The organism is Companilactobacillus keshanensis, from assembly GCF_003946205.1.
Lineage (GTDB): Bacteria > Bacillota > Bacilli > Lactobacillales > Lactobacillaceae > Companilactobacillus > Companilactobacillus keshanensis.
Genome location: NZ_RHOS01000008.1, coordinates 1 through 89123, shown reverse-complemented (window position 1 = coordinate 89123; position 89123 = coordinate 1). Strand labels below are relative to the sequence as shown.

Below are 89123 nucleotides of genomic sequence, written 5' to 3'. Positions count from 1 at the left end.
TCAAAAAACGCCTAATCACATTTAAGTGATTAGACGTAAAATTTCATAATCAACTCCAATTACTGGGGTTCATTGCAGGTATCGCTTTTTTTGTAATCTAAAATTGCCAGTTTTCACGAAATTGTTGTAAAAAGGCCTCTGGAGATTTCTAAAGATGTGGATCTTTATTCCAAACCAGGTTTAGATTGATCAATATCAACATTATGGGCGTTCTCAATGGTATTGAAACTGTTTTTAAAATATTGTCAGAAGTCGTTTGATGTGAGATCTATTCTAGTAATAAAATTAATCTATCATTTACTTCTGATTACGGTCGGAAAAATTCGGTAGTAGGTGCTAGATCAGTCGTCGCTAGAAATGTACATGATAATTTAGTTGTAGTGGGTAATCATGCTCGAGTTATTAAGGCTACATAAGATAATTTGTTTTCCAAAATAAAATCGTTAGCTTATAATCTTTAATTGTATCTAACAGGAGGGTTTTGGAATGCAAGAGCAAATTAAATTTATCGTCAGCAATGCGAAAGGGAAACCTGAAAATATAGTTCATGAGAATAACTACTGTCCATTCTGTGATGTGAAATCTTTGACGAATATTTTTAAATATGAGGGCGATCGTATTTGGTTGATGAATAAATTTCGTGTTTTGGCCGATACGATGCAGACTGTTTTGATCGAATCGTCTGATCATAATGGTGATTGGTCAAATTACAGTTCCAAAAATGGTGAAGAGATCATGGAGTTTGCTTTGAGATGTTTCGATGAAATGATTGAAGATCCTAAGTACAAATCAACAATTATGTATAAGAACTTTGGCCCACATTCTGGTGGAAGTCTATTACATCCACATATGCAGATCATTGGATTAGATAATGTAGATGCTTATTCTCATATTCATGTTAATAATTTTGCTGGACATGATTATTTAAAAATTGGTAATGCTGAACTGAATATTTCAACGGAACCTATTTTGAGTTTCTTAGAATTTAATATACGGATCAAAGACATATCTGATGCTAAAAGTATGTCTAATTCAGTAAGAATGTTAACAAATTATATTTTACATAAATTTTTTAATGGTAAATTCGATAGCTATAATCTGTTTTTCTATCACATTAATAATGAAATCATTTGTAAAATGATTCCAAGAACAAGTACTTCGCCGATTGTGATGGGTTATAAGATGCCGCAAGTTGACAATCTTGAACAGATTCAAAAAGTTGAGAAAGAAATAATTGATTTTAATGCTGGGTTTAACTCCGGCTTTTAAAATGGATCTAAAAAGGCCATATCCTAGTAAATATGGTTCTTTCTCAAGTTTGGTTATAAAGAAATAGAGTCACCATCAACTTGAATAATCAAATTGATGATGACTCTATTTCTTTTTTCTTACATTTTTAATAATTGAGTATACGCTTATGATGAAAGGTGGTTTTGTTATGGGCAAATATCATTCTTTGAATATTAATGATTTTTTATGCAGACATTTTGTGTTGTGAGAATAGGCATTGTCTAGTCGTTTTTAATTTCCTTACAACCATTCAATAATGTACCTAAAACTTTAATGATTAAAAATGGATCTGGGATCTATAAGAATTCAGGGTATCCCGTCCCAATTCAAACTATTTTTTCAAGAAAGTAAGCACGTTCTTCTTATTTGATTTCATGCTTCCTGCTAAGAACGCAATTATGACTGCAACAACAGAAAGTAAAAATTCCCATACCGACCATTTAAAAATTAGTGTTAAAACTAACATAATAAAAACTGAAATCAACAAGACTCCATCTCTAGGGCCTAATTTCAAATATGGATACATCATCATCAGATGTCACTTCCTTCATTAAATAAGCTCAACTAGGATTTATTGTGGATGTATAATTTTTAGGTAGCTTTTTGTTTCCTTCTAATCGTAGCTTTATCGGATTCTTGAGACAATTAGGTGCATAGTCATTGCCAGAAGCTCTGTCGAAGCTAACTGAGACTAAACACTGAATTACTTACGAAATTAAGGATACCCTACCGAGTGTGTGGATGGGACATGCAGATTCCGTAAAATCCCGGCAACTGTGCGTCTATCTCTGGTAGGAAGAAGTCTAGGAATAATTCAACATCCATTTAAATCTTAAGAACAGCATAACATCTCATTCATTTTTATGAAAGCCCTTTTATATTGACGTTTTGGAAATACAAGTTGAACCCGAACAATCCCTGAAAATTTCACTGACAGTCTAAAAAGCTGTTTAATGTCTTTGAAAGACACTTGAATTTCAGGTAAAATCCTTGAAAAAGAGGACTTACTGATGACTGATTATCTAAACAATGTCACCTGTAACCAATTTGAGTTACTTTGCGTTCGGTTTTGCTATGTTTTGCTGGCAGTTGGGAAGTACCACGTGAAAAAGAGCATAAAAAAAACTAAATCTAAAAAGGTCTTCACAACATAAAACAATATAAGGCTCAAGCAATTAGGAGAAATGAAAAACAAAAAAACATTAAATACATTAAATACATCCAGTTGAATTATAAACTTAGATCAAATACCATCGCAAAAGCAGCTACGGATTTTGATCTAAGTAAAGTTACTGTTAAAAAGTATATGAAAATTTCTGCTCTAGAAATTCAAAAGTTGAACACCCCAAGAAATTATAAAAAGCGTAGATCTATTAGGAATGACTATTTGAATATTATTTTTAAAATGATGTGTGATGGACTAACTGATTCGGTAATTTACTCCTACATTGTTACACACGGAATATAGGTGAAAATAACTTCCCAAATCGTCCATCTAGCTAAGTAGAACTTTCTCCAAAGAAGACTTCAATGATACTCATCAAAAGATATGGGTTAATAAAATATCTGTTGTCTGTAAATAAAAATCCTCCTTAGTTGGGTTCAGATCACATTTTCATCTGACTTCAACTAAGGAGGATATATTTTTATACATAGACGGGGGAGTAATGGAACTACTCATGACCGGAGTCGGCTTAGTAAACCACTATTTAACAGGATGCTTGGCTGTCAAAGTTTTTGTACGCTCGTCCAATTCTTTAAGTTTATCGGTATTATCATGATTTTCGATTGCTTCAATAATAATATGGGCAACTTCACGGCAGTCATCTTCATTAAAACCACGTGATGTGATGGCTGGTGTACCTAATCTTAAACCGGATGTTAGTTTTGGAGGTAACGGATCATTTGGAATTGCTTCTTTATTAGCTGTGATATGAATCGAATCAAGTAAGTCTTGAACTTCCATACCATTCAAATCTGTATTAGTTAAAACAACATTTAGAAGATGATTATCAGTACCACCTGTTAAAACTGACAGGTGTTTTGAATCGTTGATAACTTCGGCCATGGCTGCAGCATTCTTAATAACTTGAGCAATGTAATCCTTAAACTCAGGTTGCAAGTCTTCGCCAAAGGCTACAGCTTTAGCAGCAATGACGTGTTCCAAAGGTCCACCTTGTGTACCAGGGAAGATGGCCGAATTAATCTTTTTAGCAAGTTCTGGTTTGGCTAAAATCATACCACCACGAGGTCCACGAAGTGTTTTATGTGTAGTTGTAGTAACGATATCAGCTACACCAATTGGAGTGGGATGTAGGCCAACGGCAACTAGACCCGCAATGTGTGCCATATCAACCATAAGTAAAGCATTAACGGAGTCAGCAATTTTACGGAACTTCTTGAAATCAATCACACGACTGTATGCAGAAGCACCGGCTACGATCAATTTTGGTTGAACCTCTGTGGCAATTTTTTGTACGTTGTCATAATCTATAAAGCCTTTGTCATTAACGCCATATGAATGGAAATTGTACATTTTGCCGGAGAAATTAACACGGGATCCGTGTGTTAGGTGACCACCAGCGTTTAAGTCCATTCCTAAAACAGTATCACCAGGTTTTAATACAGCCTGATAAGCAGCGGCATTAGCTTGTGATCCAGAATGTGGCTGAACGTTAACATATTCGGCATTAAAAAGTTTTTTGGCACGATCAATAGCGAGTGATTCAATTTGATCGATATATTCACAGCCACCATAATAACGGTGTCCAGGATATCCTTCAGCATATTTGTTAGTTAAAACGGATCCTTGAGCCTTACGAACATTGTCAGAAACAATATTTTCTGAGGCAATCAATTCAATATTTCTGTCCTGTCGATCCTCTTCTTTATTGATTAAATCAAAAATTTCTTTATCACCTGTACTGTAATTCATTTAACCATCTCCTTAATTATTATTAACGGTACTAGTACCAGTGGAATAATCGATAGTAACTCCATTTTCAACATTAAAGATATAGACATTGAACGAGACTTGACCGTCACTGTTACCCTGACTATCGAGTGATTCAGCCATCATTTGAACTCCACGAGCGACTAATTCGTCACCACGATAAATTGGTTGTACTCGGTATCTGACAAAATTATTCGGATTTTGCTTAATATAGTAAGCAATGTCGTCTTCATGTTTTAACATTTCAGGAGCATTCAAAGATCTTGTTCCTGTCATCAGATTTTTTGGATTGTTATTTTGTCCAGATAATTGGTAACCAATCAAATGAGAGCGATTATAGAGCCAACCAGTGGCAATCTTTTTGTTATGCCATCCGGTTGGATTTACATATAATGGTTCACGTTTGGTAGTCGGCATCAAACGCTTACTTAAAAGAGCATCAGCTTGAATGGCACGATTCAGTTTGTCTAAATTGGCAAAACTTTGCCATGCACCATTTTGAATACTCAGATCTGATTTTGAAAAACTTGGTTTATTATTATTGACCGTTATTTCTTGATCATTTTGATAATTCAAGTTGGCTAAATCAGCTGATGTCGAATCAGTCGTTTTTTCTTCTTGACGTGGGTTATCTCCAGCTTTGGGAGTGTTGTTCTGATAAGTTTCATAAACTCCTGAGCCACCAGCCAGGATCAAAACTAAACTGGCTGAAACTAAAGTGCGATGGATCTTTTTTCTAGGTTTTGTCATAAAAGTAGTAAATAAAACAATTACCCCTAATAAAATTAATAATACTGAATACATATAAATCAATCCCCTCAACTCAAAGACTAAAAATCTTCAATAGTCATTTTATCATATCTAGCCAGATACTTTGGAAATTAAAAAAGGATCTGACCACGCAGATCCTTTTACATAAATGTCTTTTTAAGTTCGGAAATTCTATCATCCAATGGAGGATGGGTATCGAATAATCCTGAAAAGTGTTTCTTTTTTTTCATAGGATCATCTATATATAAAGCGGCACTTGCATCGTCGACCTTTTTCATTGGTTCAGTGCTGGCTTTTAATTTTTCTAGTGCGTTGATCAATCCTTGTGGATTACGAGTCAATTCAGCACCAGAAACATCCGCTAAATATTCACGATTTCGAGAAATTGCTAGTTGAACTAAGCTGGCAATAAAAGGTCCGAGGATCATGAAAATCAATCCAATGACCCAGAGTGCCAATCTGATAGCTACCCAATTTGAATTATCACGGTCGTCGTCACCACCACCAAATGGCAAGACCCAGCGATAGGCGTTACCGACCAAATAACAGATAAAGATAATTGCGGACGAGAGGGCTAATGAGATTGTAGACACTCTAATATCATAATTTTTGACGTGAGATATTTCATGTGCCAAAACACCTTCTAGTTCTTCACGATCCATCATTTCATAGAGTCCAGATGTTACCGCAACGGCAGCATGCTTAGGATCACGACCAGTGGCAAAGGCATTAGGACTTTTATCATTGATGATATAAATATCAGGTAGAGGAATGTCGGCCACCATTGAAAGATCTTCAACAATATGCCAGAGGTCAGGTGCATCCGCCTCAGACTTGAGCTTTTTAGCACCATTCATTTGCATCACAATACTTGTTGATTGAAAATAAGTGATCAGTGTATAGATCAGTGCAATAACAAGAGCGGTTATTACACCGCTCCAGAGATTATCTAAAAAGTATTCACCAATAAAACTACCTAAACCAGCTAATATTATGAAAAAAATGGTAAAAATCAAATATGTTTTACGCTTATTACGATCAATTTGCTGGTATATCATAATGTGCTCCTATTAAAACTTAACTTTTGGAGCTTCTTTTTCCGCTTCAGGAATTTGTAAGAAGTCCATTTCCTTAAATCCATGAATCTTAGCTATGATATTTCTTGGGAATGTTTGGATAGCAGTGTCATATGACTGAACTTGACTGTTGTATGCTTGACGGGCATAGGCAACTTTATTTTCGGTGTTAGAAAGTTCTTCCATTAATTTAGAGAATTCTTGGTTAGCCTTAAGATCAGGATAGTTTTCTGCAAGGGCAAAGACTTGTCTTAATGCACCAGTCAAAGCAGTATCAGCATCAACTTTGTCCTGAAGTGAGTCGGCATTTGTAACATTATTTCTTAACTCAACTACTTTTGAAAGAGTTTCCTTTTCATGAGTAGCATATCCCTTAACAGTTTCAACCAAGTTAGGGATCAAATCGGTACGACGTTTCAATTGAACATCGATCTGTGAGCTGAATTCGCGAGCACGGTTACGGAACTTAACTAAACCATTATACAGTCCAGCGTATGCAATCACGATAACAGCCACGATAACGACAATTATTATTGTAGTCATAGGTTTCTCCTTCTTATATAGATTACTTTACATTTTACCATATCCATTATAGAACGGTTACTAGTAGGATTTTTTACTGAAAAGAGCTTATAATTATTACTTTAGAAAAATAGTAATTATAATGGGTTTTATAAATATATTGATTGCTCTCATAAAGAGGAAATAGTCATGAAGAAGATAATTTTAGTTCTTTTAACGATATTATTTGGAAATGTTTTTGGTACGACTAACGTTGAGGCAGACACAGTTAAGGCCGATGTGGTCAATACTGATTCATTTGATAAACAGGTAGATCACCTATTGTCTCAGAAAAATTTTTCGGGAACAGTATTAGTGGTCCGGAACGGACATGTTCTTTATTCAACGAGTAAGGGTTATTCTGATTACGGAGAAAAGCATAAGAATAATTTGGATACCAGTTATGAAGTCGATTCGATTCAAAAATCAATGACCGCTGCATTACTGATGAAACAGATAGAACTTGGCAAATTGTCATTAGATGACAAACTTAGCAAGTTCTATCCGTCAGTGCCTGGTAGTAAAAGGATAACTATCAGACAGATGCTTGATATGAAATCTGGTTTGATTTTACCAGGTAGTGTTGGTCCGCAAAAAACTTTATCTGATCAGGCGATTATTCAAAGTGACATTAAGAGAATTAAATTTAGTCATGCATTGTATAACAATTGGTATTATTCACCGATCAATTTCAATTTACTAAGTGGTATTTTGGAAAAGGTAACCGGTCGTAGCTATCGTCATTTGTTTTACGAATATTACATTAAGAAATTGGATCTTAAGCATACCGAATTTGCTTATTCACATAAGTTAAAGTCGGGAAATAAAGCAACTGGTTATACAAATATTGATCCGATTTCTGGAGCTTCCTCATATAGTCATTTATTTGGTATTACAAGATTTGAAACCTTTGATGAACTCGGAACTGGTCAGATGTTTATGAGTGCACATGACCTATACAAAGTAGAGAATTATATTTTAGCAGGCGATATGTTAACAAAAGCCTCACGTGCAGAATTATTTATTCCAGCCAGCGTAAGTGATTATGGTGGAGGCTTTTATAATAAATATAATGACCACTATGCAGACGGCTGGGGTTACGGTTTCCAAGGTATAGTACATCTATCAAGTGATGGACAGAATGGTGTCGTTGTACTGAGCAACTATTCTCGTATTAGTGATGATTTAAAACCAGTCGCTAAGCAGGTTTTTGATATGGTTAATGATTAATATGGAAAATTTCTTTTTTAATAAAACTATTTGGTGTAGCTTATAAGTAAGGAGGAGTCACTATGTATAAATTAAATGATGGAAGAGAAATTCCTGAAATTGGTTTTGGTACTTATAAGCTAAAGGGCCATACAGGAGTACAAAGTATTGTTTCCGCCATTAATAATGGTTATAGAATGCTTGATACAGCTTATAATTATGAAAATGAAGGTACAGTTGGACGAGCAATTGCTGAGAGCTTTGTTAAGAGATCTGACTTGTTTGTAACCTCAAAATTACCCGGACGTTATTATCAATATGACGATGCTATTTCTGCACTTCAGGAGTCATTATACCGATCACATTTAGACTACTTTGACTTGTACTTATTACATTGGCCAAATCCTAAAAAGGGAATGTATCCAGAAGCATGGAGAGCATTGATCGATGCACAAAAATTCGGATTAGTTAAGTCGATCGGTGTTTGCAATTTCTTACCAGAATATTTAGAAAAACTTCAAAGAGATACTGGAGTTTTACCAGCTATCAATCAAATTGAGTTACATCCTTTCTTTAATGAGGCCAAAATGCGAAAGTATGATGCTGATAATGGCATCATCACTATGGACTGGAGTCCCTTGGGACGTGGAAGTTCAGTTATGTCTGATCCAACTTTAAATGAATTGGCCGTTAAATATAACAAGTCAGTCGGACAAATTATTTTAAGATGGGAATATCAATTGAAAACTATTCCAATTCCTAAATCATCTAAGACATCACGTCAAAAGGAAAATCTTAATATTTTTGATTTCAAGATTTCTGATACTGATATGAGTCAAATTAGCTTATTAACTAAAACGGATGGTCGAGTACGTGATCAAGATCCAGCAGAATATGAAGAATTTTAGAAGATGCCCAATGTGGCGTCTTTTTTATTGACATTTGAAGGATATGCCTATAAACTTTGGTACTAAATCAAAGGAGGTAGGCATATGAGATATTGTGTAACTATGGACAAAAAGCATCATTTGTTTACCGTTGTTGATAAAAACAACAAAAATGTTTCTGCACACGGCAAATCAATTGAAGAAGCTGTTAGAAAAATTTTAAATAAGAAATAAATAAAAGTCCACGAATTCAATTTTCGTGGACTTTTTTAGTCATTTAAATGTTGAATTGCATAGTCAGCTTCTTCAGGTGTAAATTTTTCACCATCATCTGATGAAAGCTGATCGCGGATTTCTTCTGGAGACATAGACATTGTTTCTTGATATTGTTTGGCCATTTGAAGAGCATTATTATTCCAATCGACTTGAATATTATCCATGGCATACTGTGCAGCAGGGGCAGAGAATTGCTCCCCATCTACAGAGGTCAACTGATCATAGATACCATTTTTAGACATATGCATCATTTCTGAGTATTCGTTAGCTTTATTGAGTGCAGATTGGTAATCAGTAGGTACTTCAGGTTGAGCGGGTTCAGCAGGTTCTTGTGGCTCTGATTCAGTTGATGAATCGTTATTGTCATCTTCAGTATTGTCGTAAGATGAAACATCTTCTGAGTCATCTTTGTCTTCAGATTTTATTTTAGGTTTAGATTTCTTTGTTACTTTTGAAGTAGCATCTTTAGTGACTTTGCTTGTGGACGGCTGACCGCTAGCACTAACAGAAAATCCAATTATTAAAAATAAAGATATAATTAGCCAAAAGACCCAATCCTTGCAAATTGCTGGTGATTTATGTTTGTGTTTCTTACTCCTATTCATAACATTCCCTGATTTCATATTTATTTAAGTGGATATTCTTGTGATCCGATAGTATCCCCATTAACACCCTTGGTAGCAATTAATCTTACCGGTTTAGATATGTCATCAAGTGCATAGGCCACGGCGCTTTCAACAGTATCTCCCTGATTGATCGTGTTTAATTGCGTGTCGACAAATTTACTGTCCGGTTGTGCTGCTACTTCGAGATCTTTTTCATCGCCACTGTTGCTCTTTTGTGTAGCCTTGAAAATGGCTACCCAGGCGGTAGTGGGATTGATATCTTTGTCAGTTTTATTGGTAGTTTTATACCAAATGGCAAAAATAGGTTTGTCACCATGCTCATTACCAGTATTTCCAGCTTGAATGACTTTAGTTTGAGTTATTTCAATATCAATATCATGGATCACAGCTTTGTTATCTTTGAAATAATATTGTGAGTCACTATTTTGGTCGGAATTATTGTTTGCATCGGAATTTCCCGCCTGGCTGTTATTTTGAGTTTCATCTTTAGCAATTTCAGGTACAGTAGATTTTTTCTTATTAGTTATTTTCTTCTTAGGCTTAACAGTTTTCTTAGCAGATTTTTTTTTGGAAACCTTGTTGGTTTTGGTAGTGTTATCAGTCTGATTTTTGGCCTTTGCCGCAGCATTTATTCCCGTACCAGATAGACCAACCACAATTAATCCAATCAAAGTCCAGAACCACCATTTTCGGAGGATTGATTTAGATCCCTTCGGTGGCAGGATAGGGCCACGTTTTCGCTTTTTCTTACGATCATTGTGAAACTCTCCCCGAGTCATATTATGGTTATCGTTCAATAATTTCACCCCCGTGAATTAATCCCAAATGGAAACTGTATCTTTCCTATATAGTATAAGACTTATTGTTTGGTTGAAAGCGTTTAGGAAAAATCTTCGAATAAAAAAATAATTGTTCAAACAATATTGACATAGCTAGTTATTTCAAGTTAAAATGTTAACTGTTGTTTAATTGCCCGTTGGTCAAATGGTTTAAGACGCCACCCTCTCAAGGTGGAGTTATGGGTTCGATTCCCATACGGGTGATTTTGTACCAAATTCTGATAAATTTTAATTTTATAAAAGTGCTGTAAACCTTGTGTTTACGGCATTTTTGTTTTCTAAGGATTCACTCGAATTCACTCGAAATAAACTTTTGTCCCACAAATGTCCCACAAATGTCCCACAAATTTGATTTAGTTAAGTTCGCTTTGAAGTATTTCCATGGCTTTTTCTTCCTGCTGTGATTTTGCTTTTTGGAGTAGGTGAGAATAAATATTTAAAGTAATTGCAACATTTTTATGACCAAGTCTTTGAGATACATAAGCAATATCAACACCATGAGAGATTAATATCGATGCGTGAGTGTGACGTAATCCATGAAATGTAATTATATTTTTGGATTTTACTTTATCCCTTAATTTTGTAGTTAGACTTTTGTTTACTGCATTATCGGAAATAATTTGATGATTTCCATTTCTGAATACTAAATTATCTATATCTCGGTAGCCTTGTTTTAAGAACAATTCACGCTGCTGCTTTTTTAATTTTTTAAGTATACTAAGTAGTTCGTCAGAAATTCTTATAGTTCTATTTGAGGATTCGGTTTTAGTATCTTTAAATCCGTTATTTCCATTGTAATCATAGCCATTAACGATTGAGACGGTTTTATTTTTAAAGTGTACATTATTCCACGTTAGACCAGAAACTTCTCCTATACGGCATCCTGTTAGCAATCCGAATACTATTTCGTAGTTACCTATTGAATTCATGTCTAAAGATTGCAAGCAAAGAGTTTTTAACTTTTTGGCTTCAATCTCATCAATGTATTTTAATCCAGCATCTTTGCTGGCAACTTTAGATGCAATAGAAATATTATGAGTAAAATTAGTGTATACAATTCTTTCATCAACGGCTTCTTGGACAATAGCCTTTATTCGACTATTCATTTTTGATACGCTTTCACGAACATGATTTTTACCATATGCGGTAATCATATTTTGATAGTCTGCTTTGGTAATATCTTTTAATTTGGTCTCATGAAAGCAATTCTTTATTTCAGTGGGGATTAATGAGTATATATAGTAGCTGTGTTCAGAAATATGATCTTTCTTATAAGTATCAATCCATGATTGAGCATAGTCATGAAACGTTATGTTTTCTTTTTCAGATATACCGGATTGATTATATTTCAATTCAATAATTCCGCCGGCTATGCGTGCTTCTTTTGAAGTCTTAAATCCAGATTTAGAGATAGGCTTCTTTTTACCATTTTCATCATAATATCTGATTCGATATGTCCAGCTAAATTTTTTCGGCTCTTTTTTTTGATACCGCTTATAGATTTCCATTTTCTCCTCCTAATTCATTAAATTTTGAGAAAAATAAATAAGCCTAGGTTAGACTCATTTAAATTATTTTAGTTTTAGTATTTATTGAAGTTTAAATGTCATAGTGCCAATATTCTTTCCACCAACACCCTTAGTAGCGGTTAATTTAACAGGTGTCGTTGTGTCATCCAAGTTATATGCAACGGCATTTTCAACAATTCCATTTTTCTTTATTGTTTGAGTTTGAGAATCTAGATATTTTTCATCAGGTAATGCGGCAACGTCTAATTTATTAACTGTATTTTTATTATTATTTTGAACGGCATTAAATACGGCAATCCAAGCCGTGTTGGCATCTATTTCTTTAGTAGTCTTATTCGTAACTTTGTACCAGAATGCAATGATAGGCTTATCACCGTATTCATTACCGACTTCGCCAACGGGTATTACTTTGGTTTTAGTTATTTCGATATCTATGTCTCTAATCACAAGTTTATTATTTTTAAAGTAGTATTTGTCAGATTTCCTTTTTTCTACTTTAACGATTTTTGTGTTATCATCCTTAGATTTTTTACTAGATGAGTCGTTACCTCTTGAACATCCAGCAAGAATGGAAGCTAAAAGAATAGTTAATCCCGATAAAACTAAACCTTTGGTTTTCATTTGAAAATCCCCTAATATATTAATCAGCTTTTTTAGTCATCAGTGTTTGGACGAATGATTTAAATTAGTTTCTTAAGTTTCCAATATATAGAGTTAAATTATTTAATTCAATAATCTTTTCTAATTATATCAAATAAACCGGTTTAATGATTATTAATCGTTTACAACATACTAGGGTCATTACTACCAAATCCATCTCAAAATCTATTATCTTTAAGTCACCACTAAATTTGGAGGACTATCTGATGAAAAAGGAAATTTGGTTAGACATTGGGGTTACAAAATAAAAAACCTTCACTAAGAAGGCTTTAACGTTTAATGATTGCTAAATAGATCAGTATAAAAAATAAAACAGTCGAGTAGGCGACTCCCGCAAATCCAGCAAATTCCATAATTATCCAACCTGTGATTTTGGAAGTGGCTAGCAAAAGTATCGACATTACACTGAACATGGCAAACTGTCTTAGAATATTTTGAAAGGACCGATTCAATTCTTTTTTTTCGTTATTTCTCATTATAAGGCGCCTATGACAATAGCTAGAAAATTATTGAGGAAATGAACTGTAATATCGGCCTTAATGTTTTTAGTACGAGCATAGACAGCTGCCAATACTATTCCTAGTAGAACTTTGGATAGGAAGTAGACCCAATCAATATGAGTACTGAAGGGAGCATGTGCGTATCCAAAAAATAGGCCACTGAGTAACACGGAAACTATTGGTGTATTAGGGAAGAACCAGTTCATGAAGATACCTCTGAAGAGGATTTCTTCAAGAATAGGTGCCACTATAATAGTAAAAAGAATTAGAATTACAATATTATTTTGTGCGACTAGTTGTAATGCATCAACGTTTGAATTAGTTTTATTCATCAAAGGGACTGTCACAGCATTAATAGCAAAGGTAAGTATAGTGGCGAATCCCACAATGATCCAAGTTGATTTCTTAAATGGTATGGTTTTGAACAGTTGGGCTTTTTTAAATACTCTCCAAATAATGAAAGCGACGACAACTAGCAGTATAATAGTTATAATTGGCACTATTTTTAAATATGAAGCATAATTATGACCGAGTTCTTTTTTTGTCAATGTTAGTAATCCTAATGGTATTTGTTCAAGCAAGAACAATCCCAAAAAGGCCATGACATGGAAGAAGCCTATCAAGGGGTTGAAGTTGTTTTTATTGCTATTCGTTTTCAATAGAAGTTCCACCTTTTTTAATAAAAATTAGAATTTTTTGCGAATAAGTGCTTTAATACTATAATGAGTTTTTTAAAGGGAGTGAATATATGTTTAAAATTGCTCGAGGGAGAATCAATCTCTGGCAAGTTCTTGGGGCACTGTTATTTATGACGGTCCAAGTTATTGCAACATTGTACCTGCCAAATATTACATCTGATATTGTGAACAACGGTATATCAACTGGTGATACTAACTATATCATGCATGCAGGCTTACGGATGGTAGTTGTTTCTTTCATCGCAATTATTGCTGCTTTGGGAAATGTTTTAATGGCTTCTCAAGCTTCGCAAGGATTGGGTCGAAAGTTAAGATCGGACCTATTTAAAAAGATATTATACTTTACAAATGATGAATTCGACAAATTCGACACTTCATCATTAACTACTAGAACGACAAATGATGTTATTCAAATTCAAAACGTTATGATCATGATGTTGAGAATGATGATCATGGCACCGATCATGTTGATTGGGGCCAGTTTTATGGCTTACCAAAAAAATGCAGCGATGACTAAGATCTTTTTGATCTCAATACCTGTTTTAATCGTTTTAATTGGATTAGTCATGTATTTTGCTGTGCCATTGTTTAAGGCTATGCAGAAAAAAACTGATCGTTTGAACCTTATTTTTCGTGAAGGACTAACTGGAGTTCGTGTTATCAGAGCCTTCAGACAAGATAAATTTGAACAAGATCGTTTTAAAGACGCTAATGCCGACTACACAAACAACGCTGTTAAAGTATTTACTATTGTGGCTCTAATGTTCCCGATTGTTACTTTAGTAATGAGCGGAACTAATATTGGTATTACTTGGTTAGGTGCACAATATATTGCTGACCAGTCTATGCAAGTCGGTAATTTAATTGCATTTATGACATATGCAATGCAAATTCTAATGAGTTTCATGATTCTTTCCTTAGTGTTTGTCTTCGTACCACGTGCTTCAGCTTCAGCAGCTCGTATTCAAGAGGTATTTGTTGCTGAAAGTCAGATTGATACAATCGACAAGCCTATCAAGGTAAAGGGTGATCCCGCATTGAGTTTCAGTGATGTTAACTTTAGATATCATGGAGCTGAAAACTTGGCACTATCAAATTTAAATTTCTCGATTGAAGCTGGTCAAACTTTGGCTATTATTGGTGGTACAGGTTCGGGTAAAAGTACTTTGATCAATATGATCCCAAGATTTTTTGATGCCGAAACTGGTGTCGTAAGTCTTAATGGAACCGATGTCAAAGCTTTGAGCAATGAAGATATCAATCAGCATGTTTCAATGGTTCCTCAAAAGGCGATTCTTTTCAGAGGTAATATTCGTGATAATATGATCTATGGTAAGAAAGATGCTACGGATGATGAAATTTGGAATGCCTTGGAAATTGCTCAAGCAGCACAATTTGTTAAGGAACTAGATGGACAACTGGATGCTAAAGTAGAACAAGGTGGAGAAAATTTCTCTGGTGGTCAACGTCAACGGTTGGCAATTGCTCGTGCTTTGGTTAAAGAGTCGTCAATTTATATCTTTGATGATTCGTTCTCAGCACTTGATTTCAAGACTGATTTGAATTTGAGAACAGCTTTGAAAAATGATAAACGTATTCAAAAGAGTGTCGTTGTCATTGTTGGTCAAAGAATTTCAACAGTTGCTGATGCTGATCAAATCGTCGTTCTTGATGATGGTAAAATGGTTGGATTAGGAACTCATGAGGAATTAAGAGAAAATAATGAAACATACAAAGAGATTATTGATTCTCAGTTAAGGGAGGTTAAGTAATGGCTAAAGAACAACCCCAAACAACCTCCGGTGGACATGGTCCAGGTAATCATGGTCCTGCAGTAAAGGTAAAACCAAAGAATTTTTGGAAGACGACTGGAAGACTAGCTAAATATATGTCCTCATATGCTATCGGACTTATTACAGTTATGGCTCTAGCAATTGCATCAGCTGTTTTTCAAATCAAAACACCTAAAATCTTAGGTGAGGCGACTACTGAAATTTATAAGGGTTTCATGACAGGTGTTGCTCAGCAAAAGGCTGGCATACAGGTTAGCAAATTTCCAATCAATTTTACTAAGATAGAACATATTATTCTGATTGTATTGTTGATGTACCTAGCTTCAGCACTGTTCAGCTTTTTACAACAATTTGTTATGACGCGTATTTCTCAACGAACGGTTTTCAAATTGAGACGTGATTTGAAATCTAAGATGGAACGTTTGCCAATTAATTATTATGATTCACATTCGAATGGTGACATTATGTCACGTGCGATTAATGATATGGATAATATCGCTGGTACCCTGCAGCAAAGTGTTACACAACTAGTAACCAGTACTGTAACCTTTATCGGTGTCTTGTGGATGATGTTTACGATTAGTTGGCAACTTACATTGATTGCTTTAGCAACTATTCCAGTTAGTTTGATTGTTGTTGGATTAATTGCTCCACAGTCACAGAAGTTTTTCAAACGACAACAAAAGTCATTGGGACTATTGAATAATCAGGTTGAAGAAAACTATTCTGGACATGTCGTCGTTAAAAGTTTTACTCATGAACAAGAATCAATTGATGTATTTGAGAAAGAAAATGAAAAACTATACAAGGCATCTTGGAAGGCACAATTTATTTCAGGTTTAGTTATGCCAATGATGACATTCTTGAATAATTTAGGCTATGTTTTCGTTGCCATGTATGGTGGCATTCAGGTTGCTAATGGTAAGTTGCCAATTGGTGACATTCAGGCTTTCTTACAATATATGAATCAATTCTCACAACCAATTGCACAATTGGCTAACCTAACTAATACAATTCAAGCAACCATTGCTTCTGCTGAACGTATTTTTGAAATCATTGACGAGCCGGAAATGAAAAATGATAAAGTCGATGTTCCAGATGTTCAAACTGAAGATAAAGTAACTTTGGATCATGTTAAATTTGGTTACGATGATAAACCTATCTTACTTGAGGATTACAATTTACAAGTTAAACCGGGTGCAATGGTTGCTATTGTTGGACCAACCGGTGCTGGTAAGACGACTATTATCAATTTATTAGAGCGTTTCTATGAAGTTAAAGGTGGATCTATCAAATTAGGTGGTAAAGATATTCGTAATATGACTCGTGAAGAAGTCAGAAGTCATTATGCAATGGTACTTCAAGATACTTGGCTATTCACGGGAACCATCTACGATAACCTTAAATATAGTCGTGAGAACGCGACTAAAGAAGAAATCATTACGGCTGCTAAAGCGGCCCATGTTGATAACTTTGTGCGTCAATTACCAGATGGTTATGATACGGTTCTAAATGAAGAGGCTTCAAACATTTCTCAAGGACAACGTCAGTTGATTACTATTGCACGTGCTTTCGTAGCTGACCCTGAGATTTTGATTCTTGATGAAGCCACATCTTCAGTGGATACAAGAACTGAAATTCATATCCAACATGCTATGGAGCGACTATTGAAAAATCGTACAAGCTTTGTAGTTGCTCATAGATTATCAACTATTCAAAACGCTGATAAGATAATTGTTATGAATGAAGGTTCCATTATTGAAACTGGTAATCATGATGAATTAATGGCTAAGAATGGATTTTATGCTGATTTATATAATTCACAGTTTGCTGGAAATGTTGAAATGTAAAAAAATAAAAGAAGTTAAAATGACTAATATTTTGGTCATTTCAACTTCTTTTTTATTGTCCATTTGGGTGCTAACTTTAATTTTTTTAGATCTTATAATTAAAATTTTGATTTGATTTTTTCGCATATAAAATAAGTAAATAATGATAATTGATCCACATACAAAGTAAGTTATTTGAAGTCCATGCATAACATTGCATGGACTGGGATGATAATGCATCAGAAATAAACATGAAGAGTTTAGCTTTGGGTGGGAGGAATTGACTATTTTGTACCAGACAAACTGGTATCAAAACCAATGTAATTCAGATGAATTTAATTGAATCTGTCAGGGCAAATATAATCAACCATCAGATTATTTAACTTATTTATTAAGAAATATTTCTCAAGTTCCAACATTCACTCAATACGGTTGTTTTTTTGATTATTATTAGGTGATCTCGACAAAATTCTGGTGTAATTCTTTTATATAAATAATTGAAAAATTTGATATTCCAAATTTTATAAAATTTTCATACGAATTATGAAACTTTTTATGACACTTTTGGATTTAGAATATGCATATATTGATATTTAGAATCGAGGATGTTAAAAATGAGATTTAACCAGTTAAAAAGTAACCCAAACAGCATTGTAAAAAAAAGATTAAAAAAATCTGGAACACAATGGGTCATTGTTAGCAGTTTGTTTTTTGCTGGAGCAATTTTTATTGGAGGAACAACAACAGTTTATGCTGATGACACTCCAACAGTTTCAACAACTTCGACCGAAACAAATGATCAATCAGAGACGAATTCTGGTACTACGGTAACTGATGGTTCCAGTGGAACTGTAGGAACGGAAGATACAAAATTAGATTCAACAAAAGGTCAAACATCTAATTCAACCGATAAGGATTCAGGAAGTACAGGATCTGGAACCGCTAATGATGGATCTGGGATAAGTGGTTCATCTAATAATACAATCTCTGGTGATACTGAAAATACTCCGGCATCTAGCACAGCCAACAAGAATACTGATTCTATAAACAATAATGATGGAACGAACACAACATCAGGAAGTACTGATACTACAAATAATAGCGATGGAATAAACACAACATCAGGAAGTACTGATACTACAAATAATAACGATGGAACAAACACAACATCAGGAAATACTGATCCCGCAAATGGTAACGATGGAACAAACACAACACCTGGAAATACTGATCTTGTCGATGATGTAACGAGTGCAAGTGATGAAGCAACAAATGAAGAATCCGCTGCAGTTCCAATGGCTGCAAGTGCAGAAGTAGCTGCCCCAAATATTGCTGAAGGTACTTTTGGCACTTCTAACTGGTACGTTAGTTCAGATAATGTTTTGCATATTGGTGCAGGTGATCTTGCAACATCGATTTATACCAGTCCATGGGCATCATATTCAGATCAGATAACATCAATAGTATTTGATGACGTAGTTAATGGAAATGCTGATTCAAGCTATTTATTTTCGGGGTTAACCAAAGTTACTTCGATCGTTAATGCTAATAATTTCAATGCGTCTAATGTTCTTTATATGGACTATATTTTTTCAACCTTACCATCACTTACAGAACTTGATATTTCAAAATGGGACACACAAAATGTTGTAAGTATGAACCACATGTTTTTTGGAGATATGTTCTCAGGTGGGGGTCACTTGAAGTCCTTGGATTTGTCTAATTGGAATGTTTCAAATGTGAAAGATATGTCTGGGATGTTCAGTGGACAATCAGATATATCATCAATAGATCTGTCAAAATGGAATGTTTCAAATGTAACTAATATGTCTGGGATGTTTCAATCAGATTCAAACTTGAAATCACTGAATGTAAGTAATTGGGATGTATCAAAGGTTAAGACTTTTTCTAGCATGTTTATTGGAGATAAGAGTCTTGACTCATTAGATTTATCAACTTGGAAAATGAGTTCAACTGCCAATTCAAATTATTTATTTGCTAATGCTGATATTAAACAATTGGTATTGAGTGGTAATGATATCTTTAGTGGTGACCCAGCTTTATCCAATTTGCCAACTTCAGATACTTTAACGGGTAAATGGATCAACGTTGGTACAGGAACCGTCGATAACCCTGAAGGTAGTTCTAAGCTCACCTCAGAGGAATTGATGGCCTTATATGCTAATAATGGTGGTCCAGATGATACTTGGGTTCGTGAAGGCGTACAAAAAATTGATACAAGTGTAACTGCATCTGTCATTATTGAATCTAATTTAGGATCTCAAACAGTTGAGAATCAAACCGGTAATATCGGTGATACTATTACGGTTAAGGTCCCACAAATTGATGGTTACACATCTGATAAAGAAACAGTTAGTGCTATCGTCAATGCAAATAAAACTATTACTACAGACGAACAAGTCAAATATACTGCGGATCCATCAACCGGTGGTTCTGGTTCAACCGACACTGGCAATAATGGAAATACAAATAATAACAACAATAATACTGGTGACACGGATAATAACGGATCAACTGGAACAAATCCTGGCGGTTCAGAAACTAATGATTCGCAAATAATTGCGCAAGATCAAACTGTTGCTACATATGCAGATGAACCCGCTGCTCAGCTTTATGATGTTAGTGGAAATATTATAGAAGGACGTTTTCTAGATACGAATACCGATTGGCAAAGTGATCAAGTTTTGATCAGTAACGGTACGATGTATTATCGTGTTTCTACTGACGAATGGGTCAGAGCTGATGACGTATATGTATATGTGTCTGATAATGGTACTGCTAAAGCCTATCTTGATAGTGATAAAGCTTTAATTGATGCTCATTATAATGAATCTAGTCGTACACTGGCAGCTGGTACAGATTGGTTGTTTGATCGTTATACAGAGATCAATGGCAATAAGTATTATCGTGTATCAACCAACGAATTTGTTAAAGAAGACAGTGTTCTTCCTTATACAGCAGTAAATGATGTAGTTAATACAAGTTCAAATAATGTCGTAGTTTACAATGAAACAGGTACAGCATCAAAGCATACCTTGTCGGCTAATACAGCATGGAAGACTGACAAAGTGGCTAAAATCAACGGTATTCAAATGTATCGTGTATCAACTAACGAATGGGTCAAAGCATCTGACGTCGTATTGAATGATAATATCTAGATATTAAAAAAATGTTCTAAAATCTTTGATAATATTGGAGGTTTAGAACGTTTTTTATTTGTTATATTAGAGGCAGCTATTTTATTTTACGATATCATTACTTCGTGATGATAACTACAGTTGCCCAGATCAGGGTTATTTTTAATATGGGCGTTTATGTTTTTTTTATTACAAGCGAGTTTCCATAAATCTTATTGGCTAGTTAAATTATCCTAGATGTTATTTTTACGATACAATTAAGGCATTAATAATTGTGGAGATAAGGAATGAAAAAATTTCAAGAGACAGAAGCACAAATTTTAAATCTAGTGAATCAGCGGATTGTTCCTGGCGTCAGTTACGGATTTATCAGTAACCATGGCAAACAGATAAAAACTAGCTATGACGAGGCCAATTTTGCAGGTAATAAATCTTGGCAACCGGAGATTACACCACTTGCAGGTAATGAGTTATACGATTTGGCATCTTTGACTAAAGTTATGGGAACAGTTCCAATTATTTTAAAATTGATTGATGAAAAAAAACTCGATTTACATGATCCTATTCAAAAATATTTACCTCAATTTAAAAATGATCGTGTTGAAATATTTCATTTATTGACGCACACTTCTGGAATTGCAGGTTATATTCCTGATCGTGACAAGTTGAACGATCAAGAATTGATCAATGCATTGCTGAATTTACCAGTGACAGATAATTTCAACAAAAAAGTCGTTTATACGGATACTGGAATGATTTTATTAGGTTTGATAATTGAAAAAGTCTATCAAGAACCAGTCCAAAAGGTAATTAAAAATTTTGTCCATGAAACTTGGAATTTAGAAGATGCTACTTTTGATCCTGAAATAAGTCGTTGTACACCAACCTATCCAGTTGATGGGAAAATGCTAGTTGGTATTCCCAATGACCCGAAGGCTCGACAATTGGGAGAACACTGCGGATCAGCCGGGATGTTTGATAATTTAGTCGATGTGATGCAATTTGCTAAAGGAATGCTCCAAACTGATTATAAATTTCTTTATAAGAATTTTACTGATTTGAATCCTGGTCGTTCATTGGGATGGGATATTAAACCTGGCAATGTGTTATTTCATACTGGATATACGGGCCATTTTATTGCTTTGGATTATCAACATCAAAATGCGATGATCGTTTTGACCAATAGAGTACATCCAATCGAACACAATCAAATTTTCTTAGAGCGTCGTTATACTATTTTGGATAGTTTTTTAAATGAGAGCAAATAAAAACAGTAATCAAATGTGATTACTGTTTTTTTGTTGATATGTTTTGTAGAGATTTCTTATTTTATATAACCTTTATCATTCAATACTTTTCTAAGTGAAAGCATAGCAGTATAGGTTGCTAGTACGTAGATTTTCTTAGTTGGGATATTAGGGATCTCTTTAACGAAATCCTCAATTTCAACCGTTTCGATATTTTTGTCCATATCTAAACCGGCAATTTTGAAACGATAGGTAACATCTTTAACACGTTTACCACCGGTAATTACTAGTGGCAATTTTTTATAGTCGAAGTCCTCAAAATTACCATCCCAGATCCAACTAGTATCAATACCATCGGCATAGTTGGCATTTAACAAGAATGCTAACGAATAGTCATCTTTGTCACTAAGAATGGTTTCAATAACTTGATTCAAACCAACTGGGTTTTTAACTAAGATGATATTTACATCTTTATCATCAACAGTGATAGTTTCCTGACGTCCGAAAACTTTCTCATCATAGGAGAAGGCCTTTTTGATTTGATCGATACTAATGCCCATTTCTTTAGCAATAGCATAAGCTGCCAAAGCGTTGTAGACGTTATATTTACCACCGATATTCATTTCAAAATCATTACCATCAATCGAGAATTTACTTATATTAGGAAGTAATTCGTCAACAGAAGTCACTTGGTACTTCAAATCATTTCGTTTAAAGCCACAGTTAGGACAGAAGTAGTTGCCTAGGTTAGCGTAAGTAATCATATGATAGTGCATGATGTGATTACATTTAGGACAGAGAACGCCATCAGTATTTGTTGGTGCTTTGAAGTCCTCGTTTTCATGACCATCAGCATTGAAGCCATAATAGATGATTTTATTTGGAAGCTCCTTTGATGAGAAGATCGAAGCGTCGCCATTAGCAATAATAGTTGCTTCAGGTGCCAACTTGATACCATTTAAGATTTTTTGATAAGTCGTGTAGATCTCACCATAACGATCCATTTGATCGCGGAAGATATTAGTCAAAATAAAGTATTTTGGTTTGATATATCTACAGATGATCTCAACATTAGCTTCGTCGACTTCTAAAACAGCTAGTGGACGTTTAGATTTTTTGTTATGTGTCACAAAGCTTGTGACGATTCCTTGAATCATGTTTGATCCTGTAGGATTAGTCAAAACGTCATCGTACTTTTGTGTTAACATTTTATTGATCAAAGATGTAGTTAAAGTTTTACCATTTGTGCCGGTAACAATGATCAGATCATAATTTTTACCGAGACTTTTTAAAATATCTGGATCAATTTTGTAAGCAATTTTTCCAGGGTAAGATGAACCGCCGTTGAAAAATTTACTTAAAATGAAATAAGATGTCTTTCCTGTTAGTGTTGCAATACTTGATTTGAATGTCATTATAAAACCCCAATTAACTTGAATAAAATAATATTATCATAACTAAACGTTATTTTATCGCAAATTGATTCAATTTAGATAATGTTTAATATGTTCAATAACGATTTTTTTAGTTATAATCTTCAAGGAATCTATTTGGAGGCGGAAGAGTGGCTCAATTATTTTTTAAGTATGGTGCGATGAATAGTGGTAAGTCAATCGAGATATTAAAGGTGGCTCACAACTATAAAGAACAAGGCAAGTCAGTTATTTTAATGACTAGTGCCTTTGATACACGTTCAGGTGTTGGTACAATTAAGAGTAGGATCGGTTTGTCAGCTGATGCAATTGCTCTTACACCTGATTCAAATCTTTATGACATCGTTGTTGAATTGAACCCTGAAGTGGCTTGCATTTTAATTGATGAATGTGAGTTCATGACTAAAGATCAAGTTTTGCAGGCTACTAGATTAGTGGACGAGCTGAATATCCCTGTTATGGCATTTGGATTGAAAAACGATTTCAGAAATGAATTGTTTGAAGGTTCAAAATATCTTCTATTATATGCAGATAAATTGGAAGAAATGAAAACAATCTGCTGGTTCTGTAAAAAGAAAGCAACAATGAACATGAGAATGGTCGATGGTAAACCAGTTTATGAAGGCGACCAGATCGTTATTGGTGGCAATGAAATGTACTATCCCGTTTGCCGTCGCCATTATAATAATCCTCCAATAAAATAGTTTAAGAAAGGATCGTTAAGTTGGATAAAATATTAGAACAACTAGAGACCCTAGTTGATAGATACAGTGAATTACAAGAATTAATGAGTGACCCTGAAGTTATTAACGATACGAAACGCTATATGCAGTATTCCAAAGAAGAAGCTGATATGCGTGATGTTGTTAATGCCTTTAAACACTACAAAGAATTAAAACAGAGTATTAGTGATAGTGACGAAATCTTGCGTGAAACAGACGACGCCGAGATGCAAGCTATGGCTAAGGATGAATTAAATGAATCAAAAGAAGAAGTAGGAAAAGTTGAACATGAAATCACGCTTCTAATGCTTCCTAAGGATCCTAACGATGATAAAAATATCATTATGGAGATCCGTGGTGCTGCTGGTGGTGATGAAGCTAGCTTGTTTGCAGCTGATCTTTTGTCAATGTACAGTAAATACGCTGAAAAACAAGGCTGGAGTTTTGAAATTATCGATGAAACTGATACTGAAGTCGGTGGTTACAAAGACGTTGCCGTTATGATCACAGGTAACCGTGTTTATTCTAAATTGAAATATGAGAATGGGGCACATCGTGTTCAAAGAATCCCATCAACTGAGTCACAGGGACGTGTTCATACTTCAACTGCAACAGTTGCTATTATGCCCGAATATGATGAGGTTGAGTTAGAAATAGATCCTAAAGATATTCGTACCGATGTTTACCGTTCATCTGGTGCTGGTGGGCAGCATATCAATAAAACTTCATCAGCCGTTCGTATGACCCATTTGCCTACTGGTATTGTGGTTGCCATGCAAGATCAACGTTCACAACAACAAAACCGTGAAAAAGCTATGCAAATTTTGAAATCACGTGTTTATGATTATTATGAATCAGAAAATCAAAGTGAATATGATGAAAAACGTAAGTCGGCTGTTGGTACAGGTGATCGTTCAGAAAGAATTAGAACCTACAATTATCCACAAAATCGTGTTACAGACCACAGGATTGGTTTGTCACTGAATAAGTTGGATCGTATCATGAATGGGGAATTGGGAGAAATCATCGATGCCTTGATTGTTTATGACCAAACTCAAAAACTGGAGCAAATTCAAAGTGGAGAGACTAAACTATTCTAATGCCCTGAAAAGGGCTTTTTTGATGTTAAAACAACAAAATAAATATCCGGAAGACGCGCAATATTTAATGGAAGAATTATCAGGATTTAACTATACTCAACTACAGCTTCATCGTAATGAGATAGTCCCTGGTGATATCATACATAAATTTCGTGACGGAATTGTCCGCCTAGGGATGGATGAACCAGTTCAATATATACTCGGTTATGCCTATTTTATGGATAAAACTTTTACAGTTAATGAAAACACATTGATTCCCAGACAAGAGACTGAGGAAATGGTTCAGAGGATAATCTCTGACCATTCTAATAAAAAACAATCAATTTTGGATATTGGTACGGGTTCAGGTATCATTGCTATTAATTTGGCTTTAACCTTTCCAGGTGATGATATTTTGGCAACTGATATTTCAGAAGATGCACTAAAGGTCGCTCAGTTAAATGCCGATAACTATCAGACGAATAATGTTTTCTTTAAACAGAGTGATTTATTTAAAGAAATCAATAATGAGAGATTTGATGTGATTGTTTCTAATCCACCATACATTTCCTTAGATGAAAAAAAGATAATGGATCCCAGTGTTATTAAATATGAACCGGATTTAGCTTTATATGGAGATAATAATGGTTTAGAATTCTATCAGGATATAACAAAAGTTGCTGATCAATATTTAAATATCGATGGTTCACTTTATATGGAATTTGGATATCATCAAAAATCTGAAATAAAACAAATTTTTGATGATAATATGCCCAAATATCAGGTAAAATTCTATAAGGATATTAATGGTAATGATCGGTATCTTAAAGCAAAGAAGGAGAGGGTGTAGATTTGGAAACAGAGATACTAAACGATTCACAGATCCAAGAAGCGGTTAACTTCATAGCTGATGGTCAACTTGTAGCATTTCCAACTGAGACAGTTTACGGTTTGGGTGCAGATGCAACTAGACCAGATGCCGTTAAGAATGTCTATGCGGCTAAAGGACGTCCCAGTGATAATCCTTTGATCGTACATGTTTCCAGTCCTGAGATGGTCTGGCAATATGCTGACAATAATTACAAGCCATTAGCTGAAAGGTTAATGAAAAGTTTCTGGCCGGGTCCATTGACGATTATCATGCCTATTCAGAAAAATGCTTTGTCAAAAGAGGTTACAGGTGGACTTTCAACCGCTGCTTTTAGAATGCCAAATAATAAGGTTACGCTAGATTTGATCGAAAAATTTGGTAAACCTATCGTAGGACCTTCTGCTAATACAAGTGGAAAACCAAGCCCCACTTTGGCAAAACATGTCTATCATGATTTAAAGGGCAAGATAGCTGCGATTCTAGATGATGGTCCAACACTTTTAGGAGTTGAATCAACGGTGATCGACCTATCAGTTGATGTACCAACAATTCTAAGACCTGGAATGATCACATATGATGATTTGATAAAGGTTATCGGTAATGTGAGAAGTGATCATCATAAAGTTAAAGACGAAGAAATTCCAAAGGCACCCGGAATGAAATACAAGCATTATGCTCCTAGTGCACAAGTGATTATTGTCGATGCTACAAATGATTTTCCTAAAGCAATTTCTGAGTATCAGGATATGAAGGTTCCTATCGGAATACTAGCAACTGATGAGATCCTTCAAAAAGCACCTGAGAGTTTCAGAAAATTCTCATTAGGTAAAGATGTAATCTCTGCTTCAAAATATCTCTTTGCGGGATTAAGAAGTCTGGATGCTGAAAAAGTTACCTATATATTGGCACAGGGATTCCCTGATGCTGATCATGGGGATGCATATCGAAACCGTTTAAATAAATCTGCTGGTCAAAAACATTACGAAAAATAAGGAGAAATATAATGTCTAAATTTCAAGTACTGAACCACCCATTAATTCAACACAAACTAACAATCATTAGAAGCAAACACACAGGAACAAAAGTTTTCCGTGAAGTGGCCAATGAAATTGGTGAATTGATGGTTTATGAAATCACTAGAGATTTACCATTAAAGGATGTAGAAGTTGAGACACCTATGGGCAAATCAACACAAAAAGTTTTAGCCGGAAAGAAATTGGCCGTTATTCCTATTCTTCGTGCTGGACTGGGAATGGTCGATGGTGTTTTGGAATTAATACCAGCCGCTAAAGTCGGTCATATCGGCATGTACCGTGATGAGAAGACTCTTCAACCACACGAATATTTTGTGAAGCTTCCTAGTGACATTGATCAACGTGATCTATTTATCGTTGATCCAATGCTTGCTACTGGTGGATCAGCTAACATGGCCATTGATGCATTGAAGAAGCGTGGAGCAAAGCACATGAGACTTGTTGTTTTAGTTGCTGCACCAGAAGGTGTAAAAGCGGTACAAGATGCACATCCTGATGTTGATATTTATGCTGCCTCACTTGACGAAAGAATTACTGATAGTGGTTACATTTTCCCTGGTTTAGGTGATGCTGGAGACAGATTATTTGGTACTAAATAAAAAAAACACTGTTTGAATATTTTTTTTATAGTGTTATTATTTTGAGGTATCAATATGTTTTCAATAAGTAAAGAAAGGGGGGTTATTATTGGATGATAAGTACAAGTTTATTGAGTTCTTAGGGTTAAAATTCAATGTTGCAAACGATTTATCAGCACTTGTTTCGGCTATTCTTGTTTTTATTCTAGTTTTTTCGTTATCACGAAAAATTACCATGAGGCCAGGAAAAGCTCAAAACGTTTTAGAGTGGATGATTGATTTTACAGATAGTATTGTTAAATCGGCGTTTCCGGATGGTTCAGGTAGTCGATTTAGTCTTTACGCATTTGTATTATTCTTGTTTATCTTTGTATCTAACCAACTAGGATTAATATTCCAAATCAAGGTTGATGGTTTCACGTATATTAAGTCGCCAACAACTAATCCGTTAATTACCATGTCACTAGCTTTAATTTCGTTAATGCTGGCACATTACTATTCTGTAAAGAAATTCGGATTCGGCACATACTTGTCCAATTATGCGAGACCGGTGAGCTTTTTGCTACCAATTAACCTTCTGGAGGAGTTTACGAACTTCTTAACGTTGTCATTGCGTCTTTACGGTAATATATTTGCCGGTGAAGTACTTCTTGCACTTATTGGAACTGTTGCTAAGAGTTTTGGCCTAGTATCATTTGTTGTTGCCATTCCGGTAGAAATGATCTGGCAAGGCTTTTCAGTCTTTATTGGAGCCATCCAAGCGTATGTATTTACCACATTATCTATGGTTTATATTTCACGTAAAATGGAAAGAGAATAACTTTTATATTGGAGGATTTTTAAATTATGAAAGAAATCGCGGCAGCTATTGCAGCTGGTTTAGCAGCTTTTGGTGCATCAATTGGTAACGGACTTGTTATTTCTAAAACCCTTGAGGGTATGGCTCGTCAACCAGAAGTAGCTGGTCAATTAAGAGGAACTATGTTTATCGGTGTTGGTCTTATCGAAGCCGTTCCTATCATTGCCATTGCTATTTCATTCGTTATTCTTTTCGTATAATACATACATTAGTTGGCGATAAAAAATATAATCGCCTTTTTTATGTTTTATAGGAAAGGAAGGAGTTGAGAATATTGGCAAGTTTATTAGTACTCGGAGCAAGCAAAATAGCTTTAGGTGATATGCTTTTTATTCTTATTTCTTTTATCCTGTTATCGCTAGCTGTTAAACACTATGCATGGGGTCCCGTCACAAAGATGATGGATGCCAGATCAGAAAAAATCTCTGGAGACTTAGATTATGCTGATCAAGAACGTGCACGTGCGGACAAGCTGGGTAAGGAACGTGAAGAAGCACTTAAAAATTCACGTGCTGAAGCAATTGAGATCGTCAACAAAGCTAAAGACAATGGTGATTCACAAAAGAAGACCATCGTAGCAGACGCTCATAGTGAAGCTGAAACTGTAAGAACAAAAGCCAAACAAGATGCTGAAAAGGCAAAACAAGATGCTATGCAAGATGCCCAAAATGACATCGCAAACTTGTCTTTAGAAATAGCTTCAAGAGTTATTTCTAAAGAGCTTAATGCAGACGATCAAAAGTCTTTAGTTGACTCTTATATTAAGGAGTTGACAGTAAATAATGAAACTAAGTAAATTTCAAGTGGGCAAGCGTTACAGCAGAGCACTCTATGAAGTTGCTGAGGAACAGGGATCTGTTGAAGAAAACTTGAAAGAATTACAAGTTCTTAAGCAAGTTTATCTTGAAAATCCAAGTTTAAATATATTATTTGCTGGACGTTCAGTTTCTCGAAATGAGAGAAAAAAGGTCGTAGAAACTTTAAAATCTGGTTTAAGCGAACTAATGCAGGATTTTTTGAGTATGCTTTTTGATCGTGATCGTATGAATTGTTTAGTTGAAATTGCTGATTCTTATATCGAAAGATATGACGAAGACAATGGGGTCGTTGAAGTTACTGCAACAACAACAGTTCCTCTCAGCACAGAACAAGAAGAAAATCTAAGATCTGTTGTTAAACAACGCTTTTCTGTAAAAAAAGCAAACTTAACAAAAGTAATCGATCCTTCAATCATCGGCGGAGTTGTTATCCGTGTTGGTGATCAAGTAATTGATGGCAGCGTTGTTAAGCGATTTAATGACATCAAAAACATGCTATTAGTTAATAAATAAGTAGAGGTGAAAAGAATGAGCATCAAAACTGAAGAGATTAGTTCACTGATCAAAGAACAGTTAAAGAACTATAAAAATGAACTCTCAGTTGATGAAGTAGGTACAGTTACATATGTCGGTGATGGTATTGCTCGTGCTAATGGCCTTGAAAACGCTATGGCAAGTGAATTACTTGAATTCCAAGACGGTACTTTTGGTGTGGCTCAAAACCTTGAAAGTGATGATGTTGGTATTATCATTTTGGGAAATTATGACAAAATTCGTGAAGGCGATACAGTTAAAAGAACTGGTCGTATCATGGAAGTTCCAGTAGGTGATGCACTTATTGGACGTGTCGTTAATGCTTTGGGACAACCAGTTGATGGACTTGGAGAAATGAAGACTGATAAGACAAGACCTATCGAATCACCTGCACCAGGTGTTATGCAACGTAAATCAGTTTTCCAACCTTTACAAACAGGTTTGAAAGCCGTTGATTCACTTGTTCCTATCGGACGTGGTCAACGTGAATTGATTATCGGTGATCGTAAGACTGGTAAGACTTCAATTGCTATTGATACAATCATTAATCAAAAGGATCAAGATATGATCTGTGTTTATGTAGCAATTGGTCAAAAGGAATCAACTATTAGAAACCAAGTTGAAACATTAAGAAAGAACGGCGCAATGGATTATACCATTGTTGTGGAGGCTGGACCTAGTCAACCAGCTCCTATGCTTTACTTTGCACCATATGCTGGTGCTGCTATGGGTGAATATTTCATGTATAACGGTAAGCACGTTCTTATCGTATATGATGATTTAAGCAAGCAAGCTACTGCCTATCGTGAGATATCGCTATTGCTTCGTAGACCACCTGGGCGTGAAGCATATCCTGGTGATGTTTTCTACTTACACTCACGTTTACTAGAACGTGCAGCTAAGTTGAGTGATGATCTTGGGGGTGGTTCAATGACCGCTCTACCAATCATCGAAACACAGGCCGGTGATATTTCCGCATATATTCCTACAAACGTTATTTCTATCACTGATGGACAGATTTTCTTGGGTAGTGATTTATTCTATTCAGGTACACGTCCAGCTATTGATGCTGGTGCTTCCGTTTCTCGTGTTGGTGGTGACGCTCAAATTAAAGCTATGAAGAAAGTTGCCGGTACTCTACGTCTGGATCTATCTTCATATCGTGAATTGGAATCATTTGCGCAATTTGGTTCTGATCTTGATGAGGCTACTAAGGCAAAACTAGATCGTGGTCGTCGTACTGTTGAAGTTCTAAAACAACCAGTACACGCACCCATCGCCGTTGAAAGACAGGTATTGATCTTATTTGCTTTAACTAGAGGATTTCTTGATAAGGTTAAAGTTGACGATATCCTAGAATATGAAGCTTCACTTTCTGAATTCTTCGATGCAAATCATGCCGATCTCTTAAAAGAAATTAAGGAAACAGGTAAACTACCTGATGAAGACAAGATGAAACAAGGTGTACAAGAGTTCACTGAGAACTTCTTGGCTTCAAAGTCTGACAAGCAAGATAAATAATACAGGAGGTTTAAATTATGGCTGAGTCACTTATGGACATTAAAAGAAGAATCTCTTCTACTAAGAAAACCGGTCAAATAACAAGAGCCATGCAAATGGTTTCTGGTGCTAAACTCTCTCGTATTGAAAAGAAATCTGTTGCTTATCAATTATATGCAAGCAAAGTTGAGGAAATTATTAGACACTTAACAGTGGGTGATGTCTTTGGTGAAATTGCCGCTGGTGGAAACTCAAAAGATCCAATGAGTCTAAATAATCTTCTTCAAGTGCGTGAGGTCAAAAAGACTGCTTATGTTGTTATAACTAGTGATCGTGGTCTTGTAGGTGGATATAATAGTAATATTTTGAAAGCTATGATGGATCTTTTTAAGACCAAATATCATAACGATACAAGTAAATTTACTATTATTTCACTGGGCAATACCGGAACTGAGTTTTTCAAGACACGTGGGTATGATATTTCTTACGAATATCGTGGTTTAGAGGATATTCCAACAGTTGAAGATGTAAAACCTATTGTGAAAACAATTTTGCAATTATATCAAGCTGGTAGCTTTGACGAAATTTATGTCTGTCATAATCATCATGTCAACTCACTTGTATCCAGATTTACTAATGACAAGTTATTGCCATTAACTAAACCTAAGGACACTACACCTGAGGAAAAACATATTGCTAGTGAATATTTAACAGAGCCAAGTCCAGAAGTAGTTTTGGCTTCAATTGTACCTCAATATATTGAATGCTTAACTTTCGGAGCGATCATGGATGCAAAGACAGCAGAACATGCTGCTTCTGTTACAGCCATGAAGAGTGCTACGGATAATGCCGATGATTTGATCTCTGATCTTTCATTACATTACAACCGTGCACGTCAGGCTCAAATTACTACAGAGATTACTGAAATTGTCGGCGGTGCTGCTGCACTAGAATAGTTTAGAAGGGAGCCAAATTAATGAGTAGCAAAGGTAAAGTTATTCAGGTAATTGGTCCGGTTGTTGACGTGGAGTTTCCTTTAGACGGAGATCTTCCTGAACTTAATGATGCTTTGAAAATTACAAAGCATGACGGATCAACAATTACCCTTGAAGTTGCTCTAGAATTAGGTGATGGCGCCTTGCGTGCCATTTCCATGAGTTCTACTGACGGACTTCAAAGAGGTGTCGATGTTATTAATACAGGTAGTCCAATTTCTGTTCCTGTCGGAAAAGAAACTTTGGGCCGTGTATTTAACGTTTTAGGTGAATCAATCGATGGAGGCGAGAAATTTCCCGCAGACTTCAGAAGAGATAGCATTCACCGTCAAGCACCTGCTTATGATGAATTAAATACATCAACAGAAATTCTTGAAACAGGTATCAAAGTTATCGATCTTCTCGAACCTTACGTTCGTGGTGGTAAGATTGGTTTGTTCGGTGGTGCCGGTGTTGGTAAGACTGTTCTTATCCAAGAGTTGATCCACAATATTGCTGAAGAGCATGGTGGTATTTCAGTATTTACTGGTGTTGGTGAAAGAACACGTGAAGGTAATGACCTTTACTATGAAATGAAAGAATCAGGAGTTCTTGAAAAGACTGCCATGGTTTATGGACAGATGAACGAATCACCTGGTGCTCGTATGCGTGTTGCCTTAACAGGTTTAACAATTGCTGAGTACTTCCGTGATGTTGAGGGTCAAGATGTGCTATTGTTTATCGATAACATTTTCAGATTTACTCAAGCTGGTTCTGAAGTTTCAGCCTTATTAGGACGTATGCCATCAGCTGTTGGTTATCAACCAACATTAGCTACAGAAATGGGTCAATTGCAGGAAAGAATTACTTCTACACAGAAGGGTTCAATTACTTCAATTCAAGCCGTTTATGTTCCTGCTGATGATTATACTGACCCTGCTCCTGCCACAACTTTCGCTCACTTGGATGCTACAACTAACCTTGAACGTAAGTTAACAGAACAAGGTATCTATCCTGCTGTTGATCCACTAGCTTCGTCATCTTCAGCTCTTGATCCATCAATCGTTGGACAAGAACATTATGATGTTGCTACAAGAGTTCAACAGGTTCTTCAAAGATATCGTGAATTGCAAGATATTATCTCAATTCTTGGTATGGATGAATTGTCTGATGAAGAAAAAACTACGGTTGCACGTGCAAGACGTATTCAATTCTTCTTGGGACAAAACTTTAGTGTTGCCGAACAATTTACTGGTGTTCCAGGTTCTTACGTTCCTGTTGAAGAAACAGTTAAGGACTTTAAGGATATCTTAGAAGGTAAGTATGATGATGTTCCAGAAGATGCCTTTAATGGTGTTGGTGGAATTCAAGATGTACTTGATAAAGCTAAGAAATCCGGCTGGGAACCAGAAAATGAACAACAAAATGGTGCTGCTGAGGCAGTTGCTAACTAAAAGGGGAGGGGAATAATATGGCTGATCAAAGTGAACCAATGACGGTCAATATTGTCACTCCTGATGGTGTTGTTTATGACCATCATGCAAATCTTATCGTAGCAAGCACCATCAGTGGGAATATCGGAATCATGGCTAACCATGAACCTATCATCGCTCCATTAAAGATCGATGAAGTTCGTGTAAAGAGTGACGATACTCCTAATCATGAAGATGCAATTGCGGTTAACGGTGGATTCCTGGAGTTCAGCAATAATCTTGTTTCTATTGTCGCTAATAGTGCAGAAAGAGCCATCAATATTGACTTGAGACGTGCTAAGTATGCAAAGGAAACAGCAGAGAAGAAAATTCAAACTGCTAAAGAAAAACATAATGTGGACGATCTTGATCGTGCCGAAGTATCATTGCGTAAAGCTATCAACAGAATCAACGTTAGCTCGCATGAAGATACAAAATTATAATAAATAAGGACAAAGATAAAACTTTCGGGTTTAGTCTTTGTCCTTTTTTTGGTACTATGAAAAGAGTTAAGTATTTTTAATAAAGTAAAACATATCATTATGACAGTGTTATGCTATACAAAGTGAGGTTATAGAATGCAAAATCTAGGCGTTAATGCAATTTTCACACTAGTAAGCCATCTAGTTTTTATTTGGCTAAGTTTTAATTGCTTACAAGTAATTGACTGGAAAAAGTTTTATAATAAATCAGTCAGTCCTAGAATGTTGCAACTACTTATAGCATTCTTAGCTGTTGCTTTAGGCTACACTGTCAGTTCATTTTTCTTGAACATAATCAATGTTTCACAGAACTTGACCTTACTTTTCTAATTCTACCGATTCCAGCATTTTGGAGGAAAATATTGTGCAACAAATTATCGTAAATGGACCATCTAAGTTAAAGGGAACTGTTAAAGTTGAAGGAGCCAAAAACGCCGCGTTACCAATTTTAGCAGCGACTCTATTGGCTTCTTCAGGGGAAGTAGCCCTAACAAATATCCCTCCATTGTCAGACGTCATAACGATGACAAAGATGTTGCGTGCACTTGGTGCTGACGTAACTTTTGATGAAGATAACGAAGTATTAACTGTTGATGCTTCGAAAGGAATCACAACGACCGCACCAGAGGAACTAGTTGATAAGATGCGTGCCTCGATCGTTGTTTTAGGACCATTGTTGGCCCGTAACAAGGAAGCACACGTAGCGATGCCAGGAGGCTGTGCTATCGGCTCTCGTCCAATTGATTTACATATTAAGGGACTAGAAGCTATGGGCGCAGAATTCCAACAGAATGGTGGATTTATCGACGCTAAAACAGATGGTTTGAAGGGAACTAACATTTACTTAGATTTCCCAAGTGTCGGTGCCACACAAAATATTATGATGGCTGCCGTATTGGCTGAAGGCGAAACAGTAATCGATAATGCTGCTCGCGAGCCAGAGATCGTTGATCTAGCAAACGTATTAAGTAAAATGGGTGGAGATCTCAGCGGAGCTGGTACTAATACCATCCGTATCAGAGGTGTTAAAGCACTTCATGGTTGTGAGCATTCAATTATGCAAGATAGGATCGAAGCAGGTACATTCATGGTCGCCGCCGCTGTTACAGCCGGAGATATCATGATCAAGGATGCTATCGCAGCTCATAATCGTCCACTTATTTCTAAATTAAAGGAAATGGGTGTTAATATTTTAGAATTAGATGAAGGAATTAGAGTTATTGGAACAGATAATCTTCGTCCAGTAGATGTTAAAACATTGCCTCATCCTGGTTTTCCAACAGATATGCAGGCACAAATGACCTTAGTACAGTTATTAAGTTTAGGTACTACCGTTATGACGGAGACTGTTTTCGAGAATCGCTTTATGCATTTTCCAGAATTTGGGAAAATGAAGGCTGATTATAAGATAGAAGGTAATTCTGTTATTATGTTTGGACCAGCACAATTAACAGGTGCTAAAGTTTCAGCAACTGATTTAAGGGCTGCTGCAGCACTTGTTTTAGCTGGTATAGTTGCTGAAGGCGAAACAAGAGTTTCTAACCTGCAGTATTTAGATCGTGGTTATTATCATTTCACTGAAAAGTTAAGAAGTTTAGGCGCCAATATAAGACGTGTATCAATTGATAAAGACGGAAGAGAAAATCTAGTATTACATACCGTTTCAAGTATCAATAAATTGGCTTAGAAAGTGGTTGATCCACTTTCTTTTTTTATTTATGGCAATTTAATGATGGCGCTTGTTATGATATACTTTTTTTGTTTAGATTTTGGAGGATATAGTATGTCGAAATATCTAGGAATTGATTTGGGTACAGCAAATGTACTTATTGATGTAAAAGGAGAAGGTATCGTTTTAAACGAACCTTCAGTAGTAGCAATTAATACAAAGAACGATGATGTCGTTGCCGTTGGTGAAGATGCTTACCAAATGGTTGGTAGAACTCCAGCAAATATTAAAGCAATTCGTCCTTTAAAGGATGGTGTAATTGCTGATTTTAATATAACTGAAAAAATGCTTCAGTATTTTATTGATAAATTAAATGTTAGAAGTCGTTTTTCAAAACCAACAATTATGATTTGTGCTCCAACAAATGTAACGCCAGTTGAGCAAAAATCAATTATTGAGGCAGCTGAACAAGCTGGTGGCGGAAAGGTTTATTTACAATTTGAGCCTAAGGTTGCGGCCGTTGGTGCTGGTCTTGATATCTTTAAACCCCAAGGTAATATGGTTATTGATATTGGTGGTGGTACTAGTGATATTGCTGTCCTTTCAATGGGAGACGTTGTAACTAGTCGTTCACTGCGTTTTGCTGGTGATAAGATGACTACGGCAATTCAATCATATATTAAATCAAATCATGGTTTGATTATTGGAGAAAGAACTTCAGAACGAATCAAAATTGAAATTGGTTCCGCTATGGAAGCTGACGAAAAGGTCACATTTTCTGCTAGTGGTATCGATATCGTTACTGGTTTGCCTAAAGAAATTACGGTAAATGAAAAAGAAATTCAAGGCGCATTACATGATGGTGTTCTTCAAATCGTTGAAGCTGCCAAAGGTGTCTTAGAACAAACACCACCTGAGTTATCTGCGGATATCATTGATCGTGGCATTATGTTGACCGGTGGTGGTTCATTACTTAAAAACTTAGACAAGTTATTGGCTGAAGAATTACAAGTTCCTGTTTTAATGACTGAAAGTCCACTAGATTCAGTTGCTTTAGGAACAGGTATTTTGCTAGAAAATATTGAAAAACATAAAAAATACTAGGGTGAATAATGAAAAAAGATTTTGGTAGAGAATATCGTAAGGAAATTTTTCGAAAAATAGGTTGGGTACTTCTACTAATTCTGATCTTCTTTATTCTTGGTATGTTAATTGGTTCTGCACTTGGCGGATCAAATCCATTAGCCGTATTGTGGCCTGGAACTTGGGCACATATGCTAGACTTTTTAAGGTAGCACAGTGAAGAAACTATTGATTGGTCTTGTCAGAATGTATCAGAAATTTATATCACCAGTATTACCACCTAGTTGCCGATATTACCCAACGTGTTCCACTTATTTTATTGACGCTGTTAAAATGCATGGTGCAATTTTAGGATCAATCATGGGAACTGCACGTATTCTGCGTTGTAACCCGTTTGTTCGTGGTGGAGTGGACCCTGTTCCGGATAATTTCACCATTTTTCGCAATCCTCATCCCGAAGACTATGAAGATGAGATTATTGCTAAGAAATTTCATAGTAAAGAATAGGAAGATTTAATGGCTAGAAAAAAGAAAGCAGTTGAAATTAATTTAAAAGATATTAGTGATGATCCTGAGGTTTATGAACTTTGGGATGGTAAAAAGTACATTGGTACTATTAAAAAAGAGGGAGAACGTTACTTATCATATGTCGAAAGTAACGACACTCCATTTAAGTCAGTTAAACTTGACGATGCAATAAACGAATTGTTGATGCAGTATAATCTACATAATCATTAATAGGTGTTAAAATGCAAATAAAAAATAATAAAAGAGAAAATGATTTAGAATCAAGAATTGATTACGGAGTCATCTTTTCGGTTATGATGTTAGCCATAATTGGCTTGATGTCTATTTATGTTGCGACGATTCAGGATTCACAAAATCCATTAAAGAATGTCGCATCACAAGTGGTTTGGTATGCAATTGGAGCTGTCATTGTAGTAGTTATAATGCAGCTTGACGCTGAACAACTCTGGCAGGTCGCTAATATTGCCTACTTTGGTGGATTAGCGTTACTGGTTTTAGTATTGGTACTATACAGTAGAACTTATTTTGCTCAAACGGGTGCTAAGAGTTGGTTTGCTTTAGGACCATTTACTTTCCAGCCGTCTGAGGTAATGAAGCCTGCGTATATATTGATGTTGAGTAAAGTCGTAACAAATCATAATACTGAGTTTCAAACTCACACATTGAGAAGCGATTTTTCATTATTAGGCAAATTGATCCTCTGGACATTGCCAGTTTTAGTATTGTTAAAATTGCAAAATGACTTAGGTACATTATTAGTATTTATTGCCATTTTGGGTGGAATTATTCTTGTTTCAGGTATTGATTGGAGAATCATTGGAACGGCGTTTTTTATTGTTGCTGTTGTTGGTGGTGTTGCTCTGATGTTTGCCACAACTGACTGGGGAAGATCACAACTGTCTCATTTAGGTTTTAGGGCATATCAATTTGCTAGAATTGACAGCTGGCTGAATCCCTCACAGGATACTTCTGAAAATGGGTATCAGATCTGGCAGAATATGAAGGCCATTGGGTCCGGACAATTATTTGGTAAGGGCTTTGATGTATCCAATGTTTATGTCCCAGTTCGTGAATCAGATATGATTTTCTCTGTTGTTGGAGAGAACTTTGGGTTTATTGGTTCATGTGTCTTGATATTCTTGTATTTCTTATTGATTTACCAAATGATCCAAGTGACATTTGATACTAAAAATGAATTCTATGCCTATGTTTCAACGGGTGTTATTATGATGATCTTGTTCCATGTTTTCGAAAATATTGGTATGAGCATCGGTTTATTACCATTGACTGGTATCCCGTTACCATTTATTTCTCAAGGTGGATCTGCACTTTTGGGTAATATGATTGGTATAGGATTAATTATGTCGATGAGATTCCATCATAAGAGTTATATGTTTGAAAATGGTACATTTAATCAAAGGTAGGTAGAAAAGTATGTCTGAAAAAAAATATTTATGGACAAAGGCTGGAGAAGAGACAACCAGAGTTGGTTTGACTAAAGTCGGACAAGAAGCTTTGGGTAAAGTAAAGTTTGTCGATTTGCCAATTTTAGGACATGATATTAAGGTCGGTGATTCTACTGGTGAGGTCGAAGCACAAAAAGCTGTCGTCGAATTACAATCACCAATTGCCGGTAAAATCGTTAAGGTTAATGATAAGTTGACTGATAATCCCGAATTATTAAATGGTTCTGAAGAAGATGCTTGGCTTTTTGAAGTGAATAATTAAATAATTATAACCAATACATTTATTGTTGCTTATTCCTTGCAACTTTTTTTCAGAACTGTTTAAATTATCCTGAAATTAATAAATGAATGGGGTAGTTTAAAATGAAAATATTAGGTGAAAAGATTCGCCACTATAGAAAGCTCAGAGGTATTTCTCAATCTGAGCTGGCCGATGGCATATGCACACAGGCAACAGTAAGTTTGATCGAGAAAAAAGATAAGATTCCAAGTATGGAAATATTGGTTCGTATTTGTGAAAGACTGGGTATCACAATGAACCTTGTAATCGTCAATGACGATAGTCAAATCTATTCGATCATCAGTGATATTAAAAAGTCATTTTACTTTGACGATTATCAAGCGATTGATGATAAACTAAGTAAGTTGAGTAATATTAATATCAATAATAAGCAAGAAATCAAATTGATTCACTTTTTCAACGGCTTGGTAGAATACGAGTTGAGTGGAAATTATGATAAGGCCATATTTGATTTCAATCGTGCGATGAATGTTAATATTGCAAACGTTGACATGTATGATATCTTGATAGATATCTACACCGCAAAGGCTTACGTCAACAAGAAATCAACTGATGAGGCCAAGGTATACTTCGAACAAGCTAAGGAATTGATCAAAGCTAGTGTAGAAAAGATTAGCGATGAAAACTATCACGATAGTATTTCTATTTACGCTAATATGTCTGAACTTTCTCTAAATCTGGGTGATAGTGAGAAAGCAGCAGAGTATGCTAGTGAAGGTATCTACATTGCTAGAAAAGAACAATCTTTGTTCAAACTAGATGCAATGTACTGTTCTTTAGCTGAAGCGGGTACACGTGAAGGCAAAAAAGCTGATGAAGATTACATTAAGGCCTATGTGATCTCCAGTATTATTGATAATAAAAATATCTTTGATAAGTTAAAGGCAAAGATCAAGGATATGAACCTAAACATCTTTAAAAATTAATTATTAATTTCAAATAAAAAAGTGAGCTGGATTAAAAATCCGGCTCACTTTTTTTATATGATGAATTATTTTTTCTTAGGACTCTTTAGTGGATTATTGTCTAAGTCAGTTCTAACAACTAGCACATCACATGCAGCCGTTCTCGTTACATATTCTGTAACTGAACCGATTAATAATCTTTCCATTGCGTTTAAACCCGTTGCTCCAATCATAACTAAATCGATTCCTAATTTCTTAGGGAAGTCGTTGGCAATGATTGCTTTGGGGGCGCCATACTCGATGCTGTAGTCAATTTCTGTTAAACCAGCATCTTTAGCTGTCTTAACATAACCCTTAACAGTTTCTTTAGCCTTTTCTGTAATTTGTTCAACCATTGTTGAATCAAAGCTGGAAACATTTTGGAAGGCACGTGTATCAATTACGTGTAGCAAATGTACAGCAGCTTTATTTCTTTTGGCAACTTCGACAGCCTTTTTGAAAGCCAATTCAGCTTCAAATGATCCATCGATTGGTACGAGAATGTTTTTGTATTGTTGTAACATAATATCACCCCGTTATTGTATTGGTATAAATATTATACCTATATCTATATTTTAGTTTATTATGAAAAATAAATACAGCTATCTGTTGATATTTGCTAAATAAATTGAAAAGATGGCCGCTGTTAAACTTCCCAAAAGTAGAGTAATGAAGTTTGCTTTTTCACCGCCTACTAGTAGTATGATAACGCCTACAACAGATATGACAACCAAAATAGCCGATGTAATTCGCATTGCTGATTTCAATGTAGCGTTTTCATCAGGTGAATATATCAAGAATTTTTTATCGCTGTGATACCATAGGTTGTAGGAAAGAGCTAGTAAAAATAAAATAAATAGTGCCATTAGAATCTTAATTACCATGTTCTGTATTACTCCAATTTGTTTTTTTCTTCCAATCATTTAATTGATCCAAACGCATATTTAATGCTTGTTCATACTTACCAGTGTTTTTAGGTTCATAATAAGTTGAATTGACTAAATTGTTAGGAAGGTATTGTTGTTTCACCCAATCATTTGGATAATTATGAGGATATTTATATCCTACACCATGACCGAGTTTTTTAGCACCACTATAATGTGCATCTTTTAAGTCATCAGGAATCGAATTGGCTTTTCCAGATCTGACATCTTCCATAGCCGAATCGATTGCAGTCATGGCTGAATTAGATTTAGGACATAGACACAGGTCGATCACGGCGTTAGCCAGCGGTATCCTAGCTTCAGGTAATCCAACCATTTGTGCCACTTGCGCAGCCTGTACAGCACGTGAGCACGCTTGAGGGTTAGCGAGGCCAATGTCCTCGTATGCACAAACTAATAATCGCCTGATGGCAGTAGTTAATTCACCGGCCTCAAGTAATCTTGCCAAATAGTGTAGGGCGGCATTAGGATCACTACCACGAATTGACTTTTGAAAGGCAGAGATTACATCGTAATGACTATCACCATCTTTATCGGCTGAGATAGCCTTTTTCTGGATTGATTCTTCAATGTCATGTAATTCGATATGAATTCCACCTTGATCATCTTTCTTAGTTGAAAGGACTGATAATTCTAAACCATTTAAAATACTTCTTAGATCTCCAGTGGTGGATTCTACCAAAGTATTTAATGCCAGTTCATCAATTTTAACATTGTATTTGCCCAAACCGTTCTCATTGTCATGTAGTGCACGCTCTACGGCCTTTTTAAGGTCATTGACTGATAATGGATGGAGTTCGAATATTTGGACTCTAGAACGAATGGCAGGGCTTATATTGATGTATGGATTTTCAGTCGTGGCACCAATTAAAATGATTGATCCACTTTCTAATAATGGTAGTAGGAAATCTTGTTTAGTTTTGTCAAGTCGATGGATCTCATCTAAAAGCAATACAACTGTGCCACTCATTTTTGCTTCTTCGGCAACGATCTGCAAATCCTTTTTGCTGTCAGTAGCGGCATTAAGTTTTCTAAAAGCGTATTTGGTACTTCCAGCGACGGCACTGGCAATACTTGTTTTACCAATACCAGGTGGTCCATAGAGAATCATTGATGACAGCATTTTAGCTTCAACCATTCTACGGATTATCTTGTTAGGACCAACTAGATGTTGTTGGCCGACAATTTCATCAATATTAGTCGGTCGCATTCGATATGCTAGTGGTTTTTGCATAATACCTCCTATATAATCAATATGTATATTCTACAACAAAGGAAGAATATGATGTTTAAGAAAAATGATTTTGAAGTTTTCAGTGACAATACTTTATCCGGTCGTCTGAATTTGATCCGACAATGTCTTGATCCCAAGTTTCAAAAAATTGGAGATCAATTAATGAATGCATTGGAGGATAAATATCAGGCTAAATTTTATATGAAAATAGCTAAGCATCAAAGACGGACTAAAAATCCGCCTCCAGATACTTGGTTGGCCATCAATCAAAATAAACGTGGTTACAAGAAGACACCACATGTTGAATTGGGCTTGTGGCCGGATCGATATTTTGTAACATTTAGTTTACTGGCTGATATAAATAAGAGATCTGAATACTATCCACTTATACAAGAACTAAGTTTTAGGGTCATTCAAGAAGGTTGGGGAGTAGCCAATGATCATACTCAACCTGAGTTACTTCCAGCTAAAGAATCATATGCTAAATCGGTTAAGAAATATATGTCAGTTAAATCAAGTGATTTTGTAATTGGCTTTGTTCTAAAAAAGGATTCCAAAATAGTTGAATCAGGAGACTTTGATAAATTATTATTCGATAAATTTATGAAGTTGAGTGATCTAATGGTTGAAATAAACCAAAAAGTCGCCAATTAGGCGGCTTTTTTCTATAAAAAAAACACCCAACAAGTGGATGTTTGATTACAAATATTAAAGAATTTGGTTGTAGTATTCAACAATTAGTGATTCATCAACATTTGGTTCTAGTTCGTCACGTTCTGGGTTACGTACTAGAGAACCTGTCAATGTGTTGTCGTCGAAGCTAACAAAGCCAGGGCGTCCAACAACATTTGTAAGGTTTTCTTTAACGATAGCCAAGTCTTTTGACTTTTCACGAAGGCTGATCTTTTGACCAATTTTAACTTCGTATGATGGAATATCAACACGTTTGCCATCAACGGTGATGTGACCATGGTTTACAAGTTGACGAGCTTGTGGACGTGAACTTGCTAAACCTAATCTGTAAACAACGTTGTCAAGTCTTGTTTCAAGAAGGATCATTAAGTTAACACCGTGGATACCTTCAAGCTTACCAGCGCGTAAGAAAAGATTACGGAATTGACGTTCGTTAACGTCATACATGAAACGTAATTTTTGCTTTTCTGTTAATTGTTGGCCGTATTCTGAGATCTTACGACGACTATTTGGTCCATGTTGACCAGGAGCATAGTTACGACGTGCAATTTCTTTTCCTGATCCTGATAGGGAAATTCCCAATCTACGGGATAATTTCCAACGAGGTCCTGTATATCTAGACATAAATAAATTCCTCCAAATTTGTAATGGAGTAAAATAATTAACAAGAGTTTAGCATTCGTGCAGTTATTGCTATAACTTTCGCCCTGTGCAGCACGCAGGTTACTAATCAAACTAAAAGCCTTTAACTGTTGACGTTCTTGCCACTCTTTGCTGCATATTTTACACGAAGACTAGTGTAACTTGAAAAATAACCAATGTCAAAGTAAATCTTTAAAACTTTATTATGAATCCTTGTCATACGTAATAGTGGCATAAATGTTTGTTATAATTTTGTGTATGAATGTTAAGTAACATCATTAGGGGTGTAAATGTGTCTATAATTATTATTATAATTATCTTATTGGTGCTGATTTTCCTATGGTACATGTGGTTCTTACAAAAAAAGAACGCCGGTGTATTAAACGGCTTTAAGGATAATATGACCGTTTTAATGGAAGATCGTTTCAAAGATAAAATCAAAAAAATTGAAGATATGAATTTAACTGGTTCCAGTAGTGAACGCTTTGTCAGTGTAAAAGAGGAATATCAAAAGCAACTGAAAGAAGTAGTTCCCAATATTTCAGCTGATATGCGTAAAGCTGAATACCGGAATACACAATTCAAAATTTTCGGAGCTAGCAAGTTATTAAAGACTATTGGGACTGAAATTTCTGATGTGGAAGCAAAATTTTCAAATCTAGAAACTTCATTAGATAACTTATCAAATAGTGATGAACAAAATTCATTACGACGTGATGAGTTGCATAAGGCATATCAGCTATTACGTAAAAAGGTCCTTACGCAGTCATTTGATTATGGATCCGCTGCTGACAATCTTGAGGATGAACTTTCTGAAGTTGCTACTTTACTAGATGACGAAGAATCTTCTACTAAAGTTGGTGATCATTTGGAAGCAAGTCAGTATTTGGATGACGCAAGAGTTAAAATTGCCTTGATCACTGATCAACTTAAGGTTATTGAGCCATTGTATCATGATTTAAATGAAGTTTTTCCTGGACAAGTTGAAGAGATCAATGATGTATATCAAAAACTATTGAATCAACAATTTCAATTTGGTGATAACATTGCTGAATTAATTAACGGCGTCCAAGAGAACATGATCAAATCTGACAACGCCTTAGGTGAATTAAACTTCGATGAAACAAGTAGTTTAAATGATACTATTAAGTCTGAAATCGAAAATCTTTATGATGTTCTTTCGATTGAAGTAGAATCTAAGCAGAGTGTCCTTAAACAGCAAAAACCGGTTTTAGATTATATTAACCATTCTAATTATCAACACAACAAATTAGAACATCGCATGCAAGAACTTGAAGAACATTATGTTCTTAAAAAGAGTGATAAAACTTCCGTGGAAGATAATAAAAAGTCTTTGACTAGTTTACGTGAAGGCTATGATCAGGATGTTCAAGATATTGCCGATAAAAAAGTTATCTACTCAAAGGCTGAAGTGACCTTTAAAGATATAATTGACAAGCTTGATCATATTGAAGAAGAAGAAAAAACGATCAATGACAGTCTCAATCAAATGGTTTCTAGCGAAAAAATTGCTGTTGACAGTGTCGATCAATATGCTAAACGATTAGAGATTCAAAAGAAAATTGTGGAACAACTCAGATTGAATGGATTACCAGATTACTATTTGGACTATTTTTATATGGTTTATGATGAAATCAATAAATTGTATGATGAGTTGAATTCAGAACAGATTAATATGGAAGATATTAGTAAGCAAGTAATCGTTGCTCAGGAAGATTTAGAGAATTTAGTTCAAAAAACTACCGAATTAAAGCAACAAGTTAGTTTAGCTGAAAAACTGATCCAATATGCTAATAGATATGCAAGTAGTGATGAGGAATTAAAAGATCAATTAGAACGTTCTCGAGCTGCCTTTGATAATGATTACGATTATAATAAGTCAGTTGATATCATTAGCGAAGAACTAGAACGAGTTGAACCAGGTTCAGTCGAAAGAATTAGAGAGACAATTAATGCATAATTAATTGTTTTGATGTATCGTATAAGAGATAAAAATATGGGCCTGCGGGCCTTTTTGTTTTGGTGGGAAAAAATATGATTTATTTTGATAATAGTGCAACAACAAAAATTGAAGAATCAGTTCTTCAAACATACAACGCGGCTAGTTTGAATTACTTTGGTAATCCATCAAGTTTGCATAAATTAGGTTTGAAAGCTTATGAACTGTTGGAAACTTCTCGTAAGCAAATTGCTCAACTAATGGGTTTTAAACCTTATGAGGTGGTTTTCACTAGCGGTGGTACAGAAGGTAATAACTGGATCATCAAAGGAACAGCCTTTAAGAAACGTGAATTTGGGAAACATATTATTACAACGTCAATTGAGCATCCTTCAGTAATGAATTCGATGCATCAACTTGAAGAACTTGGGTATGACGTAACATATTTGCCGGTCAATAAAACTGGTCATGTCAGTGCCAAAGACTTAAAAAATGCTATTAGAGATGATACGATTCTTGTTTCTACTATGGCAGTGAATAATGAAATTGGTTCAGTTCAACCGATCCATGAAATGGCTCGTGTTTTGGATGATTATCCTAATATCAGTTATCATGTTGATGGTACACAAGCTATCGGTAAAAATATTGACGATAAATTTATTGATCCACGTGTAGATTTTTATACATTCTCCGGTCATAAATTCCATGCACCACGTGGTATCGGATTTATCTACATGAAATCTGGTAAACAATTAGAACCACTTATGGCTGGTGGTGGTCAAGAGAAAAACCTCAGAAGTGGTACTGAAAATACGCCAGCTATCGCTGCCATGGCCAAAGCTTTACGTCTGCTAAAAGATGATGAGGCAAAAAAGGCTGAAAAAATGTTAAAATTGAAGACTGAATTGATCGAACATATCCAAAGTCTTCCTAATACGCATGTATTCTCAAAATTAACTGACGATTTTGCTCCACATATCATTTGTTTTACGATTGATGGTGTTCGTGGTGAAACAGTCGTTCATACTTTTGAAGATCGTGATATCTATATTTCCACGACAAGTGCTTGTTCGTCAAAGAAAGGTCTGGAGTCCAGTACCTTAAAGGCTATGAGTACACCCGAAAAGGTTGCCACGAGTGCTGTTCGTGTCAGTTTGGATGAGAACAATACAGAAGCTGAAATGAAAGAATTTATCACTAATTTGGATCAAATTCATGAGCATTTTCAAATTTTGAATTAAGTATCAAAGAATCAAAAAAACTAGGAGAATTTAATGGAATATACTGAAATTATGGTTCGTTATGGCGAACTTTCGACAAAGGGTAAGAACCGTAAAAGTTTCATTGACCGTTTACACGGTAATGTAGCCAGAGTTTTAAAGAATTACCCTGATTTAAGAATGAGACCACATCGTGATCGCTTACATATTGAATTAAATGGTGTTGATGCTAAGCCAGTTATGGAAAAGCTAAAGAACGTTTTTGGTATTCAAACTTTTTCATTGAGCGTTGAAGTTTCAAAAGATTTTGAAGACGTTAAGAAAAAAGCAATCGAAATGATGCATGAAGCTTACAAACCAGGCATGAGTTTTAAGGTCGGCACTAAGCGTTCTGATCACACTTATTATTTGGATACCAATCAAGTCAACCTTCAACTTGGGGATGCTATTTGTGATGAGTTTCCAGGTATTGACGTTGAAATGAAGCGTCCAGATATTAAAATATCAGTTGAAGTTCGACAAGATGGTATTTATCTTTCATATTTAACTATCAAAGGTGCTGGTGGTTTGCCAGTTGGAACTGCCGGAAAAGCTATGTTGATGCTTTCAGGTGGTATCGATTCGCCTGTTGCTGGTTACTTTGCTCTAAAACGTGGGGTTGACATTGAAATGGTTCATTTCTTCAGTCCTCCATATACATCAGAACAGGCTTTAAATAAGGCCAAGGAATTGACTAGTAAATTAACAGCCTTTGGTGGCAATATTAAATTTATCGAAGTACCATTTGCTGAAATTCAGGAAACAATCAAGTCTTCTGTGCCAGAAGGATATTTGATGACGATCCAACGTCGTTTCATGCTTAGATTAACTGATTTATTGCGTGAAAAAGAAAATGCCTTAGCTATCTTTAATGGTGAAGCAGTTGGACAAGTTGCCTCACAAACTTTGGAAAGTATGCTTGCAATTAATGACGTTACGACAACACCAATTTTGCGCCCTGTAGCTACAATGGATAAAACTGAGATTATTAGTATTGCTGAAAAAATAGATACGTTTAATCTTTCAATTCAACCATTTGAGGACTGTTGTACAGTCTTTGCTCCACCAAGTCCTAAAACAAGACCTAATGTTGAGAAAACACGTAAATTTGAAAGTGGTTTAGATATTGACGGTTTAATCGAGAAATCACTTGCCGGAGTTAAAATTACAACGATCGAACATGGCGATCACTTTATGCAAAGTAATCAAGAAAATATCAATAGCTTGCTTTAAAGCAATTGACGTTTTTAAAATATTGTTTTATCATCATATTCAACAGCTTTGATCAGGAGTATTAATAAATAAGATTTTAGAGAGAGTACATTAGCTGAAAAGTACTTATTCAAGTTTATTAGTTGTTACCTGTGAGCTATCAAAAATGATCGGGCCACCGTTATCTGTTGAGAGAAGAGTCTATGACTCTTAATTTAGGTGGTACCGCGAGCATTCGTCCTATTCAGGACGGGTGCTTTTTTATTTTATGGAGGAATTTTTATGAGAGAAATCGATATGGATACTAAATATAATCCCAGAGAAGTCGAAGAGGGTCGTTATCAAACATGGCTTAACGAAGGTGACTTCAAACCTTCAGGTGATAAGAAGGCTAAGCCTTATTCAATCGTTATCCCACCACCCAATGTTACTGGTAAATTACATTTAGGACACGCTTGGGATACAACAATTCAAGATACTTTGATCCGTTACAAACGTATGCAGGGTTACGATACTTTGTATCTTCCGGGTATGGATCATGCCGGAATTGCTACTCAGGCTAAAGTTGAAGCTAAATTGCGTGAACAAGGTATTTCCAGATATGATCTTGGACGTGAAAAATTTGTTGACGAAGTTTGGAAATGGAAAGATGAATTTGCTTCAATTATCAAGTCACAATGGGGCAAGTTAGGTCTATCACTCGATTATGATCGTGAACGTTTCACTCTTGATGAAGGATTATCAAAGGCTGTACGTAAGGTTTTCGTTAAACTATATAATGAAGGCTTGATCTATCGTGGCGAGTACATTATCAATTGGGATCCACAACTACAAACAGCTTTGTCAGATATTGAAGTTATCCATAAGGATGACCAAGGCGCTTTCTATCATGTTAAGTATCCATATGCCGATGGTTCTGGTTATATTGAAATCGCTACAACGCGTCCTGAAACAATGTTTGGTGATGTTGCTATTGCTGTTAACCCAAGTGACGAACGCTATACTGATATTGTTGGTAAAGAAGTTATTGTGCCATTAGTTGACCGTAAGGCACCGATTATTACTGATCACTATGTTGATAAGGAATTTGGTACTGGTATGGTTAAGATCACACCAGCCCATGACCCTAATGATTTTGCTGTCGGTAATCGTCATGATCTTGAAAGAATCAATACTATGAATGCTGATGGAACAATGAACGAAAATGCCGGTAAATATAAAGGTATGGATCGTTTTGAGGCTCGTAAAGCTATGGTTAAAGACTTACAAGATCAAGGTTACATGCTAAATATCGAACCAATTGTTCACAGTGTTGGACATTCAGAACGTTCTGGTGTGCAAGTAGAACCACGTCTATCAACACAATGGTTTGTTAAGATGAAACCATTGGCAGAGATGGCTTTGAAGAATCAAAAGACTGATTCTAAAGTAAACTTTGTTCCTGATCGTTTTGAAGATACCTTCACACAATGGATGGACAACGTTCATGATTGGGTAATTTCTAGACAATTATGGTGGGGACATCAAATTCCTGCTTGGTATAATAATGAAACAGGTAAGATGTATGTTGGTGAAGAAGCACCCAAAGATATTGAAAACTGGACTCAAGAGAGTGATGTTCTTGATACATGGTTCTCAAGTGCTCTATGGCCATTCTCAACTATGGGTTGGCCAGATACAGATAGTGATGATTATAAGCGCTATTTCCCAACTGATACATTAGTTACAGGTTACGATATCATTTTCTTCTGGGTTTCAAGAATGATCTTTACTAGTTTGAAATTTACTGAGAAACGTCCTTTTGAACATGTTGTTATTCATGGTTTGATCCGTGATGAACAAGGACGCAAGATGAGCAAGTCTCTTGGTAATGGTATTGATCCAATGGATGTTATCGAAAAGTATGGGGCTGACGCTTTACGGTGGTTCTTGATGAATGGTTCAACACCTGGACAAGATACACGATTTAGCTATGACAAAATGGATTCGGCCTGGAACTTTATCAATAAGATCTGGAATGCCAGTCGTTTTGTTATTATGAATCTTGACGAAAATACACCAGCAATGGATGATTTATCTAAAGTAACTAACTATGATCTTTCAGATAAGTGGATCTTAGCTAAATTGAATCAAACAGTTAATGAAGTTAACCGTTTAATGGATAAATTTGAATTTGGTGAAGTTGGACGTAATCTATATAACTTTATCTGGAATGACTTTTGCGATTGGTATATTGAAATGAGTAAGGCTACATTAACTGGCGAAGATGGGGATGCCAAAGATCAAAAGAGAATGCTCTTAACTTATGTTTTGGACAAAATTTTGAAGTTAATGCATCCAATCATGCCATTTGTTACTGAAAAGATCTGGCTATCAATGCCACATAATGGTAAGTCTATTTCATTGTCAGCTTATCCAGAAAACCATGATGAGTTTAAGAATGAAGAAGCCATGGATGACATGGATGTTTTGATCGACCTGATAAAATCAGTCAGAAAGATCCGTCTTGAAGCTAATGCACCACTTTCGAAGGCTATCGATATTTTGATCAAACCTCAGGATGAAGCCGTTAAAGAAGTTATTCTAAATAATAAGGACTATGTTGATCGCTTTGCACACCCTAAAGAATTGCAGATCGACACAAATCTTGAGGCTCCAGCTTTGGCTATGACTGCTGTTACAAATGGAACAGAAATTTATATTCCACTAGCAGAATTGATTGATCTTGATGAAGAAATTGCTCGTCAAGAAGAAGAAATGTCAAAAATGGATAAAGAAATTAACCGTCTGAATAAGAAACTTTCAAATGATAATTTTGTTAAGAAAGCACCTGAAAAGGTTGTTGATGAACAAAAAGAAAAATTGGCTGACTATCAATCACGTCAGGCCAAGATCAGTCAAAGAATTGATCAACTAAAAGCTAATAAATAGTTTTATAATGGGGAATGTGACAAATTGACGAATTGTTAGTTTGCGGTCGATCTCTATTTGACTACAAAAAAGTCGTTGTTTGCCTTTAAGCAAATAACGACTTTTTCATTATATTAGGGGGAGTTATCTCGTGTTAAATTATCAAGAAACCATCGACTATATCCATACCTTTTCTAAATTTCATCGAACAGACAGTCTAAAAAATATTAAACAAGCACTAAAACAGCTGGGTGATCCGCAAAATAGTTATTCAACTATTCATGTGACTGGAACTAATGGCAAAGGAAGTACTTGTAATTATTTAGTAAATCTTTTAGAAGCAACGGGAAAACGCGTGGGGATGTTTACTTCTCCTTTTATTACTAAATTTAATGAGAGAATTCAAATAAATCATCAAATGATCAGTGATGATGAATTAGTTGAGTTAGTGTCTCGTGTTCGAGAGGTAACTGATGCGATTGATTTAACTGAATTTGAATTTGTGACTATTTTAGGCTTCACCTACTTTCAAAAGAAAGTTGATGTTGCTATTATTGAAGTTGGCATTGGAGCAGAGCATGACAAAACTAATGTGATCGTACCTGATCTTTCAATTATTACGTCGATCGATTTGGACCACGAACAGATCATTGGACCAACGATTCAAGATATTGCCAAAGAAAAATCTGGGATAATCAAAAAAGATAAACCGATCGTAACTGGATATTTGCAACCAGAGATTCGCAATATTATAGTAGAAAAAGCGAAATCACAGGGCAGTTTACTGTCTGAATTTGGTCATAATTTCAAAATTGATGGATTTACAGTGGATGAAAGTATTAGTCGATTTAATTATTTGGATGAAAAAACAACTATAAAAAAGATCAAATGTCGAGGATTTGAGAAAACAACGGCAATGAATATTGCCATTGCCATTCGGTCTTTTATAATTTATCAGACTATTCATCATGAAAAAATTGATCTTCAGTTGCTTAAAAGTAGTTCTGAAACACATTTGATTTTAGGAAGAATGCAAATTGTTCAAAATAATCCGCTGATGATCCTTGATGGATCGCATAATTTTTCAGCAATTCACAATTTAATCAATTCTTTAATATCAAATTGGTCAAATAAAGATATAATTGTAGTGTATGCTGGTATGCGTGACAAAGATCGAAAAGATATTTTGAATTATTTATCAAGAAATGTACAACAAGTTTATGTAACTACCTTGGATATGTCTCGTTCGGCAGATGTAACTGATTACGACTTTTCGGCATATGATAATGTAAAGTTTGTTCGAGACTATCGAAGCGAGTTAAAAAAATTGAAAAATGGTTTGACTGATCAGCAGATTTTACTAGTCACCGGATCATTTTACTTAGTTTCCGATTTAGAGGAATTATTCTCGTAATTTAGGTTACAATGATAAAATTAAGAGAAAAAATTTCAAGTCACGGAATCAAATCTTTAAAAACCGAAGAACTAATTGCTGTGATTTTAGGTAATGGTATTAAAGGACAAAATGCTCTTCAGCTAGCTAGAGGGATTTTGTCACAATCAGAAGACCTTCAATTAAATTTAAATCAGTTAATGAAAAACAAAGGAATTGGCATTGCACAAGCCTGTAAGGTATTAGCTGCTTTAGAATTAGGCGATCGTAAATTAAAAGCTGATAAATTACCCGATCGGATAATGAAATTATCGATATTGGGGAAACATTTAATAAAAAAAATAGGAAGCTCACCACAAGAAAAATTAATTGCGGTATACCTAGATAATAGTAATCATATTATTATGGAAAGAATCGTGTTTATTGGTACGATTGATTCGGCTACTGTCCATCCTCGGGATATTATACGAGATGCATTAAGTGTTTCAGCTCGACGGATAGTAATCGCACATAATCATCCAAGTGGCAGTTTAAAGCCATCGAAAAATGATCAAGATTTTTCCTTGAGATTATATGAATGTTGCCAGTTAATTGGTATTGGTCTAGTTGATCATTTGATTATAACTAGAAATTCATATCTCAGTATGAAGTCGTCTAATTTAATTTAGTTTAAGTTACGGTGCTACTTTAAATTGGCCTTTTATATGATATAATTTTGTTTAGCGTAAAATGTGGTGTGTACTTTAAAGGAGAGAATATAAATTGTTTGGTATTGGATCAAAAAAACTTGGTATAGACTTAGGGACTGCGAATACACTTGTCTATGTAGAAGGTAAGGGAATTGCCCTTAATGAACCATCAGTTGTAGCAAAGAATAACAACACTGGAGAAATCGTTGCCGTTGGTTCCGATGCCCGTGAAATGATTGGTCGTACACCCGGAAGTATTTCAGCTATTCGTCCTATGCGTGACGGAGTTATTGCTGACTATGATACAACTGCAGCTATGATGAAATATTTCATTGAAAAAACAGCCGGCAACTCAAAACCATCAGTCATGGTTTGTGTTCCAAGTGGTGTTACTGAAGTTGAAAAGCGTGCTGTTATTGAAGCAACACAACATGCTGGGGCTCGTGAAGCATACGTAATTGAAGAACCATTTGCAGCGGCAATCGGTGCCGGTCTCCCCGTTATGGACCCTACTGGTAATATGGTTGTTGATATTGGTGGTGGTACTACTGATGTTGCTACTATTTCTTTAGGCGGAATTGTTTCATCACTTTCAATTAGAGTTGCCGGTGATAAATTTGATGAATCTATTTCATCATTTATCAAGACTAACTTTAACTTACAAATTGGTGAGAGAACTGCTGAAGACGTTAAGATTCAAATTGGCTCTGCTTCAATCGAAAAGGCAAAAGAAATTGAATCAATGCAAATTCGCGGTCGAGATTTAGTTACAGGTCTTCCAAAGACAATTCAACTAACCGGTGAAGACATTGCTACAGCTATCCATGAAGATGTTCAAGAAATCATTGAAACTATTAAAGAAACACTTGAAGAAACTTCTCCTGAAATTGCTGCAGATGTAATTGATCATGGTATCGTACTTACTGGTGGTGGTGCTTTATTACATCATTTACCAGAGGTTATTTCTGAAGCAACTGGAGTACCCGTATTCATTGCTCAAGACCCACTAGATTGTGTAGCCATCGGTACTGGGGAGTCTCTTAAAAATATCGATGTAATGCGTCGACAAAAATAAGCGGGTTAATCCCGTTTTTTTTATTTGTTCAAGTAGGAGGAAGCAATGCAAAAGTTTTTTTCAAATAAAAAGTTAATTATTCTAATGTTGATCATTATCGTGACCTTCGGACTATTGGCCGTGTCGGTCAATATTAAGGATAAAAAGAGTACTCCTCCTGTTGTACAGCAGGTTGGTAATGACACTGTTAGCATTGTTGGAGGTATATTTGCCTATCCCACTAATGCTGTTAAGAATGCTTCATCAGAATTTTCAGATTTATATAATACATATACTGAAAATCGTCGATTGAAGTCAAAAATTGGCGAATTGGCTCAAAATCAAGCTAAGCTGAAAGTAGTTCAAGAGGAAAATAAGAAATTAAAAGATGAGTTAAAATTAAATGCTACATTGACTGATTATACTTTTGTTAATGCATCCGTATTGTCGCGCTCTCCTAGTAGCTGGCAAAGCTACTTAACAATTAATCGCGGACAAACAAGCGGTTTGAAGAAAAATATGCCTGTAATGTCTGGTAAAGGTTTGATCGGTCGCATTATTGAAGTCAATAAAGTTAGTTCTAAAGTTGAATTGATTTCAACTGATAATGAATTGAATGACAAATTTGCTTCTGAAATTCAAGGCGATAATAAGAATATTACTGGTATCGTAAGTAAATATGATAGTGATTCCGGAGACTTAGTAATGGAAAACGTTACTTCAACTAAGGATGTTAAAAAGGGTCAGAAGGTTATTACATCTGGTTTAGGTGGTCTTACACCTAGAGGACTTTACATTGGTAAAGTTAATGCAATTAAGAAAGATAACTATGGAATGACTAATTCCGTCTACATTACTCCTGCAGCTGAGTTGAGGAACTTTACAGTTGTAACTGTTATTAAGTCATCGGTGAGTGGTGAAAAATAATGGATGTCAAGACACGTAAAATTACAGGTCAGGTCATTTTTATACTATTAGCACTTTATTTAGATGGTCTAATGAAGTGGGCTTTTCTAAATAACATGAATACTGGCGAAGTTATGTTTATTCCCCAATTGATGCTAATGGTTCTAGTCATGCTCTCAATGAGAATTAGTGATCGTAGACAGCTAATTACATATGGGATAGTCTTTGGATTGATCTATGATTCGTATTACTTTGGAATGATTGGGTTGTATACAGTCTTACTGCCATTAGCAATGGTAGGTGTTGATCACTATAAGTTCTTGTTTGTTAAAGCCAATATGGGATATGAGATCTCAATTTATTTCCTAGCTTTGACTTTCATGCAATCAGGAATTTATATCTTGGAAAGATTGTTACAACAAACAAAAGTGGACACAATGGACTTCATTACATTTACCTTGGGACCCACTTTGTTGTGGAATATGATCGTATTTTTCATACTTTATATTCCGTTAGCTAATTTGAGTGATTGGCTGGTCAAATACAGGAGGGATAAGTAATGAGTGACGTTACTCTTAAAGGGAGTAAAGACGGTTATGTCATGATCATTAGTGATCAGGGCAATTTTAGCAATTCTTTAAAAGAATTAAAAAAATTAATTGCTAATCAAAATGTTGGATCTTCTGAAGAAGAAGTTATTCAAGTTACTATCAAAACAGGCAATCGTTTGTTGACTGATGAACAAGTCAAAGAATTGAAAACCTTGTTTTCAGAATATCCTGAAATAGAAATTAAGAGCATTGATTCTGAAGTTGAGGCTAAATCATCGATTGAAAATTTGATCAAGAGTAGTCAGATGAATATTGAAGCGGGCATTGTTCGTAGTGGACAAAAACTTGAATATGATGGTGATTTACTTTTTTTGGGTACTTTGCATGAAGGTGCACACATCAGTGCTACAGGTTCAGTATTTATTATTGGTGATGTCCATGGCGTCGTTCAAGCAGGATATCCAGATAATACTGGTGTTGCTATTTGTGGCAATTTAATTGGAGCGGCTCAATTGAGAATTGCAGATGTGATCGAGATCGCAACTGAGGATAATGCTGATAAATTTAAAGATAATAGTTTTGCTTATCTAGATGATCTTCATACGATCAACGTTGAAGATATACAAAATTATCGGGAAATAATAAAAGATTCAAGAAAGAGAACGGTATAATAATGGGGATATCGATTGTTATAACTTCCGGTAAAGGTGGAGTTGGGAAAACTACCACAACCGCCAATATAAGTACCGTCTTAGCAAGCCTTGGTAAAAAGGTTTGTATGGTCGATCTAGATATTGGCTTGCGTAATTTGGATTCAGTTTTGGGATTGACCAATCGTGTGGTCTATGACATCGTTGATGTTGCGCAAGGTCGAGTAGTACTATCTCAAGCTTTAGTTCGTGATCCTAAATTTGAAGATAATTTGTATTTATTGGCAGCATCACAATTCACTGATAAATATGCCTTGGATCAAACATCTTTGGAAAGTATCATTAGTTATTTGAAACAAAGATTTGATTTTGTAATGATTGATTGTCCGGCCGGTATCGAATATGGATTCCAAAATGCCGTGACGGTTGCCGATGGTGCATTGGTGGTAACTAATCCTGAAATTGCTTCCGTTAGTGATGCGGATCGTGTTGTAGGGATACTGGAAAATATGAGTATGCCGATTACGCCACATCTGATCATAAATCGTGTTAGAAAAAATATGATCAACAATGGTACGTCAATGAAAATTGACGATATTGTTAATCATTTGGGTATTCCTTTGCTAGGAATAGTTATTGATGAAGATGAAGTCATTGCGGCTTCTAATTCCGGTCACATGGTTGTTTTAGATGATAAGAGTAATGCAGGTCATAGTTATCGAAATATAGCTCATCGAATGCTAGGTGAGAATATTCCATTGGATATTTTAAGTGAAACGAAAAAGACTGGATTTTTAGGTCGTATTTTTGGACGTAACAATTAAATGTGCTATAGTGTCTTTATATAAATAGTCAACACAAGGGGAGCCATTTGGCTGAGAGTGAATTGGAATTCAGACCCTTTAAACCTGTTATGTTAATACATGCGTAGGGATTGTGTTAGGGACACTGGATGCAGTTGGACTCTCTTGTGATGGCAAATATTATAAGGGAGTCTTTTTATATGCAAAAAAATATTGCAACTAGAAATAATAGTTTAGTTGTTTTAACTGAAGGGGCCATTATCGTCGCTGCAGCTCAAGCGCTATCATTTGTACCTCACGATTTAGGTGTTTCGTCGATTCAAGTGGAATATGGACTTATTCCCATGGCAATCTACGCGTTAAGAAGAGGTGTTAAGCCAGGACTAACTGCCGGTTTGGTTTGGGGAATCCTAGATTTGATCTTAAAGGGATTCAGTAGTGGTGGATTTTTAAATCCATTACAAGGATTAGTTGAATATCCTCTAGCATTTGCAGCTGTTGGATTAGTTGGATTGGGAAGTGTTCAAGTTAAGAACCGCATTCAATCTGGCAAAAATCCGCTGGGATTGATAATTCTTTATTCGGCTTTAGGATTTTTAGTCAAATACTTCCTGCATTTTTTGGCTGGTGGTATTTACTGGGGAGCATATGCACCAAAGACTATGAATCCATGGATCTATTCATTAGTTATTAATGGTGGCAGTTTTATTGCCAATATGATCATGCTATTAGTTCTATTAGTAGTTTTGAATCGGGTCCTCAAACGTTTTATTATTGTTAAAGAATAGAAAAAAATAAACCAGAGGCCAATGGCTTCTGGTTTTTATTTGTTTTAAATGAAACTCATGAGAGATCCGAGGACAACTCCGCCGATGGTAACTAAGATCATTAACCAAACAACAACTTGAATTATTTTAGTTAAAGTACTTTTAGGCTTTTTTTCGTCGTTCAAAACTTCCACCACCTAATCTGATTTCATATAATGAAATACTACTTCACTCGATCATTTATTGCAACTTAAATCATATGGATAACTAAACTCCAAAAAACTCCCACCGTTGGTAACTACGTATTATCAACGAATCGAGAGTTTTTTTAATTTGTCAATACCAATGTTTAATAACAAGTGGTTAATTGTGGGGAATTGTGGTAAATTAAGAGGTGTTAAAGAATTGAGGTGACTGGGATGTTCATGGGCGAATTTCACCACACGATTGACAGTAAAGGCCGAATCATCGTGCCTGCTAAATTTCGGAAAGAAATGGGTACAAGCTTTGTCATTACACGTGGTATGGATGGTTGCTTATTTGGATATCCTCTTGCTCAATGGGATAAATTGGAAGCTCAATTAGACAAATTGCCTTTAACAAAAAAGGATGCACGTTCTTTTACTAGGTTTTTCTATTCGGCTGCTACTGAAGTTGAGTTTGATAAACAGGGAAGAATTAATATTTCAGCACCATTGATAAATTTTTCTAAATTAGAAAAGAATTGTGTAATAATCGGTGTTTCTGATCGAATTGAAATTTGGGATGAAAAACGATGGAATGATTTCAGCAAAGAAGCTGAGGATAATTTTGAAGAGATATCGGAGAAAATGACGGATTTTGACTTCTAAAGAATTTAAACATAAGACAGTTTTACTAAAAGAAACAATTGAACAAGTTAATCCTCGTGATAATTGTATCTACGTTGATGCAACTTTTGGGCGTGGTGGTCATACGACTGAGTTATTAAGTCGCATAAATAATAGCCATGTATATGCATTTGATCGAGATGAAGCTGCTATTGAGGTCGGAGAACAATTGAAAAATAGTGATGTCATCGGCAGCAATCAACTAACTTTAATTCGTAGTAATTTTGAGGATATGAAGGAAAGTTTAAATAAGTTGAATGTTACAGCTGTTGACGGTGTCGTATATGACTTAGGTGTTTCTTCACCTCAATTTGATGATGCTCAAAGAGGCTTCTCTTATAAAAAAGAAGCTCGTTTAGATATGCGAATGGATCAGCGTCAGAATCTTGATGCTGAAAAGATTGTCAATGACTGGGATTACAGTGATTTGGTCAGCATTTTTTATAAATATAGTGATGAAAAGTTTTCGAAACAAATTGCTCGTTCGATTGAAAGAATTAGAGAGGATCATCGAATAACTTCGACTTTGGAATTGGCAGATATCATAAAAAATGCAATTCCGGCCGCAAGAAGACGAACTGGTGGACATCCCGCTAAAAGAGTTTTTCAGGCCATTCGAATCGCGGTAAATGATGAATTGGGTTCACTAGAAAGATCGCTTGAACAAGCAATCGATTTATTGGCTCCTAAAGGTCGAATTAGCGTAATAACGTTCCAATCTAAAGAAGATCGAATTGTAAAACATATTTTTAAAGAAAAATCACAAATTGATGTACCACAAGGCTTGCCAGTTATTCCAGATTACTTAAAGCCTGAATTAAAAATGATTACTAGAAAACCAATTTTACCAAATGAAAATGAATTAGATGAAAATAATAGGGCACATAGTGCCAAGCTGCGAGTCGTAGAAAAGATTTAAATTGGAGAATTGAAAATGAGAGAGAGTACAGCTAGAAATCTACAAAACTATGAAGAGGTTCAACCACAAACAAAAGCAGTTGAAACTCCTAAAATATCAGGTCGTGTGGCCGTATCTAAACTTGAGATCAGTTTATTGATTTGTTTAGGTGCTTTAGTATTGTCATTAATGGTGGCATTAGTCAGCATTAATGTTTCTATGACTGCAGCTCAAAATAATTTAGATAACATCACATCTAAAATCAACAAAACAAGTACTGAGAATGTTAATTTACGACAAGAAATTTCTGGAATGACAAGCTTTGATAGTCTGTCTTCATTTGCTAAAGAACATAATTTAAAAATGAGTAACAAGAATGTAAGGAATGTTTCGAAATGAGACGGATTATTAAAAAAGCTTTATCAAATAAGGCAACGCGAAATCACTATATTATAGGAATAATAATAGTGCTCGTGACTGCCCTTTTTTTTATAGCCGCAACTACTAGATTTACGTCAATTGCTATTAGTAAACAATATAATGGTGTTAATTTAGCACGGCGAACCAAAATGAAGTATGAACATTCTTCAAAGGTCAATGCACATCGTGGTGAAATATTAGATACAAATGGTGAAATGATTGCCGGCGATTCAAGTATTTATAATATTTATGCTGTTGTTTCACATTCGGCTAAAACCGAAGATGGAAAGCCCGATTATGTTCAAGATAAAACAAAGGTTGCTGAGGTATTGAGTAAATATCTGTCGATATCTAAAAAGCAGGCTTTGAAATATTTAACTCCAAAAAATAAAAAGCAATATCAGGTCGAGTTCGGTCAATCTGGGCGTGATCTTTCAATTGAGATCAAAAACAAGATTGCCGCTAAGCATTTAGCAGGAATAAATTTCGTTGAACTTCCATCCAGAGCATATCCTAATGGAGTATTTGCCACTAATTTGGTTGGTATTACTCAAGCCGATGATCCTAATGATTCTAATAGTAATATTAGTGGTGTTATGGGTATTGAAAAGTATTTTAATAAAATGTTGTCAGGTGTTAATGGTAAAAAAATTACTAAACAAGATTCTAATGGGAATGAATTACCTAATTCTCAAGTAGTTGAAAAAAATGCCGTCGATGGAACGAATGTATATTTAACTTTAAATAGTAGAATTCAACAATACGCAGAAATTTTGGCTCAGAATGTTGAAGAAAAATATGAACCCAAGAATCTACAGGTAGTTGTTATGAATGCTAAAACCGGTCAAATAGAAGCAGCGACACAAAGACCTACATTTAATCCCACTACTGGGAAAGGCTTGACCGATAGCTGGCGTGACACCTTAGTTGAAGATCAATACGAACCTGGTTCAGTCATGAAAATTTTGACCTTATCGGCGGCCATTGATTCAGGTAATTACAATCCTAATGAATTGTATCAATCTGGTTCAGTTGAAGTTGGTGGTCGAACGATCAATGATTGGAATGATGCTGGATGGGGATCGATTCCAATGTCTGAAGCATTTACAAGATCATCTAATGTCGGAATGGTCCATTTGGAACAAAAAATGGGTGCAAAAACGTGGATGAAGTATATGAAACGTTTTAAAATAGGTCAAAAAACAGGAATTCAGTTGCCAGGTGAAGTTGCAGGTCGAATTTCTTTTGAGCATGAAAGTGATCAAGCTATGACCTCATTTGGACAAAGTGTCAATGTTAATGCCATTCAGATGCTGCAAGCGTTCTCAGCAATAGCTAATAACGGTAAGATGATCAAGCCTCAAATTATAAAAAAAGTTGTCAATCCTACAACGGGTAAAACTGAAAAGACTTATAACACTGAGACAGTTGGTCATCCGATATCTGCAAGTACAGCAAGAAAAGTTAAGAAAGCTATGCGTTCGGTAGTTACTAAGGAATACGGAACTGGTAGAGTCTATAACGTTTCTGATGTAAAAGTCGGAGTTAAAACTGGTACTGCTCAGGTTGCATCTGAACAAGGCGGTTATTTGACCGGTACAAATAATTATATATTCTCAGTTGCAGGTATGATTCCATATAATGATCCTAATTATATTGTCTATATCACAATGAAACAGCCACAAAAAATGACTGAATCTCCAGAGAAGATCTTGTCAGAGATATTCAATCCGTTGGTTACTCGTTTAGTTAATCAAGGGGATTCACCAGGCAAATCGAATGTAGTTGGCAGCCAATACGTAGATATTCCAAGTCTTTTGAACAGTTCCACTACTAAAGCACAAAAGAAGATTGATTCACTGAACCTACAGGCTGGTATTATAGGAACTGGAGACAAGGTTGTTCAACAACTACCGGCCAGTGGCGAAAAAGTTATGCCTGGTCAAAGAATCGTCTTATTGACTAATGGTGCAATGACTATGCCTGATCTGAGTGGCTGGTCGAAAAATGATGTTTTGAAGTTTGCTGAAGTTACGGGTAAACATGTGACGACTAAAGGTGACGGGTATGTTACATCGCAATCCTTGAAAGCCGGTCATGTTTTAAATGACAGTGGTAAAATTATAGTTACATTGAAAAATAAATAGGTTAAGGGGATTTACATGGAACTAAGTCAAATTATTATAGATATAGTCAGTACTTTTGCCATCGTCTCGATCTTAATGCCATTTCTAATTGGCTACTTGATTTCGCATAATGAAGGACAATCTATTCGAGAGGTTGGGCCAAAATGGCATGAAAAGAAATCCGGAACACCAACAATGGGTGGACTTTTGATCATACTTGCTATGACGATCACTAACGTTTGGGTCGGTGCTTGGCAAAACAAATTGACACATTCGTTGATTATTATAACTTTGGTGATAGTTCTTTACGGTGGAATTGGTTTTATTGATGATTTCATCAAAGTTTTTAAGAAGCGTAATTTGGGATTAAAAGTTTTGCAGAAGTTAGTCCTACAAATTTTAGTTGCTTTGATCTTTATATATGTTTATGCAACGGATCAATTGCCATTTAACTTTACTATTCCTGGTATATGGTCAATTGATTCAGTGATAATTTTTGTTCTATTCACAATCTTTTGGTTAGTTGGTTTTTCAAACGCAACTAATTTAACTGACGGTTTGGATGGTTTATTAAGTGGTTTGGCCACTATTTCCTATGGTACATACGGAATAATAGCTTTAAATCAAAACCGAATTGATATTGCTATCGTCTGTTTCTCAGTTGTTGGTGGATTATTAGCTTTCTTGATTTTTAATCATAAGCCTGCAAAGATTTTTATGGGTGATGTTGGTTCATTAGCTTTAGGTGCAGGATTAGCGGCTATTGCTATCCTATTAGGCCGCTACTGGTCACTTCTTTTGATCGGTTTGGTCTACGTAATAGAAACAGCAAGTGTTATGTTGCAAGTATTCTCGTATAGAGTTTTCCATAAACGTATTTTCAAAATGACACCAATTCATCATCATTTTGAAATGATGGGATGGAATGAATGGAAAGTTGATATTGTTTTTTGGATTGTTGGAATTGTTTGTTCAGGAATTTATCTAATATTATTTATATAGGAAGTCAGTCATGAAAGCAGAAAGTAAATACTCAAATAAAAGAATTCTCGTCTTAGGTTTAGCTAAAAGTGGTTTTGCAGTAGCTAAATTATTAAAAAAAATGAATTCGGAGATAACGGTTGTTGATTCTAATCCCCTAGAGGGAAACACTGAAGCCAAAGAACTTTTGAATCAAGGGTTTAAAGTTATTACAGGAAGTAATGATGCCGATTTAGTTGATACATCATTTGACTATGTAGTTAAAAATCCTGGTATTCCATATTCAAATGATCTGATAAAACATGCTCAAGATTTGAATATACCAGTTATTACAGAGCCAGAAATTGCTTATAGCTTTTCAGATGCACAAATGGTTGCTGTTACAGGAACAAATGGTAAGACTACAGTTACAACATTGATTCAATTGATGTTGGCTCATTCTCCAAAATTTAAACAATCATTTTATGCCGGTAATATCGGTATTCCTATCTCAGATGTAATACAAAAAGCCACTAAAGACGATGTAGTAGTAACTGAACTTTCAAGCTTCCAGTTAGAAGGAACAATTGATCTTCATCCACATGTAGCTGTTTTAAATAATATTTATTCAGCCCATATTGATTTTCATGGTACCAGAGCCAATTATATTAAAGCTAAAATGCATATTACAAAGAACCAAACCAAAGATGACTACTTCATCGTTAACTGGAATCAAAGTGAATGGCGTCAACTAGCCAAAGATACACAAGCACAAGTTGTACCTTTTTCAGATGAACAAGAGTTAGAACATGGTGCATATGTTAAAAATGATGAAATTTATTATGATAAAGAATTTATTTTAAATACTGATGTAATCAAAGTTCCTGGTGAACATAATGTTCAAAATGCACTAGCTGCTATCAATGTTGCCAAAATATTTAATGTCAGCAACGAAGACATTATTAACGTCTTAACTTCATTTAAGGGTGTAAAACATCGTATTCAATTTGTTGATCAATTTAACGGTCGTAAATTTTATAACGATTCTAAAGCAACTAATATTGAAGCAACAACTGTTGCACTAGAAGCTTTCGGTGACCAAGAATTGACTTTGATTGCTGGCGGACTTGATCGTGGAAATGGATTTGACGAATTAGTCCCACAATTAAAGAATGTTAAAAATATTGTCTTGTATGGCGAGACGGCCGATAAAATGGTCGATGCCGCTACAAAAGCCAATGTTACTAATATTATTAAGGTATCTAACTTGGCCGAAGCTGTTCCTGAAGCTTATCGTCAAAGCGATGATGGTGATGTTATCTTGCTTTCACCTGCTGCTGCAAGTTGGGATCAATTTGATACCTTTGAGCAACGTGGAGATCAATTTATCGAAGAAGTCGAAGGACTTAAAGGAGAGGCATAATGACCAAATTACGAATCGTAGTTTCCGGTGGAGGTACAGGTGGGCACATCTATCCTGCAATGGCGTTAATTCAACGTCTAAAAGAACGAGATCTAGTTGATGAGGTTTTATATGTTGGTACTGAAAAGGGCTTAGAGAGTAAGATAGTCAACAATGCTGGTATACCATTTAAAACGATTGAAATAAGAGGTTTCAAACGCAAATTAACTTTAGAGAATGTAAAAGTTATGCAACTATTTCTTTCAAGTGTTAGAAGATCCAAAAAGATTATTAAGGAATTTCGCCCAGATGTAGTCATTGGAACCGGAGGATATGTATCAAGTGCGGTTGTTTATGCAGCACACAGGTTGCATATTCCAACGGTTATTCATGAACAAAATACTATTGCCGGTATAACTAATAAGTTCTTAGGTAACTTTGTTGACAAGATTGCGATTGCTTTTAAGGAAGCTCAAGATCAATTTAGCGAGAAGAGAAAAATTGTTTTTACAGGTAATCCGCGAGCACAGGAAGTCGCAACGATAGAAGTAAATGATCGGTTGAAAGATTTTGATTTACAACCCGATACGCCGACTGTAATGATTTTTGGTGGTTCACGTGGAGCTGCTCCGATAAATCGAACAACCATTGAAGCTTTAGAAAAGTTTTCTAAAGAAGACTATCAAGTTCTCTTCGTAACAGGACGGGTGCATTACGACGATGTAATCAAAAAAATTGATAACCTATCATTGAACATGGACAATATATCTGTACGACCATATATTGATGATATGCCTGAAATTTTACCTGACATTAGTTTAATTGTTGGACGTAGTGGAGCCACTAGTATTGCCGAAATAACAGCGTTAGGAATTCCCGCAATTTTTATTCCAAGTCCATATGTAACACATGACCATCAAACTAAGAATGCTTTATCTGTCGCTAAAAACGGTGCGGCCACTATGATCCCAGAAGCAGACTTGACTGGAGACTTACTTTACTCAGAGGTCAATAAAATTATGAGTAGTGAAGAAATTAGAAATAAAATGTCAGTTGCTTCAAAAGATATCGGTGTTCCTGATGCTTCTGATAGATTGATCAAAGTGTTAACTGGCTTAGTTAAGTAATTAAGGAGTTACTATTATGAAAAAGAGGAAGAACTTAGGTAAAAATAGCATCATATTGATTTTGGCCGTTGTGATAATTTTTATCGCTTATCTGGGTTCTCCGCTTAGTAAAGTTAGAAACGTTACCGTTGAAGGTGTTAATGATCTTGGAGCACAGCAAGTTATTGATGCTACTGACATCAATAACAATAGTTTGTTGGTCAATGTAATGATTGATCATCAGACGATCGCCAACAAAACAATGAAAAAATTGCCTTCGATCGAAACAGTTTCATTTAAAACGCATAATCTAAGAGATATTGTTATCAAGGTTAAAGAATTTAAAACTCTTGGTCTAATTTATAAAAATGGATATTATTATCGAGTTATAAACGGTGGTCATATAATTAATCAAAAGATGCACTCGCCAATTGGCAATTATCCAATTTATAGCGGTTTCAATGATAAAAAGAGCTTGAAGAAAATTTCAAAAATTTATAAAAAATTGCCTGATAATGTAAGAACAAATGTTTCACAATTTTATAATTCACCTACTAAGTTGAATCCTTATCGTGTCAAAATTGATATGAATGATGGTAACAAAGTGGTAGCTGATATAAGAACCGTTCAAGCTAAAATGAAGTATTATCCGGGAATTGCCGCCCAAATGAAGCAAAAGGGTGTAATTAATTTAGAAATTGGTGCATATTCTTATCCTTTTAAAGCTAAGAAATAGGTTTAATATAGTCATATTTGTGTTAAAATTTTCTAATGAAAAGATTTTTTTCTAGGTAAGGGAGGCTGCCACGTATATATGGACAATTCAGAGTTTTTTGTAGGGTTAGATATCGGTACTAGCTCAATTAAAGTAGTGGTTGCTGAATCGTCAGACGAAAAGTTAAATGTCGTTGGCGTAGGAAGCGAAAGATCCGAAGGCGTTAGTCGTGGTGTTATTGTCGATATAGATAAAGCTGCGGGAGCAATTAAAAAAGCTGTCAAGCGAGCTGAAACACAGGCTAATATTACTATTCACGATGTTGTGGTTGGTATCTCCGCCAATATGTTACAGATTGAAAAATGCCAAGGTATGATAGCCGTTGGTTCGGAATCAAAGGAAATCACCGAAAATGATGTAAGACAAGTTATGGCAGCAGCTATGGTACAGAATTTACCTAGTGAACGCGAAGTTGTATCTTTGATTCCAAGACAATTTTCAGTTGATGGATTTAATAATATTAGAGATCCTCGTGGAATGATTGCTGTTCGTTTAGAGATGAAAGGTATTATTTATACCGCACCCAAGACGATTGTCCATAATACAAAGAAGGCTATCCAATTAGCTGGATTAAATATAATTCATAAAGTCATTACACCTATGGCACTTAGTCAAGTCGTTTTGAATGATGGTGAGAGTGGCTTTGGTTCAGTAATTATTGATATGGGTGCTGGTCAGACCACAGCATCTGTTGTTCATGATTATAATTTAAAATTGTCGACCGTTGATTTTGAAGGTGGACATTACGTTACACATGATATTTCAGTTGTTTTAAATACGACTGTTGAAAATGCTGATCAATTAAAAGTTTATTATGGTAATGCTGATTCCGATGAAACCTCTTCTGATGAAACGATCAGTGTTGAGGTCGTCGGTAAGACGGATCCAGAACAAATTTCAGAACAATATATTTCAGAAATAATTGAAGCTCGTTTAGAGCAAATATTTAATAGATTAAAGGAACCACTTGAAAACTCAGGCGCTTTATCATTGCCAGGTGGAATTGTTCTAACTGGTGGTGTTGCGGCTACACCTAATATCGAAGAGCTTGCCAAAAAAGTTTTTGGTGTCAAGGTTAGAAGTTATGTACCTTCTCAAATGGGAATGCGTCATCCTTCTTATGCGTTAGGCTTAGGATTAGTGACGTATGCTTCAAGGTTAAACGATATCGGAATTATTGCTGACAATGTTGTTAATGGAGCAACGATTAACCAAAATAATTCAACTCCTCAACCTGTAGCACAAACCAAGCAGGTCGTTGAACCAGATCCAAAAACCAAAAATATACCAGATGAAATTGAAAAAACTAAAAAAGCTTCAAAGCCTAAAAAGGGCAAAGGACTGGATAAGTTTAGAGATTTCTGGAGTAAATTTTTTGATTAAAAACTAAGATAAATTAAACAGGAGGAACTCCTCAATGGAATATTCTTTAGACTCAAATGACAACATGGGAGCAGTAATTAAAGTAATTGGTGTCGGTGGCGCTGGTGGCAACGCCGTTAACCGTATGGTAGATGCACAAATCAAAGGTGTTCAGTTTATTACTGCTAATACTGATGTTCAGGCCTTACAGGATTCAAAAGCTGAAACAAAAATTCAATTAGGACCTAAATTAACAAGAGGTTTAGGTGCTGGCTCTAACCCAGAGGTTGGACAAAAAGCCGCTCAAGAGAGTGAAGAAGCAATTAAAGAAGCCCTTGAAGGTGCAGACATGATCTTTATCACCGCCGGTATGGGCGGTGGTACCGGTACAGGCGCCGCACCTATAGTTGCTAATATTGCTAAAGAAAGTGGTGCTCTTACAGTTGGAGTTGTCACTCGTCCATTTGCTTTTGAAGGTTCAAAACGTTCACGATTTGCTGCTGATGGTATTACAGAGCTTAAAAAAGATGTCGATACACTAGTTATTATTTCTAATAGCAAATTGCTTGAAGTTGTTGATAAGAAGACACCTATGAGTGAAGCCTTCAGTAAGGCTGATGATGTTTTACGTCAAGGTGTTCAAAGTATTTCTGATCTTATTACATCACCTGGTTATGTTAACTTGGATTTTGCTGACGTTAAGACAATTATGTCAGATCAAGGTTCGGCTCTTATGGGTATTGGTACTGCTAATGGTGAAAATAGAATTACTGAAGCTACTAACAAGGCTATTTCATCACCATTACTTGAAGTTTCAATTGATGGTGCTAAACAGGTACTTCTTAATATCACTGGAGGTACAGATCTATCACTTTATGAAGCACAAGAAGCTGCTCAAATTGTTACAGATCAAGCAACTTCAGATGTAAATATCATCTTTGGTACTTCAATGGATGATTCACTTGGTGATCAAGTTAAAATCACAGTTATCGCAACTGGTGTTGAAACTGAAGATAGCAAGAAGAATGCTAAAAAGCCGACTTTAAATAATAAAATGGCTACTTTAGATAACAAGACTCAAAGTAGTGTTCAACCCGCTCCACAACAAAAGAAGGATCCTTTGGCAGATTGGGACATCAATCGTGATGCCGACGCAAACAATACTTCTGGCGAGAAGAGTGACTTTGAAATCTTCCAAAAGCCGGAAACAATTGATTTGAATGACGATGATGATGATTCAACACCGCCAATATTTAAACGTCGCAACAACAAATAAAGGAGAACTAATCTATGGCATTTGAAAAGTTCAGTAACTTTTTTGGTATCAATGATGAAGAGGATGAAAATCAACCAGTAAACCAAAAGGCTGATTATTCTAATAATGAAAAGGTTGTCTCAATGAATTCAACAACAGATTCCAGAACTGCCAGCAGTAAAATAGCTATTTATCAACCAAGAGTATATGCTGATGCCAAGGTAGTTGCCAAACAATTATTAAACAATAAAGCTGTTATTGTTAATTTCAACAATATCAATGATGATTCAGCTAAGCGTATCGTTGACTTTTTGACAGGATCAATTTTTGCTTTGAATGGTGAAATTAAACGTGTTGGGGATAAAATTTTTCTCTGCACACCTCCTAAGTTTGAAATTGACGGTAGCATTCCTGATATTAATGAATAGATAGGGGAGTTACATGGATCGAATTTTAACCGGTTTACCATATATCATAGCTGGAGCCTTTCAGCTGTATGAAATGGTCATATTTATATACTGCATACTTTCATTTATGCCTAGACTGTATCAAAATCCGTTTGGACAATTGATCGTACGCTTAGTACAACCATTTTTGGCGTTGATTCATCGAGCCCTACCATTTTTAAATAGACAAGTTTTAGACTTTTCTCCATTAATTGCTTTAATAATCTTACAATTAGTACAGAAAGTAATATTTATGGTGATTTAAAATGGCTGACAAAGAAAAAATAAGCCTGGATAGCGGTTTTTTCCGTCCTGAAGAAAAACCTTTTGTCGATCGTATCAGTGATTTATTATTAAAATCGCAGACTATGTATACACCGCAATTGACTGATTTTCTTAATTTAAGAGAACAGCTGATTTTGAATAACTTGATCAATAAATATGATGATTTATTTGTTCATTATTTTGGTGGATATGAAGGTGCGGAAAGGGTCAGGGGTATAATTGCTCCTGATTATTTTGTACCAAAAGATTCTGATTATAAGGTTTCAATGTACGAAATTCGATATCCAGAAAAATTTGCTAACTTACATCATGGTCAAATTTTAGGTTCTTTGACAGGATCTGGAGTTGATCGCGATCATTTTGGTGACATCATTACTGACGGTGAAAGATGGCAATTTTTTGTCTTTGATCAAATGGATGATTTCATTGAAGAGCAGGTTACAAAAATGGGACCATATAAGATTCATTTAATTCAAAAGAATTTTGCAGATTTACTTTTGCCTAAAGACGATTCTGTGGATGAAGATATCAGAGTCCAATCATTGAGAATTGATACAGTGATTGCGACTGTTTATGATTTATCCAGACAAGTTGCCAAATCGTTAGTAGAACATGGAAAAGTTCAGTTGAATTGGACTGGAACACGAAATGCTAGTGATTTTATAACAATGGGTGACACTTTGAGTGTTCGTGGATACGGTCGAATAAGAATTAATGATATTATGGGAAAATCGAGAAATGATAAATATATATTATTTGTAAATGTCATTAATAAATAATTAGGGGCGTGAAATTATGGTATTATCACCAGTTGAAATACATGATAAAGAATTTGACCACAAATTTCGTGGGTACGATCGTGACCAAGTCGAAAAATTTTTGAACCAAGTGGCTCAGGATTATGACCTAGCTTTACAAAAAAACTCACAGTTAGAAAAAGAATATGCTGAAATGAAAGAGCAGCTCAAATATTTTACCGATATGAAAGATGCTTTGAATCAGTCTATTATTGTGGCCCAAGATGCAGCTGACAAAGTTAAATCTGGCGCCGAGCAAGAAGCACAAGTAATAATTGAAGAGTCACAAAAGAAGGCCCGTGAGTTATTAAATCAATCGACCGAGAAGTCTAATCAAATTCTGCAAGACGCCTCTGATAAAGCTCGTCAGGTAACAATTGAAACGGATGAGCTTAAACAAAAGACAAATGATTTTCGTCATGGTTTGCAAGGAATGTTGCAACAACAATTATCAATGATAGATAGTCCCAAGTGGCAAAAGCTGGCTGATGCTACATCTACCAGTGATTTGAAACAAAAAGTGGGCATGCAAAATAATCAGTATTCTGAAGATAATTATGAAAATTACCAAGATAGTGTTCCCAATGACGAACAAATGAATTATAATGACAACATTACTGATAGTCAGGAACAAGATCAGACGCCAAATGATCCATATACGATCAATCATGATCAAAATGGACCAACATTCCAGTTTGACAATGACAATCAGGATGATAACAATAATTAAGAGAACAAATTCCCAGTAAAACGTTCTTCAGCGAGCTAACGTATGGTGTGAGGTTAGTAGAATAATTTACTAGGTATATCAGCTCTTAAAAATTTCTATTATATATTTACCAATAGGTGGTACAACGAGAACTCGTCCTAATTTGGATGGGTTCTTTTTATTTTAATCGAGGGGTGAAAGAATGAAAGTAAAAGACACACTAAATTTAGGTAAAACTAAATTTCCTATGCGTGGTAATTTGCCAAACAAAGAAGCAGAATGGCAAAAGGTTTGGGATGAAAACAAATTATATGAAAAGCGCCAAAAATTAAATGAAGGAAAACCAACTTTTGAATTATTAGATGGACCTCCATTTGCTAATGGTGATATCCATATGGGGCATGCACTTAATAAAATCTCAAAGGATATTATCATCAGATATAAATCTATGAACGGTTTTCGCTCACCATATATTCCTGGATGGGATACTCATGGTCTTCCAATTGAACAACAATTGGCTAAGAAGGGTGTTAAACGTAAGGAAATCGGTATGACTGAATACCGTAAAATGTGTCGTGATTTTGCTGAAAAAGAAATCAAAAAACAAATGGCTGGATTCAGACGTTTGGGCGTTTCAGCTGACTGGGCACATCCATATATTACATATCAACCAGAATTTGAAAAAGAAGAAGTTAAAGTCTTTGGTGAAATGGTTGATAAGGGTTATATCTATCGTGGTAAGAAACCTGTTTATTGGTCACCATCATCAGAATCCACTTTGGCAGAAGCTGAAATCGAATATAAAGATGTCAAATCTCCTTCGATCTTCGTTGCTTTCAAAGTACGTGATGGTAAAAACTTATTAGACAAAGATACTTCGTTTATTATTTGGACGACTACTCCATGGACAATGCCATCAAATGAGGCTATTTGTGTAAACCCTAAATTCAATTACGCTTTGATCAACGCTGATGGTAAAAAGTACGTTGTTGCTGAAGAACGTATCAGTTTCCTAAAGGAAAAGCTTGAGTGGGAAAATGTTGAAACTCTAAAGACGTTTAAGGGTAGTGAACTTGAGGGTCTAACAGCTACACATCCTTTCTATGATCGTGAATCATTACTTATTCTGGGTAATCACGTTACATTGGACGATGGTACTGGCTTAGTTCATACGGCCCCTGGATTTGGTGCTGATGACTTTGTTGTTGGTATGAAATATAAGTTGCCTATCTTCTCACCAATCGATGCACATGGTTGCTTCACTGATGAAGTTCCTGAATATCAAGGTGTCTTCTATGACAAAGCTAACAAGATGATTACTGAACGTATGACAGAAAATGGCTCCTTATTGAAGTTGAATTTCTTCACTCATAGTTACCCACATGATTGGCGTACAAAGAAACCAGTTATTTTCCGTGCTACACCACAATGGTTTGCTTCCATTGATAAATTTAGACCACAATTATTGGCTGAACTTGAAAAGGTAAGCTTCATCCCTGATTGGGGTAAAACTCGTCTTTACAATATGATCCGTGATCGTGGCGATTGGGTGATCTCTAGACAACGTGCTTGGGGCGTTCCGCTACCAATTTTCTACGCTGAAAATGGTGAAGCTATCATGACTAAGGAAATTATTAATCATGTAGCGGATTTATTTGGCAAATATGGTTCAAATGTTTGGTTTGAACGTGATGCTAAAGATCTTCTTCCAGAAGGATATACAAATCCTGCTAGTCCAAATGGTAAGTTCACTAAAGAAACAGATATTATGGATGTTTGGTTTGATTCTGGGACAGCACATGCTGGCGTTGCTAAGTTGCGTGATAACTTACAATTCCCAGCTGACTTAGTTCTTGAAGGTTCTGATCAATATCGTGGATGGTTTAACTCATTGTTGATCACATCAGTTGCCGCATTTGGCGTTGCTCCTTATAAAGCTATTCTTTCTCAAGGTTTTACACTTGATAAAAACGGCGTTAAGATGAGTAAATCACTTGGTAATGTTATTGCACCATCAGATATTGAAAAACAATTTGGAGCTGAAATTATTCGACTCTGGGTTGCATCAGTTGACTCAAGTTCCGATGTTGCTGTAACTGTTGATTCGTTCAAACAAGTTTCAGAAACATATCGTAAGATTCGTAATACAATGAGATTTATGCTTGCTAACACAAGTGATTTTGATCCTAAGACAAATCGTGTTGCTTATGAAGATCTTCGTCCAGAAGATAAGTATGTTGCCGTTAAGTTAAATGATCTTGTTAAAACATTGCATGATGAATATGATGTTTATGATTTTGCAGATGTTACAAAGAATGTGGTTCGTTTCATTACTAATGAAATGTCAACTTTTTATCTAGACTTTGCTAAAGACGTTGTTTACATTGACCCTGAGGATTCACATTCACGTCGCTCAATGCAGACAGTTATCTACGATGCAGCTGTTAAAATTGCTAAATTGATGACACCTATCTTGCCGCACACTATGGAACAAGTTTGGGAATATCTAAAAGAGCCAGAAGAATATGTTCAATTAGCTGAATTGCCAGTTTCTGAAGAATTGTCTGACACGGATGAAATCCATGAAAATTGGAGCAAGTTCATGTCGTTTCGTGATGATGTTTTGAAATCACTTGAAGTTGCTCGTACAAACAAGTTGATAGGTAAGTCATTGGAAGCTAAAGTAACTGTTTATCCAGATGATGAATTAAAAGCTACTCTAGATAGTATTGACAGTAATTTTGGTCAATTATTGATTGTTTCTCAATTTGAGATCAGTCAAGATGCCGCTCCAGCTAATGCCGACAAGTATGAGAGTGTCAGTGTCCTGGTTGAAAAAGCTGATGGAGATGTATGTCAAAGATGTCGTATGATCAAGACTGATGTTGGTAGTGATTCAAACTTCAAAACATTCTGTTCAAGATGTGCTAAGATTGTTACTGAGGAATATCCTCAAACAATTGAAGAAGGTTTTGAGGGCTAATAAATGTTTCAAGGAAAAATAATTCGTTTTAATAATGAACGTGGATTTGGTTTTATAAATAATGGAGAAGAAGATATCTTTTTCTTTGCTGATTCTGTTTTGAATCGTGAAGACTTCTTTATCAAGCCAGGTCTTGATGTTGAGTTTGAAATTGCTCCCGGTTTTAAGGGCCCGCAAGCAATCAATATAACTATACTAGATCCTGAACAAAATGAGGAAAGCGCTGAATAGTGCTTTCTTTTTTTATTGAAATAATTTATCAGGGAGAATAAATATGAGCGAGAAATTAAACCCAAAAAGATGGATGATTCTTATATCAGTCGGTATCTTTACATTAATGGCTACATTAGATGGTTCAATTGTCAATATTGCACTGCCTGTTATCAGTAAGGATTTAAATATTCCGATGAATATGGCGGAATGGATCGTTTCAATCTATTTAGTAACAATTTGTATTTTTCTACTATTATTTGGTAAATTGGCCGACTCGATTGGAAAAATAAAAGTCTTTAAGACTGGATCGATCTTATTTATTTTGGGCTCACTAGTCTGTGGGTTCGGTGTCGATCTGCCGGTACTATTACTTGGTCGTGTTGTTCAAGCCTTTGGCGCTTCGATGGCAATGGCAACTAATAATGGTATCATCACTCAGACATTTCCGCTGCGAGAACGTGGATATGCTTTAGGTTATATCGGATCCTTTGTTTCAATCGGGTCAATTGCCGGACCTGGTATCGGCGGTTTGATTTTATCGCAATTTCACTGGAGCTACATTTTCTGGATCAATCTTCCTATTGGCGCAATTGCATTGTTATTAGGATATTTAAATTTGCCGAAAGAAGAATCCAAGAATCCTGCAAAATTTGATTATCGTGGTTTTACTATATATTTTATGACTTTGATATTATTCTTTGCAGCAATATTTATCGGACAATCAGTTGGATTTAGTAATATTTATATTATTTTGGCGTTTGTTGTAGCCATTCTGTTATTTTTATGGTTCATTCATCTTCAGAAGAATACAGAGCAACCGATGATCGAACTGAGAATTTTCAAAAATCATGATTTCACGTTAGGATTGGTAGTTGGTTTTCTGATTTTTGTAACTAATTTCTTTTTCAATGTGGTCTCACCATTCTATCTTGAAAATGCCTTAGGTATGAAAGCTTCTATTGCAGGATACGTTTTGATGATGTTTCCGATCGTACAAGTTATCGTGGCACCCATTTCAGGGAAAATGTCGGCTAAGATCAATCCGATCATTTTAACAATTGCCGGACTAATGGTTTTGGCTATTGCCCAAATTGGTTATTTATTCTTTAATGTAAATACAAGCCTTTGGTTTATACTATTATTTATCGGTTTAAATGGATTAGGGAATGGGTTATTTCAAGCCCCTAATAATACAATGATCATGAGCTCAGTCGAAACGAGGGATTTGGGAATTGCTGGTGGACTGAATGCGTTGGCACGTAATATGGGAATGATCATTGGTGTGTCAGTTTCAACCACAATCTTGTTCTTATCAATGAGCAGTTTTTATGGAAAATCAGTTACGACGTATGTAAACAATAGGCCTGATATCTTTATCGATGGGATGCGTGTTACAATGACATTTGCCCTAGCAATTTGTTTAATTGCTATAATGATGTCGGTAATTAGGTTAATAAAATCAAGAGGTTTAAAGAATGAATAAAGAAGATTCTAGGTATTATGAAGAAGTAGTAGCACAAAAAAGAGTATTTGGCGGTAAAATTATCAATGTTGACGTTGAACAAGTTGTTTTACCCAATGGAATTCCAGCTATCCGTGAAATAGTTAAACATCATGGAGCTGTGGCAATTATTCCCTACACAAATGATGGAAAAATGATCTTTGTACGTCAATGGCGTGCACCGCTGGACCAAGAAACACTTGAAATTCCGGCTGGTAAAATTGATCCTGATGAAGGCAGCGATTTAGAGGAAGTTGCTTTACGTGAAATGAATGAAGAATTAGGTTTAACAACGGATCATTTAGAAAAGGTCACAGCATTTTTTGCTAGTCCTGGTTATTCAAATGAAAAATTAACGATATTCAAAGCTGATGATTTAAAAGAAGTTGAATTCAAACGTCCGTTAGATCAAGATGAATTTTTAAATGTTGAAAAATTAACACTTGAAGAAGCTAAAGAACAAGTTAAAGCCGGAGTTATCTGTGATTCCAAATCAATTTATGCCATTACTTATTGGGAGTTATTAAATGCTAAATAACCTTTTATCCAAAGTTAAAGGCGTCTTCTCTAAATCTGATAAATCTAAATATGATTCAGTAGTACCGGCTGATCAGGTTGAAAAAAGACAACAAGAACTGAGAGATCGAGAGAGACAACGTGTTGAAGAAGACTATCGTCAGACTCATCCTGATCAAATTATGCAAGAAAAAATGGAGTCATTTGAAAATAAGACAAATAAATTGAAAAAAAAGCTAAATATTGCGATTATTACAGTGTTTGGCTTAATAGTCATTGTATTTTTAATTTTATTTTTTATATAAAGGAGAACTGTTAAATGAAAATTGGCGTAATCGTTCCGATGGAAGAAGAAATCAAATTACTGAGAGAATCTCTAAGTGATGTAACTAAAGATGAAATTGCCGGAGTTGAAATTACAATTGGTTCATATAAGAATCATCAGGTTTATCTTGCTAAGAGTGGGATTGGTAAAGTTCAAGCCGGAATGACAGCGACAATTATTAATGATCGTTATCAACCAGAGTTTGTCGTTAATACTGGATCGGCCGGTGGAATTGGTGAAGGCTTGAAAATTGGGGATGTTGTGATATCAAATAAATTAGCTTATCACGATGCTGACGCAACTGGTTTTGGTTATAAGATGGGTCAATTGCCTGAACAACCATTGTTCTTTGAAGCAGATTCGTTCTATGTTGATGAAATTGCTAAAGCAGCCAAAAAATCTAACTTGGTTTCACACGTAGGTGTTATTGTGACTGGAGACCAATTTATTGACGGAAAAGAAAAAATTGCTACAATTAAAAAGTCGTTCCCAGATGCACTAGCTTCTGAAATGGAGGGTGCAGCCGTAGCACAAGTTTGTACGCAATTTAAGACACCATTCGTTGTTATACGTTCAATGAGTGATGTTGGTGATGAAGATGCAAGTGTCAACTTTGATGACTTTGTTATTCAAGCCGGCAAGAAGTCAGTTGAAATGTTATTGAACTTCTTAGATCAAGAGTAGAGGGGATTTTTAAATTGAAGTTTACTTATTTAGATAATGCTGCCACGACACCAATGGCTAAGGAAGTCGTTGATGTTATTTCTGAACAAATGGCAGAGAATTTTGGGAACGCATCAGCAACCAATTATTTTGGTCGTCAAGCGCGTAAAGTATTAGATGAAAGTCGTAATACGATTGCCCAAAGTATTAATGCCAAAGATTCAGAGATTGTTTTTACAAGTGGTGGTACTGAAAGTGACAATACTGCAGTTATTGAAACTGCCTTATCACGTCAAAATCTAGGTAAACATATTATTACTACAGCCATTGAGCATGAGGCTATTCTTAAACCAATGAAATATTTAGAGTCATTAGGTTTTAAAATAACCTATTTAATGCCGAATGAACGTGGTGAAGTGACGGTTGATCAAGTTAAAGATGCCTTAACAGACGATACTATTTTGGTCTCGATCATGTACGGTAATAATGAAGTAGGTTCACGTAATCCTATTAAAGAAATTGGTGAATTGTTAAAAGATCACCAAGCATTTTTCCATACAGATGCTGTTCAAGCATATGGTCAAGAGACAATCAATGTTAAAGATCAAAATATTGATATGATGTCAACATCTGCTCATAAAATTAATGGTCCGAAATTTATCGGTTTTCTTTATATTAATGAAAAGATCAATATTCCTTCCTTTATTAAGGGAGGCGATCAGGAGACTAAACGTCGCGCAGGGACTGAGAATGTTCCAGCTATTGCAGGTTTTGCTAAAGCGGTAGAGTTGATTACCTCTGCAGTTAAAACTGCTCGCCGTGAACGTTATTTTGGTTTTAAGCAACAAATTCAAGCAATTTTAAAGGATAATGATATTAAATTTGAGGTCAACGGTCCTAAGGACATAAATGCTTTAAATCACGTCTTTAATCTCTATCTGCCAGGGATAGATCGTGGCGTATTGTTAACTAGATTGGATCTGGAATATTTTGCCGTTTCCGGTGGTTCCGCATGTACCGCTGGAAGTCTTGAGCCTTCTCATGTTCTTGTTGCTATGTATGGTAAAGATAGCCCTAAAATTGATGATTCGATCAGAATCAGTTTTGGTAAGGATAATACAGCTGAAGAAATCACTGATTTTTCTAATAAATTAGTTTCAATTGTTAAAGACTTGACTAATTAGTTAAATTTCTTCAAACTTAATTTAACTAAGCTTAGGGGGTTTTACTATGAGTACAAAAGCACAAGTTTTGGGAGATAAAGATTTTTATGAAATCAATCCTGAAATAAAAAAATACGCACTATTAGATGTTGGTTTTCAAGAAACTAAACAAGGTAATTTCCGCCTTGAACGTCCAATTAATGGTAATTCACCATACGATGCTCGTTACGTCTTGAAAATTACTATCAACAAAGATTTTAGTAATTTTAAAATGGCTACAACGGATAAAAGTGGTCTACATAATTTAAATATTTTTAAATCAAAGAACACGGATCAAGAAGTTGAGGATTTCAGATATTTAATGAACTTTTTAATAGAAAAAAACATTTTAGTTAAGAGATAGAGGTTTTTAATATGGATAATGCAAAAAAGCGCGTCGTTGTTGGAATGAGTGGAGGAGTAGACTCATCAGTTAGTGCTCTTTTGCTAAAGCAACAAGGATATGAGGTCATCGGCGTCTTCATGAAGAATTGGGACGATACGGATGACTCTGGAGTATGTACTTCCACAGAGGACTATGAAGATGTAGCAAAGGTTGCCAACAAGATAGGTATTCCCTACTACTCAGTTAACTTTGAAAAGGAGTACTGGGATCGTGTATTCGAGTATTTCTTGTCTGAATATCGTAAGGGTAGAACGCCTAACCCTGATGTTATGTGTAATAAGGAAGTTAAGTTTAAGGCCTTTTTGGATTATGCTGAAAAGTTAAATGCTGACTATATAGCTATGGGTCACTATGCGCAATCATTCCGCGATGATAACGGTGTTGTACATTTGCTTCGTGGTGGAGATGCTAATAAGGATCAGACTTATTTTCTAAGTACTGTACAACAACATCAACTACAAAAGGCTTTGTTCCCGATTGGTGGAATGCAAAAGTCCGAAGTTCGTCGTATCGCTGAAGAGGCAGGACTTTCAACTGCTAAGAAGAAGGACTCTACTGGCGTATGTTTCATCGGTGAGAGAAACTTCAGAAAGTTTCTTGGTGAATTTTTGCCTGCTCAATCTGGAACAATGATGACACCAGATGGTGAAGTTAAGGGTAAGCATGCAGGTTTGATGTATTACACAATTGGTCAAAGATCAGGACTTGGAATTGGCGGAAATGGTAAATCAAACGAGCCATGGTTTGTTGTTGGTAAGGATATGTCAAAGAACATTCTTTATGTCGATCAAGGATATGATAATCCAAGACTTTATGCAGATCATTTGGATGCATCTGATTTGTCATTTATCACTGGTTTAGATTATGGTGACGAGTTCCATTGCACAGCTAAGTTCAGATATCGTCAACAAGATACTGGTGTTACAGTTCATGTCTTAGATGACGGTAAGGTGACTGTTGATTTTGACAATCCTGTACGAGCTATTACACCCGGACAAGAAGTTGTCTTCTATGATGGCGAGGAGTGTCTTGGTGGAGCTACGATTGATGCAGCTTACATGGCTTCTAAGAAGTTACAATATATCTAGAGAACATGTTGTTTCGTGAGGCATTTTAGTTTCTAGATAATATGAATAAACATCCCTTAGGCATTTGTATGCTTAAGGGATGTTTTTTATGTGATCTAGATATCGTTTTTAATCATAGATGAAAAATACACCTGTAACTTGAAAATAACCTTGGAAATCATCATAATAGTAATTAATTAACTTTGTAAGGTGAATAAATTATGGAATTGTACTTTGTCAGACATGGAAAGACCGAATGGAATTTAGAGGGAAAATATCAAGGCGGCCACGGTGATTCGCCACTATTACCAGAAAGTATGGAAGATATTAAATTGTTAGCCAAAAGGTTGAACGATGTTAATATTGCTAATGCATATACAAGTCCATTACCACGAGCCAAAACCACTGCCCAAACTTTGATTGCGGATATGAATCAAACAGTTACTTTGACAGTTGTAGATGGATTGAAGGAATTTGATCTTGGTATTATGGAAGGTCAAAAATTTGTTAAATTGGAAAGAGAGATGCCAGAAATTATTCATGCTTTTAGATATGAACCGGTCGATTATGATTCGGAACGCATTAAGGGTGAATCTTTTGAAGAAGTGGCAAAGCGTACGACCGATGCTGTTAAAAAGATCGTTTCAGATAATGACGAAAATGCATCTATTTTGATTGTTAGTCATGGTGCCGCCTTGGTTACTATGATTCAATCGTTATTGGGAACTGAAATCGCTGATATTAGAAAAGATGGCGGTTTATCAAATACAAGTCTGACACATTTAGAATATAGTGATAATGAATTCAAACTTATTAAATGGAATGAAACAGGATACTTACACAAGAAGTTGGAAAGCACTGATACTATTTGAGGTATTAAATGGATAAGAAAGCAGAAAAGTTATTTAAAGATGGTAACAAAGAGGCTGCCATTAAAGAAATCGTTAATGATTTGAATCGTGATCATCATCAATTAGATAAGATTTTACAATTATCAGCTTATTTGGTTGAAGCAGGAGATCTTGAACAAGCTGAGGAACTTTTAACAAAATCTTTGACTCTTTTTAGTGAAAATAAAGATGTTCGTTATAACTTAGGCAACATTTACTTTTTAGCAAATAAGTATGATAAGGCCAATGAGCTTTTTTCTAAATTAATTCAAGATAATTATGGATTTGAGGCTTACTTTATGGAGGCCAAAACTCTGGATGAACAGGGTAAAAAGCAAATGGCTATCGTTTATGCATTGACAGCCGTCGAGAAAAATCCTAAAGATATTGCGTCAATTGAATTAATGGCTGACTTATTGTTAGCTAATGGCAATTTTTCGGAAGCTAAGAAATATTATCAATCGGCAATTTTATTGAAACCTAAGGCCAAATATTATTTCAATTCAGCTTTGTGTGCAATGAACTTGAAACAAGATTATCAATCATATTTGGAACAGTCTAAGAAAATTGATCCTAAATTTTTTGCTGAAAACGAAAAGAAATTAGCAAATTTACAAAAATATTTAACAGAAACGGGAGATAGCAATGGCAGACGATAAAGATTATTTTGTTGGCACTGTCAAAGCTATTTTTTTTGAGAATCCAGAAAATTTATTCAAAATATTTACGATTAAAATAAAAAAGACCAATACCGATTGGGATGGTACCGATATCGTCGTAACTGGTAGTTTTGGTAATATTTCTGAAGAAGAAGAATATAAGTTTGAAGGTCGCATGGTCGATCATCCTAAGTATGGTAAGCAATTTCAGGCAGATACGTATCAACATAGCCGCCCCAGTGGCAAAAAAGAACTGATCAGTTTTTTTTCTAGTGATGAGTTTCCAGGTATTGGTAAGAAAAAAGCCGAAAAAATTGTTGATACGTTAGGTGAAAATGCTATCGATAAAATTCTACAAGATCCTAATGCACTTGATTTTCTAAAATTAGGTGAAGAAAAGACTAATTTGATCGTTGAACAAATATCTAAGAATCATCAGGCAGAACAAGTTCTGTATCAATTAAGCAATTTTGGATTTGGTAATACTTTGAGTGCACGAATTTATCAAAAATATGGTGTAAATACTTTAGAAAAAATAACTGAAGATCCGTATCGATTGGTAACTGATGTTAAGGGTGTTGGTTTTAAGAGGGCCGATGAGCTGGCTAAAAACTTAAATATTCCACTAGATGATCCTAGAAGAATCAAGGGCGCATTGATCCAATTAGTAACTGTGCTGAATAACTCAACCGGTGATACTTTGATTGAGCAGAATGATTTATTTAAACGCGCCATGGCAATTTTACGTTCAGATAATAATCCTAATGAATTGAAAGCAAAAATTTCTGATGGGTTAAAGTCATTAGTCAACGATGGTGTCTTGATGTCTGAAGAAGGCAAAGTTTATGAAAAGTCATTGTATGAAGCCGAGTGGTCGATCGCACAGTCTTTGAAAATGATTACTGATACCTATAAAGACGTTGAATGGAGCAACGAATCATTTTCTAAAGAACTAAAAAAGATTGAAAAATCATTCAAAGTTGAATATGACCCATCACAGGAAAAGGCTATCAGGCAATCATTAACACATTCTGTCTTTTTATTAACCGGTGGTCCCGGTACTGGTAAGACTACCATTATCAACGGAATTGTAGCTGCCTATGCAAAGTTAAATGATGAGACACTTGATCCTGCGTCTGAAGATTATGCGATTGCTTTAGCTGCACCAACGGGTAGAGCAGCTAAACATATGGGTGAATCAACCGGTTTACCTGCTATGACGATCCATCGATTATTAGGATTAACTGGAACTGAAGATGACGAATTTGCGGAGCCAACGCTTAACTGTAAATTACTAATAATTGATGAGATGTCCATGGTCGATACTAAATTATTTAAGACTTTGATTGATGCAGTTCAGCCTGGAACACAGGTCGTGCTTGTTGGTGATAAGGATCAATTACCATCAGTTGGACCAGGTCAGATATTCTCTGATCTGATCAATAGCCAAATATTTTCAACAGTTATCCTAAAAGATATCCATAGACAAGATGAGGATTCAACAATCATTCAGCTTGCTCATGATATTAATGAAGGTAGAGTAGCTGACGAAGTTTTTCAAAATCGTTCTGATCGTAGTTTTATTGAATGTACAAGTCAAAATGTACCAGAAGTTTTATCGCAAATTGTTAATAAATCCAGTGAACGTGGATTTGATATAGCTGATGTACAAGTACTGGCTCCAATGTATCGGGGTGTTGCCGGGATAGATAACTTGAATTCAACGATTCAGGATGTAGTTAATCCTATGGCCGAAAAACGTAAAGAAGTACTAATGGGCAATGTTCATTATCGTATCGATGACAAAGTAGTTTATCTGGTAAATACGCCAGAAGATAATGTTTTCAATGGTGAGATCGGTAAAATCGTCGGAATAATTTTATCCAAGGAAAGTACCGATCATGTGGATCAATTGGTAATTGATTTTGATGGAAATGAAGTCACACTTGATCGTAAAGATTGGACTAATATTGCTCTGGCATATTGTACTTCGATCCATAAGGCACAAGGTTCAGAATTCGAAATGGTCATTTTACCTTTGGTTAATGAAGAATCGCGGATGTTACGTCGTAATTTGCTTTATACGGCCATTACGCGTTCGAAACGTCTACTTATCATGGTAGGTAATAGAAGTGCCTTTGAACGTTCCATAACTGATGAATCGGCAGAAAGAAATACTACGTTGAAGAAACGGCTATTCACAGCCTTTAAAATCAAAGAAGATACGTCAGAAGAAAAAATTGAAGAAGATCCAGTGGATGTTTTTGAACCTGATTATCGTTTGACGTTAGATATGGTAATGAATAATAGTATTGACCCGATGATCGGAATGGATAATGTTACCCCATTTGATTTTAGTGATCGTGAAACAGTTAAAAAGGATTAATGATAATTCTTCGATTATTTTTCAAATATTGTAAATTAACAAAAAGTTGTACCTACGCCTGATTAAATCAAGTGTAGATACAACTTTTTTGTAACTCTATAAATTACTTTTTATATATTATTTCCAAAAACGGAATCTGTTTGATAACCCCAATAGGCGGGATCTTTGTATGTAAAAGCATATTCAAGAATAGTGCCTTTAACATTAGGTAAATAAGTCTTTCTTCTCTGATACATGAAAATCGGATATTGTTTGTGATTGAAATAATTTAGAATATTTTCATCATCAAGCATCTCAACTGTTGTTTCTTGTGAATATGGTAGTTTGTAAGGATCGATTCCAGCATCTTCACGTATCCGCTGGTAAACGGAATCAAAATTATGCAAATTGATCAAGGCATCTTTTGAGATATATTTTGAATTGATGTAGTTAACAGTATATTGAACCACTTCCTCTCCGATATATCGAAGGCGTTTGATTTCAAAGTATTGTGATTTAGAATCGATTTTTAGGATCTCTTGGATATCATTTTGATTATTCTCTTGAGCCGAAAGGACTTTTACACCTTCAGTATTGCCATTTGACATATTTAAATCAGTTAATAGAACAACACTACGATGGTTTTCCTTGGCAACAAAAGTACCTTTACCCTTAATGCGAGTAACTTTATTATTTTGCTGCAAGTCATTGAGGACTTTTACGGCCGTGGTAGAACTGACTTCGAAACGTTTACAGATATCAGATTCACTGTAAAATTTGTCACCTTGGTTAAATGAACCATGGTTAAGCTCGTCAGTTAAAATTTCGATAATTTCTTGATATTTAGGTGTGAGCAATTAAATTCCTCCTGTTTAGAATTCAACTTTTGCCACTCGGACAATTAAGTCAGTTCCATACTTAAAACCAGTTGCATCAATAGTTAGCATATCATTGTTTTGGGTGAAACTTAACTTTTCTTTATTATCTAACCAGGAAATTTTCTTTGCTTGTTTATTAATACCGGTAAATGAACGTGGATTGACACCTTCACCACCTAAAACGACATTACTGTTACCAACGATTTTAAGGTCAAAAATGAAGAGATACAGATCTTTTTCGTCTGATAGTGCAAAATCTTTCATCTGATAACCGGATTCAATATCCGTTGGACGCGTTTTATAAATTGCTTGTTTATTGTGATCCATCCAAACTCCGATGAATTTCATATATTCTTCGGAAATAGTTGGAATCTTACCAGTTCCGGTCAGACCAATGTTTACTAAAATATTAGCCCCGATATCTCTGGCATGACAAATAGTTTCAATAACTTCACGTGGCGATTTAAAATTGATATCTGATTTAGCATAACCCCAGTGTTGATTCAAGGTCAATGAAATCTCACCAGCAACATATTTTTGACCATCTTCACCATGATTGATCGAATCGGGTGTACCGCGTTCGTACGTAACAGCATCAATTTCAGGATTAATTATTTTACCACGATTTTTAAGACCAGTATTATTAATGATCATGGCATCAGGTTGATATTTGCGAATAGTCCCATATAGATCGTCCAGATGCCAATCGGCATCTTTTTTATTCCAATTGCCGTCAAACCAGAAACCACCGATCGAGCCATAATTCTTGGAAAGTATTTCAACGGATTTACGTAAGTATTCCAAGTACTTATTGAAATCTTTCTCATATAGAGGATTGTGCCAATCGTATGTCGCCATGTATAAGAATGGTTTAATATCATATTTATGACAGGCATCCACGAACTCTTTGATTAGGTCGCGTTTGGCTAGACTGTGTACGGAATCGAAATCACTTAGTCCTTGACTATCATAGAGGAAGAATCCTTCATGATGTTTAGAAGTTAAGACGATATACTTTGCTCCCATTGATTTAGCTTGTTGAACGATTTCTTCCGCATCAAAATCTTTAGCGGAAAAAGTATTGGCCAATTTTTCGTATTTTTCTTTATTTATACCATGAATAAATTCAGTCCATTCACCTTGACTTAGTTGGGAATATAGACCCCAGTGAATGAATAGTCCTAATCCTAGATCTTCGTAATCTCTTATTCTTTTTAAAGGAACGTTCATGTTGATCCTCCTTAGTTGAGTAAAACACTCAATCTTATCACTATTAAGTTAACACATTAAGGTACCGTAATTCAAGTAGTAAGGAAAGTGGTAAAGACCTTTAAAATGGGATTTAAACGAATTTTAAGATTTATTGTAATCGGTTACCTAATGTGCTAGACTTAATCCGAAATAGGTTAATGTATTAAGATAATAAATTTAGATGGTGGTGAGAAGCAATGTATGTATTATCAAGTCATGGTAATTATGCCAAGGAGACTTTGAAAAGCTGTGAGATGATCACAGGAGAATTAGCCGATTTTGCAACGATCTCTTTCCATGATCCTATGGGTGTCGATGATATGGTGAGTGAGTATGACAAGCTATATAGTAACAACACGTCAGATACATTTAACATAATCACTGATATTAAGAATGGAACTCCAGCTAATTCGGCAATCTTATTTAAATCAAAACGCGACAATGTCCGAGTATTCTCTGGATTATCATTGAGTCTAGTTTTGACGATAGCAACTGGAACTCCAATCGAGGAAGCTCTTAAAGAAAATCGTGGAGTTTTGGACGAAATCGATCCTCAAAAAGAGATTGCAAAAAAGCACGAGAGTGGTGAAGTGAAGGATCAAGAAATAGACGTAACTTCGACTAAAGATCCAATCGTTAATGTAAGAATTGATGCGCGTTTGATCCACGGTCAAGTCGCAACAATGTGGACTAGAAAGCTCAATGCAACCAGAATCATAGTTATTGATAATGAGATTGTGAAGAGCGATGTTCAAAAGATGACCTTGAAGACAGCTGTTCCTAGAGGAGTACATCTTAGTATCCTAACTAGTCAGGGTGCCGTAAAGAGATTGAAGGATAGAAAGTATCAAGGGCAAAGAGTCTTTATCTTAGTTAGAGATCCGAAGGTATTACAAGAATTGGTTGAACAAGGCATTAAAATTAAGTCGATCAATGTTGGTAATATGTCGATGTCCGAAAATGCACGTCAAATTGCTAAGAGCGTCGCTGTAACAGATGCAGATGAAAATGTATTTGAATATTTATCAAAACAAAAAGTTGATCTTTATCATCAAATGGTACCAAATGATAATAAGCAAGAATTTATGAATTTATTGAAAAAGGGGCGTAAATAATCATGACAATAGTTTGGTGGCAAATACTATTATTAACAGCCTTAGCTTTCTGGATGATCATTGATCAGATCACCGTTGGTATTTTATGCAATTATCCATTATTGATTGGGTTCGTTGCCGGAATAATTATGGGCGATATTAAAACAGGGCTAGTCGTTGGTGCTACATTACAATTAATGGTTTTAGGCGTTGGTACATATGGTGGTGCCAGTATGCCGGACTTTATGACAGGTGCCATTATTGGTACGGCCTATGCTGTAATGACAGGAAAGGGTATTGATTTTGCAATTGGACTAGCCGTTCCGGTTGGACTATTGATGGTTCAACTTGATGTTTTGGCACGTTTCGTCAATACATTCTTCTTACACCGTGTTGATAAGTACATCTCCGAAGGTGATACAAAACATGTTGCCAGAAACATTGTTTACGGTGTATTTCCTTGGGGATTATCAAGAGCAGTTCCTGTTTTCATTATGTTGATCGTTGGTAATAATGTTGTTTCAAAGATTGTTGAATGGATGCCACAATGGCTTTCAAATGGTCTAACAGTTGCTGGTGGAGTCCTACCAGTTGTTGGTATTGCAATTTTATTGAGATTTTTACCTACAAAGAAATTTATCGCATATTTGATCGTTGGATTCATTGCTGCAGCATACTTGAAGATGCCAATGCTGGGTGTTGCATTACTTGGCCTAGCCCTAGCTATCATGTACTACAAGCAAAATGACAATGGTGATAATGATAAATCACAATCTCAAGACGATGGAGGCGTGGAAAATGAACTCGGCGAATACGAAAACTAAGATCACAAAAAAGGATCTTTTTAAAGCAAATTGGCGCTGGCTTTGGTCAAGTCAAATCTGTTGGAATTATGAAAGAATGATGTCAACTGGATATCTTTATACGATGTTACCAACATTGAAAAAATTATATCCAGATGATGAGGATTTAATTGAAATGATGAAGACCCATAACCAATTCTTCAATACCAATGCCTATGTCGGTGGTTTTATCGTCGGTATGGATATGGCTATTGAGGAAAAGGAGGGTACCAAAGCTAAAGATACCGTTGCCGGTCTAAAAACTGGATTAATGGGACCATTTGCCGGTGTTGGTGATACGATCGTCGGGGTTATTTTACCAACTATCTTTGGTTCCATTGGTGCCTATATGGGGTTAAAGGGTAATCCGATTGGTGCTATTATCTGGCTACTCGTTAACTTTGCAGTATTGTTCTTGAGATTTACTTTGTTGCCTTTGGGTTATTCTCAAGGTGAGAAGTTGATCTATGCCGCTGGTGATAAACTAAACCGTATCACTGACGCAGCCATCCTTCTTGGCGTGACAGTTGTAGGAGCCTTGATACCTACAGTTGTTTCCGTCAAAGTTCCCTTAGTCTTCCAAAGTGGTAAAGTTACTTTGAAGGCTCAATCTGTATTGAATCAAATCATGCCATCACTAGTTCCAGTGCTATTAGTTGTACTTTGCTATTGGTTATTAGGAAAGAAAAAGATGAATTCAACTCGCTTGATCGTCTGTGTCCTAATAGGAGGAATCATTCTAGGTGGTCTTGGAATTTTGAGTAAGTAACAAAAAAAGATAGTCGATACTTTTTAATAAGTATGGCACTGCAACTATTTTTTGAGACATTAAAATAAAAGCACTTCTTTTATTGGGCTATTAAGCTCCGGTATTCTACCGGCGACTGATAGCCCAGTTTTTCGAATATTCGTTCTTCATTCCAAAATTTGATGTATTCTTCT

Annotated in this window: 93 protein-coding genes, 1 tRNA gene, 1 riboswitch and 1 other annotated feature; of the genes, 74 read left to right on the top strand and 20 right to left on the bottom strand. The window is 35.5% G+C overall.

What is annotated here, in order from left to right; genetic code table 11:
* Positions 1-486 precede the first annotated feature (486 nt).
* On the top strand, positions 487-1269 hold the full coding sequence (locus EKM64_RS06295) for a DUF4931 domain-containing protein (protein ID WP_125676725.1): 783 nt from the start codon (positions 487-489) through the stop codon (positions 1267-1269).
* Positions 1270-1621: 352 nt separating this feature from the next.
* Here the strand turns inward: EKM64_RS06295 and EKM64_RS11535 are convergent, their stop codons facing one another.
* Complete coding sequence (locus EKM64_RS11535) at positions 1622-1822, bottom strand: hypothetical protein (RefSeq protein ID WP_125676723.1); 201 nt, start codon at positions 1820-1822, stop codon at positions 1622-1624.
* A 693-nt stretch (positions 1823-2515) separates the two neighbouring features.
* Here EKM64_RS11535 and EKM64_RS11530 point away from each other — a divergent pair.
* Complete coding sequence (locus EKM64_RS11530) at positions 2516-2758, top strand: hypothetical protein (protein ID WP_225420969.1); 243 nt, start codon at positions 2516-2518, stop codon at positions 2756-2758.
* Between the two features lie 237 nt (positions 2759-2995).
* Here EKM64_RS11530 and glyA read toward each other — a convergent pair whose 3' ends face one another.
* The 4 genes from glyA to EKM64_RS06270 form a co-directional block, all read right to left on the bottom strand.
* The gene (gene glyA / locus EKM64_RS06285) at positions 2996-4225 is read right to left on the bottom strand and encodes a serine hydroxymethyltransferase (protein WP_125676721.1); all 1230 of its coding nucleotides are present in this window, start codon (positions 4223-4225) and stop codon (positions 2996-2998) included.
* Between the two features lie 12 nt (positions 4226-4237).
* Positions 4238-5047 carry a DNA/RNA non-specific endonuclease gene (locus EKM64_RS06280; RefSeq protein ID WP_125676718.1) on the bottom strand — a complete coding sequence of 270 codons (810 nt, stop codon included), beginning with the start codon at positions 5045-5047 and terminating at the stop codon, positions 4238-4240.
* Positions 5048-5154: 107 nt separating this feature from the next.
* Positions 5155-6072, bottom strand: a complete 918-nt coding sequence (htpX, locus tag EKM64_RS06275) for a zinc metalloprotease HtpX (RefSeq protein ID WP_125676716.1) — start codon at positions 6070-6072, stop codon at positions 5155-5157.
* A 12-nt stretch (positions 6073-6084) separates the two neighbouring features.
* Complete coding sequence (locus EKM64_RS06270; protein ID WP_125676714.1) at positions 6085-6633, bottom strand: LemA family protein; 549 nt, start codon at positions 6631-6633, stop codon at positions 6085-6087.
* Between the two features lie 168 nt (positions 6634-6801).
* Here EKM64_RS06270 and EKM64_RS06265 point away from each other — a divergent pair, with 168 nt between their 5' ends.
* From EKM64_RS06265 to EKM64_RS11640, 3 genes are all read left to right on the top strand, one after another.
* The gene (locus EKM64_RS06265; protein WP_225420968.1) at positions 6802-7881 is read left to right on the top strand and encodes a serine hydrolase domain-containing protein; all 1080 of its coding nucleotides are present in this window, start codon (positions 6802-6804) and stop codon (positions 7879-7881) included.
* Between the two features lie 62 nt (positions 7882-7943).
* Positions 7944-8768 (top strand): aldo/keto reductase, encoded by an 825-nt coding sequence (locus EKM64_RS06260; protein WP_125676711.1) that lies wholly within the window; start codon positions 7944-7946, stop codon positions 8766-8768.
* 84 nt (positions 8769-8852) lie between these two features.
* Complete coding sequence (locus tag EKM64_RS11640) at positions 8853-8981, top strand: hypothetical protein (protein WP_263852830.1); 129 nt, start codon at positions 8853-8855, stop codon at positions 8979-8981.
* Positions 8982-9016: 35 nt separating this feature from the next.
* Here the strand turns inward: EKM64_RS11640 and EKM64_RS06255 are convergent, their stop codons facing one another.
* The gene (locus EKM64_RS06255; RefSeq protein ID WP_225420967.1) at positions 9017-9646 is read right to left on the bottom strand and encodes an Ltp family lipoprotein; all 630 of its coding nucleotides are present in this window, start codon (positions 9644-9646) and stop codon (positions 9017-9019) included.
* Between the two features lie 2 nt (positions 9647-9648).
* On the bottom strand, positions 9649-10446 hold the full coding sequence (locus tag EKM64_RS06250) for a DUF5067 domain-containing protein (protein ID WP_125676707.1): 798 nt from the start codon (positions 10444-10446) through the stop codon (positions 9649-9651).
* A 173-nt stretch (positions 10447-10619) separates the two neighbouring features.
* Between EKM64_RS06250 and EKM64_RS06245 the strand changes: the two genes are divergently transcribed.
* Positions 10620-10692 (top strand) — tRNA-Glu (locus EKM64_RS06245).
* 149 nt (positions 10693-10841) lie between these two features.
* Here the strand turns inward: EKM64_RS06245 and EKM64_RS06240 are convergent.
* The 4 genes from EKM64_RS06240 to EKM64_RS06225 all read right to left on the bottom strand — a co-directional run bounded on the left by EKM64_RS06240 (position 10842) and on the right by EKM64_RS06225 (position 13836).
* Complete coding sequence (locus EKM64_RS06240) at positions 10842-11996, bottom strand: tyrosine-type recombinase/integrase (RefSeq protein WP_125676705.1); 1155 nt, start codon at positions 11994-11996, stop codon at positions 10842-10844.
* An 81-nt stretch (positions 11997-12077) separates the two neighbouring features.
* Positions 12078-12638 (bottom strand): DUF5067 domain-containing protein, encoded by a 561-nt coding sequence (locus tag EKM64_RS06235; protein ID WP_125676702.1) that lies wholly within the window; start codon positions 12636-12638, stop codon positions 12078-12080.
* 308 nt (positions 12639-12946) lie between these two features.
* The gene (locus EKM64_RS06230; protein WP_125676700.1) at positions 12947-13153 is read right to left on the bottom strand and encodes a hypothetical protein; all 207 of its coding nucleotides are present in this window, start codon (positions 13151-13153) and stop codon (positions 12947-12949) included.
* Positions 13153-13836 carry a CPBP family intramembrane glutamic endopeptidase gene (locus EKM64_RS06225; RefSeq protein ID WP_225420966.1) on the bottom strand — a complete coding sequence of 228 codons (684 nt, stop codon included), beginning with the start codon at positions 13834-13836 and terminating at the stop codon, positions 13153-13155. The genes EKM64_RS06230 and EKM64_RS06225 overlap by 1 nt, the downstream gene beginning before the upstream one ends.
* A gap of 89 nt (positions 13837-13925) precedes the next feature.
* On the opposite strand from EKM64_RS06225, the gene EKM64_RS06220 reads away from it, so the two are divergent.
* The 4 genes from EKM64_RS06220 to EKM64_RS06205 all read left to right on the top strand — a co-directional run bounded on the left by EKM64_RS06220 (position 13926) and on the right by EKM64_RS06205 (position 21923).
* Entirely contained in the window at positions 13926-15647 is a 1722-nt protein-coding gene (locus EKM64_RS06220; protein WP_125676698.1) for an ABC transporter ATP-binding protein, read from the top strand.
* Complete coding sequence (locus tag EKM64_RS06215; RefSeq protein ID WP_125676696.1) at positions 15647-17518, top strand: ABC transporter ATP-binding protein; 1872 nt, start codon at positions 15647-15649, stop codon at positions 17516-17518. The genes EKM64_RS06220 and EKM64_RS06215 overlap by 1 nt, the downstream gene beginning before the upstream one ends.
* A gap of 593 nt (positions 17519-18111) precedes the next feature.
* Positions 18112-20676 carry a BspA family leucine-rich repeat surface protein gene (locus tag EKM64_RS06210; protein WP_164505309.1) on the top strand — a complete coding sequence of 855 codons (2565 nt, stop codon included), beginning with the start codon at positions 18112-18114 and terminating at the stop codon, positions 20674-20676.
* A 266-nt stretch (positions 20677-20942) separates the two neighbouring features.
* Positions 20943-21923 (top strand): serine hydrolase domain-containing protein, encoded by a 981-nt coding sequence (locus EKM64_RS06205; RefSeq protein ID WP_125676692.1) that lies wholly within the window; start codon positions 20943-20945, stop codon positions 21921-21923.
* A 56-nt stretch (positions 21924-21979) separates the two neighbouring features.
* Here the strand turns inward: EKM64_RS06205 and EKM64_RS06200 are convergent, their stop codons facing one another.
* Complete coding sequence (locus EKM64_RS06200) at positions 21980-23317, bottom strand: Mur ligase family protein (protein WP_125676690.1); 1338 nt, start codon at positions 23315-23317, stop codon at positions 21980-21982.
* A 149-nt stretch (positions 23318-23466) separates the two neighbouring features.
* On the opposite strand from EKM64_RS06200, the gene EKM64_RS06195 reads away from it, so the two are divergent.
* From EKM64_RS06195 to EKM64_RS06090, 22 genes are all read left to right on the top strand, one after another.
* On the top strand, positions 23467-24039 hold the full coding sequence (locus tag EKM64_RS06195) for a thymidine kinase (protein ID WP_125676688.1): 573 nt from the start codon (positions 23467-23469) through the stop codon (positions 24037-24039).
* 20 nt (positions 24040-24059) lie between these two features.
* The gene (gene prfA, locus EKM64_RS06190) at positions 24060-25157 is read left to right on the top strand and encodes a peptide chain release factor 1 (protein ID WP_125676686.1); all 1098 of its coding nucleotides are present in this window, start codon (positions 24060-24062) and stop codon (positions 25155-25157) included.
* Positions 25102-25986, top strand: coding sequence for a peptide chain release factor N(5)-glutamine methyltransferase (gene prmC, locus EKM64_RS06185; RefSeq protein WP_125676684.1), 885 nt, complete (start codon positions 25102-25104; stop codon positions 25984-25986). Before prfA ends, prmC begins: the two co-directional genes overlap by 56 nt.
* A 2-nt stretch (positions 25987-25988) precedes the next feature.
* Positions 25989-26999 carry an L-threonylcarbamoyladenylate synthase gene (locus EKM64_RS06180; protein ID WP_125676682.1) on the top strand — a complete coding sequence of 337 codons (1011 nt, stop codon included), beginning with the start codon at positions 25989-25991 and terminating at the stop codon, positions 26997-26999.
* A gap of 11 nt (positions 27000-27010) precedes the next feature.
* Entirely contained in the window at positions 27011-27640 is a 630-nt protein-coding gene (gene upp / locus EKM64_RS06175; RefSeq protein WP_125676680.1) for a uracil phosphoribosyltransferase, read from the top strand.
* Between the two features lie 88 nt (positions 27641-27728).
* Positions 27729-28439: a F0F1 ATP synthase subunit A gene (gene atpB, locus EKM64_RS06170; protein WP_125676678.1), complete on the top strand. Its 711-nt coding sequence runs from the start codon at positions 27729-27731 to the stop codon at positions 28437-28439.
* Positions 28440-28465: 26 nt separating this feature from the next.
* Positions 28466-28678: a F0F1 ATP synthase subunit C gene (gene atpE / locus EKM64_RS06165; RefSeq protein WP_057765691.1), complete on the top strand. Its 213-nt coding sequence runs from the start codon at positions 28466-28468 to the stop codon at positions 28676-28678.
* A gap of 74 nt (positions 28679-28752) precedes the next feature.
* Positions 28753-29274 (top strand): F0F1 ATP synthase subunit B, encoded by a 522-nt coding sequence (gene atpF, locus EKM64_RS06160; protein ID WP_125676676.1) that lies wholly within the window; start codon positions 28753-28755, stop codon positions 29272-29274.
* A complete protein-coding gene (atpH, locus tag EKM64_RS06155; RefSeq protein ID WP_125676674.1) occupies positions 29261-29809 on the top strand; it encodes an ATP synthase F1 subunit delta in 549 nt (182 codons plus the stop codon). Before atpF ends, atpH begins: the two co-directional genes overlap by 14 nt.
* 15 nt (positions 29810-29824) lie before the next feature.
* Positions 29825-31351 (top strand): F0F1 ATP synthase subunit alpha, encoded by a 1527-nt coding sequence (gene atpA, locus EKM64_RS06150; protein ID WP_125676672.1) that lies wholly within the window; start codon positions 29825-29827, stop codon positions 31349-31351.
* Between the two features lie 17 nt (positions 31352-31368).
* The gene (locus EKM64_RS06145; protein WP_125676670.1) at positions 31369-32286 is read left to right on the top strand and encodes a F0F1 ATP synthase subunit gamma; all 918 of its coding nucleotides are present in this window, start codon (positions 31369-31371) and stop codon (positions 32284-32286) included.
* 20 nt (positions 32287-32306) lie between these two features.
* Entirely contained in the window at positions 32307-33758 is a 1452-nt protein-coding gene (gene atpD / locus EKM64_RS06140; protein WP_125676668.1) for a F0F1 ATP synthase subunit beta, read from the top strand.
* A 17-nt stretch (positions 33759-33775) separates the two neighbouring features.
* Positions 33776-34219: a F0F1 ATP synthase subunit epsilon gene (locus tag EKM64_RS06135; RefSeq protein ID WP_125676666.1), complete on the top strand. Its 444-nt coding sequence runs from the start codon at positions 33776-33778 to the stop codon at positions 34217-34219.
* A gap of 135 nt (positions 34220-34354) precedes the next feature.
* On the top strand, positions 34355-34588 hold the full coding sequence (locus EKM64_RS06130) for a DUF1146 family protein (RefSeq protein WP_125676664.1): 234 nt from the start codon (positions 34355-34357) through the stop codon (positions 34586-34588).
* 34 nt (positions 34589-34622) lie between these two features.
* Entirely contained in the window at positions 34623-35945 is a 1323-nt protein-coding gene (gene murA, locus EKM64_RS06125) for a UDP-N-acetylglucosamine 1-carboxyvinyltransferase (RefSeq protein WP_125676662.1), read from the top strand.
* A gap of 96 nt (positions 35946-36041) precedes the next feature.
* Positions 36042-37031 (top strand): rod shape-determining protein, encoded by a 990-nt coding sequence (mreB, locus tag EKM64_RS06120; RefSeq protein WP_125676660.1) that lies wholly within the window; start codon positions 36042-36044, stop codon positions 37029-37031.
* A gap of 8 nt (positions 37032-37039) precedes the next feature.
* Positions 37040-37222, top strand: coding sequence for a DNA-directed RNA polymerase subunit beta (locus tag EKM64_RS06115; RefSeq protein WP_125676658.1), 183 nt, complete (start codon positions 37040-37042; stop codon positions 37220-37222).
* 4 nt (positions 37223-37226) lie between these two features.
* Positions 37227-37517, top strand: a complete 291-nt coding sequence (gene yidD, locus EKM64_RS06110; RefSeq protein WP_125676656.1) for a membrane protein insertion efficiency factor YidD — start codon at positions 37227-37229, stop codon at positions 37515-37517.
* A gap of 9 nt (positions 37518-37526) precedes the next feature.
* Positions 37527-37748 (top strand): DUF2969 family protein, encoded by a 222-nt coding sequence (locus tag EKM64_RS06105; RefSeq protein WP_125676654.1) that lies wholly within the window; start codon positions 37527-37529, stop codon positions 37746-37748.
* 11 nt (positions 37749-37759) lie between these two features.
* Positions 37760-38962: an FtsW/RodA/SpoVE family cell cycle protein gene (locus EKM64_RS06100; RefSeq protein ID WP_125676652.1), complete on the top strand. Its 1203-nt coding sequence runs from the start codon at positions 37760-37762 to the stop codon at positions 38960-38962.
* 10 nt (positions 38963-38972) lie between these two features.
* A complete protein-coding gene (locus EKM64_RS06095) occupies positions 38973-39266 on the top strand; it encodes a glycine cleavage system protein H (RefSeq protein ID WP_125676650.1) in 294 nt (97 codons plus the stop codon).
* 101 nt (positions 39267-39367) lie between these two features.
* Positions 39368-40231, top strand: a complete 864-nt coding sequence (locus EKM64_RS06090; RefSeq protein ID WP_125676648.1) for a helix-turn-helix domain-containing protein — start codon at positions 39368-39370, stop codon at positions 40229-40231.
* 65 nt (positions 40232-40296) lie between these two features.
* On the opposite strand, the gene EKM64_RS06085 is transcribed toward EKM64_RS06090, so the two are convergent.
* The 3 genes from EKM64_RS06085 to EKM64_RS06075 form a co-directional block, all read right to left on the bottom strand.
* Positions 40297-40773, bottom strand: a complete 477-nt coding sequence (locus EKM64_RS06085; RefSeq protein WP_125676646.1) for a universal stress protein — start codon at positions 40771-40773, stop codon at positions 40297-40299.
* A 78-nt stretch (positions 40774-40851) separates the two neighbouring features.
* Entirely contained in the window at positions 40852-41133 is a 282-nt protein-coding gene (locus EKM64_RS06080; RefSeq protein WP_125676644.1) for a hypothetical protein, read from the bottom strand.
* Complete coding sequence (locus tag EKM64_RS06075) at positions 41123-42427, bottom strand: replication-associated recombination protein A (protein WP_125676642.1); 1305 nt, start codon at positions 42425-42427, stop codon at positions 41123-41125. The genes EKM64_RS06080 and EKM64_RS06075 overlap by 11 nt, the downstream gene beginning before the upstream one ends.
* A gap of 51 nt (positions 42428-42478) precedes the next feature.
* On the opposite strand from EKM64_RS06075, the gene EKM64_RS06070 reads away from it, so the two are divergent.
* Entirely contained in the window at positions 42479-43081 is a 603-nt protein-coding gene (locus EKM64_RS06070) for a DUF1054 family protein (RefSeq protein ID WP_125676640.1), read from the top strand.
* Between the two features lie 54 nt (positions 43082-43135).
* Here EKM64_RS06070 and rpsD read toward each other — a convergent pair whose 3' ends face one another.
* The gene (gene rpsD / locus EKM64_RS06065; protein ID WP_125676638.1) at positions 43136-43744 is read right to left on the bottom strand and encodes a 30S ribosomal protein S4; all 609 of its coding nucleotides are present in this window, start codon (positions 43742-43744) and stop codon (positions 43136-43138) included.
* 310 nt (positions 43745-44054) lie between these two features.
* Here rpsD and EKM64_RS06060 point away from each other — a divergent pair, with 310 nt between their 5' ends.
* The 12 genes from EKM64_RS06060 to thiT all read left to right on the top strand — a co-directional run bounded on the left by EKM64_RS06060 (position 44055) and on the right by thiT (position 57937).
* Positions 44055-45743 (top strand): septation ring formation regulator EzrA, encoded by a 1689-nt coding sequence (locus EKM64_RS06060; protein ID WP_125676636.1) that lies wholly within the window; start codon positions 44055-44057, stop codon positions 45741-45743.
* A 74-nt stretch (positions 45744-45817) separates the two neighbouring features.
* Positions 45818-46963 (top strand): cysteine desulfurase family protein, encoded by a 1146-nt coding sequence (locus EKM64_RS06055; RefSeq protein ID WP_125676634.1) that lies wholly within the window; start codon positions 45818-45820, stop codon positions 46961-46963.
* Between the two features lie 33 nt (positions 46964-46996).
* Complete coding sequence (thiI, locus tag EKM64_RS06050; RefSeq protein ID WP_125676632.1) at positions 46997-48214, top strand: tRNA uracil 4-sulfurtransferase ThiI; 1218 nt, start codon at positions 46997-46999, stop codon at positions 48212-48214.
* A 39-nt stretch (positions 48215-48253) separates the two neighbouring features.
* Positions 48254-48439, top strand: a binding site (T-box leader).
* A 36-nt stretch (positions 48440-48475) separates the two neighbouring features.
* Complete coding sequence (locus EKM64_RS06045) at positions 48476-51124, top strand: valine--tRNA ligase (RefSeq protein ID WP_125676630.1); 2649 nt, start codon at positions 48476-48478, stop codon at positions 51122-51124.
* A 130-nt stretch (positions 51125-51254) separates the two neighbouring features.
* Positions 51255-52517 (top strand): bifunctional folylpolyglutamate synthase/dihydrofolate synthase, encoded by a 1263-nt coding sequence (locus EKM64_RS06040; protein WP_225420965.1) that lies wholly within the window; start codon positions 51255-51257, stop codon positions 52515-52517.
* 11 nt (positions 52518-52528) lie between these two features.
* Positions 52529-53164: a RadC family protein gene (radC, locus tag EKM64_RS06035; protein ID WP_125676626.1), complete on the top strand. Its 636-nt coding sequence runs from the start codon at positions 52529-52531 to the stop codon at positions 53162-53164.
* A 94-nt stretch (positions 53165-53258) separates the two neighbouring features.
* Positions 53259-54260, top strand: a complete 1002-nt coding sequence (locus EKM64_RS06030) for a rod shape-determining protein (protein ID WP_125676624.1) — start codon at positions 53259-53261, stop codon at positions 54258-54260.
* Positions 54261-54305: 45 nt separating this feature from the next.
* Positions 54306-55166 (top strand): rod shape-determining protein MreC, encoded by an 861-nt coding sequence (gene mreC / locus EKM64_RS06025; RefSeq protein WP_125676622.1) that lies wholly within the window; start codon positions 54306-54308, stop codon positions 55164-55166.
* A complete protein-coding gene (mreD, locus tag EKM64_RS06020) occupies positions 55166-55705 on the top strand; it encodes a rod shape-determining protein MreD (protein WP_125676620.1) in 540 nt (179 codons plus the stop codon). The genes mreC and mreD overlap by 1 nt, the downstream gene beginning before the upstream one ends.
* Complete coding sequence (locus EKM64_RS06015) at positions 55705-56367, top strand: septum site-determining protein MinC (RefSeq protein ID WP_125676618.1); 663 nt, start codon at positions 55705-55707, stop codon at positions 56365-56367. Before mreD ends, EKM64_RS06015 begins: the two co-directional genes overlap by 1 nt.
* 2 nt (positions 56368-56369) lie before the next feature.
* Entirely contained in the window at positions 56370-57170 is an 801-nt protein-coding gene (gene minD, locus EKM64_RS06010; protein WP_125676616.1) for a septum site-determining protein MinD, read from the top strand.
* A gap of 26 nt (positions 57171-57196) precedes the next feature.
* A riboswitch (TPP riboswitch) is annotated at positions 57197-57298 on the top strand.
* A 51-nt stretch (positions 57299-57349) separates the two neighbouring features.
* Positions 57350-57937, top strand: coding sequence for an energy-coupled thiamine transporter ThiT (thiT, locus tag EKM64_RS06005; protein ID WP_125676614.1), 588 nt, complete (start codon positions 57350-57352; stop codon positions 57935-57937).
* 44 nt (positions 57938-57981) lie between these two features.
* On the opposite strand, the gene EKM64_RS06000 is transcribed toward thiT, so the two are convergent.
* A complete protein-coding gene (locus EKM64_RS06000) occupies positions 57982-58101 on the bottom strand; it encodes a DUF4044 domain-containing protein (RefSeq protein WP_083480759.1) in 120 nt (39 codons plus the stop codon).
* 234 nt (positions 58102-58335) lie between these two features.
* On the opposite strand from EKM64_RS06000, the gene mraZ reads away from it, so the two are divergent.
* The 26 genes from mraZ to recD2 all read left to right on the top strand — a co-directional run bounded on the left by mraZ (position 58336) and on the right by recD2 (position 84137).
* Positions 58336-58767, top strand: a complete 432-nt coding sequence (mraZ, locus tag EKM64_RS05995; protein ID WP_125676611.1) for a division/cell wall cluster transcriptional repressor MraZ — start codon at positions 58336-58338, stop codon at positions 58765-58767.
* Positions 58757-59704 (top strand): 16S rRNA (cytosine(1402)-N(4))-methyltransferase RsmH, encoded by a 948-nt coding sequence (gene rsmH, locus EKM64_RS05990; protein WP_125676609.1) that lies wholly within the window; start codon positions 58757-58759, stop codon positions 59702-59704. Before mraZ ends, rsmH begins: the two co-directional genes overlap by 11 nt.
* A gap of 15 nt (positions 59705-59719) precedes the next feature.
* Positions 59720-60082: a cell division protein FtsL gene (locus EKM64_RS05985; RefSeq protein ID WP_125676607.1), complete on the top strand. Its 363-nt coding sequence runs from the start codon at positions 59720-59722 to the stop codon at positions 60080-60082.
* A complete protein-coding gene (locus tag EKM64_RS05980) occupies positions 60079-62250 on the top strand; it encodes a penicillin-binding transpeptidase domain-containing protein (protein ID WP_125676605.1) in 2172 nt (723 codons plus the stop codon). The genes EKM64_RS05985 and EKM64_RS05980 overlap by 4 nt, the downstream gene beginning before the upstream one ends.
* 15 nt (positions 62251-62265) lie before the next feature.
* Positions 62266-63231, top strand: coding sequence for a phospho-N-acetylmuramoyl-pentapeptide-transferase (gene mraY, locus EKM64_RS05975; protein WP_125676603.1), 966 nt, complete (start codon positions 62266-62268; stop codon positions 63229-63231).
* Between the two features lie 10 nt (positions 63232-63241).
* Positions 63242-64612, top strand: coding sequence for a UDP-N-acetylmuramoyl-L-alanine--D-glutamate ligase (gene murD, locus EKM64_RS05970; protein ID WP_125676602.1), 1371 nt, complete (start codon positions 63242-63244; stop codon positions 64610-64612).
* Complete coding sequence (gene murG / locus EKM64_RS05965) at positions 64612-65718, top strand: undecaprenyldiphospho-muramoylpentapeptide beta-N-acetylglucosaminyltransferase (RefSeq protein WP_125676600.1); 1107 nt, start codon at positions 64612-64614, stop codon at positions 65716-65718. Before murD ends, murG begins: the two co-directional genes overlap by 1 nt.
* Positions 65719-65734: 16 nt before the next feature.
* Positions 65735-66433, top strand: coding sequence for a cell division protein FtsQ/DivIB (locus EKM64_RS05960; protein WP_125676598.1), 699 nt, complete (start codon positions 65735-65737; stop codon positions 66431-66433).
* A 78-nt stretch (positions 66434-66511) separates the two neighbouring features.
* Entirely contained in the window at positions 66512-67855 is a 1344-nt protein-coding gene (ftsA, locus tag EKM64_RS05955; RefSeq protein WP_125676596.1) for a cell division protein FtsA, read from the top strand.
* 34 nt (positions 67856-67889) lie between these two features.
* A complete protein-coding gene (gene ftsZ, locus EKM64_RS05950; protein WP_125676594.1) occupies positions 67890-69110 on the top strand; it encodes a cell division protein FtsZ in 1221 nt (406 codons plus the stop codon).
* 14 nt (positions 69111-69124) lie between these two features.
* Positions 69125-69517 (top strand): cell division protein SepF, encoded by a 393-nt coding sequence (locus EKM64_RS05945; RefSeq protein WP_125676592.1) that lies wholly within the window; start codon positions 69125-69127, stop codon positions 69515-69517.
* A gap of 13 nt (positions 69518-69530) precedes the next feature.
* A complete protein-coding gene (locus EKM64_RS05940) occupies positions 69531-69800 on the top strand; it encodes a YggT family protein (protein WP_125676589.1) in 270 nt (89 codons plus the stop codon).
* A gap of 1 nt (position 69801) precedes the next feature.
* Positions 69802-70599, top strand: a complete 798-nt coding sequence (locus EKM64_RS05935) for a YlmH family RNA-binding protein (RefSeq protein WP_125676587.1) — start codon at positions 69802-69804, stop codon at positions 70597-70599.
* A 16-nt stretch (positions 70600-70615) separates the two neighbouring features.
* A complete protein-coding gene (locus EKM64_RS05930; protein WP_125676585.1) occupies positions 70616-71347 on the top strand; it encodes a DivIVA domain-containing protein in 732 nt (243 codons plus the stop codon).
* 181 nt (positions 71348-71528) lie between these two features.
* A complete protein-coding gene (ileS, locus tag EKM64_RS05925; protein ID WP_125676583.1) occupies positions 71529-74309 on the top strand; it encodes an isoleucine--tRNA ligase in 2781 nt (926 codons plus the stop codon).
* Positions 74310-74312: 3 nt separating this feature from the next.
* On the top strand, positions 74313-74540 hold the full coding sequence (locus EKM64_RS05920; protein ID WP_125676581.1) for a cold-shock protein: 228 nt from the start codon (positions 74313-74315) through the stop codon (positions 74538-74540).
* A gap of 43 nt (positions 74541-74583) precedes the next feature.
* Positions 74584-76005: an MFS transporter gene (locus tag EKM64_RS05915; RefSeq protein WP_125676579.1), complete on the top strand. Its 1422-nt coding sequence runs from the start codon at positions 74584-74586 to the stop codon at positions 76003-76005.
* A complete protein-coding gene (locus EKM64_RS05910; RefSeq protein WP_125676577.1) occupies positions 75998-76561 on the top strand; it encodes an NUDIX hydrolase in 564 nt (187 codons plus the stop codon). The genes EKM64_RS05915 and EKM64_RS05910 overlap by 8 nt, the downstream gene beginning before the upstream one ends.
* Complete coding sequence (locus EKM64_RS11525) at positions 76551-76844, top strand: hypothetical protein (protein ID WP_225420972.1); 294 nt, start codon at positions 76551-76553, stop codon at positions 76842-76844. The genes EKM64_RS05910 and EKM64_RS11525 overlap by 11 nt, the downstream gene beginning before the upstream one ends.
* A 14-nt stretch (positions 76845-76858) precedes the next feature.
* Complete coding sequence (locus EKM64_RS05900) at positions 76859-77548, top strand: 5'-methylthioadenosine/adenosylhomocysteine nucleosidase (RefSeq protein WP_125676575.1); 690 nt, start codon at positions 76859-76861, stop codon at positions 77546-77548.
* A gap of 14 nt (positions 77549-77562) precedes the next feature.
* On the top strand, positions 77563-78711 hold the full coding sequence (locus tag EKM64_RS05895; RefSeq protein ID WP_125676573.1) for a cysteine desulfurase family protein: 1149 nt from the start codon (positions 77563-77565) through the stop codon (positions 78709-78711).
* Positions 78712-78757: 46 nt separating this feature from the next.
* The gene (locus EKM64_RS05890) at positions 78758-79093 is read left to right on the top strand and encodes a hypothetical protein (RefSeq protein ID WP_125676571.1); all 336 of its coding nucleotides are present in this window, start codon (positions 78758-78760) and stop codon (positions 79091-79093) included.
* Between the two features lie 11 nt (positions 79094-79104).
* Positions 79105-80223 carry a tRNA 2-thiouridine(34) synthase MnmA gene (gene mnmA, locus EKM64_RS05885; protein WP_125676569.1) on the top strand — a complete coding sequence of 373 codons (1119 nt, stop codon included), beginning with the start codon at positions 79105-79107 and terminating at the stop codon, positions 80221-80223.
* A 197-nt stretch (positions 80224-80420) separates the two neighbouring features.
* The gene (locus EKM64_RS05880) at positions 80421-81074 is read left to right on the top strand and encodes a histidine phosphatase family protein (RefSeq protein WP_225420971.1); all 654 of its coding nucleotides are present in this window, start codon (positions 80421-80423) and stop codon (positions 81072-81074) included.
* Positions 81075-81082: 8 nt separating this feature from the next.
* A complete protein-coding gene (locus EKM64_RS05875; protein ID WP_125676565.1) occupies positions 81083-81751 on the top strand; it encodes a tetratricopeptide repeat protein in 669 nt (222 codons plus the stop codon).
* Positions 81738-84137: an SF1B family DNA helicase RecD2 gene (gene recD2 / locus EKM64_RS05870; RefSeq protein ID WP_125676563.1), complete on the top strand. Its 2400-nt coding sequence runs from the start codon at positions 81738-81740 to the stop codon at positions 84135-84137. The genes EKM64_RS05875 and recD2 overlap by 14 nt, the downstream gene beginning before the upstream one ends.
* Positions 84138-84247: 110 nt before the next feature.
* Here recD2 and EKM64_RS05865 read toward each other — a convergent pair whose 3' ends face one another.
* Positions 84248-84973, bottom strand: coding sequence for a GntR family transcriptional regulator (locus EKM64_RS05865; RefSeq protein WP_125676561.1), 726 nt, complete (start codon positions 84971-84973; stop codon positions 84248-84250).
* A gap of 15 nt (positions 84974-84988) precedes the next feature.
* Positions 84989-86224 (bottom strand): alpha-L-fucosidase, encoded by a 1236-nt coding sequence (locus EKM64_RS05860; RefSeq protein ID WP_125676558.1) that lies wholly within the window; start codon positions 86222-86224, stop codon positions 84989-84991.
* Between the two features lie 218 nt (positions 86225-86442).
* On the opposite strand from EKM64_RS05860, the gene EKM64_RS05855 reads away from it, so the two are divergent.
* The 3 genes from EKM64_RS05855 to EKM64_RS05845 are packed head-to-tail and all read left to right on the top strand — an operon-like array spanning position 86443 to position 88950.
* Positions 86443-87360, top strand: a complete 918-nt coding sequence (locus EKM64_RS05855; RefSeq protein WP_125676556.1) for a PTS mannose/fructose/sorbose transporter subunit IIAB — start codon at positions 86443-86445, stop codon at positions 87358-87360.
* A 2-nt stretch (positions 87361-87362) separates the two neighbouring features.
* Positions 87363-88163, top strand: coding sequence for a PTS mannose/fructose/sorbose/N-acetylgalactosamine transporter subunit IIC (locus EKM64_RS05850; protein WP_125676554.1), 801 nt, complete (start codon positions 87363-87365; stop codon positions 88161-88163).
* Entirely contained in the window at positions 88138-88950 is an 813-nt protein-coding gene (locus EKM64_RS05845) for a PTS system mannose/fructose/sorbose family transporter subunit IID (RefSeq protein ID WP_125676552.1), read from the top strand. Before EKM64_RS05850 ends, EKM64_RS05845 begins: the two co-directional genes overlap by 26 nt.
* 79 nt (positions 88951-89029) lie before the next feature.
* Here EKM64_RS05845 and EKM64_RS11740 read toward each other — a convergent pair whose 3' ends face one another.
* Complete coding sequence (locus tag EKM64_RS11740) at positions 89030-89113, bottom strand: hypothetical protein (RefSeq protein WP_225420970.1); 84 nt, start codon at positions 89111-89113, stop codon at positions 89030-89032.
* Positions 89114-89123 lie beyond the last annotated feature (10 nt).

Coding starts and splice junctions, on each gene's coding strand:
- EKM64_RS06295 (WP_125676725.1), top strand. CDS start 487: ATGCAAGAGCAAATTAAATTTATCGTCAGCAATGCGAAAGGGAAACCT.
- EKM64_RS11535 (WP_125676723.1), bottom strand. CDS start 1,822: ATGATGATGTATCCATATTTGAAATTAGGCCCTAGAGATGGAGTCTTG.
- glyA (WP_125676721.1), bottom strand. CDS start 4,225: ATGAATTACAGTACAGGTGATAAAGAAATTTTTGATTTAATCAATAAA.
- EKM64_RS06280 (WP_125676718.1), bottom strand. CDS start 5,047: ATGTATTCAGTATTATTAATTTTATTAGGGGTAATTGTTTTATTTACT.
- htpX (WP_125676716.1), bottom strand. CDS start 6,072: ATGATATACCAGCAAATTGATCGTAATAAGCGTAAAACATATTTGATT.
- EKM64_RS06270 (WP_125676714.1), bottom strand. CDS start 6,633: ATGACTACAATAATAATTGTCGTTATCGTGGCTGTTATCGTGATTGCA.
- EKM64_RS06265 (WP_225420968.1), top strand. CDS start 6,802: ATGAAGAAGATAATTTTAGTTCTTTTAACGATATTATTTGGAAATGTT.
- EKM64_RS06260 (WP_125676711.1), top strand. CDS start 7,944: ATGTATAAATTAAATGATGGAAGAGAAATTCCTGAAATTGGTTTTGGT.
- EKM64_RS11640 (WP_263852830.1), top strand. CDS start 8,853: ATGAGATATTGTGTAACTATGGACAAAAAGCATCATTTGTTTACCGTT.
- EKM64_RS06255 (WP_225420967.1), bottom strand. CDS start 9,646: ATGAAATCAGGGAATGTTATGAATAGGAGTAAGAAACACAAACATAAA.
- EKM64_RS06240 (WP_125676705.1), bottom strand. CDS start 11,996: ATGGAAATCTATAAGCGGTATCAAAAAAAAGAGCCGAAAAAATTTAGC.
- EKM64_RS06235 (WP_125676702.1), bottom strand. CDS start 12,638: ATGAAAACCAAAGGTTTAGTTTTATCGGGATTAACTATTCTTTTAGCT.
- EKM64_RS06230 (WP_125676700.1), bottom strand. CDS start 13,153: ATGAGAAATAACGAAAAAAAAGAATTGAATCGGTCCTTTCAAAATATT.
- EKM64_RS06220 (WP_125676698.1), top strand. CDS start 13,926: ATGTTTAAAATTGCTCGAGGGAGAATCAATCTCTGGCAAGTTCTTGGG.
- EKM64_RS06215 (WP_125676696.1), top strand. CDS start 15,647: ATGGCTAAAGAACAACCCCAAACAACCTCCGGTGGACATGGTCCAGGT.
- EKM64_RS06210 (WP_164505309.1), top strand. CDS start 18,112: ATGAGATTTAACCAGTTAAAAAGTAACCCAAACAGCATTGTAAAAAAA.
- EKM64_RS06205 (WP_125676692.1), top strand. CDS start 20,943: ATGAAAAAATTTCAAGAGACAGAAGCACAAATTTTAAATCTAGTGAAT.
- EKM64_RS06200 (WP_125676690.1), bottom strand. CDS start 23,317: ATGACATTCAAATCAAGTATTGCAACACTAACAGGAAAGACATCTTAT.
- prmC (WP_125676684.1), top strand. CDS start 25,102: ATGACCAAACTCAAAAACTGGAGCAAATTCAAAGTGGAGAGACTAAAC.
- upp (WP_125676680.1), top strand. CDS start 27,011: ATGTCTAAATTTCAAGTACTGAACCACCCATTAATTCAACACAAACTA.
- atpE (WP_057765691.1), top strand. CDS start 28,466: ATGAAAGAAATCGCGGCAGCTATTGCAGCTGGTTTAGCAGCTTTTGGT.
- atpH (WP_125676674.1), top strand. CDS start 29,261: ATGAAACTAAGTAAATTTCAAGTGGGCAAGCGTTACAGCAGAGCACTC.
- atpA (WP_125676672.1), top strand. CDS start 29,825: ATGAGCATCAAAACTGAAGAGATTAGTTCACTGATCAAAGAACAGTTA.
- EKM64_RS06145 (WP_125676670.1), top strand. CDS start 31,369: ATGGCTGAGTCACTTATGGACATTAAAAGAAGAATCTCTTCTACTAAG.
- atpD (WP_125676668.1), top strand. CDS start 32,307: ATGAGTAGCAAAGGTAAAGTTATTCAGGTAATTGGTCCGGTTGTTGAC.
- EKM64_RS06135 (WP_125676666.1), top strand. CDS start 33,776: ATGGCTGATCAAAGTGAACCAATGACGGTCAATATTGTCACTCCTGAT.
- EKM64_RS06130 (WP_125676664.1), top strand. CDS start 34,355: ATGCAAAATCTAGGCGTTAATGCAATTTTCACACTAGTAAGCCATCTA.
- mreB (WP_125676660.1), top strand. CDS start 36,042: ATGTCGAAATATCTAGGAATTGATTTGGGTACAGCAAATGTACTTATT.
- EKM64_RS06115 (WP_125676658.1), top strand. CDS start 37,040: ATGAAAAAAGATTTTGGTAGAGAATATCGTAAGGAAATTTTTCGAAAA.
- EKM64_RS06105 (WP_125676654.1), top strand. CDS start 37,527: ATGGCTAGAAAAAAGAAAGCAGTTGAAATTAATTTAAAAGATATTAGT.
- EKM64_RS06100 (WP_125676652.1), top strand. CDS start 37,760: ATGCAAATAAAAAATAATAAAAGAGAAAATGATTTAGAATCAAGAATT.
- EKM64_RS06095 (WP_125676650.1), top strand. CDS start 38,973: ATGTCTGAAAAAAAATATTTATGGACAAAGGCTGGAGAAGAGACAACC.
- EKM64_RS06090 (WP_125676648.1), top strand. CDS start 39,368: ATGAAAATATTAGGTGAAAAGATTCGCCACTATAGAAAGCTCAGAGGT.
- EKM64_RS06085 (WP_125676646.1), bottom strand. CDS start 40,773: ATGTTACAACAATACAAAAACATTCTCGTACCAATCGATGGATCATTT.
- EKM64_RS06080 (WP_125676644.1), bottom strand. CDS start 41,133: ATGGTAATTAAGATTCTAATGGCACTATTTATTTTATTTTTACTAGCT.
- EKM64_RS06075 (WP_125676642.1), bottom strand. CDS start 42,427: ATGCAAAAACCACTAGCATATCGAATGCGACCGACTAATATTGATGAA.
- EKM64_RS06070 (WP_125676640.1), top strand. CDS start 42,479: ATGTTTAAGAAAAATGATTTTGAAGTTTTCAGTGACAATACTTTATCC.
- rpsD (WP_125676638.1), bottom strand. CDS start 43,744: ATGTCTAGATATACAGGACCTCGTTGGAAATTATCCCGTAGATTGGGA.
- EKM64_RS06055 (WP_125676634.1), top strand. CDS start 45,818: ATGATTTATTTTGATAATAGTGCAACAACAAAAATTGAAGAATCAGTT.
- thiI (WP_125676632.1), top strand. CDS start 46,997: ATGGAATATACTGAAATTATGGTTCGTTATGGCGAACTTTCGACAAAG.
- EKM64_RS06045 (WP_125676630.1), top strand. CDS start 48,476: ATGAGAGAAATCGATATGGATACTAAATATAATCCCAGAGAAGTCGAA.
- radC (WP_125676626.1), top strand. CDS start 52,529: ATGATAAAATTAAGAGAAAAAATTTCAAGTCACGGAATCAAATCTTTA.
- mreC (WP_125676622.1), top strand. CDS start 54,306: ATGCAAAAGTTTTTTTCAAATAAAAAGTTAATTATTCTAATGTTGATC.
- mreD (WP_125676620.1), top strand. CDS start 55,166: ATGGATGTCAAGACACGTAAAATTACAGGTCAGGTCATTTTTATACTA.
- EKM64_RS06015 (WP_125676618.1), top strand. CDS start 55,705: ATGAGTGACGTTACTCTTAAAGGGAGTAAAGACGGTTATGTCATGATC.
- minD (WP_125676616.1), top strand. CDS start 56,370: ATGGGGATATCGATTGTTATAACTTCCGGTAAAGGTGGAGTTGGGAAA.
- thiT (WP_125676614.1), top strand. CDS start 57,350: ATGCAAAAAAATATTGCAACTAGAAATAATAGTTTAGTTGTTTTAACT.
- mraZ (WP_125676611.1), top strand. CDS start 58,336: ATGTTCATGGGCGAATTTCACCACACGATTGACAGTAAAGGCCGAATC.
- EKM64_RS05985 (WP_125676607.1), top strand. CDS start 59,720: ATGAGAGAGAGTACAGCTAGAAATCTACAAAACTATGAAGAGGTTCAA.
- EKM64_RS05980 (WP_125676605.1), top strand. CDS start 60,079: ATGAGACGGATTATTAAAAAAGCTTTATCAAATAAGGCAACGCGAAAT.
- mraY (WP_125676603.1), top strand. CDS start 62,266: ATGGAACTAAGTCAAATTATTATAGATATAGTCAGTACTTTTGCCATC.
- murD (WP_125676602.1), top strand. CDS start 63,242: ATGAAAGCAGAAAGTAAATACTCAAATAAAAGAATTCTCGTCTTAGGT.
- murG (WP_125676600.1), top strand. CDS start 64,612: ATGACCAAATTACGAATCGTAGTTTCCGGTGGAGGTACAGGTGGGCAC.
- EKM64_RS05960 (WP_125676598.1), top strand. CDS start 65,735: ATGAAAAAGAGGAAGAACTTAGGTAAAAATAGCATCATATTGATTTTG.
- ftsA (WP_125676596.1), top strand. CDS start 66,512: ATGGACAATTCAGAGTTTTTTGTAGGGTTAGATATCGGTACTAGCTCA.
- ftsZ (WP_125676594.1), top strand. CDS start 67,890: ATGGAATATTCTTTAGACTCAAATGACAACATGGGAGCAGTAATTAAA.
- EKM64_RS05945 (WP_125676592.1), top strand. CDS start 69,125: ATGGCATTTGAAAAGTTCAGTAACTTTTTTGGTATCAATGATGAAGAG.
- EKM64_RS05940 (WP_125676589.1), top strand. CDS start 69,531: ATGGATCGAATTTTAACCGGTTTACCATATATCATAGCTGGAGCCTTT.
- EKM64_RS05935 (WP_125676587.1), top strand. CDS start 69,802: ATGGCTGACAAAGAAAAAATAAGCCTGGATAGCGGTTTTTTCCGTCCT.
- EKM64_RS05930 (WP_125676585.1), top strand. CDS start 70,616: ATGGTATTATCACCAGTTGAAATACATGATAAAGAATTTGACCACAAA.
- ileS (WP_125676583.1), top strand. CDS start 71,529: ATGAAAGTAAAAGACACACTAAATTTAGGTAAAACTAAATTTCCTATG.
- EKM64_RS05920 (WP_125676581.1), top strand. CDS start 74,313: ATGTTTCAAGGAAAAATAATTCGTTTTAATAATGAACGTGGATTTGGT.
- EKM64_RS05915 (WP_125676579.1), top strand. CDS start 74,584: ATGAGCGAGAAATTAAACCCAAAAAGATGGATGATTCTTATATCAGTC.
- EKM64_RS05910 (WP_125676577.1), top strand. CDS start 75,998: ATGAATAAAGAAGATTCTAGGTATTATGAAGAAGTAGTAGCACAAAAA.
- EKM64_RS11525 (WP_225420972.1), top strand. CDS start 76,551: ATGCTAAATAACCTTTTATCCAAAGTTAAAGGCGTCTTCTCTAAATCT.
- EKM64_RS05900 (WP_125676575.1), top strand. CDS start 76,859: ATGAAAATTGGCGTAATCGTTCCGATGGAAGAAGAAATCAAATTACTG.
- EKM64_RS05890 (WP_125676571.1), top strand. CDS start 78,758: ATGAGTACAAAAGCACAAGTTTTGGGAGATAAAGATTTTTATGAAATC.
- mnmA (WP_125676569.1), top strand. CDS start 79,105: ATGGATAATGCAAAAAAGCGCGTCGTTGTTGGAATGAGTGGAGGAGTA.
- EKM64_RS05875 (WP_125676565.1), top strand. CDS start 81,083: ATGGATAAGAAAGCAGAAAAGTTATTTAAAGATGGTAACAAAGAGGCT.
- recD2 (WP_125676563.1), top strand. CDS start 81,738: ATGGCAGACGATAAAGATTATTTTGTTGGCACTGTCAAAGCTATTTTT.
- EKM64_RS05860 (WP_125676558.1), bottom strand. CDS start 86,224: ATGAACGTTCCTTTAAAAAGAATAAGAGATTACGAAGATCTAGGATTA.
- EKM64_RS05855 (WP_125676556.1), top strand. CDS start 86,443: ATGTATGTATTATCAAGTCATGGTAATTATGCCAAGGAGACTTTGAAA.
- EKM64_RS05850 (WP_125676554.1), top strand. CDS start 87,363: ATGACAATAGTTTGGTGGCAAATACTATTATTAACAGCCTTAGCTTTC.
- EKM64_RS05845 (WP_125676552.1), top strand. CDS start 88,138: ATGAACTCGGCGAATACGAAAACTAAGATCACAAAAAAGGATCTTTTT.